This is a genomic window from Kitasatospora sp. NPDC051984 (genome assembly GCF_044593455.1).
Classification (GTDB): Bacteria; Actinomycetota; Actinomycetes; order Streptomycetales; family Streptomycetaceae; genus Kitasatospora.
On sequence record NZ_JBIUCB010000012.1, the window covers coordinates 113,120 to 213,665 of the forward strand.

Annotated in this window: 91 protein-coding genes, 1 tRNA gene and 1 pseudogene (1 of these 93 only partly in view); 37 read left to right on the top strand and 56 right to left on the bottom strand. The window is 72.6% G+C overall.

The features are described 5' to 3' along the window. Positions 1-1,521 carry the 3' portion of a sensor histidine kinase gene (locus tag ACIHEI_RS23315; protein ID WP_392952713.1) on the top strand. It extends 114 nt beyond the left edge of the window, so 1,521 of the gene's 1,635 nt are visible here — the last part of the coding sequence; the start codon falls outside the window, past its left edge; the stop codon is at positions 1,519-1,521. Here ACIHEI_RS23315 and ACIHEI_RS23320 read toward each other — a convergent pair. The 3 genes from ACIHEI_RS23320 to ACIHEI_RS23330 form a co-directional block, all read right to left on the bottom strand. Beyond that, entirely contained in the window at positions 1,493-1,804 is a 312-nt protein-coding gene (locus tag ACIHEI_RS23320) for a hypothetical protein (RefSeq protein WP_396607949.1), read from the bottom strand. The two genes, ACIHEI_RS23315 and ACIHEI_RS23320, sit on opposite strands and share 29 nt — an antisense overlap. A 118-nt stretch (positions 1,805-1,922) precedes the next feature. Continuing rightward, positions 1,923-2,741 (bottom strand): hypothetical protein, encoded by an 819-nt coding sequence (locus tag ACIHEI_RS23325; RefSeq protein ID WP_396607950.1) that lies wholly within the window; start codon positions 2,739-2,741, stop codon positions 1,923-1,925. Between the two features lie 52 nt (positions 2,742-2,793). After that, positions 2,794-3,441 carry an AAA family ATPase gene (locus tag ACIHEI_RS23330; RefSeq protein WP_396607951.1) on the bottom strand — a complete coding sequence of 216 codons (648 nt, stop codon included), beginning with the start codon at positions 3,439-3,441 and terminating at the stop codon, positions 2,794-2,796. 275 nt (positions 3,442-3,716) lie between these two features. On the opposite strand from ACIHEI_RS23330, the gene ACIHEI_RS23335 reads away from it, so the two are divergent. From ACIHEI_RS23335 to ACIHEI_RS23350, 4 genes are all read left to right on the top strand, one after another. Continuing rightward, positions 3,717-4,646, top strand: coding sequence for a RimK family alpha-L-glutamate ligase (locus ACIHEI_RS23335; RefSeq protein ID WP_396607952.1), 930 nt, complete (start codon positions 3,717-3,719; stop codon positions 4,644-4,646). Next, positions 4,643-5,452 (top strand): RimK family alpha-L-glutamate ligase, encoded by an 810-nt coding sequence (locus ACIHEI_RS23340; RefSeq protein ID WP_396607953.1) that lies wholly within the window; start codon positions 4,643-4,645, stop codon positions 5,450-5,452. The genes ACIHEI_RS23335 and ACIHEI_RS23340 overlap by 4 nt, the downstream gene beginning before the upstream one ends. Before the next feature lie 143 nt (positions 5,453-5,595). Next, positions 5,596-7,308 (top strand): GAF domain-containing protein, encoded by a 1,713-nt coding sequence (locus ACIHEI_RS23345; RefSeq protein ID WP_396607954.1) that lies wholly within the window; start codon positions 5,596-5,598, stop codon positions 7,306-7,308. A gap of 101 nt (positions 7,309-7,409) precedes the next feature. Continuing rightward, complete coding sequence (locus ACIHEI_RS23350; RefSeq protein ID WP_396607955.1) at positions 7,410-7,886, top strand: SitI3 family protein; 477 nt, start codon at positions 7,410-7,412, stop codon at positions 7,884-7,886. 3 nt (positions 7,887-7,889) lie between these two features. Here ACIHEI_RS23350 and ACIHEI_RS23355 read toward each other — a convergent pair whose 3' ends face one another. Then, entirely contained in the window at positions 7,890-8,294 is a 405-nt protein-coding gene (locus ACIHEI_RS23355; RefSeq protein ID WP_396607956.1) for a winged helix-turn-helix transcriptional regulator, read from the bottom strand. Between the two features lie 96 nt (positions 8,295-8,390). Here ACIHEI_RS23355 and ACIHEI_RS23360 point away from each other — a divergent pair, with 96 nt between their 5' ends. The 3 genes from ACIHEI_RS23360 to ACIHEI_RS23370 all read left to right on the top strand — a co-directional run bounded on the left by ACIHEI_RS23360 (position 8,391) and on the right by ACIHEI_RS23370 (position 12,316). Further along, positions 8,391-9,293 carry an NAD(P)-dependent oxidoreductase gene (locus ACIHEI_RS23360; RefSeq protein WP_396607957.1) on the top strand — a complete coding sequence of 301 codons (903 nt, stop codon included), beginning with the start codon at positions 8,391-8,393 and terminating at the stop codon, positions 9,291-9,293. 154 nt (positions 9,294-9,447) lie between these two features. Beyond that, on the top strand, positions 9,448-10,902 hold the full coding sequence (locus ACIHEI_RS23365; RefSeq protein WP_396608018.1) for an RICIN domain-containing protein: 1,455 nt from the start codon (positions 9,448-9,450) through the stop codon (positions 10,900-10,902). Between the two features lie 238 nt (positions 10,903-11,140). Next, the gene (locus tag ACIHEI_RS23370; RefSeq protein ID WP_396607958.1) at positions 11,141-12,316 is read left to right on the top strand and encodes an alpha/beta hydrolase family protein; all 1,176 of its coding nucleotides are present in this window, start codon (positions 11,141-11,143) and stop codon (positions 12,314-12,316) included. Between the two features lie 31 nt (positions 12,317-12,347). On the opposite strand, the gene ACIHEI_RS23375 is transcribed toward ACIHEI_RS23370, so the two are convergent. The 3 genes from ACIHEI_RS23375 to ACIHEI_RS23385 form a co-directional block, all read right to left on the bottom strand. Beyond that, positions 12,348-13,052, bottom strand: a complete 705-nt coding sequence (locus ACIHEI_RS23375) for a response regulator (protein WP_396607959.1) — start codon at positions 13,050-13,052, stop codon at positions 12,348-12,350. Then, complete coding sequence (locus ACIHEI_RS23380) at positions 13,049-14,251, bottom strand: sensor histidine kinase (RefSeq protein ID WP_396607960.1); 1,203 nt, start codon at positions 14,249-14,251, stop codon at positions 13,049-13,051. Before ACIHEI_RS23380 ends, ACIHEI_RS23375 begins: the two co-directional genes overlap by 4 nt. A gap of 79 nt (positions 14,252-14,330) precedes the next feature. Continuing rightward, positions 14,331-15,257: an amidohydrolase family protein gene (locus ACIHEI_RS23385; protein ID WP_396607961.1), complete on the bottom strand. Its 927-nt coding sequence runs from the start codon at positions 15,255-15,257 to the stop codon at positions 14,331-14,333. A gap of 294 nt (positions 15,258-15,551) precedes the next feature. On the opposite strand from ACIHEI_RS23385, the gene ACIHEI_RS23390 reads away from it, so the two are divergent. Both ACIHEI_RS23390 and ACIHEI_RS23395 read left to right on the top strand, forming a co-directional pair. Further along, the gene (locus tag ACIHEI_RS23390) at positions 15,552-17,054 is read left to right on the top strand and encodes a tyrosinase family protein (protein WP_392952752.1); all 1,503 of its coding nucleotides are present in this window, start codon (positions 15,552-15,554) and stop codon (positions 17,052-17,054) included. A gap of 33 nt (positions 17,055-17,087) precedes the next feature. After that, on the top strand, positions 17,088-17,693 hold the full coding sequence (locus ACIHEI_RS23395; protein WP_396607962.1) for a DUF5134 domain-containing protein: 606 nt from the start codon (positions 17,088-17,090) through the stop codon (positions 17,691-17,693). A gap of 34 nt (positions 17,694-17,727) precedes the next feature. Here ACIHEI_RS23395 and ACIHEI_RS23400 read toward each other — a convergent pair whose 3' ends face one another. Both ACIHEI_RS23400 and ACIHEI_RS23405 read right to left on the bottom strand, forming a co-directional pair. After that, positions 17,728-21,456, bottom strand: coding sequence for a WGR and DUF4132 domain-containing protein (locus ACIHEI_RS23400; protein WP_396607963.1), 3,729 nt, complete (start codon positions 21,454-21,456; stop codon positions 17,728-17,730). Between the two features lie 101 nt (positions 21,457-21,557). Beyond that, a complete protein-coding gene (locus tag ACIHEI_RS23405) occupies positions 21,558-22,232 on the bottom strand; it encodes a response regulator (protein ID WP_387642391.1) in 675 nt (224 codons plus the stop codon). A gap of 468 nt (positions 22,233-22,700) precedes the next feature. On the opposite strand from ACIHEI_RS23405, the gene ACIHEI_RS23410 reads away from it, so the two are divergent. Beyond that, the gene (locus ACIHEI_RS23410) at positions 22,701-24,662 is read left to right on the top strand and encodes an amino acid transporter (protein WP_392952760.1); all 1,962 of its coding nucleotides are present in this window, start codon (positions 22,701-22,703) and stop codon (positions 24,660-24,662) included. A 132-nt stretch (positions 24,663-24,794) separates the two neighbouring features. On the opposite strand, the gene ACIHEI_RS23415 is transcribed toward ACIHEI_RS23410, so the two are convergent. From ACIHEI_RS23415 to ligD, 9 genes are all read right to left on the bottom strand, one after another. Continuing rightward, a complete protein-coding gene (locus ACIHEI_RS23415; RefSeq protein WP_396607964.1) occupies positions 24,795-25,703 on the bottom strand; it encodes a DUF4232 domain-containing protein in 909 nt (302 codons plus the stop codon). An 82-nt stretch (positions 25,704-25,785) separates the two neighbouring features. Further along, positions 25,786-26,445, bottom strand: a complete 660-nt coding sequence (locus ACIHEI_RS23420; protein WP_396607965.1) for a class I SAM-dependent DNA methyltransferase — start codon at positions 26,443-26,445, stop codon at positions 25,786-25,788. A 58-nt stretch (positions 26,446-26,503) separates the two neighbouring features. Next, complete coding sequence (locus ACIHEI_RS23425) at positions 26,504-27,031, bottom strand: GNAT family N-acetyltransferase (protein ID WP_396607966.1); 528 nt, start codon at positions 27,029-27,031, stop codon at positions 26,504-26,506. A 30-nt stretch (positions 27,032-27,061) separates the two neighbouring features. Next, positions 27,062-28,261 (bottom strand): DUF5685 family protein, encoded by a 1,200-nt coding sequence (locus ACIHEI_RS23430; protein WP_396607967.1) that lies wholly within the window; start codon positions 28,259-28,261, stop codon positions 27,062-27,064. A 114-nt stretch (positions 28,262-28,375) separates the two neighbouring features. After that, positions 28,376-29,134 carry an HAD hydrolase family protein gene (locus ACIHEI_RS23435; RefSeq protein WP_396607968.1) on the bottom strand — a complete coding sequence of 253 codons (759 nt, stop codon included), beginning with the start codon at positions 29,132-29,134 and terminating at the stop codon, positions 28,376-28,378. A 47-nt stretch (positions 29,135-29,181) separates the two neighbouring features. Then, positions 29,182-29,676 carry a DUF6188 family protein gene (locus ACIHEI_RS23440; RefSeq protein ID WP_396607969.1) on the bottom strand — a complete coding sequence of 165 codons (495 nt, stop codon included), beginning with the start codon at positions 29,674-29,676 and terminating at the stop codon, positions 29,182-29,184. A gap of 86 nt (positions 29,677-29,762) precedes the next feature. Then, positions 29,763-30,869: an NUDIX hydrolase gene (locus tag ACIHEI_RS23445; RefSeq protein WP_396607970.1), complete on the bottom strand. Its 1,107-nt coding sequence runs from the start codon at positions 30,867-30,869 to the stop codon at positions 29,763-29,765. A 280-nt stretch (positions 30,870-31,149) separates the two neighbouring features. Continuing rightward, entirely contained in the window at positions 31,150-31,338 is a 189-nt protein-coding gene (locus ACIHEI_RS23450; RefSeq protein ID WP_387642368.1) for a YegP family protein, read from the bottom strand. A 129-nt stretch (positions 31,339-31,467) separates the two neighbouring features. Beyond that, on the bottom strand, positions 31,468-32,412 hold the full coding sequence (gene ligD, locus ACIHEI_RS23455) for a non-homologous end-joining DNA ligase (RefSeq protein ID WP_387863388.1): 945 nt from the start codon (positions 32,410-32,412) through the stop codon (positions 31,468-31,470). 138 nt (positions 32,413-32,550) lie between these two features. Here ligD and ACIHEI_RS23460 point away from each other — a divergent pair, with 138 nt between their 5' ends. Continuing rightward, the gene (locus ACIHEI_RS23460) at positions 32,551-33,090 is read left to right on the top strand and encodes an AAA family ATPase (protein WP_396607971.1); all 540 of its coding nucleotides are present in this window, start codon (positions 32,551-32,553) and stop codon (positions 33,088-33,090) included. A 43-nt stretch (positions 33,091-33,133) separates the two neighbouring features. Here the strand turns inward: ACIHEI_RS23460 and ACIHEI_RS23465 are convergent, their stop codons facing one another. The 9 genes from ACIHEI_RS23465 to ACIHEI_RS23505 all read right to left on the bottom strand — a co-directional run bounded on the left by ACIHEI_RS23465 (position 33,134) and on the right by ACIHEI_RS23505 (position 42,460). Beyond that, on the bottom strand, positions 33,134-33,928 hold the full coding sequence (locus tag ACIHEI_RS23465) for a phosphotransferase (RefSeq protein ID WP_396607972.1): 795 nt from the start codon (positions 33,926-33,928) through the stop codon (positions 33,134-33,136). Positions 33,929-33,974: 46 nt separating this feature from the next. Beyond that, on the bottom strand, positions 33,975-34,637 hold the full coding sequence (locus ACIHEI_RS23470; RefSeq protein WP_396607973.1) for a Type 1 glutamine amidotransferase-like domain-containing protein: 663 nt from the start codon (positions 34,635-34,637) through the stop codon (positions 33,975-33,977). A 101-nt stretch (positions 34,638-34,738) separates the two neighbouring features. Further along, entirely contained in the window at positions 34,739-36,061 is a 1,323-nt protein-coding gene (locus ACIHEI_RS23475) for an aldehyde dehydrogenase family protein (RefSeq protein ID WP_396607974.1), read from the bottom strand. A gap of 131 nt (positions 36,062-36,192) precedes the next feature. Further along, a complete protein-coding gene (locus ACIHEI_RS23480) occupies positions 36,193-38,004 on the bottom strand; it encodes an asparagine synthetase B family protein (protein ID WP_396607975.1) in 1,812 nt (603 codons plus the stop codon). Further along, positions 37,997-38,581: a hypothetical protein gene (locus ACIHEI_RS23485; RefSeq protein WP_396607976.1), complete on the bottom strand. Its 585-nt coding sequence runs from the start codon at positions 38,579-38,581 to the stop codon at positions 37,997-37,999. The genes ACIHEI_RS23480 and ACIHEI_RS23485 overlap by 8 nt, the downstream gene beginning before the upstream one ends. 19 nt (positions 38,582-38,600) lie before the next feature. After that, positions 38,601-39,416, bottom strand: coding sequence for a hypothetical protein (locus ACIHEI_RS23490; RefSeq protein ID WP_396607977.1), 816 nt, complete (start codon positions 39,414-39,416; stop codon positions 38,601-38,603). Positions 39,417-39,430: 14 nt separating this feature from the next. After that, positions 39,431-40,579 (bottom strand): hypothetical protein, encoded by a 1,149-nt coding sequence (locus ACIHEI_RS23495; protein ID WP_396607978.1) that lies wholly within the window; start codon positions 40,577-40,579, stop codon positions 39,431-39,433. Further along, positions 40,576-41,646 (bottom strand): hypothetical protein, encoded by a 1,071-nt coding sequence (locus tag ACIHEI_RS23500; protein WP_396607979.1) that lies wholly within the window; start codon positions 41,644-41,646, stop codon positions 40,576-40,578. Before ACIHEI_RS23500 ends, ACIHEI_RS23495 begins: the two co-directional genes overlap by 4 nt. Positions 41,647-41,803: 157 nt before the next feature. Beyond that, complete coding sequence (locus tag ACIHEI_RS23505; protein WP_396607980.1) at positions 41,804-42,460, bottom strand: cupin domain-containing protein; 657 nt, start codon at positions 42,458-42,460, stop codon at positions 41,804-41,806. A gap of 104 nt (positions 42,461-42,564) precedes the next feature. On the opposite strand from ACIHEI_RS23505, the gene ACIHEI_RS23510 reads away from it, so the two are divergent. Then, positions 42,565-42,828, top strand: a complete 264-nt coding sequence (locus tag ACIHEI_RS23510; protein WP_392952801.1) for a hypothetical protein — start codon at positions 42,565-42,567, stop codon at positions 42,826-42,828. Between the two features lie 55 nt (positions 42,829-42,883). Here the strand turns inward: ACIHEI_RS23510 and ACIHEI_RS23515 are convergent, their stop codons facing one another. Beyond that, the gene (locus tag ACIHEI_RS23515) at positions 42,884-44,281 is read right to left on the bottom strand and encodes an NADP-dependent succinic semialdehyde dehydrogenase (RefSeq protein WP_396607981.1); all 1,398 of its coding nucleotides are present in this window, start codon (positions 44,279-44,281) and stop codon (positions 42,884-42,886) included. A 70-nt stretch (positions 44,282-44,351) separates the two neighbouring features. Then, positions 44,352-44,422: transfer RNA gene (locus tag ACIHEI_RS23520), tRNA-Cys, on the bottom strand. 230 nt (positions 44,423-44,652) lie between these two features. Between ACIHEI_RS23520 and ACIHEI_RS23525 the strand changes: the two genes are divergently transcribed. Further along, positions 44,653-45,099, top strand: coding sequence for a helix-turn-helix transcriptional regulator (locus ACIHEI_RS23525; RefSeq protein ID WP_387643028.1), 447 nt, complete (start codon positions 44,653-44,655; stop codon positions 45,097-45,099). Positions 45,100-45,109: 10 nt separating this feature from the next. Next, positions 45,110-45,523 carry a VOC family protein gene (locus tag ACIHEI_RS23530; protein ID WP_387642332.1) on the top strand — a complete coding sequence of 138 codons (414 nt, stop codon included), beginning with the start codon at positions 45,110-45,112 and terminating at the stop codon, positions 45,521-45,523. Positions 45,524-45,591: 68 nt separating this feature from the next. On the opposite strand, the gene sph is transcribed toward ACIHEI_RS23530, so the two are convergent. Continuing rightward, complete coding sequence (sph, locus tag ACIHEI_RS23535) at positions 45,592-46,569, bottom strand: sphingomyelin phosphodiesterase (protein WP_396607982.1); 978 nt, start codon at positions 46,567-46,569, stop codon at positions 45,592-45,594. Between the two features lie 189 nt (positions 46,570-46,758). Between sph and ACIHEI_RS23540 the strand changes: the two genes are divergently transcribed. Beyond that, positions 46,759-47,490, top strand: coding sequence for a Clp protease N-terminal domain-containing protein (locus ACIHEI_RS23540; RefSeq protein ID WP_396607983.1), 732 nt, complete (start codon positions 46,759-46,761; stop codon positions 47,488-47,490). 84 nt (positions 47,491-47,574) lie between these two features. Here the strand turns inward: ACIHEI_RS23540 and ACIHEI_RS23545 are convergent, their stop codons facing one another. Together ACIHEI_RS23545 and ACIHEI_RS23550 are read right to left on the bottom strand one after the other, a co-directional pair. Beyond that, the gene (locus ACIHEI_RS23545) at positions 47,575-48,720 is read right to left on the bottom strand and encodes a serine/threonine-protein kinase (protein WP_396607984.1); all 1,146 of its coding nucleotides are present in this window, start codon (positions 48,718-48,720) and stop codon (positions 47,575-47,577) included. 2 nt (positions 48,721-48,722) lie between these two features. Beyond that, positions 48,723-50,558 (bottom strand): hypothetical protein, encoded by a 1,836-nt coding sequence (locus ACIHEI_RS23550; RefSeq protein WP_396607985.1) that lies wholly within the window; start codon positions 50,556-50,558, stop codon positions 48,723-48,725. A 102-nt stretch (positions 50,559-50,660) separates the two neighbouring features. On the opposite strand from ACIHEI_RS23550, the gene ACIHEI_RS23555 reads away from it, so the two are divergent. Together ACIHEI_RS23555 and ACIHEI_RS23560 are read left to right on the top strand one after the other, a co-directional pair. Next, complete coding sequence (locus ACIHEI_RS23555) at positions 50,661-52,565, top strand: P-loop ATPase, Sll1717 family (protein ID WP_396607986.1); 1,905 nt, start codon at positions 50,661-50,663, stop codon at positions 52,563-52,565. A gap of 111 nt (positions 52,566-52,676) precedes the next feature. Next, positions 52,677-53,297 (top strand): GNAT family N-acetyltransferase, encoded by a 621-nt coding sequence (locus tag ACIHEI_RS23560; protein WP_396607987.1) that lies wholly within the window; start codon positions 52,677-52,679, stop codon positions 53,295-53,297. A gap of 190 nt (positions 53,298-53,487) precedes the next feature. Here ACIHEI_RS23560 and ACIHEI_RS23565 read toward each other — a convergent pair whose 3' ends face one another. Further along, entirely contained in the window at positions 53,488-54,777 is a 1,290-nt protein-coding gene (locus tag ACIHEI_RS23565) for an FAD-dependent monooxygenase (RefSeq protein WP_396607988.1), read from the bottom strand. An 86-nt stretch (positions 54,778-54,863) separates the two neighbouring features. Here ACIHEI_RS23565 and ACIHEI_RS23570 point away from each other — a divergent pair, with 86 nt between their 5' ends. Further along, positions 54,864-55,436, top strand: a complete 573-nt coding sequence (locus ACIHEI_RS23570; protein WP_396607989.1) for a TetR/AcrR family transcriptional regulator — start codon at positions 54,864-54,866, stop codon at positions 55,434-55,436. A 5-nt stretch (positions 55,437-55,441) separates the two neighbouring features. Here the strand turns inward: ACIHEI_RS23570 and ACIHEI_RS23575 are convergent, their stop codons facing one another. Beyond that, complete coding sequence (locus ACIHEI_RS23575; RefSeq protein ID WP_396607990.1) at positions 55,442-56,587, bottom strand: hypothetical protein; 1,146 nt, start codon at positions 56,585-56,587, stop codon at positions 55,442-55,444. A gap of 485 nt (positions 56,588-57,072) precedes the next feature. On the opposite strand from ACIHEI_RS23575, the gene ACIHEI_RS23580 reads away from it, so the two are divergent. The 5 genes from ACIHEI_RS23580 (at position 57,073) to ACIHEI_RS23600 (ending at position 61,695) form a co-directional block, all read left to right on the top strand. Beyond that, positions 57,073-57,420, top strand: coding sequence for a hypothetical protein (locus ACIHEI_RS23580; protein WP_396607991.1), 348 nt, complete (start codon positions 57,073-57,075; stop codon positions 57,418-57,420). 477 nt (positions 57,421-57,897) lie between these two features. Beyond that, positions 57,898-58,215: a hypothetical protein gene (locus ACIHEI_RS23585; RefSeq protein WP_396607992.1), complete on the top strand. Its 318-nt coding sequence runs from the start codon at positions 57,898-57,900 to the stop codon at positions 58,213-58,215. A gap of 68 nt (positions 58,216-58,283) precedes the next feature. After that, the gene (locus ACIHEI_RS23590; protein ID WP_396607993.1) at positions 58,284-59,024 is read left to right on the top strand and encodes a lysostaphin resistance A-like protein; all 741 of its coding nucleotides are present in this window, start codon (positions 58,284-58,286) and stop codon (positions 59,022-59,024) included. 34 nt (positions 59,025-59,058) lie between these two features. Beyond that, positions 59,059-59,709, top strand: a complete 651-nt coding sequence (locus tag ACIHEI_RS23595) for a class I SAM-dependent methyltransferase (protein ID WP_396607994.1) — start codon at positions 59,059-59,061, stop codon at positions 59,707-59,709. A gap of 471 nt (positions 59,710-60,180) precedes the next feature. Then, positions 60,181-61,695: an IPT/TIG domain-containing protein gene (locus ACIHEI_RS23600; protein ID WP_396607995.1), complete on the top strand. Its 1,515-nt coding sequence runs from the start codon at positions 60,181-60,183 to the stop codon at positions 61,693-61,695. A 16-nt stretch (positions 61,696-61,711) separates the two neighbouring features. On the opposite strand, the gene ACIHEI_RS23605 is transcribed toward ACIHEI_RS23600, so the two are convergent. Then, a complete protein-coding gene (locus ACIHEI_RS23605) occupies positions 61,712-62,674 on the bottom strand; it encodes a helix-turn-helix transcriptional regulator (protein WP_387642295.1) in 963 nt (320 codons plus the stop codon). Positions 62,675-62,840: 166 nt separating this feature from the next. On the opposite strand from ACIHEI_RS23605, the gene ACIHEI_RS23610 reads away from it, so the two are divergent. After that, on the top strand, positions 62,841-66,617 hold the full coding sequence (locus tag ACIHEI_RS23610) for a S8 family serine peptidase (RefSeq protein WP_396607996.1): 3,777 nt from the start codon (positions 62,841-62,843) through the stop codon (positions 66,615-66,617). Between the two features lie 71 nt (positions 66,618-66,688). Here ACIHEI_RS23610 and ACIHEI_RS23615 read toward each other — a convergent pair whose 3' ends face one another. Beyond that, positions 66,689-67,942 (bottom strand): MFS transporter, encoded by a 1,254-nt coding sequence (locus ACIHEI_RS23615; protein WP_396607997.1) that lies wholly within the window; start codon positions 67,940-67,942, stop codon positions 66,689-66,691. 89 nt (positions 67,943-68,031) lie between these two features. Between ACIHEI_RS23615 and ACIHEI_RS23620 the strand changes: the two genes are divergently transcribed. Next, positions 68,032-68,805: a DeoR/GlpR family DNA-binding transcription regulator gene (locus tag ACIHEI_RS23620; RefSeq protein WP_392952843.1), complete on the top strand. Its 774-nt coding sequence runs from the start codon at positions 68,032-68,034 to the stop codon at positions 68,803-68,805. Between the two features lie 14 nt (positions 68,806-68,819). Here the strand turns inward: ACIHEI_RS23620 and ACIHEI_RS23625 are convergent, their stop codons facing one another. After that, complete coding sequence (locus ACIHEI_RS23625) at positions 68,820-69,767, bottom strand: alpha/beta fold hydrolase (protein ID WP_396607998.1); 948 nt, start codon at positions 69,765-69,767, stop codon at positions 68,820-68,822. Positions 69,768-69,871: 104 nt separating this feature from the next. Here ACIHEI_RS23625 and ACIHEI_RS23630 point away from each other — a divergent pair, with 104 nt between their 5' ends. Continuing rightward, on the top strand, positions 69,872-70,372 hold the full coding sequence (locus ACIHEI_RS23630; protein WP_396607999.1) for a YbaK/EbsC family protein: 501 nt from the start codon (positions 69,872-69,874) through the stop codon (positions 70,370-70,372). A gap of 990 nt (positions 70,373-71,362) precedes the next feature. On the opposite strand, the gene ACIHEI_RS23635 is transcribed toward ACIHEI_RS23630, so the two are convergent. Together ACIHEI_RS23635 and ACIHEI_RS23640 are read right to left on the bottom strand one after the other, a co-directional pair. Next, complete coding sequence (locus tag ACIHEI_RS23635) at positions 71,363-72,007, bottom strand: LuxR C-terminal-related transcriptional regulator (RefSeq protein ID WP_396608000.1); 645 nt, start codon at positions 72,005-72,007, stop codon at positions 71,363-71,365. Next, the gene (locus ACIHEI_RS23640) at positions 71,995-73,149 is read right to left on the bottom strand and encodes a histidine kinase (RefSeq protein ID WP_396608001.1); all 1,155 of its coding nucleotides are present in this window, start codon (positions 73,147-73,149) and stop codon (positions 71,995-71,997) included. The genes ACIHEI_RS23635 and ACIHEI_RS23640 overlap by 13 nt, the downstream gene beginning before the upstream one ends. Before the next feature lie 113 nt (positions 73,150-73,262). Here ACIHEI_RS23640 and ACIHEI_RS23645 point away from each other — a divergent pair, with 113 nt between their 5' ends. The 5 genes from ACIHEI_RS23645 to ACIHEI_RS23665 all read left to right on the top strand — a co-directional run bounded on the left by ACIHEI_RS23645 (position 73,263) and on the right by ACIHEI_RS23665 (position 78,704). Then, positions 73,263-74,477, top strand: a complete 1,215-nt coding sequence (locus ACIHEI_RS23645) for a serine hydrolase domain-containing protein (RefSeq protein ID WP_396608002.1) — start codon at positions 73,263-73,265, stop codon at positions 74,475-74,477. Between the two features lie 362 nt (positions 74,478-74,839). Continuing rightward, the gene (locus ACIHEI_RS23650; protein ID WP_396608003.1) at positions 74,840-75,430 is read left to right on the top strand and encodes a hypothetical protein; all 591 of its coding nucleotides are present in this window, start codon (positions 74,840-74,842) and stop codon (positions 75,428-75,430) included. Positions 75,431-75,583: 153 nt separating this feature from the next. Next, a complete protein-coding gene (locus ACIHEI_RS23655) occupies positions 75,584-76,207 on the top strand; it encodes a hypothetical protein (RefSeq protein ID WP_396608004.1) in 624 nt (207 codons plus the stop codon). Positions 76,208-76,289: 82 nt separating this feature from the next. Then, on the top strand, positions 76,290-77,318 hold the full coding sequence (locus tag ACIHEI_RS23660) for a TIGR03617 family F420-dependent LLM class oxidoreductase (RefSeq protein ID WP_396608005.1): 1,029 nt from the start codon (positions 76,290-76,292) through the stop codon (positions 77,316-77,318). Between the two features lie 69 nt (positions 77,319-77,387). Continuing rightward, on the top strand, positions 77,388-78,704 hold the full coding sequence (locus ACIHEI_RS23665) for a DUF2254 domain-containing protein (RefSeq protein WP_396608006.1): 1,317 nt from the start codon (positions 77,388-77,390) through the stop codon (positions 78,702-78,704). A 69-nt stretch (positions 78,705-78,773) separates the two neighbouring features. Here ACIHEI_RS23665 and ACIHEI_RS23670 read toward each other — a convergent pair whose 3' ends face one another. Both ACIHEI_RS23670 and ACIHEI_RS23675 read right to left on the bottom strand, forming a co-directional pair. Beyond that, positions 78,774-79,727, bottom strand: coding sequence for a cytochrome c oxidase assembly protein (locus ACIHEI_RS23670; RefSeq protein ID WP_387643027.1), 954 nt, complete (start codon positions 79,725-79,727; stop codon positions 78,774-78,776). A 175-nt stretch (positions 79,728-79,902) separates the two neighbouring features. Continuing rightward, on the bottom strand, positions 79,903-80,229 hold the full coding sequence (locus tag ACIHEI_RS23675) for a sensor histidine kinase (protein ID WP_396608019.1): 327 nt from the start codon (positions 80,227-80,229) through the stop codon (positions 79,903-79,905). Between the two features lie 239 nt (positions 80,230-80,468). Between ACIHEI_RS23675 and ACIHEI_RS23680 the strand changes: the two genes are divergently transcribed. Further along, entirely contained in the window at positions 80,469-80,900 is a 432-nt protein-coding gene (locus ACIHEI_RS23680) for a hypothetical protein (RefSeq protein ID WP_396608007.1), read from the top strand. 29 nt (positions 80,901-80,929) lie between these two features. Here ACIHEI_RS23680 and ACIHEI_RS23685 read toward each other — a convergent pair whose 3' ends face one another. The 9 genes from ACIHEI_RS23685 to ACIHEI_RS23725 all read right to left on the bottom strand — a co-directional run bounded on the left by ACIHEI_RS23685 (position 80,930) and on the right by ACIHEI_RS23725 (position 91,863). Beyond that, on the bottom strand, positions 80,930-81,925 hold the full coding sequence (locus tag ACIHEI_RS23685) for a 2-hydroxyacid dehydrogenase (protein ID WP_396608008.1): 996 nt from the start codon (positions 81,923-81,925) through the stop codon (positions 80,930-80,932). 73 nt (positions 81,926-81,998) lie between these two features. Then, positions 81,999-83,024, bottom strand: coding sequence for a 6-phosphofructokinase (locus tag ACIHEI_RS23690; protein ID WP_387642254.1), 1,026 nt, complete (start codon positions 83,022-83,024; stop codon positions 81,999-82,001). A 278-nt stretch (positions 83,025-83,302) separates the two neighbouring features. Continuing rightward, positions 83,303-84,031 (bottom strand): type 1 glutamine amidotransferase, encoded by a 729-nt coding sequence (locus ACIHEI_RS23695; RefSeq protein WP_392952951.1) that lies wholly within the window; start codon positions 84,029-84,031, stop codon positions 83,303-83,305. 296 nt (positions 84,032-84,327) lie between these two features. Then, positions 84,328-85,584 (bottom strand): MurT ligase domain-containing protein, encoded by a 1,257-nt coding sequence (locus ACIHEI_RS23700; RefSeq protein ID WP_392952900.1) that lies wholly within the window; start codon positions 85,582-85,584, stop codon positions 84,328-84,330. A 221-nt stretch (positions 85,585-85,805) separates the two neighbouring features. Then, positions 85,806-87,137, bottom strand: a complete 1,332-nt coding sequence (locus ACIHEI_RS23705; protein ID WP_387642248.1) for a GNAT family N-acetyltransferase — start codon at positions 87,135-87,137, stop codon at positions 85,806-85,808. Positions 87,138-87,243: 106 nt separating this feature from the next. After that, positions 87,244-88,683: a pyridoxal phosphate-dependent decarboxylase family protein gene (locus tag ACIHEI_RS23710; RefSeq protein ID WP_396608009.1), complete on the bottom strand. Its 1,440-nt coding sequence runs from the start codon at positions 88,681-88,683 to the stop codon at positions 87,244-87,246. An 85-nt stretch (positions 88,684-88,768) separates the two neighbouring features. Further along, entirely contained in the window at positions 88,769-89,875 is a 1,107-nt protein-coding gene (locus tag ACIHEI_RS23715) for a hypothetical protein (RefSeq protein WP_396608010.1), read from the bottom strand. Positions 89,876-90,074: 199 nt separating this feature from the next. After that, positions 90,075-90,695, bottom strand: coding sequence for a hypothetical protein (locus ACIHEI_RS23720; protein WP_396608011.1), 621 nt, complete (start codon positions 90,693-90,695; stop codon positions 90,075-90,077). A gap of 85 nt (positions 90,696-90,780) precedes the next feature. After that, the gene (locus ACIHEI_RS23725) at positions 90,781-91,863 is read right to left on the bottom strand and encodes a winged helix DNA-binding domain-containing protein (protein ID WP_396608012.1); all 1,083 of its coding nucleotides are present in this window, start codon (positions 91,861-91,863) and stop codon (positions 90,781-90,783) included. 69 nt (positions 91,864-91,932) lie between these two features. Here ACIHEI_RS23725 and ACIHEI_RS23730 point away from each other — a divergent pair, with 69 nt between their 5' ends. Further along, positions 91,933-92,238: a hypothetical protein gene (locus ACIHEI_RS23730; protein ID WP_392952917.1), complete on the top strand. Its 306-nt coding sequence runs from the start codon at positions 91,933-91,935 to the stop codon at positions 92,236-92,238. A gap of 48 nt (positions 92,239-92,286) precedes the next feature. Next, positions 92,287-94,128 carry a glutamine--fructose-6-phosphate transaminase (isomerizing) gene (glmS, locus tag ACIHEI_RS23735; protein WP_387863538.1) on the top strand — a complete coding sequence of 614 codons (1,842 nt, stop codon included), beginning with the start codon at positions 92,287-92,289 and terminating at the stop codon, positions 94,126-94,128. A gap of 125 nt (positions 94,129-94,253) precedes the next feature. Here glmS and ACIHEI_RS23740 read toward each other — a convergent pair whose 3' ends face one another. Then, positions 94,254-95,357 carry a calcium:proton antiporter gene (locus ACIHEI_RS23740; RefSeq protein ID WP_396608013.1) on the bottom strand — a complete coding sequence of 368 codons (1,104 nt, stop codon included), beginning with the start codon at positions 95,355-95,357 and terminating at the stop codon, positions 94,254-94,256. A 95-nt stretch (positions 95,358-95,452) separates the two neighbouring features. Here ACIHEI_RS23740 and ACIHEI_RS23745 point away from each other — a divergent pair, with 95 nt between their 5' ends. After that, the gene (locus ACIHEI_RS23745) at positions 95,453-96,316 is read left to right on the top strand and encodes a polysaccharide deacetylase family protein (RefSeq protein ID WP_396608014.1); all 864 of its coding nucleotides are present in this window, start codon (positions 95,453-95,455) and stop codon (positions 96,314-96,316) included. A gap of 37 nt (positions 96,317-96,353) precedes the next feature. Here the strand turns inward: ACIHEI_RS23745 and ACIHEI_RS23750 are convergent, their stop codons facing one another. From ACIHEI_RS23750 to ACIHEI_RS23765, 4 genes are all read right to left on the bottom strand, one after another. Continuing rightward, positions 96,354-96,971, bottom strand: coding sequence for a DUF6629 family protein (locus ACIHEI_RS23750; protein WP_396608015.1), 618 nt, complete (start codon positions 96,969-96,971; stop codon positions 96,354-96,356). Between the two features lie 29 nt (positions 96,972-97,000). Next, on the bottom strand, positions 97,001-97,168 hold the full coding sequence (locus ACIHEI_RS23755; protein ID WP_396608016.1) for a VOC family protein: 168 nt from the start codon (positions 97,166-97,168) through the stop codon (positions 97,001-97,003). A 103-nt stretch (positions 97,169-97,271) separates the two neighbouring features. Then, on the bottom strand, positions 97,272-97,955 hold the full coding sequence (locus ACIHEI_RS23760; protein WP_392952936.1) for a DUF1707 domain-containing protein: 684 nt from the start codon (positions 97,953-97,955) through the stop codon (positions 97,272-97,274). 301 nt (positions 97,956-98,256) lie between these two features. After that, complete coding sequence (locus tag ACIHEI_RS23765; RefSeq protein WP_392952941.1) at positions 98,257-98,589, bottom strand: hypothetical protein; 333 nt, start codon at positions 98,587-98,589, stop codon at positions 98,257-98,259. An 868-nt stretch (positions 98,590-99,457) separates the two neighbouring features. On the opposite strand from ACIHEI_RS23765, the gene ACIHEI_RS23770 reads away from it, so the two are divergent. After that, positions 99,458-99,826: a hypothetical protein gene (locus ACIHEI_RS23770; RefSeq protein ID WP_396608017.1), complete on the top strand. Its 369-nt coding sequence runs from the start codon at positions 99,458-99,460 to the stop codon at positions 99,824-99,826. A 39-nt stretch (positions 99,827-99,865) separates the two neighbouring features. On the opposite strand, the pseudogene ACIHEI_RS23775 reads toward ACIHEI_RS23770, so the two are convergent. Further along, positions 99,866-100,295, bottom strand: a pseudogene (locus ACIHEI_RS23775) (phosphotransferase); the annotation flags it as partial. Positions 100,296-100,546: the final 251 nt, after the last annotated feature.

Consider the following 100,546-nt stretch of genomic DNA (forward strand, 5'->3'; position numbering starts at 1 on the left):
GACGGCGGGACGTGGCCGACGGGGCTGGTGGTGGGCGCGGCGGGGGTGCTGTTCCTGCTGCGGCGGGGGCTGCCGGGGCCGGTGCTGGTGCTGTCGGCGGTGGGTGTCGGCGGGCCGAGCGGGTTCCTGCCGCTGCTGGTCGCGGCGGGGTACTCGGCGGGCCGCCGGATCACCAAGCCCTGGTACGCGCCGGTGGTCTTCACGATCGGCTTCGTGCTGAACTTCGCGGCGGGCGTGCTGCAGAACCACCGCGACCACTTCCCGCTGCCCGCGCTGCTCGGCATCTGCGTGGTCGGCTACCTGCTGCTGGGCGTGCTGCCCGCCCTGTTCGGCCGGTACCGGGCGCAGCGCACCGCGCTGCTCGACAGCCTGCGTGAACGCAACGAGCAGCTGATCCGGGAGCGCGTGATGATCGCCCATCAGGCGAGGCTGCGCGAACGCCACCGGATCGCCCAGGACATGCACGACAGCCTCGGCCACCAGCTCGCGCTGATCGCCGTGCACACCGGCGCGCTGGAGGTGGACCGCACGCTCGGCGAGCGGCAGCGCGAGGCGGTCGGGGTGCTGCGGCAGGCCGCGACCGGCGCGATGCGCGAACTGCGCCAGGTGGTCGGCCTGCTGAAGGAGGACTCGGCGCCGGCGGCGGGCGGCGTGGACGCGATCGACCGGCTGGCGGAGAACTCGCAGGCGGCGGGCACGAACGTGGAGCTGCGGCACGAGGGCACGCCGCGCGAACTCGCCGCCGCCACCGGCCACGCCGCGTACCGGATCGCCCAGGAGGGCCTGACGAACGCGCACAAGCACGCGCAGGGCGCGCTGATCGTGCTGACGGTCCGGTACGAGCGGGACTCGGTGATCGTGGAGGTGGTGAACGGCCCCGGCGGGGACGGCACTTCGGCGGTGTCCGGCGGCCAGGGCCTGACCGGCCTGCGCGAGCGGGCCCGGCTGCTCGGTGGCGCGATACAGGCCACCGCGCAGCCGGACGGCGGGTTCCGGCTGGCCGGACGGCTTCCGTACACCTCGGACGGGGCGCTGGCGGCGATCCCCGAGGAAGAGGAACTGCGGGAACTGGCCGGGGAGTTGATCGGCCCCGAGAAACGCCGCCGGAGCCCCGCGATGGGCTGCGCACTGGGCGCGGCCGCGGTGCTGGGCGTGGTCGCGGTGGTCGGCGTGATCGGCGTGCTGATGTTCGTCAGTTCGATGCGCGACGCCACCGTGTCGACCAAGCTGTACGACTCGATGGAGGTCGGCCAGTCCGAGGGAATGGTGAACGCCCGGCTGCCGGTCGGCAGCGACTTCCTGACCGGCGACTTCAAGAAGTACGGCCCGCCGGTGCCGGACGGCGCGCACTGCCGCTGGTTCGCGGGTGACCTGAAGATCAGCACCGGCGACGGCCAGGACGTGACGCGGTTCTGCTTCAAGGACGGCCTGCTGCTCGAGAAGCAGCACTACCAGACCCGGCCGACCGACCGGCCCTCGTCCGGTGCGGGCGTCAACTCATCGGGATCCCCAGCTCCTTGATCCGCTTCGCGTGCTCGTCATGGATCCTGGCCAGGGCCCGCGGACGGAACGGGTCGTCGGCGGCGATCGCCGCCGCGGCCTCCAACGCCTCGTCCAGCAGGCACAGTTGGATGTCACGGCGGAGCAACACCGGGTGGTGGCGGGTCAGTTCGATGGCCGCGAGGGCCAGCTTCGGCAGGTGCACCTGCGGGTTGTCCCGGGCCAGCAGGCGGTGCGCCCGGTAGGCCTGCCACGGGGTGGGGGCTTCGCTGCCGGCCAGCAGCACCCGGGCACGCAGGGCCATTTCCTGATCGACGTGTGCGGACACACGACTCCCATCAACTCGTCCAACGGGGGGAATGCGGACGAGTCTGCGCCCGAACGAACCGCTCGGACAAGGGAAAACAACTGTGCTCCCGGTCCTACCGCGAGCGCCCGTGAACAGGCAGAATAGGGGTCGACACGCTGCCGGAGCCGGCGGCGGCGGCCAACCGGGCCTCGACCGCGTCGAGTTCGGCACACGCCTCGGCGCGCAGCGCGGGCAGCAGAGTGAGAGCGGCACGGGCCGCGTCCGGGTCGGGCTCCGGATCCCGGTGCGCCGCGGCGACGGCGGCCCGCAGCGGCAGCGTGGCCAGCGCCGTCTCCCACGCGGCGCGGTGCACGTCCGTCGCATAGCGGAACGTCAGGTACTCCAGCGGGCTCAGCGCCAGCGCGTCCTGGTCGGCCGGGCCGGCCAGCCGGTGCTCGGGCAGCAGCCAGGCAACACCGTCGCGGGCCACCAGGTCGAACGCGCGGGCCAGGTCCGGCGCGCTGGAGCCGCGGGCGGTGTCGGTCGACGCCGCCGCCAACAGCCGCTCCAGCATGGCGGCTTCACGCGGATCGGCGGTCCGGTCCGGATGCTCCTGATCGGCGAGCAACTGCTCCAGGTGGTAGCGCTGCCCCCAACTGCCCACCGAGCGGTGCATCGCCCCCGCCCGGGTCTCCCGGATCGCGGCCAGCGCCAGCGCCCGCGTGGTCAGATCACGCCGCACCGCGAACCGGTCCCCGTCCGGGAACAGCCGCTCCAGCGCACAGCGCACCGCGGCGACGGTCGGCCCGTCGTACCAGCGAAGCGTCCAACGGTGCCCGGCCTGCTCGTACTGCGGCTCGATCGGGACGCGGAACTGCACGGACAGCCGGTCGGCGATCCGCCGCGCCTGCGGGCCGCGCTGCGGCCTGGGGGAGGGGGAGGGGGTGTGCATGGCCGGAGACTAGCCAGCACCCTGCGGGGCGGCGGGCGACGCGCGGGGCGGCTCAGCCGTTCGCCGCAGCGCCCGCAGCCGTCCGGGCCGGGGCCGCCACCAGATGCGGCGCGGGCACCCGCCGACCCGCCGCCACCTGCGAATTCACCGGCCGTGCGGCGGCGCGGCCGCACGGCGCGGTGAACTCGATCGCGGCCAGCCGGGCCGCCGACGCGCGCGGCAGCAGCACCACCGACGCCACCCCCGCCGGCAGCGGCGCATCCGCCGTGACCAGCGCGCGCAGCGCCGCACCCGCCCGGCGGTGGCGCGCGAACGCGTACCGCGACACCCGGCGGCCACGCCGCCGCTGACCGTCCGCGGCCTGCGCGGCCGTGGCGTCCAGCAACAACAGGTGCAGCCGCCGCCCCTGCCGGTGCGCGGCACGGGCGATCGCCCGGCGCACCCACGGCAACGCCCCGCAGTCGTGCACCACCAGCGGCCCGCCCGCCCGCAACGCGGCGTGCAGCCGCAGATAGTGGGCGCCGCGCACCAGCGGCCGGTACAGCGCGTACGGAACGCCCGGCAGGGCGGCGGCGAAACGCTGCCGGGTGTGCTGGGAATCGATCACCCGGGCCCGGGCACAGCGCGCCATCAAGGTGCTCTTGCCGCTGCCGGGCAGACCCGAGACCACCAGGACGTCGTTCGCCGGATAGGCCAGCACGGCCGGCGCCGGACGGTCCGTAAGATCGTGCCGGGCGTGCGGACGCAGCAAATGATGCACACGGGCCCCCTCAAGAGTGTGCCAACGGAACGTCATGTCAACGTCATGCCCCGGGCATTGGGTTCCAGACCTGCGGCAATGCGCCTGTGACGCGGCTGTGGCCGTTCCCGGACACCCTGCACGCTTTCCGAACAAAGATCCGTGGCAGGGTGGACCGATGCGAACGGCCCCCACGGCACGCGCGTGAGGGGACAGAGGGGAATGGGTGGGCACAGATGAGGTTCTGCTTCCTGGTCGAGGAGCACTACCGCCACGACGGGATGCCGCTGGAGGTGGTCCACCACCTGCGGGCGGCCGGCCACCGGGTGGACGTACTGCGCCCCGGCGCCGAACTGCTCGACCTCGCCCGGCTGATACGCAGCGGCACCCATGACGCCTGGGTGCTGAAGACCGTCTCCGGCGGGCCGGGCCTCGGCCTGCTGGAATCCGCCGCCGCGGCCGGACTCACCACCGTCAACGACGCCCGGGCGATCCGGCCGGTCCGCGACAAGGCGCAGACCGCCGTGGTCGCCGCCCTGCACGGCCTGCCGATGCCCCGCACCTGGGCCGCCGCCGACCCCGCCGCGTTCGCCGCGATACCCGAACGGCACTACCCGCTGGTCGTCAAACCCGCCGACGGCTCCTCCGGGCGCGCCGTCCACCTCGTCCAGCACCCCTCCCAGCTCGCCGAGTTGGCGGGCACTTCGGACGGGGGCCCTTCGGGCGGGGGCCTGCAGATCGCGCAGCCGTACATCGCCAACGACGGACTCGACCTCAAGGTGTACTGCGCGGGCGGCGAGTTCTTCGCCACCCAGCGCACCTCGCCGCTGCACCCGCACCGGCCCGCCACCGAACGGCCCGTCCCGCTGCCCCGCGAAGTCGCCGCACTCGCCGCGCAGGTCGGCGAAGTGTTCGGCCTCGACCTGTACGGCCTCGACGTACTGATCGGACCCGACGGACCGACCGTCGTCGACATCAACGACTTCCCGAGCTTCCGGCAAGTACCGCACGCCGTCGAACGGGTCGCCGACGCCGTGGTCCGCCTGGCCCGCACCGGCTCCTCCTGGCCGACCCCCGACGCCGGTGCGCTGCTCACGCCTGCCCCCGCCCCCGCCCCCGCTCCCGCGCCCGCCCCTGCGCCCGCCTCGGCCTCGGCCGCCCGGTGAGGGCGCTGCGCATCGCGGTCCTGGCCCGCGACCCCGACCACCCGCTGCTCGCCGCCACCCGCGAACTCCTGGCCGCTGACGGCCATTCGACAGTACCGGCCGGCCAGGACGCGGACCTGCTGCTGCTCAAGGCACGCAGCGCCGCCACGCTCCGACTCGCCCGCCGCTACGAACAGGCCGGCACCGCCGTGCTCAACTCCGTCGCCGCCACCGCGTTCTGCCAGGACCGCACGGCGATGGAACAGCGCGCCCGCCGCGCCGGCCTGCCGTTCGCGCCCACCGTCGCCGACGGCCCGCTCGGCGAACTCGGCTGGACCGGCCCCGTGGTGGTGAAGAGCCGGCACAGCCGGCGCGAAGACCTGGTGGCCCGTGCCGACACTCCTGAACAGTGGCGGGCATTGATCGATCGCTGGGCGCCCGAACCGGTCATCACCCAGCGGCCGATCGCCGGCGACGGCTGGGACCGCAAACTCTGGGTGGTCGACGGGCAGGTGTTCGCCGAACAGCGCCGCTCCGAACTCCACCCCGGCGGCCCCGCCCGCCGCCCCTGGACACCCGGCCCCGAAGAACGCGCCCTCGCACTTGCCGCCGGTGCCGCCTTCGGCCTCGACGTGTACGGCATCGACCTGCTGCCCGGACCCGACGGCCCGATCGCCGTCGACGTCAACGCCTTCCCCGGCATCCGCCACCAGCCTGGCGCGCCCGAGGCACTGGCCGCGCTCGCCGTCCGGGTTGCCATGGCCGCCGCAGACGGTCGAGCCGCGGACGTGGGCCCGCCGCGGCTCGGGTCGTTGGCACGCGGCTGACCTGCGAACGCCGCCCGCCGGAGGCCCGGTCCCGCCCGCGCCCCGCCCGATCGCGACGCCCCGGGCGACCCGTCGGTCCACCCCCACGGTCCAATCTGCGAGAATCGGGCGTCGAACGGGGCCAACGGACGAGGAGGAACGCAGTGCGCGAGGAGGAACCGCGGTCGCGGCTTCCCCAGCTCCGGCTGGACGAACTGCTGGCCGAACTGCAGGCCCGGATCGACGTGGCCCGCGGCACCCGGGACCGGGTGCACAGCCTGCTGGAAGCCGTACTCTCCGTCGGCCGGGAACTGGAACTCACCCAGGTGCTGCGCCGGATCGTCGAGGCGGCAGCAGTCCTCGCCGACGCCAAATACGCGGCACTCGGCGTGATCGGCGCCGACGGCGACACCCTCTCCCAGTTCCTCACCGTCGGCCTCAACGAAGCGGAAATCGCCAAGATCGGCCCCTACCCCACCGGCAAGGGCCTGCTCGGCGAACTCATCCGCCACCCCGAACCGCTGCGCCTGGACGACCTCCGCGAACACCCGGCGTCCACCGGCTGTCCCGCCCACCACCCCGAGATGCGCACCTTCCTGGGCCTGCCGGTCCGGGTCCGCGACGAGGTGTTCGGCAACATCTACCTGACCGACAAGCGCGGCGCCGCCGGATTCGACGACGACGACGAATCGGTCATCGCCACCCTCGCCGTCGCGGCGGGCGTCGCGATCGACAACGCCCGCCTGTACGAGGAGGCGCAGCGCCGCCAGCGCTGGCTGACGGCCACCGCCGAGATCAACCGCCGCCTGCTGTCCGGCAGCTCCCGCACCCAGGTGGTCGAGCTGATAGCGCAGCGGGCGTGCGACATCAGCGGCGCCCGGCAGGCCGACGTGCTCACCGTGCTGCCCGACGGAAACGGCCTGCACATGGAGCTCTCCCTCGGCGGCGACCTGACCGGCCGGGCCGGCGTGGACGTCCCGCTGGAGGGCACCATTTCCGGCGCGGCCTGCGTCCAGGGCGCGCCCGTGACCTCGCACGTCCTCGCCGAGGACCCGCGCTTCCCCGCCCGCGCCGACCGCTACGCGGGCCTCGGCCCCGCCGTCGCGGTGCCGCTGGGCCGGGCCGAGGGCCACACCGAGGGCGTGCTGCTGCTGGTCCGGGCGAGCGGTGAACCGGAGTTCACCGAGCGTGAGATCGAACCGCTGCTGGCCTTCGCCGACCAGGCCGCGCTGGCCCTGGAGCTCGCCGAACGGCGGCGCGACGCCGAACAGTTGGCCGTCCTGGAGGACCGCGACCGGATCGCCCGCGACCTGCACGACCTGGCCATCCAGCGCCTGTTCGCCACCGGCATGACGCTGCAGAGCGCGTCCCGCTTCATCGACCACCCCGGGGCCTCCGACCGCGTGCTGCGGGCGGTCGGCGACCTGGACGAAACCATCAAGATCATCCGGTCGACGATCTTCGGACTGCGGGTCCGCGAGGCCGGCGCCGGACAGGGCCTGCGCGCCCGCGCCGTCCACGTGGTCGAAGAAGCCCACTCCGCGCTCGGCTTCGCCCCCCGCCTCAGCATGGAGGGCCTGCTCGACACCGACGTCCCGCCCGCCGTCGCCGACCACCTGGTGGCCGTCCTCGGCGAAGCGCTCAGCAACGCCGCCCGGCACGCCAAGGCCGGCCGCGTCGAGGTCGCTCTCCAGGCCACCGGCAGCCAGGTCGTCCTCACCGTTCAGGACGACGGCGTCGGCATCCCCGCCCAGGGCCGCCGCAGCGGCCTGCGCAACCTCGAGGAACGCGCCCACTCCCTCGGCGGCACCCTCACCGTCACCGCCCCGCCCAACGGCGGGACCACCCTCAACTGGTCGGCCCCACTGAGGCATTGAGCCCTCTGCGGTTCCGGAATTCGGTTGTCGGCGCTTGTGCGGTCCCTTCAGAGTGATCTCCGCCAAGTGGCGTTGACGTTCGACCGAAGGGGAGCGTGGCTGTGACGATCGCGCACCAGCTGTATCTGGCGACCGAGGAACCGGCGGAGCAGATCGCCGCCAGGGTCAGCCGGCTGTACCGGGAGAAGGGCCTCAGCGAAGAGCCCCCCGCTCTCGGGGAGCTGCTCGACGTCTCCGGGGCCGCGACCGCGCGCGGGACGAGGATCCACGTTTCGGCTCCCTCGGGGTATCCGGTCGACATCGTCGACCGCGAGTTCGGGGTGCCCTCGAAGATCGAGCTGTGGATCGAGCCGGCCCGGTACGAGCCGCCCGGCCCGCAGGAGGAGGACATCATCGCGCTGGTTCTGGGCCTGCTGGCGGAGCTCCCGGTGGACGCGGTCCTCACCTACAACTACGAGACCGTCTGGCTGCTGCGGCGCGGGGAGGACCTCGTCCTGCACGAGGACCCCCTTATGTGGCCCGAGCACTGGCGGGCGATGATCGACGGGCCGTACCGGCGGGAGAGCCTTCGGTTCTGAGGCTCAAAGCAGCGCCTGTTCGTCCGGTTCCGTCGCCGCCCGTTCCGTCGCCGCCCGTTCCGCCGCCGCCCGCGCTGTCTGCCGCTCGCGAGCCCACGCCGCCAGCGGCTGGAGCGCGTCGTTGAGGCGCGCGCCGTCCTCCGTCAGCGAGTACTCGACGCGGGGCGGCACCTCGTCGTAGGAGACCCGGCGCACCACACCGTCGGCCTCCAGCTCGCGCAGGTGGGAGGCCAGGACCTTCTCGGTGATGCCCGGCAGCAGTCGGCGCAACTCGCCGAAACGGCAGCACGGTTGCTCGTGGAGCGCCCACAGGATCAGCACCTTCCACTTGCCGCCGATCACCTCCATCGCGGCGTCGATCCCGCAGACGTGTCCCTCCGGCGTACCCGGTCGGTTCAGCGTCGTCATGCCCCACCCTCCTGACCTGCTCACTCACCCCGGGGTAACCACCCACTGCCAAGTGCGTACTTGATCACTTCCGGGTCCTGGACCAGCCTAATCGGCATGGCACAGAACACTGTTGAGAACCCCACCACCACCGCTGACCGCACCCCGGTGACGCTGCTCGGCCTCGGCACCATGGGCACCGCACTGGCCCGCACCTGGCTTGCCGCCGGCCACCCGCTCACCGTCTGGAACCGCACCCCCGCCCGCGCCGAGGCCCTCGCCGCCGAGGGCGCGAAGGTCGCCGACGCCGCCGCCGAGGCGGTCGCCGCGAACAGCCTGATCGTCGTCTGCCTGCTGGACGACACCTCGGTCGGCGACGTCCTGGCCGGGACCGACCTGACCGGCCGGGACCTGGTCAACCTCACCACCAGCACCCCCGCCCAGGCCCGCGCCCGCGCCGAGTGGGCCCGCGAGCGCGGCGCGCGCTACCTGGACGGCGGCATCATGGCCGTCCCGCCGATGGTCGGCATCCCGCAGGCCGGCGGCTACGTCTTCTACAGCGGCTCGCACGACCTGTTCGACCGCCACCGGCCGACCCTCGCCGTCCCGCTCGCCACCACCTACGTCGGCGAGGACCCGGGCTTCGCCGCCCTGCACGACGTCGCCCTGCTCAGCGCCATGTACGGAATGCTGGCCGGCGCCGCCCACGCCTTCGCCCTGATCCGCAAGGAGAACATCGACCCCACCACCCTCGCCCCCCTCCTCGCCGACTGGCTCACCGCGATGGCCCCGTCCGTCCACCAGACCGCAGACCACCTCCGCACCGGCGACTACACCACCGGCGTCGTCTCCAACCTCGCCATGCAGGTCGCCGGCACCCCCACCTTCCTGCGCACCGCCGGGGAGCAGGGCGTCAGCCCCGAACTCCTCACCCCTTACTTCGAGTTGATGCGCCGTCGGCTGGCCGAGGCCAGCGGGGAGGAGGACCTCACGGGCGTGATCGACCTGCTGGCACGCTGACCGGACCCAAGCGGGCGCGGGGCTGCGGTGGCCGTTGAGTGGGTGGCAAGTGGGTGGCAATCGGGCGAACGTACGGTCGGTGCTCATACCGGGACATCGCCACCGGGCGGTCCCGCCGGCCGTGGAGAGAGGCCTGATGCTACGCAAACTTCCGATGGTGGTCGTGTCACTACTGACGCTGGTGGCGTCGTTCCTGGTCACCGCGCCCGCCGTGCATGCGGCCAGTCCGTGTGATGCGCCCGAGCCGCCGCCGTCCTGCAACACGCCCCCGCCGGGCGGCGGGTCGGGGACGCCGCCGACGCCGAGACAGGTGCCGTACAGCTATCCGGAGTCGTTGACGCTCAGTGGCTGGTGCGTGGATGTGCCCAATGGGTCGCCGGTCACCGGGAACGTGATCCAGATCTGGGGGTGCAACAACTCCGGTCCGCAGCGGTGGATTTCGCGACCGGTGGGGAACGGGGTGTCGTGGGTGAACGTCGGCTCGGGGAAGTGCCTGGACGTCAAGTGGGGCGCCTCGGCCGACGGCACCTCCGTCTGGCAGTGGGACTGCAACGGGACGCCCGCGCAGGTGTGGCGTGACGAGCCGTCGCCCTTCGGTGGCCGGCAACTGGTCAACGCGGGCAGCGGGAAGTGCCTGGACGTCCCGAACGCGGACTTCCGTTTCGGCAACCCGCTGCAGATCTGGGACTGCCACGACAGTCCGGCCCAGCGGCTCGGCCGCCAGGCGGTTCAGCCGTGGCCGGGCTCGCGGCTGCGGCCGATCTACGCGATCGCGCACAACCTCAACTCCGCGGACCGGGTCGGTTCGGCGCTCGACGCCGGATACAACGCCATCGAGGTCGACGCCGCCAACCACGCGTACGGGGGCTGCTTCGTCGACAACTGGGAATGGATGGCGTGCGACGTCGGCAACCCGGCGTCCGAGAACGTCGACAGCGGCAACGTGGACCGCAAGCGGGTGTCGGCGATCTTCGACGAGATGGCCGCCCAGCGCCGCGCCGGACGCAACCTCACGCTGGTCTGGGTCGACATCAAGAACCCCGAGAACCGGGACCTCGGCACGCTGAAGGCGCTGGCCCGGGACAAGCTGGTGGCGAACGGCATCCAGGTGATCTACGAGGTGACCTGGGGCAACGACAAGCGCACCCTCTGGGACGACCTCAAGCGGGACCTCACCCCGTCCGAGGGCGTGATGGTCACCGGGACGTACCAGGACGCCAGCGTCGCCTTCTCCTACAACGGCGGCGGCGTCAACTTCCAGCACCGGCTGGTCGACGACGGCTCCGCGATCTTCGCCACCGCCGTCGGAACCTGCGGCAACGACGGCAGCGACAAGGTCGCCGGCCTGAAGCAGAGCACGGCGATCCGTGACTCCGGCTACCTGACGGGCGTCTTCTCCTGGACCATCGGCTCCTCCTCCGGCGCCGCCGCATGCGCCGCCCGACTGCTCGGCGAGGCAGGCGTGGACGGCCTGATCGCCGGCTACAAGCTCAACGACTACCAGCGCTCCGGCGACACCGACCAGGCCGTGAAGAACATCACCGACTGGGTCAACGCCCACACCGACCGGGCCCGCCTGGCGACGATCCAGGACACGGTCTTCGCCTGAGAGCCGACGGAAGCCCGCCCCCCAGGAGCGAACCCCCGGGGGCCGGCCTTTCGTCGCCCCACCACTCGCCCGGCGGTAGTAGCTGTGGCAGCACGGCCGCTCCCAACGGGTCAGCCGCGCCGCCGGCGCCCGGGCGTGGTCCGCCTGTGGGGGGAGGACGGATCCGCCCGGGAGCGGACGTGGTGATCCGCTCCCGGGCGGACGTCAACCTCCGGGCCTGAAGCCTAAGTTCGGGGGCATGAACAGTTTCCGCCGCGCGGCCGTGACCGCCGTGCTTGCCCTCGTCCTGCCGCTGCCGGTCGTCGCCGCGGCTCCCGCCTTCGCCGCTGCCCCGCCGGTGTCCGCGGCCGCACCCGTGGCGGCCGGGTTCTCGGCCTCGCTGCCGCGCCCGACTGGACCGTACGCGGTCGGGCGGGACCTGCTGCACCTCGTCGACCGGAACCGCCAGGACCCGTGGGTGCCGTCGGCGGGACTGCGGCAGCTGATGGTGTCGATGTACTACCCGGCCCGGGCCGGGAGCGGGACGCCCGCGCCCTACATGACCACCGAGGAGGCCCGGCTGCTGCTGGAGAGGAAGACGCCGACCGCCCCCATTCCACCCGAGGCGGTGGCCGGCGTCGGCACCTGGGCGCGGGTGGACGCGCGCCCGGTGGGCGGCCGTTTCCCGCTGGTGCTGCTCTCGCCCGGATTCACCTTCCCCCGGGCCCTGTTCAGCAGCGTCGCCGAGGACCTGGCCAGCCGCGGCTACGTGGTGGCGCTGATCGACCACACCTACGAGTCCACGGGCGTCACCTTCCCGGACGGCCGGACGCTCCCCTGCGCGATCTGCGACCAGCCGCCGGAGGGCGGGCTGCCGGCCATCGCCGAGAGCCGGGCGAAGGACGCCTCGTTCGTCATCGACCGGCTGACGTCGGACAGTTCGCCGTGGGAGCGGGCCCACCTGATCGACCACCGGCGGATCGGCATGGCCGGGCACTCCATCGGCGGTGACGCCGCCGCCGTGACCATGGCCAACGACCGCCGGGTGCGGGCGGGCGTGAACATGGACGGCACGTTCTTCGCGCCCGTCCCGGCCGGCGGCCTCGACGGACGGCCGTTCCTGCTGTTCGCCGCCGGGGTGCACGACGCCCCGGGCACGGACCCCAGCTGGGACGAGGCCTGGTCCCGGCTGGACGGCTGGAAGCGCTGGCTCACCGTCGCCGGAGCCGACCACGGCACCTTCAGCGACCTGGAACTGCTCGCCGAGGCCGCGGGCATGCCCGGCAAGCCCGGGGCGATCGACCCGGTGCGCGGGCTGGCGGTCACCCGGACGTACCTCGCCGCCTTCTTCGACCTCCAGCTGAAGGGCAAGCCGCAGCCGCTGCTGGACGGGCCGTCCCCGGACCAGCCGGAGGTGTCCGTCCAACTCCCGTAGCGCAGGCGGTCGGTGTCCCCGTTCGGCGCTCTCAGCCGGACGGGGACACCAGGCCCGCGTCGTAGGCGGCGATGACCAGGTGGATGCGGTCGCGGGCGTCCAACTTGGTCAGCAGGCGGGCGACATGGGTCTTGGCGGTGGCGGGGGCGATGAACAGCTGGTCGGCGATCTCGGTGTTGGACAGGCCGCGGCCGACCAGGGTCAGCACCTCGTGTTCGCGTTCGGTGATCCCCGGCAGGCTGCGCTTCGGCGGGGCCGGGGTGAGCCGGTCGGTGAGGCCGGTGAGGTCGGCGATCAGGCGGCGGGTGACGCTCGGCGCGATCAGCGCGTCGCCGGCGGCGACCACGCGGATCGCCGCGAGGATGTCCGTCAGCGGCATGTCCTTGACCAGGAAGCCGCTCGCTCCGGCCCGCAGGGCGCCGTAGACGTTCTCGTCGTCGTCGAAGGTGGTCAGCATCAGCACCCGCACCGGCGGGTCGGCCGCGCCGGCGCCCGCGGCGAGCAGCCGGGTGGCCTCGATGCCGTTCATGCCGGGCATCCGGATGTCCATCACCACGACGTCGGGGCGGACCTCGCGTGCCCGTTGGACGGCCTCGGCGCCGGTGGCCGCCTCGCCCGCGAGTTCCAGGCCGGGGGAGTGGGCGATGGCCATGCCCAGCCCGGCGCGCACCAGTTCCTGGTCGTCGGCGAGCAGTACCCGGACGGCGGGTGCGGAGTCTGTGTCGGGGGCGATCATACGGGCAGCCTAGCGGCGACCCGGAAGCCGCCCTCGGGGCGGGAGTTGGCGCTGAACCGGCCGTTCAGCAGGGCGACCCGCTCGCGCATTCCGGGGATCCCGTAGCCGGTGCCGGCGGTGCTGCCGGCGCGTCGGCCGGGTGCACCGCGCTGGCCGTCGTCGAGCACTTCGATGGTCAACTCCCGCTCCTCATAGGCGATGTGGACCTCGCAGCGGTCGGCGCCCGCGTGCCGCAGGACGTTGGTGACCGACTCCTGGACGATCCGGAAGGCGGCCAGGTCGATCTCGGGCGGCAGCGGGCGCGGCCGTCCCTTCCGGCGCACGTCCACCTCGACGCCGGCCTGCGCCATCGTCTCCGTCAACCGGTCGACGGCCTCAAGTCCCGCGAGCGGTGGGGCGATCGAGGGGTCCTCGCCGCCGGTCTCGGCGTGCCGCAGCGAGACCAGCATCCGCCGCAGGCCGGACAGTGTCTCGCGGCTGGTGGCCTCGATGGCGTCCAGGGCCCGGCGCGCGCCGGCCGGCTCCACGTCCAGTACCAGGCTTGCCGCACCGGCCTGGATCGCGATGACGCCGATGCTGTGCGCCACCACGTCGTGCAACTCCCGGGCGATCCGCAGCCGTTCGACGGTGATTGCCTGGTGGGCGGCGTACGTGCGCAGGTCCGCGCTGTAACGGCGGTGCTGGCGTACCGAGTTGCCGATCGCCCACGGGATCGCGATGCCGGCCGCGAACGCCGTGGCGGTGCTCGCCAGGTCGCTGAGTTCCGGCGCGTCGTGCCGGACCACCAGCAACTCGCCGAACCAGACGGCGAATTCGGTCACCCCGGCGAGTACGGAGACCCGGCCCGGGCGGACCGCCGCGAGGTAGCCGAGCAGGACGTTCAGCGCCATGAACAGCGGCCACGTCCGCTCGCCGAGCGCCAGCACGACCACCGATTCGGCCAGCAGCACCCCGAACACCTGGGCCGGCCGGCGCCGGGCCCAGCAGACCGGCAGCGCCAGCGCCACCGCGAGTGCCGTCCGTGGGACGAGGTCCACCAGGAAGCCCGGGTGCCGGAGTCCGAACGGCGGGGCCATCTCGAACGTCGTCGACATGAACAGCAGCAGCGCCAACTGCCCGGCTGCGCACCAGCTCAGCGCAGTCCAGACCCCCGACGGCAGTCGCCTCAGCCACGGCGCGCGCGGCACATCCCGATTCATGCGGGTGATGGTAGCCAGCGGCGCCGCCGCCGGCGTCCGCCCTCGGGCATACGTCCACAGGTGGACAGTGGTAGGGCGGTCAGAGGCCGAACAGCTTCGCGGCGTTGTGGTGGCAGACCGCCCGCAGCCAGTCGGATCCGAGGTCCAGCCCTTCCAGGGCGCGGAGTTGATGCAGATAGGGGTAGGGGATGTTCGGGAAGTCGGTGCCGAGCAGGACGCGGTCGCCGAGGTCGGCGAGCCGGGTCAGGGCGGGCCGGGGGAAGGGCATGAAGCTCTCGGTGAAGTCCGTGAACGCCATGGTGGTGTCGAGGTGTACGTGCGGGTAGCGCTCGGCGAGGTCCAGGAACTCCTGGTACTCGGGCATGCCCAAGTGGGCGACGATCAGCCGCAGTCGGGGGTGCTGGGCGAGTACCCGGGCGGCCGACTCGGGACCGGTGAACCGGCCGGGCGCGGGCCCGGAGCCGCAGTGCATCACCACCGGGACGCCCGCCTCCGCCAACATCCCCCACGCCGACCGGAGTTGCTCGTCCGCCGGATCGTAGTCGCCGACCTGCACATGCGCCTTGAACACCCGGGCCCCCGCGTCGAGGGCCTCGCGGACGTACTCCCCGGTGTCCGGCTCGGGGTACAGCGTGGCGGTGTGCAGGCAGTCCGGGGTGCGGCGGGCGAAGTCGACGGCCCAGTCGTTCAGCCAGCGGGCCATGCCCGGCTTGTGCGGGTAGAGCATCGAGGTGAACGCCCGGACACCGAACTCCCGCAGCACGGCCGTGCGTTCGGCTTCCTCGGTGCGGTAGGTGATCGGCCAGGCCAGGCCGCCGACCAGTGGCCCGTTGGCGTCGAAGTACTCCCACACCTTGCGCAGCACCCGTTCGGGCATGAAGTGGGTGTGGACATCGATCAGCCCGGGCAGCCCGAGCCCGCCCCAGAACCGGCGCACCTCGTCCGCCTCCGCGCGGAACTCCTCGCCCAACGGCTCGACACTGTGCGGCTCGTGGAGTGAACTCACCTGAACTGCCCCTCTCGTGAACATGCGGAACGCGCGAGACGCGCGAAACCGGATCAGCGTATGCCGCTCCCGTCTCCGGCCCGCGCCCGCCCTCGGCTCCCCCTCCGTCGACCACCAGGGCCCGGAACCGGGTACGACGGTCGGACGGAGATCCAGGCGTCCTCCGTGCGGCCGCGCCCTGTGCGGACCAGCCCGCCTGGCAGGCGGCCGCAGACCCTCCGACCATGGACCCTGTGCGTCGCTGCACCGCGCAGCCGGCATCGTCACTCCCGTCCGGAGCCCAGCGGAGGAAGCATGACCACGACCCCCGGAAACCCGACCGCCGATCAAGTCGTCGCGGCGCCCACCTATCTGGCGGACATCCGGTTCTTCTTCCGGCCCGAGGACGTCGACCACATGGCCGCCAAGGGGATCGAGCTCGGAACCTACGACGGGGTGAGGAAGAACGGGCTCGCCATCCTCGCGCAGACCTCTCCGCCGAACGCGCAGATGCCCCCGGACCAGGCCGGGAAGTGGAGCGCCGATCGCGTCCAGACGTTCAAGAACTGGATCGTCAACGGCTACCCCCTCGGTACGGCGACGGGCGGCGGGCCCCCGGCGGGCGGCCCGGCCCCGACCAGGTTGCGCAAGGACGTCACCACACTGACCGACGCCGAGTTCACGCTGCTGAAGACCGCGTTCAGCGGCCTGATGGCCCGCGACCCGGCCGCGGCGGACAGCTACTTCGTGCTGGCCGGGCAGCACGGCCTCCCGCAGAGCTGGTGCCTGCACCACGAAGACCGGTTCAATCCCTGGCACCGCCAGTACCTGATCAACTTCGAGGACGCGCTGCGTTCCGTCCCGGGCTGCGAGACGGTGACGCTCCCCTACTGGGACATCACGACCGCCCTGCCGGACCGGCTCCAGCACCCGCCGCTCGACCAGTACGTCCTGCCGGCCGATCCCGGCGCCAACGCGACGCCGCAGCCCGTCACCGGGTACTTCCCGTACACCACCCAGCGGTTCCCCGTCGCGACCATCACCCAGAACATGCAGGACTTCGGGGTGCTGGACGACATCACCACCTCGCTGACCCAGTCGCTGTGGGGCGCGTACAACGTCAACGGGTACCAGGACTTCTCGATCCAGGCCCACGACGGCGGCCACGGATCGATCGGGCCGACGATGGCCGACCAGAACGTCTCATCGTTCGACCCGGTGTTCTGGTTCTTCCACTGCAACATCGACCGCCTCTGGCTGAGCTGGCAGACCCGCGCCCAGGCGACCACACTGACCGGCTTCCGGTCCACTCTGGGTACCGACACCGGCTGGCTCACCGCGCCGTTCAACGCACTGCCACCGTTCACCACGACCGCCGACCAGACGATCGAGACGACCGTCTCGTACGACCGGCTGGACGTCCCCGGCCCCGCGGAGCGCGTCATGGAGAACCTGTCCGGGAGCACCGACGCCGCCAGCCCCTTCGCGTTCCGCAGCACCGACCCGGTGTCGGTGCGGGTGAAGGGCATCGACCGGCTGAACATCCCCGGGTCGTTCTTCGTGACGCTGCTCGCCGACGGCGCGCCGGTCGCGAAGCGCTACTTCTTCCAGCCGAAGATGCCGCGGAAGTGCCCGACCTGCGTGAAGCACGGCATCATCAACCTCGACTTCCGAATGCCGCAGGAACAGATCCAGGACCGGACGCTGTCCGTCCGCATCGACGTGCCCGGGCACTCCGAGGAGGTCGGCACCGCGTTCCCGCTCGCGCAGGCCGGCAACCCGACCGTCAACGCGCGGCTGCTGGTGCAGGACGCGTAGCCGGTGGCGGCGGGCGGCGGACGGGAGGTTCCGGTGCGGGAACCCGTGATCGCCACCGCCCTGCTGATCGCCCTGACCGGCTGGTGCGTGGTGCACGGCGTGTCCGGCATCGCGGCCGGCCGGTGCGCGGACCGCCGGCTGGAGGCGGCCGAGATCGTGATGGCGCTCGCGGTGGTCGCGATGACGGCACCGGCGTTCGACCCACTGCCGCAGGGCCTGTGGGCGGCTCTGCTCGCCGCGTCCGCGGCCTGGCCGGTACGCCGAAGCCCGGCACCCGCCGGGCGTCACCAGGAGCGCCACACGGTGCCGCCCGATGCCTGGGCGCACTACGCCCACCACGTCGTCGGCGCGTCCGCGATGGCCGCCCTCGCAGTGGCTCCGAAGCACCACCACGCCGGCGGCACCGGTGTCCAGGCCGCTCATGCCGCGGTGCCGGCCTGGACGCTGCTCCTCCTGGCGACGTACTTCCTCGGGTACGCCGCCGTCGGAGTCGCCGCCCTCCTGCTGCCCCGCCCGGTCACGGGCCACCACCCGGCCCGTGACCGCGCACCCGGGCCGCCCGCCCTGCTCCGCCTGGTTTCGGCGCGGCGCACGGTGATGGCCATCGGTATGTTCTACATGCTGGTCGGCATGAGCTGACCCCCCGGCAAGGCCCCCGCCGCCGGAGGGGTGCTCAGTCGGCGGTCAACTCCTCGAGGTCGGCGAGGAGTTCGGAGGCGGTGACGGCGTCCAGGTCGGCGAAGCGCTCGCCGTACTCGCGGCGGGACCGGTAGTAGTCGCGGGCCCGGGTGTCCAGCCACACCGTGCTGAAGGTCTGCTCGGGGAACTCCGTCACCACGCTGACGTAGATGCCCGGTTCGAGCGCGATCACCAGGTGCCGGCCGTTCGGCAGCGGCTTGTGGAACCAGCGCTCGACCCCCGCGTCCTCGGGGGTGCCGCGCTGCCAGCCGCGCTTGGTCATGCCCAGCAGACGGCCCACCGGTATCTTCGCTCCCTCGAAGCGGTGCAGCCGGTGCCCGGCGGCCTCCTCCGCCGTCAACGCGGCCGTCGGACGGGCGAGTTGGGGGAACGGCTGGAGCAGCCCGTGGCCGGCGAAGAGCGCGGACCAGGCGGGAACGTCGAGGTGCAGGGGGTGGGCGAGGCGGACGACGGCGTCCTCGGGGAGCGTGAACGCCTCGTCGCGGACATCGGCGAAGGCGCCGTCCTCGGCGACCCGGAACGCGGTGTCCGCCGTGCTCCAGACGAGCCGGCGGACCAGGTGCCGGAGCAGCGGGTGATCGACCAGCAGGGTACGGAACTCGGCCGCCGACCAGGTCCGTCCGGCAACCATCGCGGCTTCCAGGCGCTGGATCTGCACGCTCGCCAGCGCCCGGACGTCCTTCTTCAGCGCGGCGAAGCGCTTGCGTCCGGCCGGCGCCAGCTCCGGGTCGTCCTGGGCGCCGGGCGCGGGCAGATCCTTGCGGCGCTTGCCGTCCGCGTCCAGCACGAACGGACGCAGCTGCTCGTCGAACCCGACCGTGAACGTCCGCGCACCGTAGTCGACGACCGTCGTGCCGTCCGCGTCCAGCCCCAGATCGGGCACCAGCCGGTCGCCGAGCTGCTCGCCCGTCAGGCCCAGCGCCTCCGCGATCTCGGCGACCTTCTCCTGCGCCCGCGACTTCAGCGCCTTGAACTTCACCCGCTGCCCGATGCCGTGCAACTGCATCAGCGCGACGTCGCTGCCGATCCCCGCCAGCACGTCCAGGCCCTCCACCGCGCGGTGGTGCGCACCCGCACCCGGCCACTCGCGCAGCACCGGGGCCAGCCGGCGCGCGGTTTCGTCGTCGCCCCACTCGCCCAGCACGAACAGCGCCCAGCTGTCCGCCGCGGGCATCCCCGCCTGCCGCCACTCCTCGAACAGTGCCCAGCCGAACTCCGCCGCCGACTCCGGCCGCAGCAGGTCCGCCACCAGCGGCAGACCCGGATACGGGTCGCGCAACTTCGACAGCGACATCATGGTGACCACGTGCCGCACCGCCGACCGCGGCAGCGCCGCACCGGAACGCAGCACCAACTGCGGCAGCGCACCGAGCAGCAGCCAGTCCGGGAACTCCGGCATCTTCGCCGGCAGCGCGTTGACCAGCGGGTCCGCGCTCAGCGCCGCCGCCACCACGGCCGCCGGCGCATCGCCGTAACGTTCCTGCACCGCCGCCAGCAGGACGTCCACGCCCTGCTGCGCCGCGATCAGCCGCAGCGCGCTCTCGGCGGCCAACCGGGCCCGGCCGGCCTTGCCGACCGCGTTCGGCACCAGCAGCAGCGCACCCTCGACGCCGTGCCGGACGAACCACGAACGAGCCGTCGCCCGCTGCGACTTGAGGCGCACCAGGGCGTCCGCCATCACCCCGGCGACGGTGACGTCGCGGAACGGCAGCAGCAGCGGCACCACGTGCCCGGGCTGGGCCGCCGCACCGTCGCGCAGCAACGGCAGCGCGGCCAGGCCGAACCTGGCGACCACCGGGCGCAGCGACTCCGCCGCGTTCCAGTACTCGCCGGGCCGCCAGCCCTCCAGGTACTGGCCCACGATCTCCTCGGGGCCGTGCGCCAGCAGTTCCGCGCCGTACCAGAGGCCGCCGGCCTCCCTCAGCCGGATTGCCGCCTCGGCGGCCCAGTCGAAGCCCGGACCGAAGGTCCACGGGGACTGCGTGCCCTCCCGCCACTGCTCCGACTCGCCTTCTGCCCACAGGAGTTGGGCGGTGCCGTCGGCGGTGACCCCGGTCAGCACCTTCGGCTTCCGGGCGGGACGCGGGCGCAGCCACGGCGGCGAGGTCAGCAGCTCGGGCAGTGCGGTGGCCTCCGCCTCCGGCAACTGCTGCTGCGTCTTGCTCAGCGAGGCGACGAACTCGGCGGTGTCGGCGTCGAGTCGCGCCAGCACCTCGGGCAACTGCGAACGGAGCGAGCTGAGGTGACTGACCAGCAACTGCCGTGCGCTCGCGGCCTCCGCGCCGACCCGCTGCCGCGCGAACTCCGCCAACAGCCGCACCGCGCGCACCGGGAAGCGGCGCATCGCGTGCAGCAGGCCGGGGCGGACGTGGCGGACCTCGATCCGGTCGAGCAGCAGCCGGAACGCCCGGTCGCCGGGGAACTCGGCTATCTGGAGGGCGAGTTGACGGATCTTGTCGAGGTCGTACTGGGTGTCCAGGGCGCGTCCGAACAGCGGCACGCATGCGGGGCCCACCGCGTCGGCCAGGGTGGGCAGTTGGCTCGGCGGCCAGTTCATCCAGCGGCGGAGCGGCGGCTGCTGGGCGATCTGCGCGACCTGCTTCGCCGTGCCGACCGAGTGCAGCAACTGGGCGACCGAAACCTCGCTGATCTTCCCGAACCCCGACAGGTCGGCCAGGCATTCGTCCACCCAGCCCGGTACCTCCGGGGCGAGGAACGCGGTCGCCGCCCGGCGGTCCCGCCGGGTCCGGATCGCCGCCAACTCGGCCAGCACGGAACGGTATTCGGGCTCGTCGGCGAGCGCCAGCGCCCGCCGCACCCCCTGCGCCAGCGTGAACGCGAACTCCGCCCCACGCAGCTCCCGGCGGCCCGACCCCTCCGAGATCAGCCCGGCCCGGTGGTGGTTGGGCCGGGCGCAACTCGAGTCGAACTCGAAGGACGCCACCGTGGCGCGGGCCGCGAAACCCAGCCCGAACCGGGCGATCCAGGAGTCCAGGACCTCCTGGATTCCGCCCTTCTGCCAGGTCTCGCGCAGCATCGCCGCGACCGCCGCGGCGCCGATCGCGTCCGGCATCCCGCGCAGGTGCGCGCGGGCGGCCCGCACCAGGTACTGCTCGGAGTTGGCGTCGTCGAGCACCCGCTCGATCCAGGTCTCGTTCTTGGCGATCCGCAGCAGCTCCAGCTCCTCGGCCGCCGCCGCGTCCACCACCGGCCGGGCCGGCCCGGCCGGCACCCCGCCGCCACGGCGCGGCACCACCAGCGGGTACCAGGACTCCGGCAGCACGAAGGCGTCCTCGTCCGGCAGTTCGGCGAACTCGGCGTCCCCGGCGCCCTGTTCGACGGTCTCGACGTCCTGCTCGAGGGCCTGCTCGACGTCCTGCTCGACGGCCGCCAGGCTCTTGACGGTCTGCGCAGCCTCGGCGGACGGCGTCGGCGAGGAGGTCGGGGCGGTCGGGGCGGTCGGAGTGGTCGGAGCCTGAGCGCCCCCCGTCTCCCGGTACCCCTTGCGCTCCTTCTCGGCGATCTGCTTCGCGAGGTGCGCCTCGGCGGCGGCCGGGTCCGCGAGTTCCTTGACCTGGAGGCGTCCCTCGGTGCCGATCCGGCCGTAGCGGACCTGCACGGACGCGCCGTCGGTCGCCGCCTCCCAGAACTTCGACGAACCGTCCCCGACCAACTCCCAGCGCCGCACTGCCCCTCCAGACATGCCGATGGCTCCGGGCGGCCGCCGTGATCGTCCGGCCGCCCGGTGGGAACCCTAGCGAGCGGTTCCGACACCACCCCTGGTGGCGCGGAACCGCAGGGGAATCAGGCGCCGCGCTCCGAGGAGGGCGCGGACAGCGTCTGGGTGGCGATGACCGCGGCCTGCACCCGGCGCTCGACGCCGAGCTTGGCGAGCAGGCGGGAGATGTGGTTCTTGACGGTCTTCTCGGCGAGGAACACCCGCTCGCCGATCTGCCGGTTGGTGAGTCCCTCGCCGATCAGTGCCAGGATCTCGCGCTCCCGCTCGGTCAGGTTGGGGAAGTCGGGGGCGGGCGCCGGGGCCTCGCCGCGCAGGCGGGCCATCAGACGGGTCGCCGCGCCCGGGTCGAGCATGGACTGGCCGGAGGCGACGGTACGGATCGCGGTGACCAGGTCGGTGCCGCTGATCTGCTTGAGCACGTAGCCGGCCGCGCCCGCCATGATCGAGTCGAGCAGCGCCTCCTCGTCGTCGAACGAGGTGAGCATCAGGCAGGCGAGTTGCGGCATCCGTGAACGCAACTCCCGGCACACGGAGACCCCGTCGCCGTCGGGCAGCCGCATGTCGAGCACCGCGACGTCCGGGCGCAGCGCGGGCACCCGGGCGAGGGCCTGTTCGACCGTGCCGGCCTCGCCGACCACCTCCAGGTCGGGCTCGGAGTCCAGCAGGTCGTGCACCCCGCGGCGGACCACCTCGTGGTCGTCCAGCAGGAACACCCTGATCGGCGCCGATCCCTCGGACATGGCAGCAACTCTCCTCGCGCAATTCGCGGACGTCAGGGCCGGAGCCCGGACGCAGACACCCTGCAGTCTGCCAAACCGTACCCGGGGGCCGGGAGGGGTACCCGCCTCCGACCGGCCCCGAAGCAGGGCCGGTCGGCCCTTGACAGCGATGCTCGGACGTGCCTGAACCGTTGAGGTGTCGTCCCTCGGTCGTTCGTCGGTCGTTCGTCGGTCGTCCGTCGGTCGTCCGTCGGTCGTTCGTCGGTCGCCCCGGTTCGTGCCCGACCGGGCGGGCAAACAGTGGGCCAAGGCCACCCCAACGGGACGTCAAGCACCAGGGACCGGTCCCGACCTGGGCAGATGGGGGACGTTACGCTCCAGCCTGCCCTGGACGGTGGCGGAGGTGACCTACATTGACGTGGGAGTCCGCCCGGTGGGCCGGATCGTCCGGCGGCCCGGGGCTACCGACCTCGCGACAGGAGCAGCACAGTGGTCGATTCCGCCCCCGCGGACGCCGGCTCGGCGCGCGAGCGCCTTCGGGCCTGGCTGCTGGAAGGCCTGTCGGACATGGCCAAGCAGCACCCCGGCCCGCACGCCCAGGCCACCGACCAGCAGCACGGGCAGCGCTGGTGGCGGGTGATGTGCCTGACCGGCCTGGACTACTTCTCCACCCTCGGCTACCAGCCCGGCATCGCGGCCCTCGCCGCCGGCCTGCTCTCCCCGATCGCCACCATCGTGCTGGTCGCCGTCACGCTGCTCGGCGCGCTGCCCGTCTACCGGCGGGTCGCCCAGGAGAGCCCGCACGGCGAAGGCTCGATCGCGATGCTGGAGCGGCTGCTGTCGTTCTGGAAGGGCAAGCTGTTCGTCCTGGCGCTGCTCGGCTTCGCCGCCACCGACTTCGTGATCACCATCACGCTGTCCGCCGCCGACGCCACCGCGCACCTGGTGGAGAACCCGCACCTGAACAGCGTGCTCAGCGGCCACCAGGTAGTGATCACCCTGCTGCTGATCGCGCTGCTCGGCGGCGTCTTCCTGAAGGGCTTCAGCGAGGCGATCGGTGTGGCGGTCGTCCTGGTCGCGGTCTACCTGGCACTGAACGTGGTGGTGGTCGCCGTCGGCCTGTGGCACGTGATCACCGCGCCGTCGGTGATCACCGACTGGACGCACGCGCTCAGCGTGGAGCACGGCAATCCGCTGGTGATGATCGGCGTCGCGCTGGTGGTCTTCCCCAAGCTCGCGCTCGGTCTGTCCGGCTTCGAGACCGGCGTCGCCGTGATGCCGCACATCGAGGGCGACCCCGAGGACACCGAGGACCGGCCCACCGGGCGCATCCGCGGCGCCCGCAAGCTGCTCACCACCGCCGCCGTGATCATGAGCTGCTTCCTGATCACCACCAGCTTCATCACCACGCTGCTGATCCCCGCCGACGACTTCAAGACCGGCGGCCCCGCCAACGGCCGCGCCCTCGCGTACCTGGCCCACCACTACCTGGGCAACGCGTTCGGTTCGGTCTACGACCTGTCGACCATCGCCATCCTGTGGTTCGCCGGTGCGTCCGCAATGGCCGGACTGCTCAACCTGATGCCGCGCTACCTGCCGCGTTACGGCATGGCCCCGCACTGGGCCCGGGCCGTGCGGCCGATGGTGCTGGTGCTCACCGGCATCGCCTTCGTGATCACCTGGCTGTTCGACGCCAACGTCGACAAGCAGGGCGGCGCGTACGCCACCGGCGTGCTGGTGCTGATCACCTCGGCCGCGATCGCCGTCACCATCGCCGCGCGGGCCGCCCGGCAGCACCGGTGGACGATCGGCTTCGCGATCATCGCCGCGGTGTTCGTCTACACCACCGTCATCAACATTGCCGAACGTCCCGACGGCGTGAAGATCGGCGCCTGCTTCATCGCGGCCATCGTGCTGGTCTCGCTCGCCTCCCGGCTCGCCCGGTCCTTCGAACTGCGGGTCACCGACGTCCAGTTGGACGCCGTCGCGGAACGCTTCGTGCGGGACACCGCGCACCGGACGATCCGTTTCATCGCCACCAAGCCGGCCACCCGCGACCTCGCCGAGTACCGCGACAAGGTGCACCAGATCCGCGCCGACAACGACATCCCGGTCGAGGACGACCTGGTGTTCGTCGAGGTCACGGTGCTCGACCCGTCCGACTTCGAGGCCGAGTTGAAGGTCCGTGGCGAGGTGCTGCACGACCGCTACCGGGTGCTGACCCTCGAGCACTCCAGCGTGCCGAACGCGCTCGCCGCGATACTGCTGCACGTCCGCGACACCACCGGCCAGCTGCCGCACATCTACTTCGAGTGGACCGAGGGCAGCCCGTTCGCCCAGTTCCTGCGGTTCTTCCTGTTCGGCCAGGGCGAGGTCGCGCCCGTCACCCGCGAGGTGCTGCGCGAGGCCGAGCCCGATCGCAGCCGGCGGCCGCGGGTGCACGTCGGATAGCGCTTTCCAGGACCGGTTCGGAGTGGTGGAAAGCGTTTTCCGAGATCCGGTCGGTCAGCGGCTTCGGATAGCGCTTTCCGGGACCGGTTCGGAGTGGTGGAAAGCGTTTTCCGAGACCGGTCGGTCAGTGGCTCAGGACGGGGAGTTCTCCCGGGCCCAGGCGCCGATGCCGAGCCGGCCGGTGGTGCCGAGGTCCAGCTCCGGGGTCACCATCACCGGCGCCGCGTCGGGCGTCGCCCGGACCCGCAGGTACGGGGCGTTCACCGGGTCCACCGCGGTGTCGTCGTTGGTGTTGCGCCATACCACCGTGGACCGCGCGCCCTCGCCCGGCCCCAGCGTGATCCGCTGCGGCGGGTTGTCCGCGCCGGTGCCGGCCGCGATCGCCGCACCGCCCTTCAGCACCTGCAGCGCGTCCACCGGCCGGTGCTGCTCGTCCAGTGCCTGCACCTGCGGGTAGCCGTCCACCGTCACCGGTGACGTCCCGCAGTTCACCAGGTGCAGGCCCACCACCCGCAGCCCCATCGCCGCATCGCCCTGGTCCGCGTACAGCCGCACCCCCGACGCCGGGCACGGGCCGCCCTTCGAGGGCGCCTCGGCCGTCGGGACGCTGCGCACCAGGGTGATCTTCACGTTCGGGACGATCGGCGGCAGGGGCGCGGTGGTGCGCGCCGGGTTCGGGGTGCCGACCTCGACCCGGCCGCGGACGGTCGCGCCCGGCGGTACCGCCGTTGCCGTGCCGGTCGGGCTGGTGTCCAGGCGTTGGCCGACGCCCGTCCACCCGAACAGCACCGAGAAGTCCGCGGCCTCGCTGCCCGCGTTGGTCACCTCGAACTCCGCGCAGGCGTCGTTCACCGCGAGAATCCGCACCCCGTCCCGGGACCACCCGTCCAACGGCCGCTCCAACGGCACCCCGCACGGCCCCGCGCTCGTCGACGGCGCGGCCGACCCGCCGCCGGTGGCCGTCACCGACCCGCACCCGACGAGCAGCGCGGCGGCGGTGAGGACGAGGGCGGCGGCGGGTCGCGTGGCGGTGGCAGACATTCGGCGAGTTGATCACGTCGCGGCCGGGCCGGTCCGTGACGCCCGTCACGGTCCGGGCAACAGCCTTGCAACGGTTGTCAGTTCACGCCTGATCGCTGCGGCGCGGGCGGCGGGCGAACAGGATGGCCCCCGGCACCTCGGCGTCCGGGTCGGTCAGCAGCTGGGCCTCGACCGTGAACCCGGCTTCGCGCAGCCACGCCGCGACCCGGTCGGGCGAGCGGCGGTGGACGTGGACCCGCATCGGGTGGCCGCCGTAGCCCTGCGTCTTCAGCCGCGACCCGGTGCCGACGTGAAAGCCGATCAGCAGCGGCCCGCCGGGACGCAGCACCCGCCGGAACTGGTCGAGGACCGCCGGGACCACCTCGTCGGGGACGTGGATCAGCGACCAGAAGGCGAGCAGTCCGGCGACCGACCCGTCGGCGAGCTCGAGGTCCGTCATGGTGCCCACCTCGAATCGCAGGCCCGGGTGATCGCGCCGGGCCACCTCGATCATCCCCGGCGACAGGTCGATGCCGAACGCGTCGAGGCTCAACTCGTGCAGGTGGGCGGTGACATGCCCGGGGCCGCAGCCCACGTCCGCCACCGGCCCGCCGCCGGAGGTGCGCACCAGGTCGGCGAACACGGCCAGGGCGGCGCGGAGGTACGGCGCCCCGGCCAGTGCCTCGCGGATCCAGTCGGCGTAGCTGACCGCGACGGTGTCGTAGGAGTCCCGGGTGTCCGTCAGCCAGCTGTCCGCGTTCATGCGCGACACCGTAGTCCAGTGGTCAACTTCCGGGCCCGGTCGGCGAATCACCGACGGCTCACATCGGCAGCGAGTGCAGCCGGACCGAGCCGGCGGGCCAGTCGGCCCCGGGCGTCAGCGGCTTCCACATCGCGCCGAGCGGGACGGGCGCCGGGCCGGCGGGCTGGTCGGCCGTCACCGGCTCGGGCAGGGGGAGAAAGCCGAGGCGGGTGTAGAGCGGGGCGCGGCTCGGGAGGCAGAACAGCAGCGCCCGGTCCAGGCCGTCGGCGCGGGCGGCGTCCAGCACGCCGGTGACGGCGAGGCGGGCCAGGCCGTGGCCGCGCAGGCTGGTTTCGACGATGACGCCGCCGACGCCCGCGACGTCGAAGCGCTGCCCGCCGACCTCCACCGTCCCCGCCGCCAGCCCGGCGTGCGCGACCACCCGGCCCTCGTGCCACACGCCGAAGTGCCGGTCCTTGGGCCGCCACGTCACGCCGTACGAGCTGGTCTCGAACGGGTCGGCCGCGCCGCCGCCCAGTGCCAGCACGTCCGGCCAGCCCCAGTCGGCGAGCTCGGCCGCTGCCGTGAACTCCGGTGTGTCACCCATGACTTGCTCCACTCGTTCCGGTTCTCGGGACTACGAACAGTCGCATCCGCCGCAGCCGTCGCACCCGCAGCCGTCGCACGCACTGCAACAGCCGTCGTCGCCGCAGCACTGGCAGCAGCTCCCGTCGCACCCGCTGCAGCAGTCACAACAGTCGCAGGCGGAGTCGCAGTTGCGCTGGCAGAAGCCCTTCTGGCGCTCCCGGGAGAACGGGTTGTCATGCTCGCAGCACAGCAGCTGACACGTGCAGGCCATCGTCAGCCAGACCGCGCACCCCACGATGGTGTCCCGGCGCGGCTTCGGCGGGCCCGGCGGCTGGTGGGGACCGGCGGGCGCGTCGGGGTCCGTGCCCGGCGGCGCGGTGCTCGCGCAGACATGCCCGGCGCGGCCGAACACCCGGTCCACCGCCTCGCCGGTCTCGTGCGCCAGCAGCCGGTGCACCAGCGCCCGATCGGTGAACTCCACCTCGGCCAGGGCGAGTTTGATGCCGTGCACGGCGTCCCGGCACAGGCGTCGTGCCTCCTCCTGCGAGGTGCCCGACACGGCCAGCGGATTCCACAGCCCCTGCGCCTCGTCCTGCTGCCGGTCCTCGGCCGCGTCCAGCAGGTGCGCCAGCCGCCCGAACAGCCGGCCCGCCTCGGCGAGCGCCGCCGCGTTGCCCGGACGGCCCGCCAGCACCGCCGTGTGCGCGAACGCCGCCGCCGTCGCCTCCTCGGTCGGCGCCGTCGCCAGCAGCAGCGGACCGCCCGCCGTCACCAGCCGCTCCGCCTCCTCCTGCCGGCCCGCCGCCGCCAGCAGCACCCCCGTGTCGAAGCCGACCGCCGCCGCGCTGCCCGTGCTCTGCCGCTCCCAGCGCCGGGTTATTCGGTGCGCCCCCGCCGCGACCGGCCGGCGCGCGAACACCCCGTCGCCGTCCAGCACATGGTCACGGACCTTCACCGACGCCAGCGCCAACGAGACCGCCGCCGCCAGCCGCGCCCCCTCGCCGCGCGCCACCGGCGCCGTCCGCATCCCGCGCAACGGGCACGGCCCCGCCGTCCGGCGATCGGCGGCGCGCGGCGACTGCGCCTCCACCAGCACGGAGATCACCAGGCCGTCGTAGTTGGTCGCCGTCCGCGCCAACTGCCCGTGATCGTCCCGCAGAGCCAGACACAACCCGCACAGGTGTGCCATCCAGGACGCGTGCAGTCGCTCCGACAAGCGGTGCCGACACGGTCTGATGATTCCGAACAATTCCCCGCCCCCATTGCCTTGCCCAACCTGCCCTGCCCAACCTGCCCTGACCAGCCGCCATCCTAGTGACGCTGCCTCACCTCTGAAGGTTCCGGCAGTGAAGTGCCGTCGGCGTCAGGCCGAGGCGAGGCGCAGGATCTCCGCCGCGACGGCCTCCGGGTGCGGGGCGACCGTCACCGTGGCGACGCCGTCGAGGGCAGGGTGGGTGCCGACGCGGACGGCGTGGTGGGCGTCGCGGAGCAGGGAGAAGTCGTTGATGTCGTTGCCGAAGGCGTTGTAGTGGTCGATGCCCAGCGAGACCAGGGCCTCCCGCTTGTCGGTGGTGCCGGGCGCGAAGTCGATGATCCCCTCGTCGAAGTGGTGGTTGACGGAGAATCCGAGCGCGCGGCAGGACGCGGCGAGGGCGGACAGGTCGGTCGCGGAGACCACCAGAAGCTTCACCACGGCCGGGAGTTCGGCGAGTTCGACGCGGCGGGCCACCCGGTTCTGGTCGACGCGATCGAGGATCGGGTGATCGGCCGGGCCGGTGTAGGCGTAGTCCCACGGGCCGTCGGCGAGATAGCCGGCCTTGAACCGTTCGGCCTCGGCCAGCAGGCCGGCGAGCTTCGCGGCCGAGAACGCGGCGCGCATCCGGACCCGCCCGCCGACCGACACCAGGCTGCCGTTGCCGCCGATCAGCGTCGAGCAGGGGAACGCGCCCTCCAGGACGGGCAGCAGATCACGGATCGGCCGGGCGGAGGCGAACACCAGCTCGTGGCCGGCCCGCTCGCAGGCGTCGAGGGCGGAGAGGATCCGGGCGTCGATCGTCCTCCCGTCGAAGCAGAGCGTGCCGTCGATGTCGAAGACCGTGGTGCGGGCGGGAGGGATGATCATGGTCGGAGCCTAACGAGCCTCCTACCTCCGGCCGAGCTCACCCCCGCTCAAACAGGTGGCCCGCCGTCCGGTTCACTGCCTGGCCCGCCGTCCGGGCCGCTGTCCGGTTCACTGCCTGGCCCGCCGTCCGGGCCGCCGTCCGGTTCACTGCCTCGCCCGCCCTCCGGGCCGCCGTCCGGCCCGCCGGTGAACAGGGGGCCGGTGGGGGAGGCGAGCTGCCACGGATGGACGGGGCCGCCGGGGGCCGGGTCGGGGGCGACGGCCAGGAGGTGGCCGGTGTCGAAGGCGAGGTGCAGGCCCCCGGCGGGGGTGACGGTGGCGCAGGTGACCGTGGCGTGCACCAGCGGGCCGAGGGCGCCGGACGGGATGACGCCGAGCGTGGGGTAGAAGTGGTCGACCTTCGCGCCGCGCAGCAGCCGGAAGTCGTTGCGCACCGTCAGCCGCAGCCCGCCGCCGAGGTGGAAGACCAACCGGTCGCCGCCGACCAACGACCGCACCACGCAACCGTCCAGGCCCAGCACCTGCTCCGCCGACCGTTCCATCGTCGCCACCTCCTTGCTCGTACCTTCCCGCCGCGCGGGCCCGGCTACCCGTGCGACCGGTCCCGCTACCCGTGCGGCCGGTCCGGCTACCCGTGCGACCCGTCCGGTTCGGCGGCGACCGCCGGCGACCCCGAGTGCGGTACGCCGTTCAGCAGTTCGGCCGGGCCCGCGCCGGCCGGGAGGGCGCGGACGGCCAGGCACGCGGCCAGCCGGTGCGCGATGGGCGGGATCAGCAGGCGCTGCGCCTCCTCGGGGGTGAACAGGCCCCATTCGGCGATCTCCTCCTCCTGGAGGCGAATCGTCGACAGTTGCTCGGCCGTCACCGTCCCGCCGTCGAACACCAGGACGGTGCGCGGGAGTTCGTCGGCGACCGAGGGCATCCAGTCGATCGCCAGCAGCCGGCCCGGTTCGTGCTGCCAGCCGAGTTCCTCCAGGGTCTCCCGCCGGGCGGCGTCGCGGGGCAGTTCGCGGTCCGCCTCGATCGAGCCGCCGGGCAGCACCCACGCCGTCTGGCCGTTCCACGGGACCAACCGCACCAGCAGCACCCGGCCCTGCTCGTCCGTGAACAGCGTCCGCGCCTTCGCCCGGATCCGGGGACGGCTCGCGATGTACGTGTCCCGGTCCATCGGTGGCGGCGGCGCGGGCCGGTCGCTGCCGGGCGGCAGCAGCGCCGCGATCCCGGCCGGGCCGGTGTACGCCGGGGTGGGCCACGGGCGCAGGTGCAGGGAGGTGTGGCCGACCGGCCGGCCGTCCGCGAGCTCCAGCGGCGCCGCCGAACGCGGCGCCAGCGCGCAGGACCCGACCCGCCGGGACAGCAGCGGCGGCAGCGCCGACATCAACTGCTCCGGCGTCAGGTACACCAGCGCGTCCAACTCCTCGGCCTCCAGCCGGATTCGGGCCAGCTGAGCCTCGGTGAGCGGGTCCGCCCAGTACAGGAACGCCGCGATGGGCGGCCGGTGGTGGTCCCGCGACCAGTCCAGGCAGGCGAGTTCGCGCAGCACCGGGGTGATGCCCAACTCCTCCTGGATCTCCCGGACGGCGGTGTGCCGGGGCGACGGGTCGGACGCGTCCCAGCCGCCGCCCGGCACTTCGATCGGGTGCTTCGCCCGGTACGACACCCGGGCCACCATCACCCGGCCCTGCTCGTCCGGGAACAGCACCCCCGCCGCCGCCAGCAGTTCACGCCCCGCCATCGCCAACCCCCTCGCCCGGTCCGCATTCGCTGCCTTCAGCATGCCGCAGTGCGGGCCGGCGAACCGTGATGGCGACGAGCCCGTGACAACCCGCCGGGTCGGTCACAGGCTCGCCACAGGGGCCGCAGGTGCGGGCCCGGTGTGCTCGGCGGTGCGTTTGGCGGTGTGCTCGGCGGTGCGCTTGGCGGTGTGCTTTTCGGCGCTCACGCCGCACGTGCCGGCGCGCGCCGTTCGTGCCCGGTGCTCACGCCGCTGGTGCTCCGCGCTCACACTGCCCGGGTCACGCGTTCGCGCCGGTCTCCTGAAGTTGCGCGTACGGTGCGAGCTTCCGGATCGACTCGATGCTCTTCAGGCACTGTTCGCGGGACTCCTCCGGTTCTCCGGTCACCACGATCGATCCGTTGCTCGCCTTCAGGCGGAAGCGGTGGAGGCCCTGATCATCTACGTACAGTTCGAACTTCCCAGCCATGCCAGTGATTACCTCTCGCTCGGGTAGCCCCCCGGTCAACCCCCTGCAACGGCACCGTACGGACTGCCCGGGAGCGTCGCGCGCCGGGTCGGCCATCCGGTGCAGCGGTGTGCGGGCCGGGCTCTTGCGTCAGGCCGGGGGTTCGCGGACCACTTCGGCGGCCGGGCGGTCGGTGCGTACGCCCTGGTAACGGGGCGCGCGGAGCCGGCCGTCGCGGGTCCACTCGGTGAAGCCGACCTGCACCACCAGTTCGGGCCGCACCCAGTGCGAGGTGCGCAGCGGTACGTCCTCGGCCGGGTCGAACGGGCTGACGGGGGCGGCGAGTTGGAGTAGGACGCGGTGCAGGGCGCGGAGCGTGCGGGTGTCGAAGCCGGTGCCGACCTTGCCCGCGTAGCGCAGCAGGCCGGGCTGGTGGCCGGGTTCGTGGTAGCCGAGCAGCAGCGCGCCGAACGCCTCGCGGCTGCCTGCCGGTTCGGTCCAGCCGCCGACCACGAACTCCTGCCCGCGCTCGCACTTGAGCTTCAGCCAGTCGCCGGACCGGGCGGCCAGGTACCGCCCCGCCGCGCGCTTGGCGATCAGGCCCTCCCAGCCGTGCGCGCACGCCTCGGCGAGCGGGACGGGGACGCCCGGTTCGGCGGCGGTGTACTCGGACAGTCGCAGCGGCTTCCTGAACTCGACCGCCTCGGTGAGGAGTTGCTTGCGGTCCAGCAGCGGCAGCCCCGTGGTGTCGTGCCCCTGCAGGGCCAGCAGGTCGAACAGCACGTACTCGACCGCGACGCCGCTGGCCAGTGCGCGTACGGGATCGTGCAGCCCCATCCGCTGCTGGAGCCGGGCGAAGCTGGTCCGCCCGCCCTCGAAGGCGACGATCTCGCCGTCCACCGCGAACCTCGGCACCGGCTGCGCGGCGAGCGCCGCCACCAGCTCCGGGTAAGCGCTTTCCAGCTGCTGTCCGGTCCGCGACCGCAGGGTCACCCGCGCGCCGTCCCGCACCGCCAGCGCCCGGATCCCGTCCCACTTCCGTTCCAGCAGCCACCCCTCGTCGAACACCCGCCGGGTGCTCGACACCGCCAGCATCACTCCGCCACCACCGCTCACCCCGCCAGCCGTTCCCGCCACCCACGCCCCGCGAACCGGCCCTCACCCGCCCGGCGGCCCGCCCCGCGCGCGCTACGCTGACGCCCCGACCAGGACCGAAGGGAGTGGCCGCCCGTCATGGCCCGCTGGATCCTCACCGGCGCGCCCGGCGCCGGAAAGACCACCGTGCTGCGCGAACTCGCCGCCCGCGGCCACGACGTGGTGCCCGAGGCCGCGACCGACGTCATCACCCGGGAACAGGCCGCGGGCGACCCGGAACCGTGGACCGCGGACGGCTTCGTCTCCCTGGTGCTCGCCCTGCAACAGGCCCGGCAGGACCCGGCCCCGCCGCCCGGCCGCCACCGGCTGTTCGACCGCTCACCGGTGTGCACCCACGCCTTGGCCGTCTACCTCGGCCGGCCCGTCCCGCCCGCGCTCGCCGCCGAGCTGGAACGGATCGTCGACACCCGGACCTATCGGCGCGAGGTGTTCCTGATCCGCCCGATCGGATTCGTCACCCGCACCGCCGCCCGCCGGATCGACTACCGCGCCTCACTGGACTTCGAGCGCGTCCACCGCGAGAGCTACCGGCGCTTCGGCTTCCACCTGATCGACGTTCCGCCCGCGCCGGTCCCCGATCGGGCCGACCTGATTGCCGCCGCCTTGGCGCGCCGGTGACGCATGGACCGCTCCATCGGACCGTGCGCCTGCCGTTCGTGCGTCAAGCCTTCAACGTTCGTTCCAGGAGCGGCCGTTGATCGGCGAGCCAGGATTGCAGCCGGTCCCAGCGGGCCCAGCCGCCGTGGGCGTCGAAGTAGGCGGTGAACGCGGCGTCCCCGGCGGTGACCCGGTGGGTGACGAAGGTTCGGCAGACGGCGGTGGTCTGTTCAAGGACGGACGGCAGCGCCAGGCGGTCGGCCGGGGAGAGGCCGTATGCGTCGGCGAACAGGCGCAGGCGGTGCGGGACTTGGAGGTGGGCTCGGGCGGTCTCGGTAGCCGTGGTCGGGTCGAGCACCGGTACCCAGTAGCGGGCCGTCATCGCCACGTCCCAGATCGGGCGGCCCGGGGCGGCGAAGTCGAAGTCGATCAGTGCGGCCGCCGCGCCGGTGCGGAACACCACGTTCTCCACGCACACGTCGTTGTGGCACAGGAGCGGGCCGCCCTCCGGATCGGCGAACTCGCCGGGCCAGGCCGCCACCGGGTCGAACGGCGTGCGGGCGGAGGCGTCGTGCCAGCGCCGCAGCAGGCGGGCCACCGACGTCAGCGCGTCCTCGCGCAGCGCCCATGCCGGGTACGGCGGCACCGCGACGTCGCCCGGCAGGAACTCCAACTGTTCGCGCCCGCCCGCCGGTTCACCCGTCGGCAGTGGCGCGTCCGCGAACCCGCCCGCTCGCAGTGCCCGCAGAAACCCGTGCAGGGCAGGCGCGTTGGGCCCGGCCGGGCGGTCCACCACCGCTCCGCGTCGTACCACCGCGCCGGCGTTGGCCAGCCCGCCCGTCAACTGCTGCTCATCCATTCGTTGATCGTCCCACCGGGTCCGGGGGAGAGGGCTGTCCGAGCGTTCAGAGGAGTCGCCAGTGGCCCTCGGAGACGATCTCGACGACTCCGTCGGCGACCTTGACGGCGGTCTCGTCGTCGATGGCGTAGGCCGGGTTCGGCAGGGCGGCCGCCCAGCGTTCGGCGTCGGCCATGGTGTTCTCCGGCAGGGCCGGGTGGTCCAGGTGCGGGAAGAGGGAGAAGTCGACGAGGCCCAGGGTCTCGTCAGTGCCCGTGGGCGACGTCCACTCGACGAACTCCGCCCCGACGCGGGGCGTCATCACCATGCTGCCGGCGCTCAGCCCGACCCAGACCTTCTCGTGCAGGGAGGGGAGCAGCTCCGCCAGGCCGGACTGGCGCATCCAGTGGCACAGGTACAGCGCGTCACCGCCGTTGGCGAGCAGGACGTCGGCCTGCTGGACCCAGGGCAGCCAGCGCTCGGCGCCGATGCTGGGCAGGGCGGTGAGTTCCAGGACGCCCATGGATTTCCAGCCGAGTTCGCACATCGGGGTGGTGGACCGCCCGGTGATGAAGCGCCACGCTCCGGCCGGGCTCCCCATGGGGTGTCCGTAGCCGGCGGTGGGGATGCACAGGGCGTCGGCCTCCTCGAGGGGCTTGCCCAGGAGGTCGACGAGGGCCTGCCGGATGCTCGGGTTCTTCACTCCGGCGGAGGTGAGGAGCAGTTTCACGATGCCTCCCGCGCAGGGCGATCCGTCCCTGCGGATAGGGTCCTGGAGCCCGCCCCGGCGGGGCGGGGCGTGGGTTGTCGGCAGTGTGGCACGCAGGTGGGTCAGACCAGGCGGGCCGTGACGGTCTTGGGTCGTTGGTATTCGCGCAGGGCGAGGGTGGAAAGGTCGGTGCCTGCGCCGGAGCCGCGGCGGCCGCTGTGGGGGAGTTCGGCGGACTGGGCGAGGTGGCAGTTGAGCCAGACTTCGCCGGCGGAGAGGCGGTCGGTGAGGGCGAGGCCGGTGGTGAGGTCGGTGGTCCAGACGGAAGCGGCGAGGGCCTGCGGGACGGATTCGGCGAGGGCGACGGCCTCGTCGAGGCCGGCGGCGCGCTGGACGGTGAGGAGGGGGCCGAAGACCTCCTCGACCACGGCGGGGTCATCGGCGGGCAGGTCGGCGAGGACGGTCGCGGGACGCCACAGGCCGTCGGTGCGGCCGGGCGCGGTGTGGGCGGTCCGGGCGGCCGATTTGGCCACGATCCGGTCGTAACGGGCCGCCTGGTCGGGGTTGTTGAGCGGGCCGAAGTCGCGTCCGGCGTGGCGTTCGGCCATGGCGGCGGCGAGCGCGGTGACGGCGTGCTCGTACGCCTCGTCGAGGACGATGACCCGGGCGGGCGCTGCGCAGCTCTGACCGGCGTTGTAGGTGCTGGCGGCGGCGAGCTGCTGCCAGGTGTCGGCGGGGGCATCGGGCAGCACCAACACCGGGCTGTTGCCGCCGAGTTCGAGGCTGACGGGGGTGAGGCCGGCGTGGGCGGTGATGTCGGCGCCCGCGGTGGGGCTGCCGGTGAACGCGATCAGGTCGCAGCCGGCCGGGACCAGCAGCCGGCCGGTCTCCCGGTCGCCCGGCAGGGCGGTCAACACGCCCGGCCCGAGGGCCTGTTCGGCGTGCTCGGCGAGCAGCAGCGCACTGTCGGGGGTGGTCTCGGCGGGCTTGAGGACCACCGTGTTGCCGGCGGCCAGGGCGGGGGCGCAGCGCCAACCGGCCATCAGCAGCGGGTAGTTCCACGGCACGATGGCCGCGACCACGCCGACCGGCTCCCAGCGGACCCAACTCTGGTGCCCGGCCAGGTAGTCGCCGGCGGCGGGGGAGGTGCCGGCCCGGACGGCGCCGCCGTAGAACCGGAACAGGTCGGCGACCTCGGCGATCTCATTTGCTGCCTCGGTGACGGGCTTGCCGGTGCCTGCGCACTCGGCGGCCAGGTAGTCGTCCGCGTGCTGCTCGATCAGGTCGGCGAGGGCGGTGAGCCGGCGGTGCCGATCGCGCGGGGTGAGCGCGGACCAGGCGGGCCGGGCGGCCCTGGCGGTGGCGACGGCGGCGGCCACCTCGGGCTCGCGGGAGGCCTCGAGGGTGCGGCGGTGGGCGCCGGTGCGGGGGTCGGTCAGCTTCATCGGGCGGTCTCCATCAGGGGCGCAAGTTGTGGGCGCGCAGCCAGGGTTCGAGGGTGGGCGGCGGTGCGTCAGTGGTCACGAGTCGTAGGCGCGCAGCCAGGGTTCGAGAGTGGGCGGCGGTGCGTCAGTGGTCACAAGTCGTAGGCGCGCAGCCAGAGTTCGAGGGTGAGCAGTAGCCACAGCTTGCCGCCCTGGCGGGGCAGCAGCAGGCCGCCGCCGCGCATCCAGGTCTCCACGGTGTCGGCTCGGAACAGGCCGCGGGCTCGGGCGGTGGGGCCGAGCAGCAGGTCGGCGGTGTGTTCGGCGAGCGGGCCGCGCAGCCACTGCTGCACGGGCACCCGCATGCCGCTCTTGGGGCGGTAGGTGACGGTGTCGGGCAGCAGGTCGCGGACGGCCTCCTTGAGGATCCACTTCTCCTCGGTGGCCCGGAGTTTGAGCGTCGGCGGGGTGGCGAACGCGTGCTCCACCACCTGCCGGTCGAACAGCGGCGAGCGGCCCTGGATGCCCTGCGAGGAGGTGAGCCGTTCCACCTTGGTGAGGATGTGGTGGGCGCCCTTGGTGCGCAGGTTGCAGTGCAGCAACTGGTCGAGCAGGGAGGGCATTCGGCGGTCCGTGAGGTACGGCGCGACGTGCCGGCGCGGGTGTGCGGCGGGGCCGAGCGCGTCGAGTTCGGCCAGGGCCTCGCCGGTGAGCAGGACCGGCAGGTCCTCCCAGCACTTGCGGTAGGTGTGCAAGTAGGCGTCGGCGCGGGCTTGTTCGGACGGGTCGTCGCGGAGCAGCTCGAACACCAGCATCGGCAGGTTCTTCGGCCCGCCGAACACCGGGTCGCCGCCCTCGCCGTTCAGCGACACGCTCAGCCCGTCGCCGGCGACGGCCTCGGCGAGCATCAGGTTGGGCACGGTGAGCGGGTCGCCGACGGGGCTGTCCAGCAGCGCGACCGTGTCGGCGAGGCGGGCCGCGACCTGCTCTCCGGGCACGGTCAGGACGCGGTGGCGGGTGCCGCAGTGCGTAGCGACCAGGCCCGAGTAGCCGAGCTCGTTGGGCAGTTCGTTGCCGAAGCTGATCGAGTAGGTGTGCACCGGCCGGTCGTGCAGCCGGGCGGCCAGTGCCGTCACCAGCGAACTGTCCACCCCGCCGGACAGCAGGACGGCCACGTCCTCCCCTTCCGGCAGCCGTCGGGCCACCGCCAGTTCGAGCAACTCCCGGAGAACAAAGCTATGGTGACTGATCGTCAGATCGACATCAGGTGAACCGGCTTGCGGCTCCCAGTACTCCTCGACCCGCACCTCGCCGTCCGCGCCCAGGCGGGTCACTTTGCCGGGCAGCAGTTCGGACACCCCGCGCAGCAGCGTCTCGGTGCCGGGCAGGTAGGCGAAGGTGAGGAAGGAGCGGACGGCGGCGAGGTCCAACCCGGTGTCCACGTCCGGGCGTTGGCGCAGGTGGAGGAGCGAGCTGGAGACCACCCAGCCGCCGTCCCGGGTGCGGCAGTGGAATGCTGTGCGGGCGCCCATCTGGTCGCGGATCAGTACCAGATCGGGGCCGTCCAGCACCGCGAGGGTGAACAGGCCGTCCGCCGCCCGCAGCCCGTCCGGGCCGAGTGCCAGCCAGCAGCGCAGTAGCAACTCACCGTCCGGGCAGGCCGGTTCGGCGGGGTGCCCGGCGGCGGCCAGCGCGGCGTGCAGCTCGTCCCGATTGTGCAGGGTGACTTCACCGACGGCGGTGCGGCCGTCCACGGTGAACGGGCCGTCCGCGAAGCCGGGCATTCCGGTCAGCAGGGCGGCGGAGACGCAGCGGCCCTGGGTCTCGAACGGGCCTGCCACCAGGCCGGGTTCGGGGCGCCGGGGGCCGGTGGCGGGCAGGGAGAGCACGGAGTAGCGGGCCGGGCGGTGCGGGGCCCGCGGCCCGGCGGGTGCGGGCGTGGCCAGGCGGTGCGACTCAGCCAAAGTCATCACCGTCCCAGGCGCCGCCGTCCGCCGGGTCGCTGCCGTCGTCGCCGTCCCCGGCGGTGCCGAAGCCGCCGTGGTCGTCGAACCCGTCGTCGAACCCGCCGCCGTCATCGCCGCCGTCACCACCGGCGCCGTCACCACCGCCGCCGTCGCCGCCCGAGGAGCGGGCGCGTTCGGCCTGGCGGCGCAATTCTTCCTCCTCGTCCATCGACAGCAGTTCCGGTGCGTAGTGCGCGGCCGCGATGCCGGCGCCCAGGCCGAGTGCGCCCAGCACCACGCCGAGGCGGCCGGGGAACGAGCTGCGGTTGACCAGCACGTAGCGGCCCTGGCCCCACACGGTGCGGCCGTAGCCGATGTCGCGCCCGTAGCTCTTCCGGCCGTCGGTGTGCGAGCGCTTGACCAGGTCGCGGCCGAGCCGCTCGTCGGTGCCGGAGTCGCCCCGGTCGTCGCGCCAGTGGATCCGGCCGTCGGGGTGGCGGGTGCGCCATTCGTTGCGGCCGTCGGAGTACCGGCGGTGCACCGTGCCGTCGGCCAACAGCTCGTCGCTGTAGGTGATTTCGGGTGGCTGGGTCATTGTCCGGAGTCCTCGGGGGTCAGGGCGTCGGCCAGGTCAGGAAGCCGGTGTCGCGGGCCCGGGTGGGCGCGGCCGGACGGGCGGGCGGGGCGAAGCCGCCGCCGCGGACGGTGCGCAGCACGGTCCGCAGCAGTCGGGCCGGGCGGACGGCCGCGAGCTCCGCGACCCTCCCCCGGGCCAGCCAGTTGCGCTCCGCGGCCGGGAGTTCGGGCGGCAAGTCGTCGGCGTCGCACGGTGGTTGACCGGCGAGCGCGGCCAGGTGCAGGGCGGCGGCGTGGCGGGGCAGCAGGCCCATGGTGCGCACCCGCAGTCGGGGGCCGGCGTGTTCCCTTACCCGGCGGAACAGCTCCAGCCCGGCGGGCGAGGCGTCGTGCAGCACGTGCACCACCGCGCCCTCCGCCCGTTCCAGCGCGGCCAGCAGCCGGGCGTCCAGCGGCAGCCGTTCCGGAGTGAGGATCGGGCAAGCGCCTTCCAGGTGCAGGCGGTTGGCGAGCAGCATCGCGGCGATCGCCGGATCCTGGCAGACCAGCAGCCGGGGGAACGCGTAGTCGTACAGGTCGCCCTCCGGTCCCGGCCGGTGCGGGCGGGGCGCCACCAGGTCGGGCAGTACCGGTAGTTGGGGCTGCCGGGCGAGCGAGGCCGCGAAGCGCTCCGCCGACAGCAGCGGCCGGGTGGTGTAGCGCAGGCGGTGCGGGCCGCGGTGCAGCGGCAGTAACGTGCGGTCCGTCTCGTAGTACAACTGCCGTGCGGTGAAGGCGAGATGGCCCGGATGCGCGCAGCGTTCGGCGGCCCGCCGGACGGCCCGGTCGAGCAGCCGGTCGGGTATCGGGGTCAACCCGCGTCCCTCCGTCATCGGGCACCGTCCGCGGGCCGGGCCGACGGGGCGTCGGCGGCCGGGGGCGGCGCGGGCAGGGCCGACGGGGCGTCGGCGGCCGGGGGCGGCGAGGGCAGGGCCTGCGGCCAGGTGAGGAAGCCGATCCGTTCGGCGCGGCGCCGGGTCTCGGCCGCCGTTGTGGGGTCGGCGAGGGCCCGTTGGACGGCCTTCTCGGCCAGGGCGAACAGCTTCGGCGGCGGCATGGCGATCAGTGGCGAGTACCAGCCGGCCGTCAGCCAGTCGCGTTCCCGGCCGGTCAGCCGCTGCCAGCCAGGGGAGGCCGCCAGCGCCGCCGGAGCCGGCGATCCCGTCCAGTCGCGCAGCCGCACCGCCTTCGCTGGCTCGAACACCGCGCGCGGTAGCAGTCCGCAGTCCACCACCCGGCGCCCGGGCAGCGCGGCCCGGACCGCCACCGTCCGGGCCAGCGCCGACAGCGACAGGTCGCGCAGCACCGCGACCGGCAGCGCGGCCGGGACGTTCGCCAACTCCTCCACCAGCAGCACCTGGTGGCGTTCGGCGAACTCGTTGGCGCGCAGGAAGCCCGCCACGGACGGGAGTTCGCACAGCAGTACGGCCCGGGCCTCGACGGTGCCGGGTTTCGGGTCGGCCGGCGGGTGCTGCAACAGCCCGTCCGGCAGCCGGAGGTAGACCTCCCGCCAGCGGTCGATGATTTGGTACTGGAACCAGGTCGGCGTCAGCCGCGGATGCAGCGGAGCCCCGGCCCGCGTGCGCCACGCCCGGTGGAAATCGCGCACCGCACGCGTGGCCGCGGCCGCCGCGCAGAAGCCCAGGAAGAGGAACCAGGACTCGTTGTCGATGCCCGCCGCCACCGAACCGGCCGCCACCGCGCACACCGCGGCGACGGTGCCGATCACGAGGTGCTTGCGGTGCTCCTTCGGGCCCGGAAACCCGTACAGACGACGCTCGTTGAGCCAGTACAGCTGATCCACGGTGATCCGCAGGCCGCCGCCGGTGCCCTTGGCCACCAGCTCCCGGAACTTGAGGTCGTGCAGCCGGCCGGGCTCCGACTTCGGGTCCAGCGCGAACGTCCGGCGGCAGCGCGAGCAGCGGTGCCCGTGCCGTTCGCGCCGGCCCACGCTCTCCCGGCAGTGCGGACAGATCACCGCGCACCGCCCGGCGGCCAGGTGAGGAAGCCGATCCGCTCGGCGCGGCGCCGGGTCTCGGCCGGAGTCTCCGCGGCAGGGGCAGGTACGGCGACGGCCCGTTCGACGGCCTTCTCGACCAGCGCGAGCAGCTTCGGCGGCGGCAGGGTGATCAGCGGCGAGTACCAGCCGTTCGCCAGCCAGTCGCGCTCCCGGTCGGCCAGCCGCCGCCAGCCCGGCGAGGCGCCCAGGGCCGACGGCGCCCGGCGCGGCCCCGCGTTGTCGCGCAGCCGGACCGCCTTGGCCGGTGCGAACACCGTGCGCGGCAGCAGCCCGCAGTCCACCACCCGCCGCCCGGGCAGCGCCTCCCGGACCGCCACCGTGCGGGCCAGCGCCCTCAGCGACAGATCGCGCAGCACCACGACCGGCAGAGCGGCCGGGACGTTCGCCAACTCGTCGACCAGCAGCACCCGGTGGCGCTCCGCGAAGTTGTTGGTGCGCAGGAAGGCCGCCACCGACGGGAGTTCGCACAGCACCACGGCCTGCGCCTTGACCGTCGTCGGCTTCGCATCGATCGGCGGGTGCTCCACCAGCCCGGCCGGCAGCTCGCGGTAGACCTCGCGCCAGCGGCCGATCACCCGGCGCTCGAAGTCGGTCAGGGACACCTGCGGCCGCATCGGGGCATCGGATCGGAGCCGCCCCGCGCCCCGGAACTGCTGCACCGCCAGGCTCGCGGCGACCAGCGTGACCGGGCCCAGCAGGAACCAGGCGAAACTGCCGATCCCGATCGTCAGCGAGCCGGTGATCACCGCGATCACCACCAGCACGGCGCCGCCCACGATGCTCCCGGCGCGCTCCTCGCCGCCCGGAAAGCGGTGCAGGCGGCGCTCGTTGAGCCAGTACAGCTGCTCCACGGTGATCCGCAGGTCGCCGGTGGTCCCCTTGGCCACCAGCTCGCGGAACTTGAGGTCGTGCAGCCGGCCCGGCTCCACCTTCGGGTCGAGCGCGAACTTGCTCTTGCAGTGCGAGCAGGTGTGTCCGGTGCGCTCGCGCTGGCGTCGGTCGGTCCGGCAGTTCGGACAGATCATCGGGCGTTCTCCCGGGTCGGGGCGTGCTCGATCGGAGAGTTGGTCGGCGAGGCGGTCGAAGTGGTGGGCGAAGCCGGCAAGGCGGTCGAAGTGGTGGGCGCAGCGGGCGAGATGGTCGAAGTGGTGGGCGTGGTCGGCGACTTCGACGGCGCCGACGTCACCGGGAGTCCTCGAGGGCCGCCGCGATCCGGTGCAGCCGGTGCGCCAGTCGCTCCCGCACGGTCACCGTACCCAGCCGCTGACGTAACGTCACTTCCCGCAGCGCATCGGCGAGTTCGCGCTCGCCGCGCTGCTCGGCGACCTCGGCGGTGATCGCGTAGTCCTCGTGGTCGATGCCGTAGCCGGTGTTCGCGGCGAGGATCGCGAGCCGGTTGTCGCTGCGGTTGCCGAACGAGTGCGGCATCAGCTCGGGGATCCGGATCAGCGTGCCCGGCGCCAGGTCGACGGCCACCACCCGGCGGCGGCGCGCGTCGTACAGCCCGCAGGACGCCGGGCCGAGCGCCAGCACCAGGTGCTCACCGCCGTGCGCGTGCGGGGTGAATGCGGTGTGCGGCGCGACCAGGCCCAGCTTGTAGGTGGCGTTCGACGGGCGCTGTGGCGAGGTCGCCGCGTCGCCGATGAAGTAGTGCGCGTACTGCTGGTCGTCGATGAAGCGCAACAGCCCGCTGTCGGGGTCCTGCGGCCCGAGTTCCCGCGCCCCCGCCCGGTCGGCCCGCAGCACCCGCCCGTCCGGGCGCAGCCGGAACAGTTCGGCGCCGTCCGGCAGCGCGGACGCCTGTCGTTCCAGGCTGCGCAGCCCCCCGCGTATCGACACTCGCGACCCCCTCGTCGGTGCTCGCGGTGATGCTACCCGGGCTGCCGGGTGCGCTGACCGGCGCCATACTCGAACAAATGCTGAACTCTGCGGAGGTGAGAGCCATGCCCGCGACTGCTGCCGGAGCCTCGGGACCTCGTCCGGTGCGGGGGACGTACGCCTGGCTGACCGAAAAGCACAACTCTTCGCTGGTTTTCCTGCTGGCCCTCTCGCTGGGCCTGGCCCTGGTCGCCCCGCAGGTGACCGAACTCTGGTTGCTGATCGTGTTCTCGGTGGTGTGGGGCGCGACCATCGTGGCCTTCGTCTCGCAGTTCTGGGGCCGCCACGAACACGCCCACCCGCACCATCAGGCCCGCCACGCAGCGTGATCACCGATGGGCGCAGGTCCGGCGGCGGTCGGCCGCCGGACCGCGCAGCGCGTTCTCAGCTGCCGGACCACACCGTGGTGATGTTGCAGAACTCGCGGATGCCGTGACCGGACAACTCCCGCCCGTAGCCGGAGCGCTTGATCCCGCCGAACGGGAACGCCGGGTGGGAGGCCGTCATCCCGTTGAAGAACACGCCGCCCGCGCGCAGGTCGCGCACGCAGCGCTCCCGGTCGGTCTCGTCGCGTGTCCAGACGTTGGAACTCAGGCCGAACGGTGAGTCGTTGGCGATCGCCACCGCCTCGTCCAGGTCGGCGGCCCGGTACACGGTGGCGACGGGGCCGAACGCCTCGTCGTGGTGGATCTTCATCCGCGGCGTGATGCCGGTCAGCACCGTCGGCAGGTAGTACCAGCCGTCCGTCAGCGCCGGGTCGTCCGGCCGCTCGCCGCCGCAGGTGACGCTCGCGCCGTGCCGGACGGCGTCGGAGACCAGCTCCTCCAGGTCGGTGCGGCCCTGCTCGGTGGCGACCGGGCCGACCTCGGTGGCGTCCGCCATCGGGTCGCCGACCACGAGGTCCCGCATCCGGGCGGTGAAACCGGCCAGGAACTGGTCGTAGACGTCGGTGTGCACGATGAAACGCTTCGCCGCGATGCAGGACTGGCCGTTGTTCTGGACCCGGGCCGTCACCGCCTTCGCGACCGCGGCCGGCACGTCCGCCGACGGCAGCACCAGGAACGGGTCGCTGCCGCCCAGTTCGAGGACGGTCTTCTTCACCTCGTCGCCGGCCACCCGTGCCACCGCACGGCCCGCACCCTCGCTGCCGGTCAGCGTCACCGCCGTCACCCGCTCGTCCCGGATCACCGCCTCCACCGCGCGGGACGGGATCAGCAGCGTCTGGAAGCACCCCTGCGGGAACCCGGCGCGGGCGAACAGCTCCTCCAGCGCGAGCGCCGTGCGCGGCACGTTCGAAGCGTGCTTCAGCAGCCCGACGTTGCCGGCCATCAGCGCGGGCGCGGCGAACCGGATCACCTGCCAGAACGGGAAGTTCCACGGCATCACCGCCAGGACCGGGCCGAGCGGCCGGTAGCGGACGAACGCCGACGCGCCACCGGAGTCCGCGATGTCGGCCGCCGCCGGATGCTCGTCGGCGAGCAGCGCCTGCGCGTGGTCCGCGTACCAGTGCATCGACTTCGCGCACTTGGCGGCCTCGGCGCGGGCCTGGGCCAGTGGCTTGCCCATCTCCAGTGTCATGGTGCGGGCGATCTCCTCGTTGCTCTTCTCCAGCAACTCGGCTGCCCGGTGCATCAGTTCGCTGCGCTGCGGGAACGCGCTCAGCCGCCAGGACTCGAACGCGGACTGGGCGCGTGCCAACCGGGCTTCCACGCCTGCTTCGTCCAGCGGATCGAAGACCTCGACGGTACGGCCGTCGGCCGGATTGACGGTGGCGATGGGCATCGGAAAACCACTCCTCCTTCGATGCCGCCCGGCCTCTTCCGGGCGGGGGCGGACCTCGAAGGGAGCGAGGAGGTGGAGACAGGAATCGAACCTATGTAAGCGGCCCTGCAAGCCGCTGCCTCGCCGCTCGGCCACTCCACCGGGCTCCCTCGCGTGACTCAAAAACTAGCGGGAGATGCCGCTGAACTGCGGCGCGACGCACCGGTGTGTCGGGCAATTCGCCGAAATCGTCCGCCTGTTGAGGCGTTTCCGGGTCGGGCCGGTGTGATCACCTTTTGATCGACGGTGGGGTGGCCGCCTCACGCCGGGCGATTACCCTGGGCGGCGTGCAGATCGACGACCTGAAGCGGCTCCGCAAGGCCCGCGACACCATGGACCGCGACTACGCCGAACCACTCGACGTCGCGGCGCTGGCCAAGGTCGCGCTGATGTCGGTCGGCCACTTCCAGCGCAGCTTCCGCGCCGCGTACGGTGAGACGCCGTACAGCTACCTGATGACCCGGCGGATCGAGCGGGCGAAGACACTGCTGCGGCGCGGCGACCTGTCCGTCACCGAGGTCTGCATGGCCGTCGGCTGTACCTCGCTCGGGTCGTTCAGCACCCGCTTCACCGAACTGGTCGGCGAGAGCCCCAGCGCCTACCGGGCCCGCGACCACAGTGCCGCCGAGCACATCACCGCGTGCGTCGCGATGTACCTGACCCGCCCGATCCGCGGCACCGACACCGGCCGGCCGGGCAGCGCGGTCGCCAGTCGTACCGGCGCCGACGCGGCGAAGCCGATCAGGAACGGAGAAGCGGAAGCGGGCGCCGGTCAGTAGCGTCGGGGGCATGGACATCAAGCTTTCGCAGTGCTTCATCGCCGTCGACGACCACGACGCCGCGCTCGGCTTCTACCGGGACGCGCTCGGGCTGGAGGTGCGCAACGACGTCGGCTTCGAGGGGATGCGCTGGGTGACCCTCGGCTCGGCCTCCCAGCCCGACGTGGAGGTCGTGCTGGAACCCCCCGTCGCCGACCCGGGCGCCACCGACGCCGACCGGCAGGCCGCCGCCGAACTGCTCGCCAAGGGCCTGCTGCGCGCCGTCAACTTCCGTACCGCCGACTGCGATGCGACGTTCGAGAAGATCCGGGCCACCGGCGCGGACGTGCTCCAGGAACCGATGGACCAGCCGTACGGGGTGCGCGACTGCGCGTTCCGCGACCCGGCGGGCAACATGGTCCGCTTCGCCCAGCCGCGCCGCTGACCCTTCTGGGGACGGTTGCCGCCGGGGAGAGTCCCTGGCGGCAGCCATCCGCGTGCTGACGGAACCGGTCAGCCCGCGATCAGCGGGTAGTGGTCGGACAGGTCGGTGTAGGTGTACGAGGTGCCCCAGCTGCTGACCGTCCACGGCGCGCTGTGGAAGCGGTGCACGGTGTTGGTGTACTGCGCCGGGCGGGCGTGGTCGGCGCGGTAGAGGACGTAGTCGAGGTCCTCCTTCGGCTCGCCGGGGTAGCGGTAGGCGGCGATCGAGTTGTCGACCGTGTCGAAGGAGTTCGCCCAGCCGTCCCGGGTGCTCGCCGGGGCCAGGCCGCCGTTGGAGAGCAGCGCCGGGTACTCGCTGCCGTGCGAGTCGATGTTCAGGTCGCCGGCCACCACGATCGGCTCGCTCGCCGGGATCTGCTTGGCGTCCAGGAACGCCTTCATCGCGCGCAGCTGCTTGCCCCGGATGTCGGCGGCCTGGCCGCTGGAGCAGCCCGAGTCGGTGGACTGCAGGTGGGTGCCGACCACGTGGGTGCGCTGCCCGTTCACGTTGATCTGCGCGTAGACGAACCCCTTGTTGGACCACCAGTCCGAGCCGCACGCGTCCTTGAACACGTACTGCTCCTTGCGCAGGATCGGCCACTTGCTGAGCAGCGCCACCCCACCGTCCTCCGGCGTGGTGCTGCTGTAGCTGCCGGAGGTGGCGTCCCAGCCGCTGGTGGAGCGGCCGACCACCGGCGTGTGGTACGGGTACGCGGCCGAGGCCTTCGACACCAGCGCGTCGGAGGTGGCGTTGTCGAAAGCCTCCTGCAGCACCACCACGTCGTGGCCCTGGAAGAAGTCCGCGCCCGCGATGGCCTGCGCCCGGTAGGCCTGGCCCCAGTTGGGGTAAAGGTTGGTGCTCATCAGGAAGGTGTTGTAGGTGAGCACGTTCAGCGGGGTGACGGTGAGCGGCGCGCTCTCGGCGTGCGCGGCGGCCTGAGGAACCGTCAACAGGGCTGCGGCGGCGGCGAGTACAGCGGCGAGGCGGGTGGTGCGGGTGGCGGGCATGGGGGCTCCGGGGGTGTGGGGCGATCGATGTTGTGCAGTCAACTCGGGCCTTCGTGACGCGGACAAGACACCGGGCGGCGGGTGGGTGAACTCGACCGAAACGCCCCCTACCGACGGGTAGAAAACGGCCGCTGCGACAGGTGTCAACCATCGGTTGACACCCTCCAACTGTCAACCTAAGGTTGCCTCATGGCTGACACCTCTGGAGTGAAGACCTCCATCCGGCTCGACGACCTGATCGAGGGCATCAAGAAGTCGTACCCCGAAGCGCTCGACCAGCTGTCCAACGCCGTCCTGGTCGCCGACCACCTCGGCGACATCGCCGACCACCTGATCGGCCACTTCGTCGACCAGGCCCGCCGCTCCGGCGCGTCCTGGACGGACATCGGCCGCAGCATGGGCGTCACCCGTCAGGCCGCCCAGAAGCGCTTCGTCCCCAAGGACCCCGGCGAGGTCCGCGAGATCGACACCGCGCAGGGCTTCAACCGCTTCACCCCGCGCGCCCGCAACGTGGTGGTCGTCTCCCACCAGGCCGCCAAGGACACCGGCAGCCCCGAGATCCGCCCCGAGCACCTGGTGCTCGGCATGCTCGCCGAACCCGAGGGCCTCGGCACCGCCTACATCGTCGGCCGGGGCATCACCCTGGACGCCGTCCGCGAGGCCGCCCTCGCCGCCCTCCCGCCCGCCGCCGAGGACGTCCCCGCCCTCATCCCCTACGACGCGGGCGCCAAGAAGGTCCTCGAACTCTCCATGCGCGAGGCCCTCCGCCTCGGCCACAACTACGTCGGCACCGAACACCTCCTGCTCGCCCTCCTCGAACACGAGGCCGGCGCCGGCATCCTCACCAACCTCGGCCTCGACAAGACCGCCGCCGAGGCCACCCTCCTCGAGGTCCTCGCCCAACTCACCCCCGACGCCTGACCGTTCAAGACCCGGCGGGCCCGCCCAGAACGAGGGGCGGGCCCGCCGTCGCATGCCGACTCCGGTGCACCGGAGGGCTGTGGGCTAATCTGCCGTGATCCAGCGCGTCACGGCCTCGAAGGCGTCCAGCGTGCGGCGGTCGAACGGGCCGAGTGCGGACCGGCAGTCGTTGCCGAGGTGTTTGTACAGCGAGGCCGCGCCGCGCCGGTCGCCCGACTCGCCCGTCAACTCCGCGAGCCTCATGCGGGCGTCGAGCACGGCCGGATCGGTGTGGCCCTTCGCGAGCTGCATTCTCCGGATGGAGAGCTCCAACTTCTGGATCTGCTCCACATAGTCGGGGTCGACATGGGGAGGCTCGGCGGCCGCCGGCCCGTGGTCGCTCGGCTCGACCGCGTAGGTGACCTGCCGAATGAGGTGGGCGACCGTGGCCGCGTCGTGGGGTCTGCGGCGCGGCTCCTTCGCCAGGAGCTCAAGGGCCAGGTCGTTCAGTTCGCCCGGGATGCCCGAGCGGACATTCTGCGGAGCGGGCGGCATATGGCGCAGGTGCAATTCGGCAATGGCGCCGGGACTGGAGTCGCGGTTCCCGAACGGGGGCCTTCCGGTGAGCATCTCGTACAGGACGCAGCCGAACGAGTACAGGTCGCTGCGTTCGTCGCCCGGCTGGCCGTTGATCCGTTCCGGTGCCGCGTACAGCAGGGTGAGGCCGCCGCCATGAGTGACCGTCGCGTCAAGGAGCAGGGCGAGGCCGAAGTCCACCAGCTTCACTTCGTTCCGGTCGGTGATCATGATGTTGTCCGGCTTGATGTCCCGGTGGACCACCTCTGCGTGATGCGCGTCCGTTAGCCCGTCGCAGATCTGTGCGCCCCACCGCACGGTCTGAGCAAGGGTCAGGTCCATGCCCCCGCCCATGTACTTCGACAGCGGGGCGCCGTCGATCATCTCCATCACCAGGTAGTGCCAGTGATCCTCCTGGCCCTGCTCGTACACGGTGACCACGTGGGGACTGTTCACCCGGGCCATCGCGCGTGCCTCGCGAAGGAATCTGTCCGTCAGCTGGACGGTCGCGTTGTCCCGGTTGCTGCGCCACTCCCGGAGACGGTCGAGGGCCAGGAACTTGATGGCGACCGGCCGGTCGAGCTGAGTGTCGTGGGCGAGCCGGACATCGCCCATTCCGCCGCTGCCGAGGGCGCGGTCGAGGCGATACCGGCCGGCGATGAGGTTGCTGTTCATGGTCACTCCCCGGACTGCCGCTTCGCGTCCTCAGCGGCAGCCGGGGACCAGCCCTGCGCCCGACCTGCGGCTGCGAGGCCGGTTCGCCACTGTCGGAGCATCCGGGAGTGCTGGTCGAGGGCCTTCGCCAGTTCCGCGCCGCCGCTGTTCCTGCGGCGGGCGCAGTCTTCACGCAGTCGGCTTCGCTGGAGCGGAACTCTGAGCACGCCCCAGGTCGCGCTGCCGATCAGGCCGGCCGAGGCAACTACTGCCAGACCGGCGGCGGCGCCGGCCAGGAACACGGCCAGTCCGCCGAGGAGCGCGGCGGCAGCGGTGTGCGCGACGATGCGCGGCCACACCGGGGCAACAGAGTCGATGGCCCGGTCGGTCGATCGGTTCAGGTAATCCTGGAACCCGGCGAGGATCTGTTGCGCGGCCTCGGGCCGGAGCGGAGCCGCGGGAAGCCGGCAGCTCCAGCCGTCCATGGTGATGGTCAGGCCCGAAGGAAGCTTCGTGGCGGATTCCGCGGCGGCGGCCTCGACGGCGGCACGGAGGCCCAGCCACGTGCTGTGCAGACTCAGGAGCCGTGCGGAGTAGCCGAGTTGCACGGATTTCGGCCGGAAGATGGCGCGTTCGAGAATGCTCTGAAAGTCCTGCGTGTCCTCGGCGGTCGGTGATTCGGGTTCCGAATCCATCGCGTCGAGGTCGCCGCGGTGTCTGATGATCGAGCGGAGCCGATCCATCCGATCCTTCATGTCCCGCTCGTCGGGGTCGAGTTGACTGATCAGATGGTTGAGTGCGAGGTCGGTGCCGACACCCGGTTCACGCGGTGTGGGTACGTCGGAGTATTCGCGTTGAAGGAAGTCGAGCGTTCCTTTCACTCCGGTCGCGGCCTGCCACCCTCGCCGGAGTTCCGGCCAGTGAGTGCCGCAGAGCCGGGCGAGAGCGGCGAACTGTTCGGAGTCCGAACGGCCGTGACCGAGCATCCACGGACGCCAGCGCTTCAACTGCGGTGCTGCACCGTCCCGGTCGAAGCCGAAGTGTGAGCGAGCGTGCGCCTCACGATCCCAGCGGGCCATCGCCTGCCGCGCGTAGGTGTACGCCTCGAAGCCGAGCTCGGCGCCGGCGACCGCGTCGAGGACGACCGAGAACTCCAGGCCCAGGTTGTTCGGGTTGAGTCCGGCCAGGTACAGGTCCATCCAACGTGCCGCCAAGTCCTGTCGCTTCTGGCGTGAACTCGTGAGCGCGAAGAACAGCGTGGCTTTGGGCTGGTCGAGAGTTTGGGCGTAGCTGCGAGCCCGGCCGGCGCGCTCCGCGTCGCCGCTGAAGTCGGCGGCCACGGCCACCACGGCCGGCGCGAGCCAGAAGGAGGGTTCCAGGATGAGTTGCTCCTGGCTGTACGCGTCGAGCGTGCTCGTGGCCAGCACTCCCCGGGCCGCGGCGTCTTCGGTCAGGCCGTGAACCAGCCCCCTGGCAAGTGCTCGGATGCGCTGCCGCTGAGCGAATCCCGCCGTCCACTCGGTCGTGAGCCGGGTCAACTCGGCCTGGGCGTCGGCGACTCTCTGGTCCCGGCCGTAGCGCTCCACGAAGGAGTTGAGGGCGGCATGTGTGGCTTCGGCCGTCCTGCGGACCTGCCTCAGCTCTTCCTTGGTCTGCGCGAGAGTGCCCGCGACCTCGGTCAGTCGCGTTGCCACGCGGTCGAGGTCCGCCCGGGTGTCGGCGAGTCGGCTTTCCAGGCCCGCATCGCGGAGCTCACCGGCGGCACCGAGCTGCTCCACCTGCTGGCCCAGGCCCTGTAGTTGATCGACGACATCGTTCCAGGGTCTCGCCGATTCCCAGGTGGATCCGTCCGTCACCATGTGCCTCCCCGAGTCCGTGAGCGCATCCCAATTATCCGGACGGAGCGGCCTTCCGGTGTCTAGTCTGGAAAAACGGTTGGTCGTCAATTCCGGGGAGAACCCATGGGTCAGGAAGTCGGACTGGTGAGCCAACTGTTCTTCGGCCGGGACGATGCCGAGAACGATGTGAAGGACGGTTTGCTGAAGGGCACGGTCTTCCGCCCGAACTACGCCTATACCATGGCTCTGCGTGGCCGGAAGTCTCTGATCATCGGCCGGAAGGGTTCGGGGAAGAGCGCCATCTGCCGCCAACTGTCGACGCCGGACGGCCACCAGGGCGCTTCTGTCCTGGTCACTCCGGACGACGCGGCCGGTGACGAGATTCGGCGCTTCGAACTCCAGGGAGTGACCGCCGATACCGCCAAGTCGATGATCTGGCGATATGTATTTGCCATTCACGCGGCTCGCCACCTCACCGCACACGCGCGCATCGCGCACGGCCGCAGAGTTCCCCCGTCGGTGCGAGCACTGCGCTCATTCCTTCGCGACAGCGGCGAGTCGGAAGAAGCGGGACTGTACGACCGGCTCCGACGCGGAGTCAGGGGACTGCAGTCGGCCAACCTCTCACTGAAGGCGTTCGGAGTCGAAGCGGCCTTCGGTGTCGGCGCGTCCGAAGGGGCACGGGCCGGACAGCAGTTGGGGGTGCTCGAGGACGGTGTGGCTGCCGCCTTCGGTGACCTGGACTGCGCGGCCGGCCACCCGCCGCTGCTCTTCCTGGTCGACCAGCTCGAACAGGTCTGGACCGCCGACCCGGAGAGCCATGCCCTGGTGACCGGGCTGATGCTGGCCGCCAAACATGTGACGGGCCGTTACCACGGCGGGGTGCGGACAGTGTTGTTCCTTCGGGCGGACATCTACGACACCCTGAACTTCGGCGAGGGCGACAAGTTCCACAGCGACGAGATCAGGATCGAATGGACCCGCGAGGGCCTCGAGGACGTTGCGCTCGCCCGCGCCCGGGCGTCCCTTGGACCTGAACTGTCCGGTGAACAACTGTGGAGTGTTCTCTTCCCGGCCAGCGTTCGCGGGGAGCCGACCGCCGAGTACCTGTTCCGACGTGTGCTGCCACGGCCGCGGGACACCATCCAACTTCTTAATGCCTGTCAGAGTGTGGCGGACGAGCGGGGCGGCACCACCATTACCGAGGCCGATGTGCTGCGCGCGACCGAGCAGGTCTCCCGCTGGAAACTTCAGGACCTCGCCACCGAGTACCTGGTCAGCCATCCCTTCCTACGGTCGCTGTTCGTCCTGTTCGAGAACACCGGGTACGTGGTCATGCGATCGGCCCTGGCGGCCCGGTTCGAGGCACATCGGGAGGAGCTGCATCGGGCCTTTCCGGCCTATACCGAGAGCCTCACGCCGCAGGGCGTCATCGACGTGCTGTACGGGACGAGCTTCCTCGGAGTGCGCCGCGGCGGCGACGTCGTGTACGCCGGCGGCGCACAGGCGCCACCCCTGCCCGGGGAAGAAGAGTTCCACGTCCATCCCTGCTTCCGGCCCGCGCTGAACATCGCAACACCCGTCGATGCTGGGCCATTCGAGCCTCCCTTCCAGCGGAGTGTCGTCGTGGGCCGGGCCGGGCTCGCCAATATCACTGCGGGCTCCGACGCCGGGCTGGCGATCAACCGGGATCAGCGGCTGCTGAACGAGCTGGTCGGGGCGTGCGAGCGGCTAGTGCGCCAACTGAGCCGGTCGGGACTGCCGTTGACGGCTCGCGAGGAGATCCACGCGCAGATCGGGCGGGTCGCTGCTGCGGCCGGCCAGGCGCGTCAGCGCCTGGCCGACGGTGAGGCGCTGGATGTCAACGAGCATGTCCTGGCTGTCTCGGGCCACTTCGACCATCTGGCGGCCCAACTCGGCACCCACGGCTTCGCCGACCGTCCCGTGACCTTGCGCCTGACAGACGAGGCCCGAGCGCTGATCCGCTTGGTCGGAGGCCGGGGCGGCAGTTCGGACTCGTCCCCGTGACAGTGGCGCCTCCGTTCGCTCACTGGTTCTTCGGCCGGCCGGCCGAAACCCGGTTGACGGTCGGTCGGGGCGGGCGGTTCGCTGGCGGTCATCACGAGAGGGGAGCGGCGGATGGTGTACCGACTCGAAGGGCCGGTGCTGGAAGGGGAGTTGGTGCGGCTGGAGCCGTTGGAGCAGCGGCATGCCGGGGAGTTGGCGCGGGCGGTGGAGGAGGCCCGGGACAGTTACGGGTTCACCTGGGTGCCGCGGGGCGAGGAGGTGGCCGGGTACATCGAGGCGCAGCACGCGCGGGCCGCGGACGGGCGGTTGGCGCCGTATGCGCAGATCGCGGTGGGGAGTGGCCGGGCGGTCGGGGTGACGGCGTACTGGGAGCCGCGGACGCTGCCGGACACCGAGGTGCTGTTCGCCGTGGAGGTCGGGTTCACCTGGCTGGCGGCCTCGGCGCAGGGGACGGGCATCAACGCCGAGGCGAAGCTGCTGCTGTTCCAGCACGCGTTCGAGCAGTGGGGCGTGGCCCGGGTGGACCTCAAGACCGATGCGCGCAATGCCCGTTCGCGGGCGGCGATCGCCGCCGTCGGCGCCCGGTTCGAGGGCGTGCTGCGGAAGTCGGCCCGCTCGTGGGTGCCCGGCGAGGACGGCGGGCTGCGGGACGCCGCGATCTTCTCGATCATCGACACCGAGTGGCCGCAGACCAAGGCCGCCCTCCGGGAACGTGTTGCCCGCTACACCTGATACTTCGTGTGTGGGGGTGGCGGGTTGGCCGGGCCGGGCGGCGGTGGGGGTGCGCCGCCCATGCCGGTGGGCTTGCCGGACGGGGATTTCTGCGGGGCCACGGCGTTCCTCCTCGGAGCGGGCGGCGGTGGGCGGGCGGGGCCGCCGGTGAAGGTACGGTCATCTGCTGACTGCCCGACTGCGGCCCCTGCTATGCGAGTTGGGTGGCCGATTCGCCGGGGCGGGGCGGCGTCCGGTCGAGGGTGGGTGGCTCCCAGACGTGGTGGCGCAGGATGGCCCGGAGCGTCGGCCCCGGGGGCATCAGTGGCATCGCGGTGTTGCGGACCGCCACCGCGAGCGGGTGCGACAGTCCCGGCCCCATCCGTCCCGCCTGCCGGGCCGCCCGGGCGACGGCCTGGGCGCGTGGGCGGCGCACCGCGTCGTACCGGGAGAGTGCGGACGGCAGGTCGGGCGCGCCGGCGACGGCGGCCGCCAGGGTCACCGCGTCCTCCAGCGCCTGGCAGGCGCCCTGGCCCAGGTGCGGGGTCATCGCGTGCGCCGCGTCGCCGAGCAGCGCGACCCGGCCGACCGTGAACGTCGGTAGCGGGGTGCGCAGTTCGCGCAGGTCGTGGTGGAGCACGGCGTCCGGCGGGGTGGCCGCGAGCAGTTCCGGGATCGGCTCGTGCCAGCCGCCGAAGCGCGAGCGCAACTCGGCCAGCGGATCGGCGAACCGGGTGCCGGGCGGCAGCGGAAGGACGGCGTGCCACTCGGCCCGGCCGTCCGGCAGCACGATGTGGCCGAACTCCGCGCCGCGACCCCAGGTCAGCTCGAACTCGCCGTCCAGCGCCACCGGTTGATCGGTGATCGCGCGAAGCACGGCCGCACCGGTGGCCACCGCGCCGGGGTGCTCCGGCAGCAGCAGGCCGCGCAGCCGGCTGCCGACGCCGTCCGCCGCGACCACCAGGTCGGCGTACCGCGTGCCGTCCGAGCAGCCGACCCGGACCTGCCCAGGCCCGTTCTGCCCTGGCCCGTCCTGCGCTGGTTCGTTCTGCCCTGGCCCGTCCTGCGCTGGTTCGTTCTGCCCAGGCCCGTCCTGCCCCGGCCCGTCCTGGTCGATCGTCAGCGCGCGGACGCCGATCAGCAGCGACTCGGCGGGCAGCGCGGCCCGCAGCAGCCGGTGCAGTTCGGCGCGGGCGATGCCGACGATCGGGCTGCCCACCGCGCGCTCCAGCGCGGCCCCGTCCATCCGGGCCAGCCAACGCCCGTCCGGCCTGCGGGTGCCGCCCCGGTACTGACCGTGCGAGGCGGCCCGGACCGCCTCGCCCGCGCCGAGCTCGTCCAGCGCCCGCAGCCCGTTCGCGGCCAGCGAGATCGCCGCCCCGGCGTCGTCCGGCACCTCGGAACGCTCCAGCACCGTCACGTCCCAGCCGACCCGGCGCAGTCCGAGCGCGGCCGCCAAGCCGCCGATCCCGCCACCGACCACCACCGCAGTACCGCGCACCGTCGAACCCCCAGTTCTTCTACAGATGTAGAAAGGACGGTAGCGGAGCTTACGGGCCCGCCCACGGCGGGGTGTTAGATGAGGGCATGGCCACCGACCGACGTACCCTGCTCGCCGACGCCGCCCTCGGCGTCCTCGCCGACCAGGGCATCCGCGGCCTCACCCACCGCGCCGTCGACCGCGCGGCCGCCCTGCCCGACGGCACCACCTCCGCCTACTACCGCACCCGCGCCGCGCTGCTCACCGCGCTGGTCCGGCGGCTGGTCGAACTCGACCAGCACGAACTGGAGTTGACCGCCGCACAGGCCGCCGCACAGGCCGCCGCGCCGCGTACCGCCGCCGACCTCGTCGACGGTCTCGCGCTGCTCGCCCACCACCGGCTCACCGGCGACGGCCGCCGCCGCTCGCTCGCCCGGTACGCCTGCGTGCTGGAGAGCGTCCGCGACCCGGAACTGCGCGAGATCCTCACCCCGCGCGAGAACACCGGCCGGGAGCTCGTCCGCCACTTCCTCGCCGCGCACCGCGTCCGCGACGTCGAGGACCGCATGCTCACCCTGCTCGCCGGTTTCGACGGGCTGGTGCTGGACGGGCTGGTGCGCGGCGAGACCCTCCGGCGCGAGGCGCTGGAGGGCCTGGTCGCGGCGGCCCTGCGGCCGTAATTCCGCTAGGAGTTGGCTGCCCACTGGTGGGCGGTGCCCTGGTGGAGGGCGGCATAGACGCGGTCGCGCAGGGCGTTGGCGTCGCTGTCGGTGAGGGTGCGGTGGAGGTGGCGCAGGACCACCTTGACCAGCAGGTTGTGCTGGTCGGGACGGGCCCCGAGGCGGGTCAGGGCCTGCGGGGGAAGGGCGTGGCACGGGGTGGTGGAGAGGATCTCGACGGCCTCCACGCAGTCCGCGTCCGCGCCGAGCGCGTCGCGGACCCGGTCGCCGAGGTCCTCCGCCAGGTCGACGCGGTCCACCGCGATGGACAGGTCGCGGCGGATCGCCGGCAGCGCGGAGACCGGACGGTACGGGGCGAGATCGGTCAACTGGGCGGCCACCGCCGGGTCGGTGGAGCGCAGGATCCGGATGTCCGGGATCCCCTTGACCAGCATCAGCACCCGGTCCAGCCCCATCCCGAGCGCCAGCCCGCTCCACTCCGGCCCCAGCCCGGCCCCCGCCAGCACCTCCGGGTGGGCGAGCCCGCACTCCGCGATCTCCACCCACTCGCCGCCGAGGTTCACGTCCAACTGCCGCCCCGCCAGCGTGTACGGGTGCACGCGGTCCTCGGTGCGGTACTCCGCGCCGGGCAGCAGGGCGTCGGCCAGGGCGGCGATCATTTCGGTCAAGTCGGCTGGTGTGGTGGGCAGTTGGCGGCGGGTGAGGTACCAGAGGTCGAGCTGGTGCGGGGTGCCGGTGTGCAGCCGGTCGATGCTGTCGCGGCGGTACACCAGGCCCGGGCAGACCAGCAGGACGGACTCGGCGGCCGGGTCCGCCGCGAGGGCGCGCAGGGCGCCGGGGACGAGTGCGCTGGAGTGGCTGCGCAGCATCCGGCGGTCGTCCACGTAGCGGGTGTAGCGGGTGTCCCGAGTGACGTCGTCGGCACGGTAGTTGAGGTGGTCGTAGTTGTCGGCGACGGTGACGATCCGCTCGCCGCGGTGCACCCGCACCGGGCAGGACCAGTGCCGGGCCAGCGCGTCGGTGGCGCGATCCACCAGGAGCTGCACGCCGTGCGGCCCGGCGGCCGGATCGGTCAGATCGCGGACGGCCAGATCACGGGCGAGCTGATCGGCGGACAGCGGACGGGGAGAGGAAGCGGGCAGAGCGGACATGACGGGCCTCCGGGCCTGAGCAGGGGATTCGAGGGGGAACACACACCCCCCGGCCCCTGGGCACAACCCGCCGCCCGGGACCGACCCGCTCAGCCGGACTGCGTCACCGGCGCGGCGAAAACCGACCCCTGCGGCACCCATCGGGAGCCGGGGGGCCACTAAATCGGCGAGAGATCGCTACGACGGCCACGGGCAGAGCTTAGATGCCCCGGCCCGGCCGCCCGCAACCGGTTTTTCTCCCGCACCCCGAGGCAGCGCCGGGCGGCGCGGCGCGGACGACCGCCTTGCGCCTTCGCTCGTCGGCGCGGCACATGCGGGCTGACGCCTCCTCAGTTCCCGGCGCTCGGTGCAGCTGTTGGTGGCGCGACGGGCCTGGTACGGTTCCCCCGTCATATTTGAACGCGTTCAATAATGGGGGGAACATGGAAGCCGTAGACACCACGGAGCGGCCGGATCCGGTACCGCGGGCGGCGCGGTTCACGGCGGTGCTGGCGGTGCTGTGTGCCGCACCGGTCGTGCTCTGGGTGGTCCTCATCGACGCGCGGGCCATAGAAGGCCCGCTGGTGCTCGGCGCCGTGACCACCGCCGTGCCGCTGTTCGCCCGGGAGGCCGCCAACTTCTGGACCGGCTGCGTGATCATCGGTTGGATACTGTTCGCCGTCTCCGTTCTCGGCTGCATGTTCGGGATGTTCCTGCTGGTGCCGGCGAGCATCGTCCTTCTCGCCGCGGCAACCCAGGCCGATCCCGAGGCCCCGCGACTGCCGATGCACGTCGCCATCGTGATCACGGCCGCAACCCTGGGGTTCGTCTGCTGGGTGTTCGGGCAGGGCTGAACCGCCCTGCTCTTCCGCGAGCTGGACACTCTCTTCGCGAACGTCCAGGAGGGCGGCCCCTCCTGGGTGGGAGGCGCACCGTCCCGAGTGCCCCGGAACTCGGCCACGGCGCCGTCAACCTGAACCAGACCCGCGCCGATCTGCCGGGCGTCAGCCACATCAGGATCTGCAACCAGCAGGCCCCGAACTGCCATTGACCACCGACGGGCCGACATGCGGAGCGGCGGCCGACCTGGCCGAGGCTGTCCGTGCCGACGAACCCGTCCCCGACGGCGTGGCCCACCCGGACTCCCCGGAGCCCGGGGGCCACTGAATCGGCGGGAGACCGCTACGCCGGCCACACGCAGAGCTCGGACGCGCCGGCCCGGCCGCCCGCAACCGGTTTTCCGCACGGGTCGGTCGGCCGGCCGTTCGGTACCCTTCGGCATGCACTTAACCTCCGGCGGGACGGGCGGCCCGCGCCTTGACGACGCCGCAATGGCGCAGCTCGATCTCGGCAACAACGTCCGGGGATTCCTGCCGGGCGCGGCCGACACGCAGGGAGCGGCCGAGCTGTTCTTCCGGGCCGGCTGGCGGGTGCGCCGGTCGGGCTGGACCGAGTTCGGGGTCGAGCGCGAGTTCGCGGAGCTTGAGCTGACGCCGGGGGAGCCCGTGCTGTTCAGCGGGTACGTCGACCCGGAGCGTGTCGCCGAGCTGCTGGCGGCGCTGGGGGAGACGGGGCTGCCCTTCCGGCTCGAGTTCGAGGATCGCGAGGGGCGTGAGCACGTCCATCGCTCGGCCGGCCGGTGCGGCTGACAGTCGTCGAAGGTCCCAATGTGGCGGCGTTTAAGCCGAGTTGAAGGGGTTTCCCCTACCGTCGAGCGGTGCTGACGCGATGCGGGAGCTGGGTGCGCCGGAATCCGGCGCCGGGGGCGGTGGGGGTCGCGGCCGTCTGGCAGGCGGTGATCGTGGTGGTGGCGAGGGCGCTACCGCCGCTGGATCCGGGGTGGTTCCCGCAACTCGGGCCGACCGTCGCCAACTTGGCGGGCGCGACGGCGATGCTGGTGCTGCTCCGGGCCTGGGGGCTGCTGGCGGCCGGCGGGGTCACGAGCCTTGGGGCGACGGCGCGTTGGGTGGTGCTGCTGCCACTGGCGGTACTGGCGGGGCTGGCGGCGCTGCCCGGGATCGAGGGAAGTGCAGCCAACCTGGTGGGCGGCGTGGCGCTGATGCTCAGTGTCGGGGTCAGTGAGGAACTGAGCAGCAGGGCACTGGTGTTGGAGGTCGCACGGCCGCTGGGTCGGGTGCCCGCGGTGGTGCTGACGGCGGTGCTGTTCGGGGTCGGGCACCTCGGCAACTGGCTGTTCTTCGGCTCGCCCCTGGGCAATACGCTGTGGCAGGTGCTGGAGGCCGGTGCGCTCGGCTTCTGCCTGTGCGGCGCGCGCCTGCACATCGGGAGCATCTGGCCGCTGGCGCTGGTACACGCGCTCTCCGACTACCTGGAGATCTACTCGCCGGGGAAGACACCCGACTGGCTTCAGGCGGTGACCGTGGTCGTCGACCTGGGCCTGGGCCTGGTGCTGCTGCTCCGGGCCCCCGAGGCTCCTGCGCCTGCCCGTGGGCCGTAGGCTCGGCATCTTCGATCGGCGGGAGGCGCGGGGAATGACGGACAAGCAGGCCGGGGTCGGGCAGGCGTACGACGCGGTCGCAGAGCTGTACGCGACCATGTTCACGGGTGAACTCGCCAGCCGGAGCGATGAGTTGGCGCTGATGGGGGAGCTGGTCGCGGCGCCGCCCGTGGCAGCCGACGGGCTGCCCGTCGGAGACCTCGGCTGCGGCCCGGGCGAGGCGACGGCGCTGCTCGGCGGGCTCGGGATCCGCGCCGTCGGGCTCGACCTGTCGGCCGGGATGCTGGCCCAGGCCCGGCGCCGCCACCCCGGGGAGAGTTTCGTCCGCGGCTCGCTGCTCTCCCTCCCGTTCGCCGACGCGAGCCTCGGCGCGGTGCTCGCCCGCTACTCGCTGATCCACCTCCCGCCCGCCGAAGTCCCGTACGCCTTGGCCGAGTTGCGCCGCGTCCTGGCCCCGGGCGGCCGCCTGCTGCTCGGCCTCTTCGCTGCGGACCCCGCCCTCGGCGACACCGACCACCCCGTCCCCTTCGACCACAAGGTCACCACCGCCCACCGCTGGCCGCTCGACACCCTCGCCGCCCTGCTGTCCGGGGCCGGCCTCACCGAGACCGCCCGCAGCGTCCGCCAACCCGGCCCGGGCGAGCGCTTCCCGCAGGCGGCCCTGCTGGCGGAGGTCGCGTCCTGACGGCCTCTGATCTGCGTGCGGCATCGCCGGCCCGCCGGGCCGTTCATGGCCCGCGCCCGCGCAGCGTCGATCACCGCGGTCAGTGGGGCCCGCCGTCGGGGGGCGTGCCAAACGAACGGGGCCTGGACGGTGGGCGACGCCGTACCGGTGTCGATGGACAGACGCATCGTCCGACCGCTGCCGGCATCGGTGGCGGTGACAACGCGGTACGCGTGACGGGGATCCGGTAGCGCGAGCGGGCCGTTCGGGAATGTGCCGATTCTCAGCCTGAACGAGAGCTCTTCGGCGCCGGGACGGACCAGGGGCGCCGCGTCAAACCACCGCCGGGAGCGGACGGACCGCGAGGGCGTTCGGCCGATGGCATGACGTCCCGGGCCCGGACACATCGTCGGACGGCGCCGGCGGAACGCAGAGGGACACGACCTCCCGGTCCGGTGAGGCGGATCCATTCCCCAGGAGCACGGAGCCCACATGTCGACGGAGCAGAACACAGCCACCATGCCGCAGGTGGCGATGACACTGGCGGCGATCGCCGCGACCGGGGCCACGCCGCGTCCCTCGGGCGAGACGGTGGCGGAGCAGCAGGAACGGATCTCCCTGGGCGTCAGTGAGCAGCTGGCCGCGGCCTCCCTCGCGACCGGGAACGACTGGTTCCTGAGGTGGCTGGCGCTGAGCCCGGACAACGCGAACATGGCATTCCTGGCCGCCAGTCGCTCCTCCAACGCGTTCGCGGTGGTCCTGCGCGGCACGGTCGCCAATGTCACCGACCTGCTGGAGGACCTCGGCGTGGGCACGGTGGTGCCGTTCACCGCCGTCGGCTCGCCACCGGCCCCGGTGTCCGTCTCCAAGGGGGCGATGGCGGCGTTCACCCAGGTCGTCACCATGACGGCGGGGGGCACCACCCTGGTGCAGGCACTTGCCGACGCCCTGGCGGGGGCCGCGTCGAACCCCACCGTCCACGTGATCGGTCACAGTCTGGGCGGCTGCCTCGCCACCATGGTCGCGCCCTACCTCCAGGCACAGACCTGGCAGGGCGCCACCCCGAAGTTCGCCCTGTACACCTTCGCCGCCCCCGCCGCCGGCGGCCCGGACTTCGTGAAGTACGTCAACTCCCTGAGCTGGGTCGCCAACGAGCGCTACTTCAACGCCTGGGACCTGGTGCCGCAGGCCTGGACCTCGCTCGACGACGCGAAGAAGTGGTACCCCCATCCGCCCGGCCCGGAGGCGAACGAGGACGTCAAGGCCGTGATCACGGCGATCGCCGCGCTGCCCGGGCCGCACGGCTACGCCCAGCCGGGCACGCCGAACCAGTTGCACCCGGACTACCAGAGCGACTACGACCACGTCATGGTCAAGAAGACGCTCCAGGACTTCATGGGCCAGGTCGCCTTCCAGCACGCGAACCCCACCTACCTGGGTCTGCTCGGCGCCCCCGACGTGCTGTCCGGCCCAGTGGTGCGGGCCGTCAGCAGCAACGCCGGCAAGGCCGGCAGCGCGGTCGTCATCGCCGGCAGCGGTTTCGGCGCGGGCACGGCGGTCGACTTCGGCACCGTCCCCTGTCAGGACCCGGTCGTCAGCGGCGACGGCACCGCGATCAGCGTCCTCGCGCCGCCCGGTGCGGGCGTGGTCGCCGTCCGGGTCACCACCAACCTGGGCACCTCGCCGGCCGTTCCGTTCGGCCAGTTCGCCTACGGCGGACCCGCCCCGGTGGTGGTCACTGGCATCCACCCGGACAGCGGCCGCAAGGGCCACTCCGTCACCATCACCGGCGTCAACTTCGAATCCGACGCCCAGGTCTTCTTCGGCGACAACCCTTCCCCGTCCGTCCGGATCAAGCGCACCGGCGCGCCCAGCGAGCTCGTCGCCACCGCACCCGACCCGACCACCGGCGCCGGCAAGCCCCGCACCATCAACGTCACCGTCGTGTCGAACGGCTACTCGTCCCCGACCGGCCCGGTGAGCGAGTTCACCTACAAGGAACTGTGAGGCGGCGGCAGGGGCCTCAGTCGACCCAGCCCCGGCGGTGGGCCTGCCAGCCGAGTTGGATGCGGGTGTCGGCGCGGGCGAGGGACATCAGGCGGCTGATGCGGCGCTGGACGGTGCGCAGGCCGAGGCTGAGTTGTTTGGCGACGGCGGGGTCGGTGGCGCCGGAGAGGAGGAGGGCGAGGATGCGGCGGTCGGTCTCGTCGGGGTCGCCGGCGGGGGCGGGGCCGACGACGAGGGTGCGGCCGAGGGGGTGGGCCCACTCCCAGGTCTGTTCGAACAGGACGGTGAAGACGGTGACCAGCGCGGGGGCGCGGACCACCAGGGCGACGGGGTCGGAGGCGGAGGCGGTGAGCGGGACGAGGGCGAGTGAACGGTCCGCGATGATCAGCTTGGTGGGGACCTGCTCGACGACCCGGATCTGCTGCTGACGGTCCATCGCCTCGAACAGCGGGTGTGCGGCGCCCGGTTCGTCCAGGGCGCGGCGCTCCAGCACCACGCGGTAGCCGACGCCGCGTTCGACGGCCGCCGACTCGGCGCCCGTCTCGTCGGCGGCGACCACCTGGTGGCGGCCCGTCACCAGCGCGAGCAGTTCGTGCTCCGCGCCGGCCTGAAGTTGCGTGACGCGGTGGCTGATGGCGGCGCGCCCGGCCACCACCTCGATCAGGTCGCGGTGCGCCTGGCCCTCCCGGGCGGTCGCCGAACGGTAGGCCTCGGTGAGGGTGGAGGCCGTCAACTCGGCCTCCCGCAGGGCGTGTCGCTGGCCGGTGAGCAGGGCTTCGAGGGCGACGGCCGGGGGAGCGGCGGTGTAGCGGCGGCCCGCGCCGGGGGCCACCAGCCCGCAGGCCTGGAGCAGTTCGAGCGAGCCGGTCGGTACGGGGCCGCAGCGGGCGGCCAGTTCGGCGCGGGTCGCGGGGCCGTGGGCCACCAGGTGGGTGTAGACCCGCTCGGCGTGCTCGTCCAGACCTATCGCCGACAGCATCCGCGCTCCGTTCGCCGTACTCAGGGCCACCGCCCGTGCCGCTCGCACCGCTCGCGAGGGCGGTGGCGGTTTGCCGCCGGGCGGTGACCCGCCAGGCCACATCATGACCGGTCAGCCCGGTTTTCTGCCAGGCTCACCGGCCATAACCCGACACCTGGAGGCGTTCATGACACGGCCGGCGCGCATACGCGGCGCGATGGCACTGGTGGCGGCGGGCATCCTCGCCACCGGTACGCTCACCACGATCGACCAGGCATGGGCCGCCCAGCCCCAGAACCCCGGCTCCACCCTGACGGGACGCCAGAGCGCCGCCCCGCACACCGTCACCCTGATCACCGGCGACCGGGTCCAGCTGCTCACCGGCACCGACGGCCGCACCGTCGTCACCGTGCTGCCCGACGAGCACGGCAACGTCCCGCTGACGTTCACCCAGCAGGAGAACGGCGACCAGTACGTCGTCCCGCAGCACGCCTCCGCCGCGCTCGCCGCCGGCACCGTCGACCGGCAACTGTTCAACGTCACCTCGCTGCTGCGCCAGGGCTACGACGACCAGAACGGCAAGACGTTCTCCCTGATCGCCACCTACCGGGACGCGAAGGCCGCCGACGCCAGCCCGCAGGCGCGCGCGAAAGCCTCGGGGACCAAGCGGCTCAAGGCAGTTGACGGCGTCGCGTTCGCCCCGGCCAAGGAGGACGCCGCCCGCACCTGGAACCAGCTGGTCGGACCGGACGGCAAGGGCCGCGACGGCCTGACCAAGCTGTGGCTGGACCGCAAGGTCCGCACCACCAACGACGCCGAGACCAGGCAGATCGGCGCCCCCGCCGCGTGGGCCGCCGGGCTCGGCGGACAGGGCGTCAAGGTCGCCGTCCTCGACACCGGCATCGACGACCAGCACCCGGACCTCGCCGGACAGGTCGAGGGCCGCCGCAACTTCACCGGCGCGAACCCGGACACGCCCGACGAGGACGTCCACGACGCCGTCGGCCACGGCACCTTCGTCGCCTCCGAGATCGCCGGCACCGGCAAGGCGTCCGGCGGCAAGGAGCGCGGCGTCGCCGACCAGGCCCGGCTGCTGGTCGGCAAGGTGCTCGACGACGGCGGCTCCGGCACCGAGTCGCAGATCATCGCCGGCATGCAGTGGGCCGCCGACTCCGGCGCCGACGTCGTCTCGATGTCGCTGGGCAGCCCCGAACCCACCGACTGCACCGACCCGATGTCGGTCGCCGCGCAGCACATCGCCGAGCAGTCCAAGGCGCTGTTCGTGGTCGCCGCCGGCAACCTCGGCCAGTACCAGTCCGTCAGCTCGCCCGGCTGCGCGCCCGCCGTGCTCACCGTCGGCGCCGTAGACGGCAAGGACAACACCGCCTCCTTCTCCTCGCACGGCTCCGTCACCGGCAGCCACACCCTGAAGCCGGAGATCGCCGCACCCGGCGTCGACGTCAAGGGCGCCGCCACCGGCGGACGCGGCGTCTACGCCTACACCCAGATGTCCGGCACCTCGATGGCCACCCCACTGGTGGCCGGCAGCGCCGCCCTCGTCAAGCAGCGCCACCCCGAGTGGAACGCCGCGCAGATCAAGGCCGCCCTGGTGTCCTCCGCGCTGGCCACCGTCCCCGGCGACGTCCAGCAGACCGGCGGCGGCCGGCTGCGCGCCGACCTCGCCACCACACAGAGCGTGCTCGGCGCACCCGCCGTCGGCTTCGGCGACTTCGCCTGGCCGCAGCAGAAGTCCGACACCCGCACCGTCCAACTCCCGTACACCAACACCTCCGACAAGCCCGTCACGCTCAAACTGACCGTGCAGCGCACCGACGGCGACGACGAGACGGCGATCACCTCGAAGGTGGTCAAGCTCGGCACCGACAGGATCACCGTCGCCGCCGGGGCCACCGCGCAGGTGCCGCTCACCCTCGACCCGACCGCACACCTGACGGGCGGCCAGTACGGCGACATCACCGGCCGGGTGCTGGCCACCACCGACAACGGGAGCACCGTCTCCACCCCGTTCAACGCCTACGTCGAGCCCGAGACCCTCGCCGTCCGGGTCAAGCTGATCGACCGTGACGGCAAGCCCGCCGCGTCCGAGGTCGGCAGCAGCATCACCATGGTCGACCTCGGCCAGGCCACCGGCAGCCGGCAGGCCCCGAACGCCAACGGCGAGATCGTCTACCGGCTGCGCCCCGGCAGCTACTCGCTCAGCGGCTACGTGGTCACCCCCGAGCGCGGCGACAGCAGCGGCGAGGCCGCCCCGAAGGCCGTCACCGCGCTCGCCATGCCCGAGATCCAGCTGACCAAGGACACCGTCCTCACCCTCGACGCCCGCCAGGCCACCCGGATCGAGGTGCAGGCCGAACGCGACCTCCGGGTCCGCGGCGCCTCACTCGAACTCGGCCGCTGGTGGGGCGACAAGTGGGTCGACTCCACCGGCGTGCGCACCGGCATGCTGCCCGTCGAACTCTCCGCCTGGGGCTCCGGCAAGGCCCGCACCGGCGGCTTCGAGTTCGGCAGCTACCTGCGGATGGCCGCCCCCGAAGTGGTGCTCAAGGGCGCCGGCCTCACCCTGGAACCGCACTACGCCCAGTTCGCCGCCGAGGCCCAACTGCCCGGCACCGGAAGCGCGTTGCTGGCCACCGCCGCCAGCGCCGACCCGGCCGACCTGGCCGCCGCCGGCGTCAACGGCAAGCTGGTCCTCGTCCCCGACGACGGCACCTCGCAGCGCGTCGTCTCCACCAACGCCAAGAACGCCGGCGCCGTCGGCGTCCTGACCTACCGCCAGAGCCCCGGCGTGTACGGCAAGAACGACGTCAGCCTGGACGCCCCCGTGCTGCCGATCACCGCCGCCGAGGCCGCCGCGCTGAAGACCGCCCTCGGCAAGGGCGCCGTCACCCTGGCCTGGACCTCCACCGCCGACAGCCCCTACATCTACAACCTGGCGTTCCACGACGCCGGTTCGATCGGCGCCAAGCAGCGCCACACCGTCCGCGACCGCGACCTCGGCACCGTCACCGAGAACTGGCACTCCACCGGCACGCCCGTCCGGATGAGCGACTACCTCAGCATCGAACGCCCGTGGAACCCGTACGCGGGCAGCGCCGTCGGCCAGGGCCTGGTCGCCACCCCGTCCACCCGCACCGCCCACTACACCGCCGACGACACCACCTGGCTGCACGACGGACAGAGCAGCTGGCCGTTCACCGAGTTCATGCAGGACCTGCCGCGCCGCTACCAGGCCGGACAGCAGCGCACCGAGGAGTGGTACCAGGGCGTGCTGCGCCCCACCGCAGGACGCACCGCCGACGGCACCGCGCTGCTGGTCGGCGAACGCCAGGCCGACCTGATCGGGGTCGACTTCACCCGCACCCTGTGGGGCGACGGCAACGCCGACCACACCGGCAGCCAGTCCTACTTCGGCGACGCCGCCGGCGTCGAACTGTTCAGCGACGGAACCTCGTTGGGACGCTCCTGGTTCGGCCCGTCGTTCGTCTGGCAGCTCCCGAACGAGGCCAAGGACTACACCCTGGTGCTCGACCAGGCCCGGTTCCACCACCGCGACCTGTGGCAGCGCTCCACCGCCGTCCGCACCGAGTTCGGCTTCCGCTCGGCCACCGACCCGGCCGCGTACTCGCAGGCGCTGCCGCTGCTGTTCCCCGACTACCGGATCGACCTGGACGGCAACAACACCGCCGCCGCCGGACCACTGCGGATCGCGCTCTCCGCCACCGGCCAGAACGGCTTCACCCCCGGCCCGCTCACCACCGCCCAGCTCGCCTACTCCTACGACGGCGGCACCACCTGGACGGATGCCGTGGTCGGCGCCGACAAGGTCGCCACCCTCGACCACGCGGGCGCCGCCGGCAAGAAGGTCAGCCTGCGGATCACCCTGGCCACGGCGAACGGCACCAAGGTCACCCAGACCGTCACCGACGCGTACGCCGTGCGCTGACGTACCGGTAGCAGTCCACGCCACAGGCTCGGCAGGGATTCCCTGCCGAGCCTGTCCGAGGTGCCGGGGGGTCAGGCCGCGTCGGCCGGGAGCCGGTTGTCGGTGGGTGCGAGGCCGGCCGCGGGGCCGCCCGGGGCGGCGGTGGTGCGCAGGACCCCGGCGGCGGCGGCCGTGGTGGCGCACATCAGGGTGAGCAGCAGGAAGGTTCGGTTGAGGGCGGTGAAGTGGGTGAGCCAGCCGATGACGGCCGGTCCGGCGAGCATGCCGAGGTAGCCGAGTCCGGCGACGCGGGAGACGTTGGCGCCCGCGGCGGCGGGGTCGGCATGACCGGCGGCACTGAAGAGCTGCGGGACACAGCCGGACAGTCCGAGGCCGAACAGCGCCCAGCCGAGGAACGCGGCCCACACCCACGGGGCGAGCGCGGCGATCGTGATACCGACGGCGGCGGTGGCCGCGCCGTAGCGCAGGACGGCCGTCGGGCCGTGGCGGGTGACGACCCGGTCGGCCAGCAGACGGCCGGTGGTCATCGCGGCGGCGAAGGCGCCGTACGCGAAGGCGGCGGTGGACGCGGGCGTGCCGAGCACGTCCTTGAGGTGCAGGGCGCTCCAGTCGTTGGCGGCGCCCTCGCACAGCATGACCATCAGCGCCAGCACGGCGAAGATCCGGATCTGTCGGCGGACCTTGCCGCTGTCGGCGGGCATGGGTGCTTCGGTGGTTTCCCCGTCCGGCTCGGCGGCCTCGGTGGCCTCGGCGGCCTCGGCGGCCGAGGCATCGGGCAGCAGGGCGCGGGCGGTGAGCAGGGCGGTGGCGAGGCCGAGCGCGCCGAGGACGGCGAGCGTGGCCACCGGCCCGGCCCCGGCGGCGGTGGCCGCGGCGGCGGCGCCGGCGGCGAGCACGCCGCCGACCGAGAAGGTGGCGTGGAAGCCGGACATGACGGGGCGCCCGTACGCCTTCTCCACGTGTACCGCGTGGGCGTTCATGCTCACGTCCAGGCAGCCGTTGGCGAAGCCGAAGACCAGCAGCGCCCCGGCGAGCGTCCACGGGTTCGGCGCCAGGGCGGGCAGCACCAGGGACGCGGCGCACAGCGCGCCGGAGGCGGGGACGACGGTGCGGGCGCCGAGGCGGTCGGTCAGGCGGCCTGCGGCCTGCATGCCGCCGAAGGCGCCCAGGCCCAGCAGGACGAGCAGCCCGCCGAGGGCGGCGTGGCTGATGCCGACCCGGGCTTCGACGGCGGGGATGTGCACGACCCAGGCGCCCATCAGGGTGCCGCACAGGACGAAGTAGACGTAGGTCGCCACGCGGGCGGCCCGGAGCGAGCGTTCCATGCCACCGACCATAACGAACATATTTGATGTGCGAAACCCTGATATCGAACAGCTTGCTTGTTCGCTCCGGGGTGCGGTTCAATTCCGGTATGAACACCGCGGCGCGCCACACCCTGATCGCCCAGACCGTCCGGGACGCGGGCAGCGCCACCGTCCTCGAACTCGCCGAACTCACCGGCGCCTCCGAGATGACCATCCGCCGCGACCTCGACACCCTCGCCACCCAGGGCGCCCTCGAACGCTTCCGCGGCGGCGCCCGTACCCTGCTGCTGCGCGGCGAGGAACCCCCCTTCGCACTGCGCGCCCGCGAAGCCGTCGACGCCAAACGCCGCATCGCCGCCGGCATCTCCGCACTCATCGCCGACGGCGAGACCGTCCTCCTCGACAGCGGCACCACCTGCCTGGAAGTCGCCCGCCTGCTGCGCGAACGACCCGTCACCGTGATGCCGCTGTCCCTGCCCGCCATCCACGTCCTCGGCGACACCCCCGGACCGGCCACCCTGCTCGTCCCCGGCGGCCGCCCCCGCGCCGCCGAGGGCGCTCTCACCGGCCCCCTCGCCCTCGCCTCGATCAACGCCCTGCGCTTCGACACCGCCGTCCTCGGCTGCTGCGCCCTCAGCGCCGCCGACGGCCTGACCGCCCACGACCTCGACGACGCCACCATGAAGAAGGCCGCCATGGCCGCCGCCCGCCGCACCGTCGTCGCCGCGGACGCCGGCAAGCTCGGCCGCACCGCCTTCGCCCACGTCGCCCCCGCCGCGAGCCTGCACACCCTCGTCACCGACACCGGCGCCCCCGCCGACGAACTCGCCGACGAACTCGCCGCGTTCGAAGCCGCCGGCACCACCGTCGTCAGCGTCTGACGCGGCGCACGCCCTCAGGCGGGCAGCCCGTGCAGGAACTCGGCCACCAGACGGTGCAGTTCGGCCGGGTGCTCCAGGTGGACGTCGTGGCCGGCGCCCGGCAGGCTCACCGCGTGCACGTCCGGACGCAGCGTCAGCATCCGGTCGGCATCCGCGGCCGGAATGACGCCGTGCTGGCCGAGCACCAGCAGCGCCGGGCAGTGCGCCGCACCCGCCCAGTCGTCCCAGCGCTCCCGGACGGCGTTCTCGGCCAGCGCCGCCACCATCACCTCCGGATCGAACCGCGGCCACCAGCCGTCCGCGCGCTGCTCCAGACCGTCCGCCCACGCCACACCCAGCGGCCCGCCGCCGAAGAACCGCACCGCCGACGCGTGCTGCGCGAACGGCACCGGCCAGGCGGCCAGCATCTCCCCGATCTCGGCCGGCGCATCCGGCGACACCCCCGCGGCCGCCTCCACCAGCACCACCCCCGCGAACCGGCCCGGGTGCGCGGCCGCCGCCAACAGCGCGGTGTGCCCGCCCAGCGACTGCCCCACCAGCAGCGGACGCTCCAGCCCGAGCGCGTCCGCCACCGCGATCACGTCCGCCACGTACGCGTCCCGCCCGAGATCCCCCGGACGGCGGGTCGAACGGCCGTGACCACGCTGATCGACCGCCACCACCCGATGCGCCGGCGCGAGCGCCGCCGCCAGCGCGTCCCACTCGCCCGCGTGCCCCGCCAGCCCGTGCAGCAGCAGAACCGGCCGCGCCTGGGCCGCACCCGCCCAGTCCCGGCAGTGCAGTTCGACTCCGGCACCGGCCACCGTCCGGGCCGTCCACGGGCTCTGCGTGCTCATCCGCTCATCTCCCAACGCTGCGGGGCCGGTTGTCGGCCGCGGGGTGTGGGGCGACAATGCCACGCGGAGACGATGTTGATCAATGACACTCGCCAGTAGCGAACGACTGTGACCAGCCGCTGGCATGACGGACCGTCACTTCGGTGCCCGACGGAGGTCTATCGTTCTGAACGCCGAACGTTCCGTGCCCGGAACGCCCGACCGAATTCCCCGCACCCCCAGGAGCCTTGGTGGAACCGACAGCCCCGCCCGCCCTGCCCGCCCTGCCCGCCCGCAGCGCCCTGGTCGCCGACGCGCTCGCCGCCGCCGGCCTCCCCGGCACCGTCCGGGTGCTCGACGACTCCGCGCGCACCGCGGCCGAAGCCGCCGCCGCCCTCGGCTGCGAGGTCGGCGCCATCGCCAACAGCCTGGTCTTCCACTCCGACGGCGAAGCCGTACTCGTCCTCACCAGCGGCCGCCACCGCGTCGACACCACCGCCCTCGCCACCCGCTGGGGCCGCGGACCACTGCGCCGCGCCACCCCCGAACAGGTCCGCGAAGCCACCGGCCAAGCCATCGGCGGCGTCGCCCCCACCGGCCACCCCCGCCCCCTCCCCACCATCGTCGACCAGGCCCTCACCGACTACCCCCAGATCTGGGCCGCCGCCGGCACCCCCCACACCGTCTTCCCCACCACCGCCACCGAACTCCTCCACCTCACCGGCGGCACCCTCCTCCCCGTCGGCCCCTGACAACCCGTCACGACGAACTCCGCCCCCTCGCAGCGAGTCCCGCCTCAGCCTCCGCGCCGGGCGGCCGCCGCATCCTCCAACAGCAGCCACCCGTCGACTTCCACCGCCCCCTGCCACCCGCGGGCGACCGCCACGTCCAGGAGCGCCCGCACAGCACCCGGTTCGTGCAAGTTCAGAGAACTGCCCCGAACGAACCCCACATCCCCCGATCCCAAGGGAAACCCGCCCGGAACATACCTCCCCGGGCCCTCCGCGAAGACGATTCGCAACGGACCACCACCCCCGGCCGGCTGCGGATACAGCGCGAGAGTCTCCCGACAGCCCGAAACCCGGCCCCGGCCCAGTTGTTGATGACTGTGTCGGAGGGTCCACAGGTACACGCACCCCTCGACAACCAGTCGGCGAGGCTTCTCCGGACGGCGAGACATGGGGCCGAGAGTACGCGTTCCGGTCCGCGAGTCACCCCGCAGATCGGTGCCGGTCAACTTGGACGGCTCGGCCGGTCGGGGCTGAGATGGACGGACGGGCGCGGCCCCGGTGCTGCGGCGGCTCCCGCCGGGCTCGGTCGGGGCGGTGGTCGTAGTCGCCGCTTCGCCTGTCCTGCCTCGCCGGAGGCGTTTCCCGTTCCGGCGAGGGAGGTGCGGATGTGGTGGTGGCCGGCGCTGGCGAGTCTCGTCTCGCCGTTTCTTTGCCGGAGGCGCTTCGCTTTCCGGCGCTCCGCCGGGTGGGCGGCCGGCCCCCCGCAGGGTCAGTTGTGGTGGGGGAGGTGCGGATGTGGTGGTGGCCGGCGCTGGCGAGTCTCGTCTCGCCGTTTCCTTTGCCGGAGGCGCTTCGCTTTCCGGCGCCCCGGCCGGGAGGGCGGCTGCCCCCCGCAGGGTCAGTCGTGGTGAGGGAGGCGCGGACGCGGTGGTGGCCGTCGCTTTCAAGTCTCGTCCCGCCGTTTCCTTCGCCGGAGGCGCTTCGCCGGGAGGGCGGCCGCCCCCCGCAGGGTCAGTCGTGGCTGAGGTAGGTGAGGACGGCGCGGACGCGGCGGTGGCCGGTGTCGGAGGGGGAGAGGGCGAGCTTGGTGAAGATGTTGCCGATGTGTTTGTGGACGGCGTTGTCGGTGATGAACAGGCGGGTGGCGATGGTGGTGTTGTCGTTGCCTTCGGCCATCAGGGCGAGGACTTCGCGTTCTCGGGGGGTGAGGGTGGCGATGGGGTCGTGGGCGGGGCGGGTGAGGAGTTGGGCGATCACCTCGGGGTCCATGACCGTTCCGCCGGCGGCGACCCGCCGCAGGGCGTCGACGAATTCGCTGACCCGGCCGACGCGGTCCTTGAGCAGGTAGCCGACGCCGCCGCGCCCGTCGGAGACCAGTTCGCCGGCGTATTGGCGTTCGACGTATTGGGAGAGCACCAGCACGGGCAGGCCGGGGTGGTCGCGGCGGGCCCGGATGGCCGCGCGGATGCCCTCGTCGCGGAAGCCGGGCGGGAGGCGGACATCGACGATGGTGACGTCCGGCCGGTGCTCGGCGACGGCGGCGAGGAAGGCGGGCGCGTCCTCGGCGATGGCGGCGACGTCGAAACCCTTGGCGGTGAGGAGGAGTTCGAGCCCGCTGGAGAGCAGCACGTTGTCCTCGGCGATCACGACCCGCACGGCAGCTCCACCTCGATCGTGGTCGGCCCGCCGACCGGACTGTGTACGTGCACCGCGCCGTCCAGCGCCAGCGCGCGGTGCCGGATCCCGGCGAGGCCGGTGCCGCGCGATTCGTCCGCGCCGCCCGACCCGTCGTCCGAGATCCGCACCGTCAACCGGTCGCCGTCCCGGCGCACCCACACGCCCGCCCGCACCGCGCCGCTGTGTTTGGCGGCGTTGGTGAGCGACTCGGCGACGGTGAAGTATGCCACGGCCTCCACCGCCGCCGGGACGGAACCCAGGGGGCCGGTGTCGAGGTCGGTGTGGATCGCCGCCCCGGCGGCCAGTGCCGCCAGTGCCCCGGTGAGGCCGCGGTCGGCGAGGATCGGCGGGTAGATCGTCCGGATCACGGCGCGCAGTTCCGCCATCGCGTCCTCGGTGCCCTGCTGCGCCTCCGCCAGCAGCTTCGAAACGACCTCCGGCTCCTCGCCGAGCAGGTCGCGCGCGACCCCGAGCCGCATCGAGATCGCCACCAGCCGGGCCTGCGTGCCGTCGTGCAAGTCCCGTTCGATGCGGCGCAGTTCGGCACCGTGCGCGTTCATCGCGCCGACCCGGGTCTCGGTGAGTGCCGCGACCTGGACGGCCAGCCGCTCGGCCGCCGACGGCGACAGCAGCAGGACGCACAGCCGGGCGTGCAGCCGGGCCAGCGGCGGGACGGCGAAGTACGTCAGTGCCGCGAACACGGCCGCCTGCGCCGTCCCGAGCGTCAACGCGGTGCCCCAACCGGTCAGCGGGACGCCCGCCGCGAAGCCGCCCGCGCGGGTGCCGGGCGGCAGCGCCCACCAGAGCGGGACGGTGACGGCCGTGGTCAGCGTGTTGCCCGCGCACAGGACGGCGACCAGCCCGAACGCCAGGCCGCCGACGGTGTTCGCCACGATCCACAGCAGCACCCGCCACCAGGAGACCCGGACCGGCCCGGAGGGCGCGTCGCACAGCAGCCGCTCCGCGCGCCGCCGTTGCCAGGCCGCCCAGCCGCGCGCCGCCCGCGGTATCAGCAGCACCGGCAGCGCGACCGCCGTGGCCGCGCCCGTGCAGAGGCTGCCCAGCAGATACCCCAGGGCGCGCCACAACGCCCGCAGTCGGCCGTCCCGTTGATCACTCATTCGGGAAAGTCTGAGCCATCGTCACCGGGTTCGGCACTACAGCCAGCTGCACCCTTTTCCCACCAGTACGGGGTACCGACCGCGCACCCCGGCCAGGCCTAGCGTCAACGACCATGACGAGCACAACGACCGAGACCCCCCGCCGCTCCCGCCGCCGCATCCTGCTGCCGGCCGTCCTCGCGGCCGGCGCCCTGACCGCAGGCCTGCTGGGCGCGAACGCCGCCGTCCAGCGACACGACGGCCCGCGCACCAACCCCCGGCTCCAGCGCGACGTCGACGCGCTCACCGCCCTCGGCGTCACCGGGGTGCAGGCCCGCCTGACCGGCCCCGACGGCCCGGACGCGACCGCCGTCGGCGGCGTCGCCGACACCACGTCCCGCCAGGCCGTCCCCGCCGACGGCTACTTCCGGATCGCCAGCGTGACCAAGGCCTTCGTGGCCACCGTCGTCCTGCAACTCGTCGCCGACGGCAAGCTCTCGCTGGACGACACGGTGGAGAGCCGACTGCCCGGCGTGGTGTCCGGCAACGGCAACGACGGGCGGGCGATCACCGTCCGGGACCTGCTCCAGCACCGCAGCGGCCTGCACGACGACTACCCGGACTACACCTCGGCGGACGACTTCCAGCAGCACCGCAACGACACCTACACGCCCCAGCAGACCGTCGCGCGGGCGATGGCCCACCAGCCGGACTTCCAGCCCGGCACCAAGTGGAACTACGACAACACCGGTTACGTGCTGCTCGGCATGATGATCGAGCGGGTCACCGGACACCCGTGGCACCAGGAGGTGCGGGACCGGATCGTCCGGCCCCTCGGCCTCGACCACACCTCCTGGCCGGGCACCAACCCGGCCCTCCCGCAGCCGCACGCCGCCACCTACCAGCGATTCCAGGACGGCGGACCGCTGGTGGACGTCACCGAACAGGTCGGCGCGGGCACCAACGGCGAGGCCGGCCTGATCTCCACCACCGCCGACCTCGGCCGCTTCCTCCGAGCCCTGCTCGGCGGCCGCCTGCTGCCGCCGGCCCAACTCGCGCTGATGCAGCAGACCGTGCCGGTCGGCGAGGACTTCGAGCAGCTGATGCCGGGCGCCCGCGACGGACTCGGCCTGTTCTCCCGCCCGCTGTCCTGCGGCGGCGTGTACTGGGGCCACGAGGGCGGCGACTCCGGCTGGATCACCGCCACCGGCGTCACCGCCGACGGCCGCCGGGCCGTCGCCGTCTCGCTGTCGGGCGTCCAGATCGCGGGCCCGGAGGACGTGGCGCGGATCGCCGCGGCCGAGAACAAGCTGGTGGACGACGCGCTCTGCGACGCGAAGGACAAGTGAGGGGACGGCCGGAACAGCCGCCGGCGCGGCGGCCGAAGCTGGTGGCGGACCGTCGAACGAGTCGCCCGTAGCGGTCGCTGAGGAGGCGGTCGAGCAGCCCGGCGAGTCGGGCGGGCCCGGCGGTGGAGAGCGTGGCGCCCAGCACCTCACCGGTCGGACCCTGCCCAGGTCAGCATGCCCGGAGCAGGCCATCGACGACCGACAGCCCGATCTCGTTCCCGGACGCAACCACACCGGAGGCGTCACCGTCCGAGCTGGTGATCGCCATACGTATCATCGATCAGCACGGGCCCAGAAACGGGCGGGGGCGGCCTCGGGCTGCCGGGGGGCAAGGGGGACGGACAGTGCGACGGGGAATCAAGGTGGTAGGCGCTTTCCTGGTGGCCGGCGCGGCCATCGGCGCCATCGCGGCCTGGGGCGACGGGAGCACGCCCGGCGAGGAGGCCGCCGAGTACGCCGCTGCCGCGACCACCGGGCTGCGCACCGACCTCGAACCGGTGGTGACGCGGTTCCACCGCTTCGGCGAGCTGGAGAGCGCGCAGTGGGTGATGCACTGGCCGCGCGACCTGCCCTGGACGCCGCAGTCGGCCCAGGAACGCCCGATGTTCGCGGTCCTGCACCTGAAGCCCGGTCAGGTCCAGCGCCTGCTCGACGGCCGGCGCGGCAAGCCCGCGGACGCGCCCGCCTTCGACACCGACGACCTGCCGGGCGGCGACGGCCTGCCCGCCTCACTCGCGCCGTACGTGCCGGCCGACGCCGCCTGGGTGGCCGTCCCCGAGCTCGACGAGGTGCTGGTGCGGGCACACCGCGGGGTGTCGGTGTCCTTCGACCCGGCGAGCGACACCGTCGTGATCCAGTGCATCGACGCGCTCAACCCGGACGAGGTGCAGAAGCGGACGGCCGAAGGGCAGACCTTCCTCATCACCCCGCCGCCGTTCGTGCTGCCGACCTGATATCTCGTGCCCCAGGCGTACCCGGACGGGACGGCTCATCCTCCGAGCTGATGATCACCGCAGTGCCGTCGGCCAGCATGGTGGCCGACAAGCAGGCAGGGGCGGCTTCCGGGCGGCCCGGGGCGAGGGGGACGGACAGTGCGGCGAGGAACGATGTTGGCAGGCGCTCTCCTCATTCTCTTCGGCCCCACCGGCGCCCTGTTGGCCTGGGATCTCGCGAGCACCACGTCCGACCAGGCCGAGTACGACGCCCAGACCACCGGGCTGCGCACCGACCTGGTGCCGATGGTGACGCGGTTCCACCGCTTCGGTCAGCTGGAGACCGCGCAGTTCGTGATGCACGCGCCCGGCGCCCATGCCCGGGAGATGGTGCCGTTCCCGGACCAGCCGTATCCGCTGTACGCGGTGCTGCACCTGAAGGCCGGTCAGGTCAAGCACCTGCTCGACGGCCGAACCAGCAGCCCCATGGCCGCCCCCACCTTCGCCGCCGACGACCTGCCGATCGACAGCCTCTCGGTGTTCACCGGCCCGCCGGGCGGCCTGCCCGCCTCGCTCGCGCCGTACGTGCCCGCGAACGCAGTCTGGGTGGCCGCCCCGGAGCTCAACAAGGTGCTGGTGAAGGCGGACGGCGAGGTGACGGTGTGGCTCGACCCGGCGAGCGACACCGCGGTGGTCTACTCCGTCAACCCCGATGACCCGGACGAGGTGCAGCAGATGGTGGACACCGAAGGCCACACCTCCCTCGTCACCCCGTCACCCTTCGCCCTCCCGTCCTGACAGCCCGCCGAAGGGCGGTGCGGGCGGCCGCGCATAGCATCGGGCTGTCACAGCCCCGCACTGCCCGCAGGAGCGCCCGCCCATGCAGATCGACCTCGCCGCACCGCCGTTGCCCGCCACCGCGCCCGACCTGGCGCGGGCCGCCGAGGAGCGTGGGGCAGGCCGGTTCGTGCTGTCCGAGACCTCGCACAACCCGTTCCTGCAACTGGCCCGGGCCGCCGACCGGACGGAGCGGATCGGCCTCGCCACCGGCGTGGCGATCGCCTTCGCCCGCACCCCGATGACGCTCGCCTACGAGGCGTGGGGCCTGCACGAGAGCTCCGGCGGGCGAGCGGCGATCGGGCTCGGCACCCAGATCAAGCCGCACGTCGTACGCCGCTTCGGCATGCCGTGGGACCGCCCGGCTGCCCGGATGCACGAGTATGTGGAGGCCGTGCGTGCGATCTGGCACAGCTGGCAGACCGGCGAACGCCTCGCCTTCCGCGGCGAGTTCTACCAACACACCCTGATGACACCGGTGTTCGCACCCGCGCCGCTCCCGTACCAGCCACCGCCCCTGCTGCTGGCGGGTGTCGGACCGCTGATGACGGCCACCGCCGGCGCGGTCGCGGACGGCCTCCTCGCCCACCCGTTCGGCTCGCCGCAGCACCTGGCCACCGCCGTCCTGCCCGCCGTCCGCGCCGCCCGCGCCAAGTCCGAGGCGGAGAACGCCCCTTGGACCACCCGCCCGTTCGAAGTGGTCGCCAATGTGCTGGTCGCCACCGGCCACGACGAGGACGAGTACCGCACCAACCTCCGCCTGGTCCGCGAACGCCTCGCCTTCTACGCCTCGACCCCCTCCTACCGCCCCGTCCTCGAGACCCACGGCTGGGCCGCCCTTCAGGACGAACTCCACCCCATGTCGGTCCGCGGCCGCTGGGAGGAGATGGGCCGCCTGATCGACGACACCGTCCTCAACACCTTCGCCATCACCGGCGAGCCCACCGTCGTCGCCCGCGAACTCCACCACCGCTACGGCCAGTTGGCCGACCGCCTCTGCCTCAGCGGCCCCGACGGGACGGACGCCGCGCCGCTGCTGGACGTGCTGTCGGCGGCGGTCGGCGGGCGCTGAATCAGCCCGGCCCCGGGCTCGCCCGCGTCCTTGCCGGGGCCGCGCCCGGCCCATGGCTAGCCTGGCGGGATGAGCGAGCAGCACAGCGGGCGGCGGCGGCCGCGCTATCGGGCCCTGTCGCCGTTGCGGGAGCTCCTGCGGGAGTCGTTCTGGTTCGCGCCGCTGGTGGCCTGCGTGGGGGCGGTGCTGCTGGCGGGGCTGACCGACCTGATCGACCAGGAGCTGTTCTTCGAGGCCGCGGCCACCAGCGGCACCGAGAACCTGCAGTCGTTCGCCTCGGCCGCCAAGAGCGTGGTGTCCACCGTCAGCGCGGCGATGCTCACCTTCATCGGTGTGGTGTTCTCGATCTCCCTGGTGGCGCTCCAGATGGGCGCCAGCCAGATGAGCCCGCGGGTGCTGCGCCTGTACGTGCGCAGCCGGCTGACCAAGGCGACGTTCTCGACCTGCCTGGCGACGTTCGTCTTCACGCTGCTGGTGCAGCTCGGCTACGACGACACCACCGATCCGGCGCGCGCCGTCTCCGTCCCGGTGGTGTCGACGATCGTCGCGGTCGCCCTGGTGATGCTCAGCCTGGCGCTGTTCGTGCTGTACGTGCAGGCGACGATGCGGCTGCTGCGGGTGCCGCACATGATCGACCGGGTCACCCGGGAGTCGCTCCAGGTGCTGACGGCCTACCGCTGGCTCGCCCCGGACTCCGCCACGGACGCCGGCCCGCAGCCGCACGGTCCGACGCTGCTGCACGAGGGCCGGGCCGGGGTGCTGCGGGACGTCAACATCCGCCGCCTGGTGCGGGTGGCCCGGCGACACGGGGCGGTGCTGCACCTGGTGCCGCGGATCGGCGACTTCATCGCGCCCGGCACCCCGACCGTCCTGGTCGCGGGCGGCACCCCGCCCCGGCCGGGGTGGATCACCACCGCGCTGAACGTCGGCGTGGACCGCACCATGCACCAGGACCTCAGCTTCGGCTTCCGCCAGCTCGTCGACATCGCCATCCGCGCCCTGTCACCGGCCGTCAACGACCCCACCACCGCCGTGCAGGCCGTCGACCGGATCCACCAGCTGCTCGCCGTCCTCGCCCCCTACCAGGTGGGCGAGCTGCGCCACCGGGACCGGGACGGCGCGGTGCGGCTGGTGCAGCCGGTGCCGGGGTGGGAGGCGACGGTCGACCTGGCGTTCACCGAGATCCGGATCTGCGGGGCCGGCCAGCCCCAGGTCACCCGCCGCCTCGCCGCCGCCCTGGACGACCTGCTGCGGATCACCCCGGAGCCACGCCTCGCGCCCCTGGTGACGCAGCGCCGCCTGCTGGAGCGGGCCGTCACCGCCGCCGTCCCGGACGAGCAGGACCGGGCGTTCGCGCTCACCCCGGACCGCCAGGGCATCGGCTGAACACCCTCCGAACGAAGGATCCGCCCGGGAAGAGCTCCAGGGCGGATCCACAAAAAATTAGGAAGGCGGCTACCCGGCCGACCCCGCGCTGCGGTTCAGCGAGGCCAGGTACTTGTTGTACGCCACCAGCTCGGCGTCACCGTCGCGGTCGGCGGCCCGGTCACGGCGGCGGGCCTGGCGCTCCTCGGACTTGGCCCACTGGAGGGTGAGGGCGATCAGCACGATCGCGGTGGGGATCTCACCGAACGCCCAGGTGATGCCGCCGGCGAGCTGCTGGTCGGCGTGCAGGTCGGTGCCGATCGGGGCCATCTCGGCGGTGAAGGTGTTGACCAGCTGCCCGGAGGCCATCATCACGGCCACGCCGAAGAACGCGTGGAAGGGCATGCCCATGAACAGTTCGAGGATCCGCATCACGAAGCCGGGACGGTGCGGGCCCGGGTCGACGCCCATGATCGGCCAGAAGAACAGCATGCCGACGGCGAGGAAGTGCAGCATCATCGCCAGGTGCCCGAGCTGGTACTGCATCAGCCAGTCGAACAGCGGCGTGAAGTACAGCCCGTACAGGCTCGCGATGAAGACCGGGATGGTGTACGCGGGGTGCGAGACGATCCGGACCAGCCGGCTGTGCAGCAGCGCGACCAGCAGTTCGCGCGGCCCCCGCCCGCTGCCCTTGCGGGCCGGGCGCAGCGAGCGCAGCGTGAGCGTGATCGGCGCGCCGAGCAGCAGCAGGATCGGCGACAGCATGGACAGCACCATGTGCTGCATCATGTGGGCGCTGAACAGCACCATGCCGTAGTCGTTGAGCTTGGTGTTGGTGACCATGAACACGGTGCCGACACCGGCGGTCCAGAACAGCGCCCGGCCCACCGGCCACTTGTCGCCGCGCCGCCACAGCCGGATCGCCCCGGCCAGGTACAGGCCGAGGGCGAGCGCGCAGAAGACCAGGTACGGCCAGTCCGGCGACCACTCCATCGCCCGGGAGAGACTGAACGGCGGCAGGGGGCCCCCGCCGTGGTGGTGCATCCCGGTCATGCCGTCGCCCATCGGGCGGCCCCGCTTTCGTCCATGCCGTCCGGCGCCACGCGGTGCCGCGGGTCCGGTTTGGTCGGTTTCGTTCGGACCCAGCCTAGGCGTCGCTTACGGCGGGCCCGCCAGCGCCCCCGGCACGGAGCCGGGCGGCCGTCGTCCGGCGAAGGGCTCACTGGGCGGGCGGGGTGTCGGGTAGCGGCGGCCGGACCCGGAAGGTGCAGCCCTCGCCGGGCGCGGTGTCGAGGGTGAGTCGCCCGCCGTGGGCGTTGACCAGGGCCTGCGCGATGGCGAGGCCGAGGCCGGAACCGCCGGTGGTGCGGTCGCGGGAGCCGTCGGTGCGGTAGAAGGGCCCGAAGACGCGTTCGCGTTCGGCGGGGGTGAGGCCGGGCCCCCGGTCGGCGACCTCCAGGACGGCATGGTCGCGGTCGGTGCCGACGCCGATCCGGATCGGGGTGCCAGCCGGGGTGCCGTCGAGGGTGACCAGGCCCCTGGGAATCCGTCAGATGACTGCCACCCACGATGACGTGTCCGCCGCTACACGTACGTGCAGACCTCCGGCGCCGGACGGTGCGGGTGACCACGACCTACGCCACATCAGGCCGTCAACTGACGGACGACACCGACCTTCCAGGGCCGCCAGAGTGGAGCCCGACCAGGCAGTGCTGCCCTCACAGCCCGCCACCGACCCCTGACCGTGGCACGACCTGCCCTGTCCACGTACGTGGAGGATGATCCATGACCGTTGTGAACTTCCATCTCGTCTCCTCACTGACGCCTTCCGAGGTGCTGACCGTCCTCACCGACTTCAGCCCCGCCCGCTCCGCTGCGTGGCCCACCATCGACGCGGAACACTTCGAGGTCCACGGCACGGGAGAGGGCTGGGCCGAGGTGACCGAGGGCACCGCCGCCGCCTGGGAACGCGCCCGCTACGAGTGGGAGCCCGGAGGGGACACGGTCACCATCCGCACTCTCGACTCCAAGCTCTTCGGGCCGGGAGGCGGGTGGATCTTCCGCCTGACTCCCGAGGGCGACGGAACGCGTGTCGACGTTCAACTGGCCAGGGAGCCCGCCACCTTGAAGGGAAAGCTACTGGCTTCCCTGCTCCCCGTCGCGGCGCCGTCCTCGCTGCGCAAGTCGTTCGCGGGCCCACTGAAGGCCCGTTCCTGACCGCCTTCAACCCCTGGACATGCTGAAGGTCAGCTCTTCGGGACGAGGGTGTTCTCGTTGGTGCGGCCGGCCGCGTAGTCGTCGATGTTGCGGGCGGTGGCGTCGATGATCTGGCCGACGGCGGTGTGGGTGAAGTAGGCCTGGTGGCTGGTGACGAGGACCTGGGGGAAGGTGATGAGGCGGGCGAGGGTGTCGTCGGTGATGCCGTGGATGGAGCGGTCGGTGAAGAAGACGCCGGTCTCTTCCTCGTATACGTCGAGGCCGACGCCGGCGAGGCGTCCGGCGCGCAGGGTTTCGACGAGGGCGACGGCGTCGACCAGGCCGCCGCGGCTGGAGTTGACGAGGATGGCGTCGTGCTTCATGCGGGCGAGGGCGGCGGCGTCGATGAGGTGGTGGGTGGCGGGGAGGAGGGGGACGTGGAGGCTGATCAGGTCGGCGCGGGTGAGGAGTTCGGGTAGTTCGGTGTAGTGCATGCCGAGGTCGAGGCAGGCGGGGTTGGGGGCGATGTCCCAGCCGAGGAGGTGGGTGCCGAAGCCGGCGGCGATGCGGGCGAAGCATTCGCCGATCTTGCCGGTGCCGATGACGCCGACGGTCATGCCGTGGATGTCGCGGCCCATCAGGCCGTCGAGGCGGAAGTCGAACTCGCGGGAGCGGTTGGCGGCGCGGGTGAGGCGGCGGTTGACGGCGAGTGCGAGTGCCCAGGCGTGTTCGGCGACGGCGTAGGGGCTGTAGTGGGAGACCCGGGCGACGGTGAGGCCGAGTTCGGCGGCGGCGTCGAGGTCGATGTTGTTGAAGCCGGTGGAGCGCTGGGCGACCAGTCGGGTGCCGCCGGCGGCGAGGACGGAGAGGGTCTCGGCGTCGAGGACGTCGTTGACGCTGCTGCTGACGGCCGGGTAGCCGGCGGCGAGCGGGGCGGTGTCGCGGTTGAGGAACACGGCCAGGGTGCGCAGGGAGTGCCGGCCCGCGAAGGCCTGTTCCAGGAGCGGCTGTTCGTCTGCTTGGACGCCGTAGGCGAGGATCTCCATGCGGCGAAGGCTATCGCCGGGGGCGCGCCGTGGTGAACCACGACGCGCCCCCGGAACGGCAGTTGACGGGCCGTCAGATGACGGTCTCGGCCTCCAGGTAGCGGTCGGACGGCACCGTCTTCAGCTCGGCGACGGCCTCGCCGAGCGGCACCAGGCGGATGTCGGTGCCCTGGAGTGCGGTGATGTGGCCGAACGCGCCCTTGTGGGCGGCCTCGACGGCGTGCCAGCCGAAGCGGGTGGCGAGGACGCGGTCGTAGGCGGTCGGGGTGCCGCCGCGCTGGGTGTGGCCGAGGATCACCGGGCGGGCCTCCTTGCCGAGGCGGTACTCCAGTTCGCGGGAGAGCTGGGTGGCGATGCCGGTGAACCGCTCGTGGCCGTACATGTCCTTGGTGCCCTCCTCCCAGGCCATGGTGCCGGGTTCGGGCTTGGCGCCCTCGGCGCACACCACGATCGCGAACTTCTTCTGGCGGTCGAAGCGTTCGCGCACCACATCGGTCAACTTGTCGATGTGGAAGGGGCGTTCGGGGACGACGATGGCGTGCGCGCCGGCCGCCATGCCCGCGTTCAGGGCGATCCAGCCGGTGTGGCGGCCCATCACCTCGACCACCATGACGCGCTGGTGCGACTCGGCGGTGGTCTTCAGCCGGTCGAGCGCCTCGGTGGCCACCGACACGGCGGTGTCGAAGCCGAAGGTGACGTCGGTGCAGGCGATGTCGTTGTCGATGGTCTTCGGCACGCCGACCACCGGCAGGCCCGCGTCGCTCATCAGCTTCGCGGCCTTCAGGGTCCCCTCGCCGCCGATCGGGATCACCGCGTCGATGCCGAGGTCCGCGCAGTACCGCTTGGCGCGCTCCACGCCGTCGCGCAGGTGGCTCGGCTGGACCCGGGAGGAGCCGAGGATCGTGCCGCCCTGGGCGAGGATTCCGCTCACCGAGTCCAGCGTCAGCGGGCGGTGCACGCCCTCCAGAAGACCGCGCCAGCCGTCCTCGAACCCGATGATCTCGTCGCCGTGGTCGACCACCCCCCGGTGGACCACGGAACGAATGACGGCGTTCAGGCCGGGGCAGTCACCGCCACTGGTCAGGACACCAATACGCATTGCTTTGCCAACTCCCGAGCAGGATTCGGACGGCCGGACTGGTGGTTGAGAATCGGGCATAGCGCCCGAATCGGACCTGCTGCACAGCATACGGTTCCTGCGTCCGGCCGGGCCGAAACCGACGCGGGGGCGGCTTCCTCGACGCACCACACGTAACTGCGACCCGACCGCCGAGGAGGGTGTTGCGCCCGGGCTCTCCTTATTCTCCTATGAAGTTGTTCCGCCGGGGACGGCTGACCACATGGCGGTCAGCCGTCCACCGAGTCAACAGCCGGCGGCTACGCCGGGCGGGCCGCCGCGGCGATCCGCTCGGTGCGCAGCGCGTCGTACCAGGTGGTGTCGGCCGCCGGCAGCGCGTTGACGTCCAGCGCCAGCTTGATCAGCATGTCGGCGACGCCGGGGTTGCGGGCCATCACCGGGCCGTGCAGGTAGGTGCCGAACACCGTGTCGCGCCAGGCGCCCTCGGTGCCGTCGCCGGTGCCGTTGCCCCGGCCGACCTGCACGTTGGCGAACGGCTTGACGCCCTCACCGAGGTGCGTGACGCCCTGGTGGTTCTCGAACCCGGTCAGCTGCGGCAGACCCAGCGCCGGGTCCACCTCCGCCAGCACGTCGCCGACGCAGCGCGCGCCCTCGCCGCGGGTGGTCCACACGTCCAGCAGGCCCAGGCCCGCCTCGCGCTCGCCGAGGTCGTTCACGAACTCGTGGCCGAGGATCTGGAAACCCGCACAGACCGAGAAGATGATCGCACCGTTCTCGGCCGCCCGGACCAGCCCGCCGTCGTTGCGCAGCCGCTCCGCCGCGAGGCGCTGCGGACGGTCCTCACCGCCACCGATCAGGTAGATGTCACCACTGGTCGGCACCGACTGGTCGGAGCGCACGTCGATCCGCTGCACCCCGAGACCGCGCTGCTGCGCCCGCCGCTCCACCACCAGCGCGTTGCCGCGGTCGCCGTACGTGGACAGCAGGTCCGGGTACACCCAGACCACCCGCAGGCTGCTCTCACTCATCCTCGAAGACCTCCCGTACCTCGGCGCCGCCTCCGGCGCATCGCCCCCGTACTGCTGCTGCGGCTCGTCGAACCCCTGCTGCCGGCCGGTGAACTGCTGCTCGCCGTACGGCTGCTGGTCGTACTGCTGCTGCTGGTCGTACTGCGGCTCGCCGTACGACTGCCCGCCGTACTGCTGCTGCTGCTCGCCGTAGTGCTGCTGCCCGTACTGCTGCTGGTGCTCGGCGAACTGCTGATCGCCGAACTGCTGCTCGCCGTACGGCTGCTGGCCGTACTGCTGGTAGGACTGGTCGCTCATCAGGCCACCACGGCCTTGCGGAGCTGCTGGAACGCCGTGTAGTTGGCGATCGCCTCGATACGGCCCTCGGGGGCGGCGTCCACCGCCTGGGCGAGCGAGTCGACGACCTGGAACTGCAGGCCGGCGACCTCGAGGCGGACCGCCAGGTCGAGCTTGCGCTGGCCCATCACGAAGATCGGGTGACCGGCCAGGCGCTCGTAGTCGACGTCCCACAGCCAGGAGGTGTCGGTGCCGTCGGCGTCCATCGCGTTCACCGACAGGATCACCGGCGCGGGCGGACCGTCGATCAGCGAGAAGGTCTCCAGCCAGCCGGCCGGGTTCTTCGCCAGCAGCAGCCGGATGTCCCGGCCGCGGTACTGCACCACGTCGTAGCGGCCGGCCACCGCGGCCACCGACTCCATGCGCTGCAGCGCGACCTGCGGGGCCACGCCGAACACCGCGGCGACCGCCGCCGAGCTGGTGGCGTTGGCCAGGTTGGCGCGGCCCGGCAGCTGGAGCTGGATCGGCCAGGCACCGCGGTGCGGGTCGATCACGTGGGTGCCCTGCAGCGCCCAGTGCGGGTTCGGGCGGCGGAAACCGCACTCGCCGCAGAACCAGTCGTCGCCCGGACGCTGCATCACACCGCCGCACGACGGGCACGACCAGGCGTCCTCCTTCCACGCCTGCCCGGCGGCCACCCAGACCACCTTCTTGCAGGACGAGGCGGCCCAGGTCACCAGCGGGTCGTCCGCGTTGGCGATGATCACGGCCTCGGTGTCCTTCAGACCCTCGCGCCACTTCTCGGCCATCATGCGGGTCTCGGCGGCCCGGTCGAGCTGGTCGCGGGAGAGGTTCAGCAGCGCTATGGCCTTCGGCCGGGTGTCCCGGGCGACCATCGGCAGGTACTTCTCGTCCACCTCGATGACGCCGAACTTGGCGTCGGTACCGCCCGCGAGCGCCGCGGTGATACCGGCCGGCATGTTCGCGCCCAGGGCGTTGGAGACCACCGGGCCGGCCGCCTTGAGGGCCTCGGCGATCAGCCGGGTCGTGGTGGTCTTGCCGTTGGTGGCGCTGACCAGGACCACGTCCAGGTGCTCGGCCAGGGTCTTCAACAGATCCGGGTCGAGCTTGAGTGCCACCTTGCCGCCGATCACCGACCCGCTGCCGCGTCCGGCCTTCTGGGACAGCGCGGCCGCCATCTTGCCGGCCGTCACGGCGATCTTTGCGCGGGCGGGCAGCGAGGCGTCGCGCGCGGCTTCCGAATCGGTGCCTGGCATGCTCAGGGGTTCCTCCTTGCAGCGGCACCGCCCGGGCCGTTCGACGACCCACGGGCGGCAGGGACGCACTCAGCCTACCGACTCCCGCCCGCACACTTGAGCAGGGGCAACTTACCGGCCCGCGCCGCGCCCGGACAGGACCGTGCCACAACCGGCCCGGGGACGGCCGCGAGCGGCCCGGCGGCGGAAGGCGACGCTCCACCACCGGGCCCGACGAACCGTCAGCGGGCCGCCCACGGCGCGGGCAGTTTCTCCGCCGCCTCGAGCAGGTGGGCGGTGATCACCACCGTGCCGTCCTCCACCTGGAAGTCCAGCGGCGCCGACAGCCGGCGCATGGTCGAGATCAGCCCGGTGTTCGCCGCCGTGGTCACCGCGTACACCGTGCCCACGCCCGCCTCCAGCGCCAGCGCCGCCATCCGCCGCACCAGATCCACGCCCAGGCCCCGGCGCTGCCAGGCGTCCTCCACCAGCAGCGCGATCTCCGCGCCCTCGTCGTCCCACATCAGGTGCGCCAGCGCCACCAGCCGGCCCTGCGCGGTCTCCACCGCGAGGGTCTGCCCGTGCCGCGGGTCCAGCAGGTGGTCCAGGTAGCGGTCGGCGTCCTTCACCGGCCCGTGGTAGCGCCGGCGCAGCGACTCCGGCGAGCACCGGGCATGCATCGCCACCGCCGCGTCCTTGTCCGCCGGCGTGGCCCGGCGCACCGTCAGGTCGTCCCCCGCCGGGCGGCTGATCCGCGCCTCGACCTGCGGGACCCGCGGGCCCAGCACGGCGTCCAGCTCCACCAGTGCCCGGGCCCGGGCGAACTCGGTCGGCGTGAACGGCAGATTCGGCCGGGACAGCTCCAGCAGGTCCCCGTTCGGCAGCGGCAGCCGCATCAGGTGCCCGTCCACGCCAGGCTGCACCGCCCGGCCCCGGCCCGGGTACTGGCGGATCGCCGCCCGCCCGAACAACTGCCGCAGCGCGAGCGGCAGTTCCGCCGCGTCCAGCGCGGTCCGGGTGGCCAGCGCCAGCACCTGCCGGGGCACGTCCACCAGCTCGTGGGCGTCCGCCCGGTCGGTCCAGATCTCCCGGCCGCCGCCCGCCGCGACCGCCGCCACCAGCTCCGCCCGGGCCAGCGAGGCCGGCGCGCGGACGATGAACTCGTCCACCGTGCAGTCGGGCAGCGGGTGCGCCTGCATCGAGAGGATGTTCACCCGCCGCTCCGCCAGCGCCGCGCACACCCGGGCCAGACTGCCCGGCTCGTCGGCGACGCTGGTCCGCAGCCGCCACAGCGCGGTCGGCTCATCCGTTGAACTCACTTCGGGTCCGCCCGGTGGTGCGAGGGCCGCCGGACCGGGCGGATGCCGGTGTGCGAGCCAGCCCCGGAACAGCGCGGTGCCGAGCATCGCCGCCGCGGAGGCCAGCAGCAGCACCGGCCCGTCGTGCCCGTGCACCACCACATTGGCGACCAGGTCGGCGGCCGCGACCGCGGCGAAGACCGCCGCGAGCTCGACCGTCTCCCGGCGCCAACGGTGCGATTTACCGGTTCTGTGGGTGTACGCCTTGTCATCCATGCCTGAATGGTGGCGCTCCGCTGTTTCACGATCACGAACCCCCCGTGACCCGACGGTTAATGTCTGCGCGGGCCCCCGTCGGATCGGCGCTGATCCGCTCCCGCGATCACTTGGACGTGCGGCCCCGGTCCAGGAGTTCCGCGCCGGCCGATTTCACCTCGTCCAGCAGCAGCCGTAGATCCGCGTCCGTGGTCGCGGAGTTCAGCAGGCACGCCCGCAGCATCTCCTGCCCCTGGTACACCGCGCCGGTCACGAACACCCGGCCGCGCTGCTGAATCGCCACCGGCAGAACGGAGTTGAGCTGCTGGACCTCCTTCTCGCCGAGACCGGCCGGACGGAAGCGGAACGCCACGATCGACGTCTCGACGGGCGCCAGCAGCTCCAACTCCGGGTCCTGCTCCACCCACTCGCCCAGCCGCCGGGCCTGCCCCGTGCAGTGCGCGATGTCCCGGGCCACCCCCGAGCGGCCGCGATGCGCGATCGACGCCCACACCTTCAGCGAACGGAACGGCCGGGTCTGCTCCGTGCCGTACTCCGAGAACCAGCCGAGACCGCCCGCCTCCGCGTCCCGCAGGTACGACGGCACCAGGCTGAACGTGCCCCGCAACTCCTGCGCGTCCCGCACCAGCGCGCACCCGCAGTCCACCGGCACCCCCAGCCACTTGTGCGGGTCCAGCGCGAGCGAATCGGCCTGCTCGAGTCCCGCGTAGCGGTGCGAGATCTGCGGGTCCAGCACCCCGAACGCGCCGTACGCGCCGTCGATGTGGAACCACAGGCCCTCGCGGGCGGCCAGGTCCGCGATCGGCTCGAACGGATCGACGGCGCCGGTGCCGACCGTCCCTGCGGACGCCACCACCAGGAACGGCAGCCGGCCCGCCGCGCGGTCCTCGGCGACGGCCTTCTCGAGGCTGTCCAGGCGCAGGTGGCCGTCGGCGTCCGACTCCACCACCCGCAGGTGCTTCGACCCGAGACCGAGCAGCTCGGCCGCCTTGCGCACACAGCTGTGCGCCTCGCCCGTGACGTACCCCACCAGCGGCGGCATCCCCGCGAGACCGTCCTCCCGGACGTCCCAGCCGGCGTTCCGCGCCGCACGGTTACGGGCCGCCGCCAGACAGACAATGGTCGCCATCGAGGTCCCCGAGGTCAGCAGACCGCCACCGGCCGGGTGCGGAAACCCCACCAGCTCGGCTATCCATCGCACCACGGCCCGCTCCAGGTGCACATCGGCGTGATCGCCGCCCGCGGAACTCGGGTTCATCGCGGACGCGGCCAGCGTGGCGAGAATCCCCGCGGGCTGCGGCGAGGAGTTCACCCACCCGAAGAACCGCGGGTTCCCGTTGCCCATCGGGTGCGGCATGATCTTCCGCTCGACGGTCTCCAGCAGCTCCGCGAACCCCGCCCCGTCCTCCGGCAGCTCCAACTCCAGCAACGCGGACCGCTCCGCCGGGTCCATCGGCTGCCACACCGGGCGCGAGGGCAGCTCGTCGAGGTAGTCGGCCACCAGCTGCGCGGCGGCCTGAGCGGCACTTCTGAAGTCGTCGTTCATGGGAGCGAATGGTAAGGGGAGGGGAAGCACCGCCAGGGGCGCGTGGGGGCACCTGGTTTCGCGCCCACCTGCGCGTCGCACCGTTTCAGTCAAGCGTGCTGGAGAGCCCACCTGCCGAGCGGCAGTAGCCCTGGATCTCCTTGTCGGTGATCTTCGCGCAGAGGCGCCCGGCTGCGCCGTCGTCCGTGTAGTTGACGGTGTAGTAGCTGACCAGCCCCTGCGCGCAGGCCTTGCGCTGCCAGGCGTCCTTCGCGGTGGCGCACTGCTGGGCGGCCCAGTCCTCGCGGTCCAGGTTGTACTTCATGGTGCGCGAGCCCACGCCGCGGGAGCAGTCGTTCTCGCCGCCACTGGCCTTCGCGTTCAGGCACCACTGGAGGGCCTGGGCGAAGGTTTCGGGGTGATTGGCGTAGTCGTGCGAGGAGAGGAAGTAGGTGGGGGCGTAGAAGAAGCACGCGGACTGGTAGAGGGAGGGCTGCTCGGGGCAGGGGTAGAGCGGGTCGGCGGCGAGCTTGTCCGCGGGGAGGTTGGCCTTGGCCTTCTCGTCCTCCTCGTCCGGGGCGAAGAGCTGCATGAAGACGCCCTCCGAGCAGGTGATGCGGCGGTTCTGGGAGGGGAACTTGTCGCACAGGGCGCGGGCGGCGGGGATGTCCTGCTTGGTGACGAACATGATGCCGTGGCCGACGCCGTGGATGCAGGGGCCCTTGTTGGCGGGGGCGCACAGGGTGAGGATGTCGCTCTGCGGGTCCTGGGAGTTGGCGAGCATCTCCTCGACCGCACCGTGCAGGTAGCCGGCCGCGCAGGTCTCGTGGGGGAACGAGATGACCTTCTGGAAGTCCTGGTGGTAGCGCTTCACGGCGGCGTGCCCGAGCTCGTGCGCCACGGGGTGGCAGAACCGCACGGTGTACGGCTTGTCCTTGGTGATCCTGTCCAGGTCGGCGAGGGCGACGCCGGGGTCGCCCGCGTCCATCTCGGCCATCAGCTTGTTGCGCAGCGTGGAGCGGGTCCACACCGCCGGGTCGCCGGTGGGGGAGGACGACGCGGTGCCGGGCGCGGCGGCGTTGCGGCCGCCCGGTCCCGAGGGCGAGGCGGCGGCGTTGGCGGGCTTGGGCGCCCAATCAATGACCAGGACCGACCCGAGGCCGAGCGCGGCCAGCAGGACGGCGGTGACGACGGCGAACACACGCGGTTGCATGACGGACGGTCCCCCTGGAATCGACACGGACAGTACGCGGCCCATCCTGCGCGGTGACCACCGGAAACCCCGACCGGACACCGCCAATGGATGCAAGCGCCCGGCCACCATCACCCGGACGCGCGCTGCGCACCGTCCCTCAACGACGGCCCCCCACCCCGGATGCGTCCCCACTCACCCGTTCGGCCGTCGCATCCGACTACGCGCCGCGGAGCCGATCGGTTGCGCCCGCGTACCGCCGCACGCCGTCCTCGTCCGGGCGCCGACGACCGGCGCCGAGCGCCACCCGGACCCAGAGCCCGGCGAACGCCGTCAGCACGGCCGGGCCGAACCACGGCCCCGCGAGGCGGCTGCCGTCCGCGCACGCGGGCGGCACCCAACCGGCCGGGTCCACCAGGTACGGCGTGGCCGGGCCGGGCCGCGCCGGCGGCACGCAGTCGTGGAGCACGTCGTGCGGCAGCGGCGTCCCGTCCGCCCGGCGCAGCACGCAGACCAGGTCGTCGCCGCGCTGCGCCGCCGTCACCACGAGCTCGGTGCGCTCACCGCGCAGTTGCAGGAGCTCGTCCGAGAAGATGCTGCCGGAGAGGGCGAGCAGGACGAGGCCGAGCAGTGCGCCGCCGACGGTCCGCCGCCAGCCGGCCCGGAGCAGGACCAGCGCGAGTACCGAGCCCGCCAGCACCGCCAGGCGGGCGGGATCGCCGAGCCGCGCGTGGTCGGGGTCGGCGGACAGCGCCCCCAGGCCCAGCAGGGCGAGCGGGGTGAGCACCGCGAGCGTGACCCGGACGGGGAGGCGGCGGGAGGAGGTGTCCGACGTGCGCATGGGGCAGGTTCTCTGACGCGGAGTCGGAAAATCGGACGGATTGGACGCGCACTGTACGGCAACGGTGGTGGGGGCGTCCGTTCGGTCATTTCCGGTGCAGGAAGCGGGCGAGGGCGGCGGACGCGGTCGCGATGCCCTCGGCGAGGTGGGGGGAGGGGGCGAAGAGGGCGATGTCGGCCTGGCCGCGGCTCAAGGTCCAGGTGCCGTGGGCGAGTCCGTCGGCGAGGACGGCGGCGCGGATCAGGCCGCCGCCGGGGCGGATCCGCTTCTCGTGCGCGGCGGGTACGGAGAGGGCGGTGGAGCGGTAGCCGACCAGGTAGTTGTCGTAGGCGGGCAGCAGCCGGACGTCGGGGGCGGGCAGCGGGGCGAGGTCGAGTTCGGCGGCGCGGTCGGCGGGGAGCGCGCAGTCCTGGTCGCCTACCCGGACGCGCAGGAGTTCGCCGGACGTGTCGAGGGCCCGCCAGGCGCGTCGCGCGGCGGTGACGGGGAGGCCGGACCAGCCCGCGAAGTCCTCGGGCGTGGCCGGCCCGTGGGCGCGCAGGTAGCGGCGGGTCAGCTCGGTGACGGCGGCGTCGCCGGTGGGGCCCTCGGGGGCGTCGGGGACCCAGTCGGTGAGCGGGACGAAGGTGTCGGTGCCGTTCCGGACCGGGCCGTAGCAGATCAGGCCGCGCAGCGCCGTCCGGCGGATCAGGTGGAACGGCGCCTGGCCGTCGGACGGGAGGCCGGCCGCGGCGAGGCGGTCCGTCAGTTCGGCGCGGGTGGACGGGCCGTGGGTGGCCAGGGTGTCCATGATCACCGCCTCGGCGCGCTCGCAGCGGCCCTCGTCGAGGCCCAGTTCGCGGTGGCGGCGGGCGCTCAGGCGCAGGAAGTGCGGGCCGAGCAGGGCGAGCAGCCAGCGCAGGTCGGCGGTGGTGACGGTGTGCAGGGTGCCGCGCAGGAACCAGCTCCGCAGCAGCGTGCGGTCCTGCTCCAGGGCGAGCCGGACGTCGGCGGCGGTGAGGTCGCGGGTCCTGACGCCGATGCCGATCGTGCCGGCCCGGGCGTCCTGGGCCTGGACGCCGACGACCCGTTCGACGGCCTCGACGGCGGTGCGGAAGGTGACGCCGCCGCCGATGCCCTGCCCCCTGGTGCGCAGGGCCCGTACCTGTTCGTCGTCCAGTGCGCGCATGCCGTCACCGTATACGCGGGGGTGCGTCAGCTCGCTGTCCTGCCCGAAATCGGGCAAGATCTTTGGCAAATGGACACTTCACGCCTAGGCTCACCGAACGTGCCTGCCTCACCACACCCTCATGAGGACCTGCTCGCCCACCTCGCCCGGACCACTGCGCTGGGCCCCGGAGAGGCGTCGCGGGTCGTCGCGGAGGTGCTGGCGTACTTCTCCGAGACCACGGAGGAGTACGTCCGCCGCCGCCACGGTGAGTTGCAGGCCAGGGGCCTGACCAACGATCGGATCTTCGCCCGCGTCGGCGCGGAGCTGACCGCCCGCCGGGTGGCCGCGCCGCAGCTGTCGGTGCGCCAGCTCCGGCGGATGGTCTACGGCTGACCGGGCCCCACTCCACAGACAACCCTCGAACCACCAGGAGTCCACGTCATGTGCGGAATCGTGGCCTACATCGGCCCCAAGGACGCGTCCCCGTTCCTGCTGGAGGGCCTGCAGCGGCTGGAGTACCGCGGGTACGACTCGGCGGGCGTGGCGGTCGTCGCCCCCGCCACCAAGTCCGTCCCGGCGAAGTTGAAGGTGTGCAAGGTCAAGGGCCGGGTCGCCGACCTGGCGGCGGCGGTGCCGGCCCGGTTCAAGGGCGGCGTCGGCATCGGCCACACCCGTTGGGCGACCCACGGCGTGCCCTCGGACGAGAACGCTCACCCGCACACCGACAACGAGGGCCGGATCGCGGTGGTGCACAACGGCATCATCGAGAACGCCGACGAGCTGCGCGCCAAGCTGGCGGCGGACGGCGCCGTGTTCCGCTCGGAGACCGACACCGAGGTGCTGGCCCACCTGATCGCCGCGCACCGCGCGGACGGCGGCGAGCTGGAGGACGCGGTCCGGGCCGCGCTGAAGCTGGTGGTCGGCACGTACGGCATCGCGGTGCTGGACGCCGAGCAGGCCGACCGGATCGTGGTCGCCCGCAACGGCAGTCCGATCGTGCTCGGCATCGGCGAGAAGGAGATGTTCGCCGCGTCCGACGTCTCCGCGCTGGTCCGCTACACCCGGCAGGTGGTGCACCTGGAGGACGGCGAGCTGGCGACGGTGCGCGCCGACGGCTTCCGGACCTTCACCGAGGATGCCCGGACCGTCACCCGGCAGCCGTCCACCGTGGACTGGGAGATCGGCTCGTACGACACCGGCGGCTACGCGCACTACCTGCTGAAGGAGATCCACGAGCAGCCCGGCGCCGTCGAGCGCACGCTGTCCGGCCGGCTCGACGAGCGGTTCTCCACCGCGCACCTGGGCGGGCTGAACCTGGACGCCCGGGAACTGCGGGAGATCCGCCGGGTGAAGATCCTCGGCTGCGGTTCGGCGTACTACGCGGGCGAGATGGGCGCGCAGCTGATCGAGGAGCTGGCCCGGATCCCCGCGCACTCCGAGCCGGCCTCCGAGTTCCGCTACCGCAACCCGGTGATCGAGGCGGACACCCTGTACGTGGCGGTCAGCCAGTCCGGCGAGACCTACGACACGCTGGCCGCGGTGCAGGAGATCAAGCGCAAGGGCGGCCGGGTGCTCGGCGTGGTGAACACCGTCGGATCGGCGATCGCCCGCGAGTGCGACGGCGGCATCTACCTGCACGCCGGACCCGAGATCTCCGTCGCCTCCACCAAGGCGTTCACCTCCACCGTGGTGGCGTTCGCGCTGCTGGCGCTGCACTTCGGCCGGATCCACGACCTGTCGCCCGCCGACGGCCGGCGGATCGTCGCCGGGCTGAAGGCGCTGCCCGAGCAGATCCGGGAGGTGCTCGAACAGCAGGCGGAGATCGAGAAGCTCGCCGCCGAGTACGCCGAGAGCCAGGGCATGATGTTCATCGGCCGGGTGCGCGGCTACCCCGTGGCGCGGGAGGGCGCGCAGAAGCTCAAGGAGATCTCCTACGTGCACGCCGAGGCGTACCCCGCCTCCGAGTTGAAGCACGGACCGCTGGCGCTGATCAGCCCCGAACTGCCGACCGTCGCGCTGGTGCCGGACGACGAGCTGCTCGACAAGAACCTGACCACGCTCGGCGAGATCAAGGCCCGCTCCGGGCGGGTGCTGGCCGTCGCGCACCGGCCCATCGAGGCGAAGCTGGCCGACCACTGCGTGGTGGTCCCGAAGAGCGAGCCGGAACTCGACCCGCTGCTGCTCAACATCCCGCTCCAGCTGCTGGCCTACCACGCCGCGGTGGCCCTCGGCCGGGACGTGGACAAGCCCCGAAACCTGGCCAAGAGCGTCACCGTGGAGTGACGTTTCGGCAGTCGGGAAGCCGTCGGTAAGCAGTCGGGAAGCCGTCGGTAAGCAGTCGGGAAACGGCAACGGCAACGGCAACGGCGGCGGGTGCGTGATGCACCCGCCGCCGTCTCTTCTCCGCCTCACGGGCTGACGGCGAGGACCAGGTAGGCGCCGAGGATCGCCAGGTGGACGCCGCCCTGGAGCGGGGTGGCGCGCTTGGGGATGACGGTGAGGGTGCCGACCGCGATGGTCAGCGCCAGCAGGATCATGTGGGACGCGTTGAGGCCGAGTTCGAGCGGGCCGCTCAGCCAGGTGGACGCCACCGCGACCGCCGGAATGGTCAGCCCGATCGATGCCAGGGCCGAGCCGAGCGCCAGATTGAGGCTGATCTGCACCCGGTTGCGGACCGCCGCCCGGACCGCCGCGATCGACTCCGGGAGCAGCACCAGCAGCGCGATCACCACACCGACCACCGCGTTCGGCAGCCCCGCGGACTCCACCCCGCGCTCGATGGTCGGCGACACGCCCTTGGCCAGGCCCACCACCGACACCAGCGCCAGCGAGAGCAGCGCGACACTGATCAGCGTCTGCTTCCTGGACGGCGGCTCCGCGTGCTCGTCCGACGGGTCGATCACCTCGCCCGCCGGGTTGACCGGCAGGAAGAAGTCCCGGTGACGGATCGTCAGGGTCGACACGAACAGGCCGTAGATGACGATCGACGCGGTCGCCGCGAACGCCAGCTGCGTGGGGTTGAACTGCGGGCCCGGCGTGGAGGTGGTGAACGTCGGCAGCACCAGGCTCAGCGTCGCCAGCGTCGCGATCGCGCCGAGCGCCGCGCCGGTGCCCTCCGCGTTGAACACTGCCTTCCGGTACTTCAACGCGCCGACCAGGATCGACAGTCCGAGGATCCCGTTGCAGGTGATCATCACGGCGGCGAACACGGTGTCCCGCGCCAGGCCCGCGCTCTTGTCGCCACCGTCCGCCATCAACGTCACGATCAGCGCCACCTCGATGATCGTGACCGCGACCGCCAGCACCAGTGACCCGTACGGCTCGCCGACCCGATGGGCGATCAGCTCCGCGTGGTGCACGGCCGCCACCACCGACACCGCGAGGAAGATCGCCACCAGCGCCACCACCGGCCACGGAAGTTCTCGGTGCCAGGTCGCCAGGAGCAGCAGGAACGCCATCACCGGGGCGACAGTCGTCCACTGGAGATAGAGCGGTCGAGTGGGAGCAGCCATACGGCCGAGCTTCGCAGATGGCACCTGCCCGGCTCGGAAGTGACACTCGTGGCGGTGGTCACGACGGATGGTGACGAACAGTGAGGAGCGGCGCGATGGTCGGACGGCGGACGGTACTGGCAGCGGCCCTCGGACTCGCGACGGGGTGCGCCCATGCCCGTTCGGAGCCGGCGGTTCCGGCGGCGGTCGCGCCGGCGGTCGCGCCGGCGTCCCCGTCCGTTGCCGGGTCGGCTGCGGTGGCGCCGAGCCCGTCCGGTGGGGTGCCGCCGCCGAGTCGGGAGGAGGTGGTCGCCCGGTACGCCGGGCAGCGGCCCACCCAGTGGGGGACCGACCTGCCCGGGGTGGTGGCCGAGGTGCCGGACGGAGCGCTGGCGCTGACCTTCGACGCCTGCGGCGGCCCCGGCGGGGACGGCTACGACGCGGCGCTGATCGACACCCTGCGCCGGCACCGGGTGCCGGCCACGCTGTTCCTGAACGCCCGCTGGATCGACGCCAACCCCGGCCCGTTCGGCGAACTGGCCGCCGATCCGCTGTTCGAACTCGGCAACCACGGCACCGCGCACCGCCCGCTGTCCGTCACCGGCCGCTCGGCGTACGGCATCACCGGCACCGCCGACGCCGAGGCCGCCTACCGGGAGGTCGCGGACAACGAGGCGAAACTGGCCGGGCTGCTGGGGAAGCCGCCGCGCTGGTTCCGTTCCGGGACGGCGCACTACGACGACGTCGCGGTGCGGATCGTCGGCGAACTGGGCGAGCGGGTGGCCGGGTTCGCGGTCAACGGCGACGGCGGGGCGACGTTCAACGCCTCGCAGGTGGCGCAGACGGTGGCCGCGGCTCCCGCCGGGGCGGTGGTGATCAGCCACTTCAACCACCCCGACGCGGGCACCGGCCCCGGCTACGCGCAGGCGCTGCCCCGGCTGGTGGACGCGGGCCGACGGTTCGTCCGGCTGTCGGACTGACCGGGTGTTACGTGCGTCGAGCTCGTCCGGCCGGCGCTCATCGACGCTGCGGGGGAGCGGAGTTGGCGCGGGTGTGGCGGGCCCAGTCGTAGAGCAGGACGGAGGCGACGGCGGCCAGCGCGCACCAGGTCGAGACGAACGCCAGCCGCCACAGCAGGCCGCAGACGAGCGCGCCCGCGCCGAGGACCGCGCCGAGGCGGCGCAGCCGGTGGTCGCCCGAACAGAGCAGCGAGCCCACGGTGGCGGCCAGGTAGCCCGCCAGCAGCAGGGCGGCGGCCGGGACGCCGATCGCGTAGTCGAGGGTGTGGCCGTGCGGGTGCGCCGACACCGGGTGCCGGGCCAGGGCGACGGCCAGCGGGACGGCGACGGCCGCGCCCAGGACGGTGAACCAGGCCGCCGAGCGGCGGCCGGTCGCGCACCACACCGCCGCCGGCACGTACACCGGCAGCAGCGGCAGCGCGATCACCACCCACACCGTGCGTGCCCACGCCCAGCCCGACCAGACGCCCGCCTCCACCAGCTGGTGCACCCCCAGTAGCAACGGCAGTGCGGCCAGCGGTAGTTGACTCCTCGTCCTTGCGTGCAGCACCGTGGCGACTCCGACCGCCGAGACGGCGCTGCCGACGAGCAGATCGGCTCCGGCGCTCCAGCACACCCCGCCAGCCTACTGAGCGGCCGCCGCGATCAGTACGACTGAAGCGAGATCAGCGTGCCCTGCGGGTCGCGCAGATGGGCGCTGCGCAGCGTCGGCCCCCACTCCGGCCGGTCGATCGGCGGCAGCACGGACGCCGCGCCGTTGGCCAGGCAGAACGCGTGCGCCGCGTCCACGTCCGCCACCCGGCAGACGAACATGCCGGTGTCGGCAGGGGGGAGCGTCGGCGTGCACCGCGTCCGAGCGTAGTGGCACGTGGTGCGGCGGGCTTGGGATTCCGGCTGATGGAAGGTCAAGGTCCGCTTAATTCAAGGACCTTGTCGAGTCGGAGGTGGGCAGGGCCGAGTGCCTCCGGAGCGACCAGCGACCGGTCGTCCGGCGGGGGCGGCGCACCACGACGCGGCCGAAGTTCTTCCGGCCGACCAGCTCCACGCGCAGCGTGGTCGGTGCGGTGAGTGCGGTCGGGTCCGGGGTCTGGCGGTTCCTGACTCTGCTGTGCTCCAGCATCAGGGCGTCGGTGTCGACCACCATGCCCGGTGCGACGATCAGCGTCAGGGTCTTGCCGCGCATGTCGAGGTCGATCCGCAGGGTGTCCTGCGTGATCACCGCCTGTGTGAAGTCGAGCGTCACGTCGCACCACTCCAGGTCGAGTTCCAGTCGGCGCGGCACCACCCAGCGCCCCACCCGCTCGACCCGACTCCACTTCTGCTCGATCCGCAGGACATCCTTGACCTCCGCCGCCACCCCGTGGGCAGAGAGCGAGATGGGCGGCAAGTCGGCCGTGAGTGCAGCCAGTTCGCCGACCGTTCGGGCCGACAGGGCGACCTCCAGGCGCTCGTCCAGCTCCTCGGCGGTCAGCCGACCGTCGCCCGCCGAGACCCGCAGGATGTCGGCCACCCGGTCCCGGTCCGCGTGCGAGGCCCGCAACTCGGGCTGTGTGGTGGTGGAGCCGGTGGGCTTTCCGGCGGGCGAGATCTCTCCGGGCATGCTTCCCGTCCTGGGTTTGGCGAAGGTCTTCCCGCGGTGGGGCCGATGGCGCGGGTAGAGACACGATATATCGCGATAGGTGTTTCCGCCAGGGCGGTCGGGGGTGGGGGCGGGCGTGTGGCCAAGTGGCTTTGGGGGAGCGGGTGTTGTGGGTGTGGGGCGAGCGCCGGGTGAGGCGGGTGCTGGGTGTCGCGTTATGTCGTGTCGGGGGTGGGGACGGTCGGGCGGCTGCGGGTCGTGCGGCCGCCCGACCGTCACCGCCGAAGGCGGCGGGTGCGAGGCTTGCTCAATGGTGGGGGTTTCAGAAGAAGTTGAACCGGACGGCATTGGGGAGGGTGCCTCCCCAGGACATTCCGGTCTTGGGCGGAAGCATGTCCAGGGGCACGCCCCTGCAGTCGGTGTTCTCGTAGACGGTCGCCGTGACGTTTGTTTCGTTGTCCGCGCCGGTCACGGGGAGGCCGAAGCTGATGCACTCGCCGCTCGGCGGGTCGACGAGTGTGTGGTCCTCTCCGTCGATGTCGGTGTAGGTGAAGTCGCCGGTGGCGGCGTGGGCATCCGTGGCGATTCCGGTCACCAGCGTGAGTGCTGTGCAGGCGGCAAGAACAAGTCGGACTGGGTTCTTCAGGGCGGTCATGGGGTGTCTCACCATCGTCGAGTAGGGATGTGAGCCACCAGGGTCAGTCCGGCCCGGGCCTAGATTTGACGGCGCTCTGCTGTTGTCACTCGATAGATTCGTACGCGAAGGGCAAAGGGGTGCAGCGGGGCGAGGGAGGTCGGCCAGGGGTCTTGAGGTGCCGTGGCTGTCTCGGGATCCTCTCGGCGGCCGCGTACGGTACCCGCCGGCCGAGCCCGGTCGCGGGCTTGCCGGCCGCCGGTGAACGGAGGCCGCGACGCTGTTGCGCGGCTGTGGGGGCGCGGCCCCTCTCCGACCGGACCAGGATGGCCCTCCCGTCCGCCGGCGCGGACCTGGCGAGGTTGAGAGTGGCGTCGTGTCAGGCGGCGATCATTTCCAGTCCGACGGCGCGACTGCCGACCGGCAGTCCGATCGCGTAGGGATCGCCTGATCGGGTCGGCCGAACTCCTCGCCGCTACCCACAAGTTGCTGCGTCCGGATTCGGTGAGGTTGATGCCGGTACTGGATCGGCGGAGGCTGGGCCTGGCCTTCGTCGGCGCCTGATGGTGGGGGTCCATGCCGAGGTGCGGGTTGCTCGAGTGTCTTGCTCGGATGGCCGGTGTTTCGGCCGAGGCCTGGCCGCCGGGTCTGTTTGGCCGCGCCGACGGCTTGGTGTAGCTCCTGGTGTCGGGTGGTGAGTTCGGTGGCAGCCTGTAGGGGTTTGGCGCAGGAATGAACGCGTTCAAATAGTGTGCGACGATTGGCACGGGCGAAGGGTGGGCAGCCGGCGCGCCCGGGAGCGGCAGGGGGACCGATGGTGGAGTCGGAGGGCGGGAGCGGACGGCCTCGCAGTCGCGATCACCTGCACTGCTGGTCGACGGCCTGGGCTGTGTTCACGGCGTTGGCCTACCTGGTTCCGGCGATCGCCGGTGTCATGGGGGCGCCGCCGGCTCTGCTCGTGGTGGTTGTGGGCAGTGGGTTCCTGCTCGGTGTTCAGCTCGGGTATCTCAAGGCGTGGCTGCCGCTGGTGAGTGCGGGGAGTGCGGCGGCGGTCTTCCTGATGGGGGAGGCGATGTTTGCCGCCGCGGCCGGGGGTTTCGTTCCGGTGTTTCCGGACGGGGCTCGTACGGGGGCGACGATTGTGGTGCTGGTCGAAGCTCCGGTGGTCGTCGGAGTGGGGGCCGGGCTGGCGCTGCGGTGTGCCCGGCGGTGGCAGAGAGCGATGTGTCGGCGTCGGAGGCTCGCTGCGCCCTGGTGAGCGGCCGGGGGTCGCTCCGCGCGGTCTCACAGCCCGGTCTCACATTCGGGATCGCGGTACGTCGACCTCGCAGCCCGGCGCGTAGGGGGTCGAAGCTGGGTCGACCAGCCCGCGGACTGCGAGCAGGCTTCGCAGTGACCACCAGGTGTGGATCACGTTGAGGTCGACGTCGGTGCCGTAGCCGGCCGGACGTCGGCGAGGTCGTCCCGGTGTCCGAGGGCGAAGGTGGCGAGGTCGTACAGGTGGGTGGCCCTGGCCCGCTTCCGACCAGTCGACGGTGCCGGTGGCCTTACCGCCGTTGAGGGAGACGTGCGCGAGCTGTACGTCGCCGTGGGGTGAACGCCGGGACCCATGGGCGGAGTGCGGCCTCGGCGACCTGGCGGTTGCGGGTGACCAGGTCGGTGGGCAGGACGCCGTTCGTCACGAGCAGCTCGCGCTCCTCGTTGAGTTCCGCCGTCAGCGTGGCGGTGCCCGCTGAGGTCCAGCTGCCATCCTGGCCGGGCGTCTGTCGTGGGCGTTTGTCTTGGGCGCGGAGTTGGAGTACTGTTCACCAGCCGCTTGACAGGGAGCACCGGACACGCAGCTTGTGTGGACGGTCCCGGGGCGGCCAATCCCTGAGAACCACCCAGTTGATCCGTGACGGGTCGCGTCCTTTTCGCGTCTCCGTTCGTATTTGCTGTGCGCGTTTTCGGAGATTGCGGCGGATTCGCTTTTCGGAGC

Excerpts from the sequence above, each read along its gene's own strand:
- ACIHEI_RS23320 (WP_396607949.1), bottom strand. The coding sequence starts at position 1,804 with ATGGCCCTGCGTGCCCGGGTGCTGCTGGCCGGCAGCGAAGCCCCCACC.
- ACIHEI_RS23325 (WP_396607950.1), bottom strand. The coding sequence starts at position 2,741 with ATGCACACCCCCTCCCCCTCCCCCAGGCCGCAGCGCGGCCCGCAGGCG.
- ACIHEI_RS23335 (WP_396607952.1), top strand. The coding sequence starts at position 3,717 with ATGAGGTTCTGCTTCCTGGTCGAGGAGCACTACCGCCACGACGGGATG.
- ACIHEI_RS23355 (WP_396607956.1), bottom strand. The coding sequence starts at position 8,294 with ATGACGACGCTGAACCGACCGGGTACGCCGGAGGGACACGTCTGCGGG.
- ACIHEI_RS23360 (WP_396607957.1), top strand. The coding sequence starts at position 8,391 with ATGGCACAGAACACTGTTGAGAACCCCACCACCACCGCTGACCGCACC.
- ACIHEI_RS23365 (WP_396608018.1), top strand. The coding sequence starts at position 9,448 with ATGGTGGTCGTGTCACTACTGACGCTGGTGGCGTCGTTCCTGGTCACC.
- ACIHEI_RS23370 (WP_396607958.1), top strand. The coding sequence starts at position 11,141 with ATGAACAGTTTCCGCCGCGCGGCCGTGACCGCCGTGCTTGCCCTCGTC.
- ACIHEI_RS23375 (WP_396607959.1), bottom strand. The coding sequence starts at position 13,052 with ATGATCGCCCCCGACACAGACTCCGCACCCGCCGTCCGGGTACTGCTC.
- ACIHEI_RS23380 (WP_396607960.1), bottom strand. The coding sequence starts at position 14,251 with ATGAATCGGGATGTGCCGCGCGCGCCGTGGCTGAGGCGACTGCCGTCG.
- ACIHEI_RS23390 (WP_392952752.1), top strand. The coding sequence starts at position 15,552 with ATGACCACGACCCCCGGAAACCCGACCGCCGATCAAGTCGTCGCGGCG.
- ACIHEI_RS23400 (WP_396607963.1), bottom strand. The coding sequence starts at position 21,456 with ATGTCTGGAGGGGCAGTGCGGCGCTGGGAGTTGGTCGGGGACGGTTCG.
- ACIHEI_RS23405 (WP_387642391.1), bottom strand. The coding sequence starts at position 22,232 with ATGTCCGAGGGATCGGCGCCGATCAGGGTGTTCCTGCTGGACGACCAC.
- ACIHEI_RS23415 (WP_396607964.1), bottom strand. The coding sequence starts at position 25,703 with ATGTCTGCCACCGCCACGCGACCCGCCGCCGCCCTCGTCCTCACCGCC.
- ACIHEI_RS23420 (WP_396607965.1), bottom strand. The coding sequence starts at position 26,445 with ATGAACGCGGACAGCTGGCTGACGGACACCCGGGACTCCTACGACACC.
- ACIHEI_RS23425 (WP_396607966.1), bottom strand. The coding sequence starts at position 27,031 with ATGGGTGACACACCGGAGTTCACGGCAGCGGCCGAGCTCGCCGACTGG.
- ACIHEI_RS23435 (WP_396607968.1), bottom strand. The coding sequence starts at position 29,134 with ATGATCATCCCTCCCGCCCGCACCACGGTCTTCGACATCGACGGCACG.
- ACIHEI_RS23440 (WP_396607969.1), bottom strand. The coding sequence starts at position 29,676 with ATGGAACGGTCGGCGGAGCAGGTGCTGGGCCTGGACGGTTGCGTGGTG.
- ACIHEI_RS23445 (WP_396607970.1), bottom strand. The coding sequence starts at position 30,869 with ATGGCGGGGCGTGAACTGCTGGCGGCGGCGGGGGTGCTGTTCCCGGAC.
- ACIHEI_RS23450 (WP_387642368.1), bottom strand. The coding sequence starts at position 31,338 with ATGGCTGGGAAGTTCGAACTGTACGTAGATGATCAGGGCCTCCACCGC.
- ligD (WP_387863388.1), bottom strand. The coding sequence starts at position 32,412 with ATGCTGGCGGTGTCGAGCACCCGGCGGGTGTTCGACGAGGGGTGGCTG.
- ACIHEI_RS23460 (WP_396607971.1), top strand. The coding sequence starts at position 32,551 with ATGGCCCGCTGGATCCTCACCGGCGCGCCCGGCGCCGGAAAGACCACC.
- ACIHEI_RS23465 (WP_396607972.1), bottom strand. The coding sequence starts at position 33,928 with ATGGATGAGCAGCAGTTGACGGGCGGGCTGGCCAACGCCGGCGCGGTG.
- ACIHEI_RS23475 (WP_396607974.1), bottom strand. The coding sequence starts at position 36,061 with ATGAAGCTGACCGACCCCCGCACCGGCGCCCACCGCCGCACCCTCGAG.
- ACIHEI_RS23485 (WP_396607976.1), bottom strand. The coding sequence starts at position 38,581 with ATGACCCAGCCACCCGAAATCACCTACAGCGACGAGCTGTTGGCCGAC.
- ACIHEI_RS23500 (WP_396607979.1), bottom strand. The coding sequence starts at position 41,646 with ATGATCTGTCCGAACTGCCGGACCGACCGACGCCAGCGCGAGCGCACC.
- ACIHEI_RS23510 (WP_392952801.1), top strand. The coding sequence starts at position 42,565 with ATGCCCGCGACTGCTGCCGGAGCCTCGGGACCTCGTCCGGTGCGGGGG.
- ACIHEI_RS23515 (WP_396607981.1), bottom strand. The coding sequence starts at position 44,281 with ATGCCCATCGCCACCGTCAATCCGGCCGACGGCCGTACCGTCGAGGTC.
- ACIHEI_RS23525 (WP_387643028.1), top strand. The coding sequence starts at position 44,653 with ATGGACCGCGACTACGCCGAACCACTCGACGTCGCGGCGCTGGCCAAG.
- ACIHEI_RS23530 (WP_387642332.1), top strand. The coding sequence starts at position 45,110 with ATGGACATCAAGCTTTCGCAGTGCTTCATCGCCGTCGACGACCACGAC.
- sph (WP_396607982.1), bottom strand. The coding sequence starts at position 46,569 with ATGCCCGCCACCCGCACCACCCGCCTCGCCGCTGTACTCGCCGCCGCC.
- ACIHEI_RS23540 (WP_396607983.1), top strand. The coding sequence starts at position 46,759 with ATGGCTGACACCTCTGGAGTGAAGACCTCCATCCGGCTCGACGACCTG.
- ACIHEI_RS23545 (WP_396607984.1), bottom strand. The coding sequence starts at position 48,720 with ATGAACAGCAACCTCATCGCCGGCCGGTATCGCCTCGACCGCGCCCTC.
- ACIHEI_RS23550 (WP_396607985.1), bottom strand. The coding sequence starts at position 50,558 with ATGGTGACGGACGGATCCACCTGGGAATCGGCGAGACCCTGGAACGAT.
- ACIHEI_RS23555 (WP_396607986.1), top strand. The coding sequence starts at position 50,661 with ATGGGTCAGGAAGTCGGACTGGTGAGCCAACTGTTCTTCGGCCGGGAC.
- ACIHEI_RS23560 (WP_396607987.1), top strand. The coding sequence starts at position 52,677 with ATGGTGTACCGACTCGAAGGGCCGGTGCTGGAAGGGGAGTTGGTGCGG.
- ACIHEI_RS23570 (WP_396607989.1), top strand. The coding sequence starts at position 54,864 with ATGGCCACCGACCGACGTACCCTGCTCGCCGACGCCGCCCTCGGCGTC.
- ACIHEI_RS23575 (WP_396607990.1), bottom strand. The coding sequence starts at position 56,587 with ATGTCCGCTCTGCCCGCTTCCTCTCCCCGTCCGCTGTCCGCCGATCAG.
- ACIHEI_RS23585 (WP_396607992.1), top strand. The coding sequence starts at position 57,898 with ATGGCGCAGCTCGATCTCGGCAACAACGTCCGGGGATTCCTGCCGGGC.
- ACIHEI_RS23595 (WP_396607994.1), top strand. The coding sequence starts at position 59,059 with ATGACGGACAAGCAGGCCGGGGTCGGGCAGGCGTACGACGCGGTCGCA.
- ACIHEI_RS23600 (WP_396607995.1), top strand. The coding sequence starts at position 60,181 with ATGTCGACGGAGCAGAACACAGCCACCATGCCGCAGGTGGCGATGACA.
- ACIHEI_RS23605 (WP_387642295.1), bottom strand. The coding sequence starts at position 62,674 with ATGCTGTCGGCGATAGGTCTGGACGAGCACGCCGAGCGGGTCTACACC.
- ACIHEI_RS23610 (WP_396607996.1), top strand. The coding sequence starts at position 62,841 with ATGACACGGCCGGCGCGCATACGCGGCGCGATGGCACTGGTGGCGGCG.
- ACIHEI_RS23615 (WP_396607997.1), bottom strand. The coding sequence starts at position 67,942 with ATGGAACGCTCGCTCCGGGCCGCCCGCGTGGCGACCTACGTCTACTTC.
- ACIHEI_RS23620 (WP_392952843.1), top strand. The coding sequence starts at position 68,032 with ATGAACACCGCGGCGCGCCACACCCTGATCGCCCAGACCGTCCGGGAC.
- ACIHEI_RS23625 (WP_396607998.1), bottom strand. The coding sequence starts at position 69,767 with ATGCCAGCGGCTGGTCACAGTCGTTCGCTACTGGCGAGTGTCATTGAT.
- ACIHEI_RS23640 (WP_396608001.1), bottom strand. The coding sequence starts at position 73,149 with ATGAGTGATCAACGGGACGGCCGACTGCGGGCGTTGTGGCGCGCCCTG.
- ACIHEI_RS23645 (WP_396608002.1), top strand. The coding sequence starts at position 73,263 with ATGACGAGCACAACGACCGAGACCCCCCGCCGCTCCCGCCGCCGCATC.
- ACIHEI_RS23655 (WP_396608004.1), top strand. The coding sequence starts at position 75,584 with ATGTTGGCAGGCGCTCTCCTCATTCTCTTCGGCCCCACCGGCGCCCTG.
- ACIHEI_RS23660 (WP_396608005.1), top strand. The coding sequence starts at position 76,290 with ATGCAGATCGACCTCGCCGCACCGCCGTTGCCCGCCACCGCGCCCGAC.
- ACIHEI_RS23665 (WP_396608006.1), top strand. The coding sequence starts at position 77,388 with ATGAGCGAGCAGCACAGCGGGCGGCGGCGGCCGCGCTATCGGGCCCTG.
- ACIHEI_RS23670 (WP_387643027.1), bottom strand. The coding sequence starts at position 79,727 with ATGCACCACCACGGCGGGGGCCCCCTGCCGCCGTTCAGTCTCTCCCGG.
- ACIHEI_RS23680 (WP_396608007.1), top strand. The coding sequence starts at position 80,469 with ATGACCGTTGTGAACTTCCATCTCGTCTCCTCACTGACGCCTTCCGAG.
- ACIHEI_RS23685 (WP_396608008.1), bottom strand. The coding sequence starts at position 81,925 with ATGGAGATCCTCGCCTACGGCGTCCAAGCAGACGAACAGCCGCTCCTG.
- ACIHEI_RS23690 (WP_387642254.1), bottom strand. The coding sequence starts at position 83,024 with ATGCGTATTGGTGTCCTGACCAGTGGCGGTGACTGCCCCGGCCTGAAC.
- ACIHEI_RS23695 (WP_392952951.1), bottom strand. The coding sequence starts at position 84,031 with ATGAGTGAGAGCAGCCTGCGGGTGGTCTGGGTGTACCCGGACCTGCTG.
- ACIHEI_RS23700 (WP_392952900.1), bottom strand. The coding sequence starts at position 85,584 with ATGCCAGGCACCGATTCGGAAGCCGCGCGCGACGCCTCGCTGCCCGCC.
- ACIHEI_RS23705 (WP_387642248.1), bottom strand. The coding sequence starts at position 87,137 with ATGGATGACAAGGCGTACACCCACAGAACCGGTAAATCGCACCGTTGG.
- ACIHEI_RS23710 (WP_396608009.1), bottom strand. The coding sequence starts at position 88,683 with ATGAACGACGACTTCAGAAGTGCCGCTCAGGCCGCCGCGCAGCTGGTG.
- ACIHEI_RS23715 (WP_396608010.1), bottom strand. The coding sequence starts at position 89,875 with ATGCAACCGCGTGTGTTCGCCGTCGTCACCGCCGTCCTGCTGGCCGCG.
- ACIHEI_RS23720 (WP_396608011.1), bottom strand. The coding sequence starts at position 90,695 with ATGCGCACGTCGGACACCTCCTCCCGCCGCCTCCCCGTCCGGGTCACG.
- ACIHEI_RS23725 (WP_396608012.1), bottom strand. The coding sequence starts at position 91,863 with ATGCGCGCACTGGACGACGAACAGGTACGGGCCCTGCGCACCAGGGGG.
- ACIHEI_RS23730 (WP_392952917.1), top strand. The coding sequence starts at position 91,933 with ATGGACACTTCACGCCTAGGCTCACCGAACGTGCCTGCCTCACCACAC.
- glmS (WP_387863538.1), top strand. The coding sequence starts at position 92,287 with ATGTGCGGAATCGTGGCCTACATCGGCCCCAAGGACGCGTCCCCGTTC.
- ACIHEI_RS23740 (WP_396608013.1), bottom strand. The coding sequence starts at position 95,357 with ATGGCTGCTCCCACTCGACCGCTCTATCTCCAGTGGACGACTGTCGCC.
- ACIHEI_RS23745 (WP_396608014.1), top strand. The coding sequence starts at position 95,453 with ATGGTCGGACGGCGGACGGTACTGGCAGCGGCCCTCGGACTCGCGACG.
- ACIHEI_RS23755 (WP_396608016.1), bottom strand. The coding sequence starts at position 97,168 with ATGTTCGTCTGCCGGGTGGCGGACGTGGACGCGGCGCACGCGTTCTGC.
- ACIHEI_RS23760 (WP_392952936.1), bottom strand. The coding sequence starts at position 97,955 with ATGCCCGGAGAGATCTCGCCCGCCGGAAAGCCCACCGGCTCCACCACC.
- ACIHEI_RS23765 (WP_392952941.1), bottom strand. The coding sequence starts at position 98,589 with ATGACCGCCCTGAAGAACCCAGTCCGACTTGTTCTTGCCGCCTGCACA.